Origin of the sequence: Actinomadura opuntiae (assembly GCF_030283205.1) — a bacterium.
Classification (GTDB): domain Bacteria; phylum Actinomycetota; class Actinomycetes; order Streptosporangiales; family Streptosporangiaceae; genus Spirillospora.
Map to the genome: position 1 here is coordinate 1 of NZ_JASNWF010000025.1, position 112,237 is coordinate 112,237.

General features: G+C 73.5%; 110 protein-coding genes and 6 tRNA genes. 52 read left to right on the plus strand and 64 right to left on the minus strand.

What is annotated here, in order from left to right:
* Nucleotides 1-135: 135 nt before the first annotated feature.
* From QP089_RS39985 to QP089_RS39995, 3 genes are read right to left on the minus strand one after another with little or no spacing between them, the layout of a single operon-like run.
* The gene (locus QP089_RS39985; RefSeq protein WP_285919316.1) at nt 136-780 is read right to left on the minus strand and encodes a response regulator; all 645 of its coding nucleotides are present in this window, start codon (nt 778-780) and stop codon (nt 136-138) included.
* The gene (locus QP089_RS39990) at nt 771-2,030 is read right to left on the minus strand and encodes a sensor histidine kinase (RefSeq protein WP_353070674.1); all 1,260 of its coding nucleotides are present in this window, start codon (nt 2,028-2,030) and stop codon (nt 771-773) included. Before QP089_RS39990 ends, QP089_RS39985 begins: the two co-directional genes overlap by 10 nt.
* Nucleotides 2,014-2,739 carry a DedA family protein gene (locus QP089_RS39995; protein WP_285919318.1) on the minus strand — a complete coding sequence of 242 codons (726 nt, stop codon included), beginning with the start codon at nt 2,737-2,739 and terminating at the stop codon, nt 2,014-2,016. Before QP089_RS39995 ends, QP089_RS39990 begins: the two co-directional genes overlap by 17 nt.
* A gap of 225 nt (nt 2,740-2,964) precedes the next feature.
* Between QP089_RS39995 and QP089_RS40000 the strand changes: the two genes are divergently transcribed.
* The 3 genes from QP089_RS40000 to QP089_RS40010 all read left to right on the plus strand — a co-directional run bounded on the left by QP089_RS40000 (nt 2,965) and on the right by QP089_RS40010 (nt 4,918).
* The gene (locus tag QP089_RS40000; protein WP_285919319.1) at nt 2,965-3,780 is read left to right on the plus strand and encodes an SAM-dependent methyltransferase; all 816 of its coding nucleotides are present in this window, start codon (nt 2,965-2,967) and stop codon (nt 3,778-3,780) included.
* A gap of 292 nt (nt 3,781-4,072) precedes the next feature.
* Nucleotides 4,073-4,570 carry a hypothetical protein gene (locus QP089_RS40005; protein ID WP_285919321.1) on the plus strand — a complete coding sequence of 166 codons (498 nt, stop codon included), beginning with the start codon at nt 4,073-4,075 and terminating at the stop codon, nt 4,568-4,570.
* A gap of 138 nt (nt 4,571-4,708) precedes the next feature.
* A complete protein-coding gene (locus QP089_RS40010) occupies nt 4,709-4,918 on the plus strand; it encodes a DUF5999 family protein (protein WP_190858671.1) in 210 nt (69 codons plus the stop codon).
* An 87-nt stretch (nt 4,919-5,005) separates the two neighbouring features.
* On the opposite strand, the gene QP089_RS40015 is transcribed toward QP089_RS40010, so the two are convergent.
* Nucleotides 5,006-7,162, minus strand: a complete 2,157-nt coding sequence (locus QP089_RS40015; RefSeq protein ID WP_285919324.1) for a molybdopterin-containing oxidoreductase family protein — start codon at nt 7,160-7,162, stop codon at nt 5,006-5,008.
* A gap of 19 nt (nt 7,163-7,181) precedes the next feature.
* Nucleotides 7,182-7,835 (minus strand): YdcF family protein, encoded by a 654-nt coding sequence (locus QP089_RS40020; RefSeq protein ID WP_285919326.1) that lies wholly within the window; start codon nt 7,833-7,835, stop codon nt 7,182-7,184.
* Nucleotides 7,836-7,958: 123 nt separating this feature from the next.
* Here QP089_RS40020 and QP089_RS40025 point away from each other — a divergent pair, with 123 nt between their 5' ends.
* Entirely contained in the window at nt 7,959-8,294 is a 336-nt protein-coding gene (locus tag QP089_RS40025) for a hypothetical protein (RefSeq protein WP_285919327.1), read from the plus strand.
* Nucleotides 8,295-8,370: 76 nt separating this feature from the next.
* Here the strand turns inward: QP089_RS40025 and QP089_RS40030 are convergent, their stop codons facing one another.
* Nucleotides 8,371-8,613 carry a putative antibiotic biosynthesis monooxygenase gene (locus QP089_RS40030; protein ID WP_285919329.1) on the minus strand — a complete coding sequence of 81 codons (243 nt, stop codon included), beginning with the start codon at nt 8,611-8,613 and terminating at the stop codon, nt 8,371-8,373.
* Nucleotides 8,614-8,717: 104 nt separating this feature from the next.
* On the opposite strand from QP089_RS40030, the gene QP089_RS40035 reads away from it, so the two are divergent.
* Nucleotides 8,718-9,278, plus strand: a complete 561-nt coding sequence (locus tag QP089_RS40035; protein WP_285919330.1) for a TetR/AcrR family transcriptional regulator — start codon at nt 8,718-8,720, stop codon at nt 9,276-9,278.
* Here QP089_RS40035 and QP089_RS40040 read toward each other — a convergent pair.
* Both QP089_RS40040 and QP089_RS40045 read right to left on the minus strand, forming a co-directional pair.
* Entirely contained in the window at nt 9,275-10,225 is a 951-nt protein-coding gene (locus tag QP089_RS40040; RefSeq protein WP_285919332.1) for a ribose-phosphate diphosphokinase, read from the minus strand. The genes QP089_RS40035 and QP089_RS40040 overlap by 4 nt on opposite strands.
* 98 nt (nt 10,226-10,323) lie before the next feature.
* Nucleotides 10,324-10,725, minus strand: a complete 402-nt coding sequence (locus QP089_RS40045; RefSeq protein WP_285919334.1) for a nuclear transport factor 2 family protein — start codon at nt 10,723-10,725, stop codon at nt 10,324-10,326.
* A 176-nt stretch (nt 10,726-10,901) separates the two neighbouring features.
* On the opposite strand from QP089_RS40045, the gene QP089_RS40050 reads away from it, so the two are divergent.
* Together QP089_RS40050 and QP089_RS40055 are read left to right on the plus strand one after the other, a co-directional pair.
* The gene (locus tag QP089_RS40050; RefSeq protein WP_285919336.1) at nt 10,902-11,792 is read left to right on the plus strand and encodes a helix-turn-helix domain-containing protein; all 891 of its coding nucleotides are present in this window, start codon (nt 10,902-10,904) and stop codon (nt 11,790-11,792) included.
* An 83-nt stretch (nt 11,793-11,875) separates the two neighbouring features.
* The gene (locus tag QP089_RS40055) at nt 11,876-12,700 is read left to right on the plus strand and encodes a hypothetical protein (RefSeq protein ID WP_285919338.1); all 825 of its coding nucleotides are present in this window, start codon (nt 11,876-11,878) and stop codon (nt 12,698-12,700) included.
* 10 nt (nt 12,701-12,710) lie between these two features.
* Here QP089_RS40055 and QP089_RS40060 read toward each other — a convergent pair whose 3' ends face one another.
* From QP089_RS40060 to QP089_RS40070, 3 genes are all read right to left on the minus strand, one after another.
* Nucleotides 12,711-13,514: an SAM-dependent methyltransferase gene (locus QP089_RS40060; RefSeq protein ID WP_285919340.1), complete on the minus strand. Its 804-nt coding sequence runs from the start codon at nt 13,512-13,514 to the stop codon at nt 12,711-12,713.
* A 144-nt stretch (nt 13,515-13,658) separates the two neighbouring features.
* Nucleotides 13,659-14,825 (minus strand): acyl-CoA dehydrogenase family protein, encoded by a 1,167-nt coding sequence (locus QP089_RS40065; protein WP_285919342.1) that lies wholly within the window; start codon nt 14,823-14,825, stop codon nt 13,659-13,661.
* Between the two features lie 155 nt (nt 14,826-14,980).
* On the minus strand, nt 14,981-15,856 hold the full coding sequence (locus QP089_RS40070; protein ID WP_285919344.1) for a LysR family transcriptional regulator: 876 nt from the start codon (nt 15,854-15,856) through the stop codon (nt 14,981-14,983).
* Between the two features lie 75 nt (nt 15,857-15,931).
* On the opposite strand from QP089_RS40070, the gene kdgD reads away from it, so the two are divergent.
* Together kdgD and QP089_RS40080 are read left to right on the plus strand one after the other, a co-directional pair.
* On the plus strand, nt 15,932-16,846 hold the full coding sequence (gene kdgD / locus QP089_RS40075) for a 5-dehydro-4-deoxyglucarate dehydratase (RefSeq protein ID WP_285919346.1): 915 nt from the start codon (nt 15,932-15,934) through the stop codon (nt 16,844-16,846).
* A 1-nt stretch (nt 16,847) separates the two neighbouring features.
* Entirely contained in the window at nt 16,848-17,996 is a 1,149-nt protein-coding gene (locus QP089_RS40080; protein ID WP_285919348.1) for an L-talarate/galactarate dehydratase, read from the plus strand.
* A 10-nt stretch (nt 17,997-18,006) separates the two neighbouring features.
* Here QP089_RS40080 and QP089_RS40085 read toward each other — a convergent pair.
* From QP089_RS40085 to QP089_RS40120, 8 genes are all read right to left on the minus strand, one after another.
* Nucleotides 18,007-18,078: transfer RNA gene (locus QP089_RS40085), tRNA-Val, on the minus strand.
* Nucleotides 18,079-18,111: 33 nt separating this feature from the next.
* Nucleotides 18,112-18,186 (minus strand) — tRNA-Ile (locus QP089_RS40090).
* A 29-nt stretch (nt 18,187-18,215) separates the two neighbouring features.
* Nucleotides 18,216-18,287, minus strand: a tRNA-Gln gene (locus tag QP089_RS40095).
* Nucleotides 18,288-18,312: 25 nt separating this feature from the next.
* A tRNA-Lys gene (locus QP089_RS40100) sits at nt 18,313-18,385 on the minus strand.
* A gap of 115 nt (nt 18,386-18,500) precedes the next feature.
* Nucleotides 18,501-18,573, minus strand: a tRNA-Pro gene (locus QP089_RS40105).
* A gap of 35 nt (nt 18,574-18,608) precedes the next feature.
* Nucleotides 18,609-18,681, minus strand: a tRNA-Ala gene (locus QP089_RS40110).
* 377 nt (nt 18,682-19,058) lie between these two features.
* The gene (locus tag QP089_RS40115; protein WP_285919350.1) at nt 19,059-19,202 is read right to left on the minus strand and encodes an LPFR motif small protein; all 144 of its coding nucleotides are present in this window, start codon (nt 19,200-19,202) and stop codon (nt 19,059-19,061) included.
* A gap of 54 nt (nt 19,203-19,256) precedes the next feature.
* The gene (locus QP089_RS40120) at nt 19,257-20,063 is read right to left on the minus strand and encodes a putative protein N(5)-glutamine methyltransferase (protein WP_285919352.1); all 807 of its coding nucleotides are present in this window, start codon (nt 20,061-20,063) and stop codon (nt 19,257-19,259) included.
* 222 nt (nt 20,064-20,285) lie between these two features.
* On the opposite strand from QP089_RS40120, the gene QP089_RS40125 reads away from it, so the two are divergent.
* From QP089_RS40125 to QP089_RS40140, 4 genes are all read left to right on the plus strand, one after another.
* On the plus strand, nt 20,286-20,996 hold the full coding sequence (locus tag QP089_RS40125) for a 2OG-Fe(II) oxygenase (protein ID WP_285919354.1): 711 nt from the start codon (nt 20,286-20,288) through the stop codon (nt 20,994-20,996).
* Between the two features lie 82 nt (nt 20,997-21,078).
* Complete coding sequence (locus QP089_RS40130) at nt 21,079-21,903, plus strand: pentapeptide repeat-containing protein (protein ID WP_285919355.1); 825 nt, start codon at nt 21,079-21,081, stop codon at nt 21,901-21,903.
* A gap of 72 nt (nt 21,904-21,975) precedes the next feature.
* A complete protein-coding gene (locus QP089_RS40135; RefSeq protein ID WP_285919357.1) occupies nt 21,976-22,533 on the plus strand; it encodes a hypothetical protein in 558 nt (185 codons plus the stop codon).
* Nucleotides 22,530-23,654, plus strand: a complete 1,125-nt coding sequence (locus tag QP089_RS40140; RefSeq protein WP_285919359.1) for a PrsW family glutamic-type intramembrane protease — start codon at nt 22,530-22,532, stop codon at nt 23,652-23,654. Before QP089_RS40135 ends, QP089_RS40140 begins: the two co-directional genes overlap by 4 nt.
* Nucleotides 23,655-23,666: 12 nt before the next feature.
* On the opposite strand, the gene QP089_RS40145 is transcribed toward QP089_RS40140, so the two are convergent.
* Nucleotides 23,667-25,043 carry an MFS transporter gene (locus QP089_RS40145; RefSeq protein WP_285919361.1) on the minus strand — a complete coding sequence of 459 codons (1,377 nt, stop codon included), beginning with the start codon at nt 25,041-25,043 and terminating at the stop codon, nt 23,667-23,669.
* A 96-nt stretch (nt 25,044-25,139) separates the two neighbouring features.
* Here QP089_RS40145 and QP089_RS40150 point away from each other — a divergent pair, with 96 nt between their 5' ends.
* The gene (locus QP089_RS40150; protein ID WP_285919363.1) at nt 25,140-26,018 is read left to right on the plus strand and encodes a LysR family transcriptional regulator; all 879 of its coding nucleotides are present in this window, start codon (nt 25,140-25,142) and stop codon (nt 26,016-26,018) included.
* On the opposite strand, the gene QP089_RS40155 is transcribed toward QP089_RS40150, so the two are convergent.
* Nucleotides 25,939-26,934 (minus strand): EamA family transporter, encoded by a 996-nt coding sequence (locus QP089_RS40155; RefSeq protein ID WP_285919365.1) that lies wholly within the window; start codon nt 26,932-26,934, stop codon nt 25,939-25,941. The two genes, QP089_RS40150 and QP089_RS40155, sit on opposite strands and share 80 nt — an antisense overlap.
* 68 nt (nt 26,935-27,002) lie before the next feature.
* On the opposite strand from QP089_RS40155, the gene QP089_RS40160 reads away from it, so the two are divergent.
* Together QP089_RS40160 and qcrB are read left to right on the plus strand one after the other, a co-directional pair.
* The gene (locus QP089_RS40160; RefSeq protein ID WP_285919366.1) at nt 27,003-27,857 is read left to right on the plus strand and encodes a LysR family transcriptional regulator; all 855 of its coding nucleotides are present in this window, start codon (nt 27,003-27,005) and stop codon (nt 27,855-27,857) included.
* Between the two features lie 71 nt (nt 27,858-27,928).
* The gene (gene qcrB / locus QP089_RS40165; protein ID WP_285919368.1) at nt 27,929-29,575 is read left to right on the plus strand and encodes a cytochrome bc1 complex cytochrome b subunit; all 1,647 of its coding nucleotides are present in this window, start codon (nt 27,929-27,931) and stop codon (nt 29,573-29,575) included.
* A gap of 37 nt (nt 29,576-29,612) precedes the next feature.
* Here qcrB and ctaD read toward each other — a convergent pair whose 3' ends face one another.
* From ctaD to QP089_RS40180, 3 genes are all read right to left on the minus strand, one after another.
* The gene (gene ctaD / locus QP089_RS40170; RefSeq protein WP_285919370.1) at nt 29,613-31,307 is read right to left on the minus strand and encodes an aa3-type cytochrome oxidase subunit I; all 1,695 of its coding nucleotides are present in this window, start codon (nt 31,305-31,307) and stop codon (nt 29,613-29,615) included.
* A gap of 127 nt (nt 31,308-31,434) precedes the next feature.
* Nucleotides 31,435-31,770 (minus strand): DUF2795 domain-containing protein, encoded by a 336-nt coding sequence (locus tag QP089_RS40175; RefSeq protein ID WP_285919371.1) that lies wholly within the window; start codon nt 31,768-31,770, stop codon nt 31,435-31,437.
* 27 nt (nt 31,771-31,797) lie between these two features.
* Nucleotides 31,798-33,015, minus strand: coding sequence for a zinc-dependent alcohol dehydrogenase (locus QP089_RS40180; protein WP_285919373.1), 1,218 nt, complete (start codon nt 33,013-33,015; stop codon nt 31,798-31,800).
* Between the two features lie 186 nt (nt 33,016-33,201).
* On the opposite strand from QP089_RS40180, the gene QP089_RS40185 reads away from it, so the two are divergent.
* The 3 genes from QP089_RS40185 to QP089_RS40195 all read left to right on the plus strand — a co-directional run bounded on the left by QP089_RS40185 (nt 33,202) and on the right by QP089_RS40195 (nt 36,013).
* A complete protein-coding gene (locus QP089_RS40185; RefSeq protein WP_285919375.1) occupies nt 33,202-34,194 on the plus strand; it encodes a Dyp-type peroxidase in 993 nt (330 codons plus the stop codon).
* Nucleotides 34,191-34,985 (plus strand): family 1 encapsulin nanocompartment shell protein, encoded by a 795-nt coding sequence (locus tag QP089_RS40190; RefSeq protein ID WP_285919377.1) that lies wholly within the window; start codon nt 34,191-34,193, stop codon nt 34,983-34,985. The genes QP089_RS40185 and QP089_RS40190 overlap by 4 nt, the downstream gene beginning before the upstream one ends.
* A gap of 149 nt (nt 34,986-35,134) precedes the next feature.
* The gene (locus tag QP089_RS40195; protein WP_285919379.1) at nt 35,135-36,013 is read left to right on the plus strand and encodes a MerR family transcriptional regulator; all 879 of its coding nucleotides are present in this window, start codon (nt 35,135-35,137) and stop codon (nt 36,011-36,013) included.
* Between the two features lie 55 nt (nt 36,014-36,068).
* Here the strand turns inward: QP089_RS40195 and QP089_RS40200 are convergent, their stop codons facing one another.
* The 3 genes from QP089_RS40200 to QP089_RS40210 form a co-directional block, all read right to left on the minus strand.
* The gene (locus tag QP089_RS40200) at nt 36,069-36,542 is read right to left on the minus strand and encodes an SCP2 sterol-binding domain-containing protein (protein ID WP_285919381.1); all 474 of its coding nucleotides are present in this window, start codon (nt 36,540-36,542) and stop codon (nt 36,069-36,071) included.
* 118 nt (nt 36,543-36,660) lie between these two features.
* Entirely contained in the window at nt 36,661-37,947 is a 1,287-nt protein-coding gene (locus QP089_RS40205; protein WP_285919382.1) for a PucR family transcriptional regulator, read from the minus strand.
* 196 nt (nt 37,948-38,143) lie between these two features.
* Complete coding sequence (locus tag QP089_RS40210) at nt 38,144-39,259, minus strand: Ppx/GppA phosphatase family protein (protein WP_285919384.1); 1,116 nt, start codon at nt 39,257-39,259, stop codon at nt 38,144-38,146.
* Nucleotides 39,260-39,379: 120 nt separating this feature from the next.
* Between QP089_RS40210 and QP089_RS40215 the strand changes: the two genes are divergently transcribed.
* The gene (locus QP089_RS40215) at nt 39,380-40,567 is read left to right on the plus strand and encodes a zinc-dependent alcohol dehydrogenase (RefSeq protein WP_285919386.1); all 1,188 of its coding nucleotides are present in this window, start codon (nt 39,380-39,382) and stop codon (nt 40,565-40,567) included.
* A gap of 30 nt (nt 40,568-40,597) precedes the next feature.
* Here the strand turns inward: QP089_RS40215 and QP089_RS40220 are convergent, their stop codons facing one another.
* A complete protein-coding gene (locus QP089_RS40220; RefSeq protein WP_285919388.1) occupies nt 40,598-42,949 on the minus strand; it encodes an MFS transporter in 2,352 nt (783 codons plus the stop codon).
* A 339-nt stretch (nt 42,950-43,288) separates the two neighbouring features.
* Between QP089_RS40220 and QP089_RS40225 the strand changes: the two genes are divergently transcribed.
* Complete coding sequence (locus QP089_RS40225) at nt 43,289-43,675, plus strand: nuclear transport factor 2 family protein (RefSeq protein ID WP_285919390.1); 387 nt, start codon at nt 43,289-43,291, stop codon at nt 43,673-43,675.
* 18 nt (nt 43,676-43,693) lie between these two features.
* Here QP089_RS40225 and QP089_RS40230 read toward each other — a convergent pair whose 3' ends face one another.
* The 3 genes from QP089_RS40230 to QP089_RS40240 all read right to left on the minus strand — a co-directional run bounded on the left by QP089_RS40230 (nt 43,694) and on the right by QP089_RS40240 (nt 49,085).
* A complete protein-coding gene (locus QP089_RS40230; protein ID WP_285919391.1) occupies nt 43,694-44,908 on the minus strand; it encodes a PucR family transcriptional regulator in 1,215 nt (404 codons plus the stop codon).
* Nucleotides 44,909-44,922: 14 nt separating this feature from the next.
* Nucleotides 44,923-45,960, minus strand: a complete 1,038-nt coding sequence (locus QP089_RS40235; RefSeq protein ID WP_285919393.1) for a hypothetical protein — start codon at nt 45,958-45,960, stop codon at nt 44,923-44,925.
* A gap of 1,025 nt (nt 45,961-46,985) precedes the next feature.
* A complete protein-coding gene (locus QP089_RS40240; RefSeq protein WP_285919394.1) occupies nt 46,986-49,085 on the minus strand; it encodes a catalase in 2,100 nt (699 codons plus the stop codon).
* A 254-nt stretch (nt 49,086-49,339) separates the two neighbouring features.
* On the opposite strand from QP089_RS40240, the gene QP089_RS40245 reads away from it, so the two are divergent.
* The 5 genes from QP089_RS40245 (at nt 49,340) to QP089_RS40265 (ending at nt 53,970) form a co-directional block, all read left to right on the plus strand.
* Nucleotides 49,340-50,653, plus strand: coding sequence for a PucR family transcriptional regulator (locus QP089_RS40245; protein ID WP_285919396.1), 1,314 nt, complete (start codon nt 49,340-49,342; stop codon nt 50,651-50,653).
* Between the two features lie 159 nt (nt 50,654-50,812).
* Nucleotides 50,813-51,169, plus strand: coding sequence for a histone-like nucleoid-structuring protein Lsr2 (locus QP089_RS40250; protein WP_285919398.1), 357 nt, complete (start codon nt 50,813-50,815; stop codon nt 51,167-51,169).
* 17 nt (nt 51,170-51,186) lie between these two features.
* A complete protein-coding gene (locus tag QP089_RS40255) occupies nt 51,187-51,516 on the plus strand; it encodes a histone-like nucleoid-structuring protein Lsr2 (RefSeq protein WP_285919400.1) in 330 nt (109 codons plus the stop codon).
* 199 nt (nt 51,517-51,715) lie between these two features.
* On the plus strand, nt 51,716-53,593 hold the full coding sequence (locus QP089_RS40260; protein WP_353070675.1) for a CASTOR/POLLUX-related putative ion channel: 1,878 nt from the start codon (nt 51,716-51,718) through the stop codon (nt 53,591-53,593).
* 89 nt (nt 53,594-53,682) lie between these two features.
* A complete protein-coding gene (locus QP089_RS40265) occupies nt 53,683-53,970 on the plus strand; it encodes a hypothetical protein (protein ID WP_285919402.1) in 288 nt (95 codons plus the stop codon).
* A gap of 15 nt (nt 53,971-53,985) precedes the next feature.
* Here QP089_RS40265 and QP089_RS40270 read toward each other — a convergent pair whose 3' ends face one another.
* On the minus strand, nt 53,986-55,077 hold the full coding sequence (locus QP089_RS40270) for a hypothetical protein (protein ID WP_285919403.1): 1,092 nt from the start codon (nt 55,075-55,077) through the stop codon (nt 53,986-53,988).
* A gap of 220 nt (nt 55,078-55,297) precedes the next feature.
* On the opposite strand from QP089_RS40270, the gene QP089_RS40275 reads away from it, so the two are divergent.
* The 6 genes from QP089_RS40275 to QP089_RS40305 all read left to right on the plus strand — a co-directional run bounded on the left by QP089_RS40275 (nt 55,298) and on the right by QP089_RS40305 (nt 61,042).
* Nucleotides 55,298-56,164 (plus strand): EamA family transporter, encoded by an 867-nt coding sequence (locus QP089_RS40275; RefSeq protein WP_285919405.1) that lies wholly within the window; start codon nt 55,298-55,300, stop codon nt 56,162-56,164.
* 156 nt (nt 56,165-56,320) lie between these two features.
* Complete coding sequence (locus tag QP089_RS40280) at nt 56,321-57,670, plus strand: hemolysin family protein (RefSeq protein ID WP_285919406.1); 1,350 nt, start codon at nt 56,321-56,323, stop codon at nt 57,668-57,670.
* Nucleotides 57,667-58,683, plus strand: a complete 1,017-nt coding sequence (locus tag QP089_RS40285) for a CNNM domain-containing protein (RefSeq protein ID WP_285919408.1) — start codon at nt 57,667-57,669, stop codon at nt 58,681-58,683. The genes QP089_RS40280 and QP089_RS40285 overlap by 4 nt, the downstream gene beginning before the upstream one ends.
* A gap of 61 nt (nt 58,684-58,744) precedes the next feature.
* Complete coding sequence (locus tag QP089_RS40290) at nt 58,745-59,032, plus strand: RNA polymerase subunit sigma-70 (protein ID WP_285919410.1); 288 nt, start codon at nt 58,745-58,747, stop codon at nt 59,030-59,032.
* Between the two features lie 3 nt (nt 59,033-59,035).
* Nucleotides 59,036-59,593 (plus strand): Clp protease N-terminal domain-containing protein, encoded by a 558-nt coding sequence (locus tag QP089_RS49080; protein ID WP_446474125.1) that lies wholly within the window; start codon nt 59,036-59,038, stop codon nt 59,591-59,593.
* 33 nt (nt 59,594-59,626) lie between these two features.
* On the plus strand, nt 59,627-61,042 hold the full coding sequence (locus tag QP089_RS40305; protein WP_285919412.1) for an FAD-binding oxidoreductase: 1,416 nt from the start codon (nt 59,627-59,629) through the stop codon (nt 61,040-61,042).
* A gap of 19 nt (nt 61,043-61,061) precedes the next feature.
* On the opposite strand, the gene QP089_RS40310 is transcribed toward QP089_RS40305, so the two are convergent.
* From QP089_RS40310 to QP089_RS40335, 6 genes are all read right to left on the minus strand, one after another.
* Nucleotides 61,062-62,063 (minus strand): hypothetical protein, encoded by a 1,002-nt coding sequence (locus QP089_RS40310; RefSeq protein ID WP_285919413.1) that lies wholly within the window; start codon nt 62,061-62,063, stop codon nt 61,062-61,064.
* Nucleotides 62,060-62,740 (minus strand): hypothetical protein, encoded by a 681-nt coding sequence (locus tag QP089_RS40315; RefSeq protein ID WP_285919415.1) that lies wholly within the window; start codon nt 62,738-62,740, stop codon nt 62,060-62,062. Before QP089_RS40315 ends, QP089_RS40310 begins: the two co-directional genes overlap by 4 nt.
* Nucleotides 62,741-62,827: 87 nt before the next feature.
* The gene (locus QP089_RS40320; protein ID WP_285919417.1) at nt 62,828-63,640 is read right to left on the minus strand and encodes an LLM class flavin-dependent oxidoreductase; all 813 of its coding nucleotides are present in this window, start codon (nt 63,638-63,640) and stop codon (nt 62,828-62,830) included.
* A 125-nt stretch (nt 63,641-63,765) separates the two neighbouring features.
* A complete protein-coding gene (locus QP089_RS40325; protein WP_285919419.1) occupies nt 63,766-64,566 on the minus strand; it encodes a carbon-nitrogen hydrolase family protein in 801 nt (266 codons plus the stop codon).
* Between the two features lie 21 nt (nt 64,567-64,587).
* A complete protein-coding gene (locus QP089_RS40330; RefSeq protein WP_285919421.1) occupies nt 64,588-67,095 on the minus strand; it encodes a DEAD/DEAH box helicase in 2,508 nt (835 codons plus the stop codon).
* Nucleotides 67,096-67,191: 96 nt separating this feature from the next.
* A complete protein-coding gene (locus QP089_RS40335) occupies nt 67,192-67,788 on the minus strand; it encodes an HD domain-containing protein (RefSeq protein WP_285919423.1) in 597 nt (198 codons plus the stop codon).
* A 91-nt stretch (nt 67,789-67,879) separates the two neighbouring features.
* Here QP089_RS40335 and QP089_RS40340 point away from each other — a divergent pair, with 91 nt between their 5' ends.
* Nucleotides 67,880-68,068 (plus strand): hypothetical protein, encoded by a 189-nt coding sequence (locus QP089_RS40340; RefSeq protein WP_285919425.1) that lies wholly within the window; start codon nt 67,880-67,882, stop codon nt 68,066-68,068.
* A complete protein-coding gene (locus QP089_RS40345) occupies nt 68,065-68,862 on the plus strand; it encodes an SDR family oxidoreductase (RefSeq protein WP_285919427.1) in 798 nt (265 codons plus the stop codon). The genes QP089_RS40340 and QP089_RS40345 overlap by 4 nt, the downstream gene beginning before the upstream one ends.
* Nucleotides 68,863-68,887: 25 nt before the next feature.
* Here the strand turns inward: QP089_RS40345 and gnd are convergent, their stop codons facing one another.
* Nucleotides 68,888-70,312: an NADP-dependent phosphogluconate dehydrogenase gene (gene gnd, locus QP089_RS40350; protein ID WP_285919429.1), complete on the minus strand. Its 1,425-nt coding sequence runs from the start codon at nt 70,310-70,312 to the stop codon at nt 68,888-68,890.
* A 154-nt stretch (nt 70,313-70,466) separates the two neighbouring features.
* On the opposite strand from gnd, the gene QP089_RS40355 reads away from it, so the two are divergent.
* Together QP089_RS40355 and QP089_RS40360 are read left to right on the plus strand one after the other, a co-directional pair.
* Nucleotides 70,467-71,216 (plus strand): HAD family hydrolase, encoded by a 750-nt coding sequence (locus tag QP089_RS40355; protein ID WP_285919539.1) that lies wholly within the window; start codon nt 70,467-70,469, stop codon nt 71,214-71,216.
* A complete protein-coding gene (locus tag QP089_RS40360) occupies nt 71,213-73,600 on the plus strand; it encodes a glycoside hydrolase family 65 protein (protein ID WP_285919431.1) in 2,388 nt (795 codons plus the stop codon). Before QP089_RS40355 ends, QP089_RS40360 begins: the two co-directional genes overlap by 4 nt.
* A gap of 12 nt (nt 73,601-73,612) precedes the next feature.
* Here QP089_RS40360 and soxR read toward each other — a convergent pair whose 3' ends face one another.
* From soxR to QP089_RS40400, 8 genes are all read right to left on the minus strand, one after another.
* Nucleotides 73,613-74,191: a redox-sensitive transcriptional activator SoxR gene (gene soxR / locus QP089_RS40365; protein ID WP_446474126.1), complete on the minus strand. Its 579-nt coding sequence runs from the start codon at nt 74,189-74,191 to the stop codon at nt 73,613-73,615.
* A 47-nt stretch (nt 74,192-74,238) separates the two neighbouring features.
* Nucleotides 74,239-74,856, minus strand: a complete 618-nt coding sequence (locus QP089_RS40370) for an HdeD family acid-resistance protein (RefSeq protein ID WP_285919434.1) — start codon at nt 74,854-74,856, stop codon at nt 74,239-74,241.
* A 63-nt stretch (nt 74,857-74,919) separates the two neighbouring features.
* The gene (locus QP089_RS40375) at nt 74,920-75,489 is read right to left on the minus strand and encodes a DUF421 domain-containing protein (protein ID WP_285919436.1); all 570 of its coding nucleotides are present in this window, start codon (nt 75,487-75,489) and stop codon (nt 74,920-74,922) included.
* 120 nt (nt 75,490-75,609) lie between these two features.
* Nucleotides 75,610-77,427 (minus strand): phosphoenolpyruvate carboxykinase (GTP), encoded by a 1,818-nt coding sequence (locus tag QP089_RS40380; RefSeq protein ID WP_285919438.1) that lies wholly within the window; start codon nt 77,425-77,427, stop codon nt 75,610-75,612.
* A gap of 178 nt (nt 77,428-77,605) precedes the next feature.
* Nucleotides 77,606-78,679 (minus strand): ABC transporter ATP-binding protein, encoded by a 1,074-nt coding sequence (locus QP089_RS40385; protein ID WP_285919439.1) that lies wholly within the window; start codon nt 78,677-78,679, stop codon nt 77,606-77,608.
* Entirely contained in the window at nt 78,676-79,467 is a 792-nt protein-coding gene (locus QP089_RS40390) for an ABC transporter permease (RefSeq protein WP_285919441.1), read from the minus strand. Before QP089_RS40390 ends, QP089_RS40385 begins: the two co-directional genes overlap by 4 nt.
* Nucleotides 79,464-80,264, minus strand: a complete 801-nt coding sequence (modA, locus tag QP089_RS40395) for a molybdate ABC transporter substrate-binding protein (RefSeq protein WP_446474127.1) — start codon at nt 80,262-80,264, stop codon at nt 79,464-79,466. Before modA ends, QP089_RS40390 begins: the two co-directional genes overlap by 4 nt.
* A 14-nt stretch (nt 80,265-80,278) precedes the next feature.
* On the minus strand, nt 80,279-80,686 hold the full coding sequence (locus tag QP089_RS40400; RefSeq protein ID WP_285919445.1) for a TOBE domain-containing protein: 408 nt from the start codon (nt 80,684-80,686) through the stop codon (nt 80,279-80,281).
* Nucleotides 80,687-80,866: 180 nt separating this feature from the next.
* Here QP089_RS40400 and QP089_RS40405 point away from each other — a divergent pair, with 180 nt between their 5' ends.
* The 3 genes from QP089_RS40405 (at nt 80,867) to QP089_RS40415 (ending at nt 83,156) form a co-directional block, all read left to right on the plus strand.
* A complete protein-coding gene (locus tag QP089_RS40405) occupies nt 80,867-81,904 on the plus strand; it encodes an alpha/beta hydrolase (protein ID WP_285919447.1) in 1,038 nt (345 codons plus the stop codon).
* Nucleotides 81,905-81,965: 61 nt separating this feature from the next.
* Entirely contained in the window at nt 81,966-82,394 is a 429-nt protein-coding gene (locus tag QP089_RS40410) for a PPOX class F420-dependent oxidoreductase (protein ID WP_285919449.1), read from the plus strand.
* A gap of 126 nt (nt 82,395-82,520) precedes the next feature.
* Complete coding sequence (locus QP089_RS40415; RefSeq protein WP_285919451.1) at nt 82,521-83,156, plus strand: hypothetical protein; 636 nt, start codon at nt 82,521-82,523, stop codon at nt 83,154-83,156.
* Nucleotides 83,157-83,201: 45 nt separating this feature from the next.
* Here the strand turns inward: QP089_RS40415 and QP089_RS40420 are convergent, their stop codons facing one another.
* The 15 genes from QP089_RS40420 to QP089_RS40490 all read right to left on the minus strand — a co-directional run bounded on the left by QP089_RS40420 (nt 83,202) and on the right by QP089_RS40490 (nt 97,940).
* Nucleotides 83,202-83,405, minus strand: coding sequence for a hypothetical protein (locus tag QP089_RS40420; RefSeq protein WP_285919452.1), 204 nt, complete (start codon nt 83,403-83,405; stop codon nt 83,202-83,204).
* A gap of 177 nt (nt 83,406-83,582) precedes the next feature.
* Nucleotides 83,583-84,974, minus strand: a complete 1,392-nt coding sequence (gene der, locus QP089_RS40425) for a ribosome biogenesis GTPase Der (protein ID WP_285919454.1) — start codon at nt 84,972-84,974, stop codon at nt 83,583-83,585.
* A 31-nt stretch (nt 84,975-85,005) separates the two neighbouring features.
* Nucleotides 85,006-85,668 carry a (d)CMP kinase gene (gene cmk / locus QP089_RS40430; protein ID WP_285919455.1) on the minus strand — a complete coding sequence of 221 codons (663 nt, stop codon included), beginning with the start codon at nt 85,666-85,668 and terminating at the stop codon, nt 85,006-85,008.
* Nucleotides 85,669-85,892: 224 nt separating this feature from the next.
* A complete protein-coding gene (locus tag QP089_RS40435; RefSeq protein ID WP_446474128.1) occupies nt 85,893-86,993 on the minus strand; it encodes a prephenate dehydrogenase in 1,101 nt (366 codons plus the stop codon).
* Between the two features lie 174 nt (nt 86,994-87,167).
* Nucleotides 87,168-87,530 carry a chorismate mutase gene (gene aroH, locus QP089_RS40440; RefSeq protein WP_285919459.1) on the minus strand — a complete coding sequence of 121 codons (363 nt, stop codon included), beginning with the start codon at nt 87,528-87,530 and terminating at the stop codon, nt 87,168-87,170.
* 39 nt (nt 87,531-87,569) lie between these two features.
* Complete coding sequence (locus QP089_RS40445) at nt 87,570-88,301, minus strand: pseudouridine synthase (protein ID WP_285919460.1); 732 nt, start codon at nt 88,299-88,301, stop codon at nt 87,570-87,572.
* Complete coding sequence (gene scpB, locus QP089_RS40450; RefSeq protein ID WP_446474129.1) at nt 88,298-89,065, minus strand: SMC-Scp complex subunit ScpB; 768 nt, start codon at nt 89,063-89,065, stop codon at nt 88,298-88,300. Before scpB ends, QP089_RS40445 begins: the two co-directional genes overlap by 4 nt.
* Nucleotides 89,055-89,954, minus strand: coding sequence for a segregation and condensation protein A (locus QP089_RS40455; protein WP_285919462.1), 900 nt, complete (start codon nt 89,952-89,954; stop codon nt 89,055-89,057). Before QP089_RS40455 ends, scpB begins: the two co-directional genes overlap by 11 nt.
* A gap of 120 nt (nt 89,955-90,074) precedes the next feature.
* Nucleotides 90,075-90,857 carry a SecDF P1 head subdomain-containing protein gene (locus tag QP089_RS40460; RefSeq protein ID WP_285919464.1) on the minus strand — a complete coding sequence of 261 codons (783 nt, stop codon included), beginning with the start codon at nt 90,855-90,857 and terminating at the stop codon, nt 90,075-90,077.
* A gap of 58 nt (nt 90,858-90,915) precedes the next feature.
* On the minus strand, nt 90,916-91,383 hold the full coding sequence (locus QP089_RS40465) for a hypothetical protein (protein ID WP_285919466.1): 468 nt from the start codon (nt 91,381-91,383) through the stop codon (nt 90,916-90,918).
* Nucleotides 91,365-92,231: a ParA family protein gene (locus QP089_RS40470; protein ID WP_285919543.1), complete on the minus strand. Its 867-nt coding sequence runs from the start codon at nt 92,229-92,231 to the stop codon at nt 91,365-91,367. Before QP089_RS40470 ends, QP089_RS40465 begins: the two co-directional genes overlap by 19 nt.
* Before the next feature lie 191 nt (nt 92,232-92,422).
* The gene (xerD, locus tag QP089_RS40475; RefSeq protein ID WP_285919545.1) at nt 92,423-93,337 is read right to left on the minus strand and encodes a site-specific tyrosine recombinase XerD; all 915 of its coding nucleotides are present in this window, start codon (nt 93,335-93,337) and stop codon (nt 92,423-92,425) included.
* A gap of 406 nt (nt 93,338-93,743) precedes the next feature.
* Entirely contained in the window at nt 93,744-94,424 is a 681-nt protein-coding gene (locus QP089_RS40480; RefSeq protein WP_285919468.1) for an NUDIX domain-containing protein, read from the minus strand.
* Nucleotides 94,421-96,103, minus strand: coding sequence for a CTP synthase (pyrG, locus tag QP089_RS40485; RefSeq protein ID WP_285919469.1), 1,683 nt, complete (start codon nt 96,101-96,103; stop codon nt 94,421-94,423). Before pyrG ends, QP089_RS40480 begins: the two co-directional genes overlap by 4 nt.
* Nucleotides 96,104-96,287: 184 nt before the next feature.
* Nucleotides 96,288-97,940: a hypothetical protein gene (locus tag QP089_RS40490; RefSeq protein WP_285919471.1), complete on the minus strand. Its 1,653-nt coding sequence runs from the start codon at nt 97,938-97,940 to the stop codon at nt 96,288-96,290.
* Nucleotides 97,941-98,409: 469 nt separating this feature from the next.
* Between QP089_RS40490 and pip the strand changes: the two genes are divergently transcribed.
* The 9 genes from pip to ehuA all read left to right on the plus strand — a co-directional run bounded on the left by pip (nt 98,410) and on the right by ehuA (nt 106,681).
* Nucleotides 98,410-99,378 carry a prolyl aminopeptidase gene (pip, locus tag QP089_RS40495; protein ID WP_285919473.1) on the plus strand — a complete coding sequence of 323 codons (969 nt, stop codon included), beginning with the start codon at nt 98,410-98,412 and terminating at the stop codon, nt 99,376-99,378.
* A 582-nt stretch (nt 99,379-99,960) separates the two neighbouring features.
* The gene (gene ectA / locus QP089_RS40500; protein WP_285919475.1) at nt 99,961-100,497 is read left to right on the plus strand and encodes a diaminobutyrate acetyltransferase; all 537 of its coding nucleotides are present in this window, start codon (nt 99,961-99,963) and stop codon (nt 100,495-100,497) included.
* A gap of 245 nt (nt 100,498-100,742) precedes the next feature.
* Nucleotides 100,743-102,005, plus strand: coding sequence for a diaminobutyrate--2-oxoglutarate transaminase (gene ectB, locus QP089_RS40505; protein WP_285919477.1), 1,263 nt, complete (start codon nt 100,743-100,745; stop codon nt 102,003-102,005).
* A 55-nt stretch (nt 102,006-102,060) separates the two neighbouring features.
* Nucleotides 102,061-102,456 carry an ectoine synthase gene (locus QP089_RS40510; protein ID WP_285919479.1) on the plus strand — a complete coding sequence of 132 codons (396 nt, stop codon included), beginning with the start codon at nt 102,061-102,063 and terminating at the stop codon, nt 102,454-102,456.
* Complete coding sequence (gene thpD / locus QP089_RS40515; protein WP_285919481.1) at nt 102,453-103,361, plus strand: ectoine hydroxylase; 909 nt, start codon at nt 102,453-102,455, stop codon at nt 103,359-103,361. The genes QP089_RS40510 and thpD overlap by 4 nt, the downstream gene beginning before the upstream one ends.
* Before the next feature lie 116 nt (nt 103,362-103,477).
* Complete coding sequence (ehuB, locus tag QP089_RS40520; RefSeq protein ID WP_285919482.1) at nt 103,478-104,371, plus strand: ectoine/hydroxyectoine ABC transporter substrate-binding protein EhuB; 894 nt, start codon at nt 103,478-103,480, stop codon at nt 104,369-104,371.
* Between the two features lie 3 nt (nt 104,372-104,374).
* Nucleotides 104,375-105,091, plus strand: coding sequence for an ectoine/hydroxyectoine ABC transporter permease subunit EhuC (gene ehuC / locus QP089_RS40525; RefSeq protein ID WP_285919484.1), 717 nt, complete (start codon nt 104,375-104,377; stop codon nt 105,089-105,091).
* Complete coding sequence (gene ehuD / locus QP089_RS40530; RefSeq protein WP_285919486.1) at nt 105,091-105,744, plus strand: ectoine/hydroxyectoine ABC transporter permease subunit EhuD; 654 nt, start codon at nt 105,091-105,093, stop codon at nt 105,742-105,744. The genes ehuC and ehuD overlap by 1 nt, the downstream gene beginning before the upstream one ends.
* 154 nt (nt 105,745-105,898) lie before the next feature.
* On the plus strand, nt 105,899-106,681 hold the full coding sequence (gene ehuA, locus QP089_RS40535; protein WP_285919547.1) for an ectoine/hydroxyectoine ABC transporter ATP-binding protein EhuA: 783 nt from the start codon (nt 105,899-105,901) through the stop codon (nt 106,679-106,681).
* Nucleotides 106,682-106,750: 69 nt separating this feature from the next.
* Here the strand turns inward: ehuA and QP089_RS40540 are convergent, their stop codons facing one another.
* Both QP089_RS40540 and QP089_RS40545 read right to left on the minus strand, forming a co-directional pair.
* On the minus strand, nt 106,751-107,395 hold the full coding sequence (locus QP089_RS40540; protein WP_285919488.1) for a TetR/AcrR family transcriptional regulator: 645 nt from the start codon (nt 107,393-107,395) through the stop codon (nt 106,751-106,753).
* 127 nt (nt 107,396-107,522) lie between these two features.
* Complete coding sequence (locus QP089_RS40545; RefSeq protein ID WP_285919490.1) at nt 107,523-108,176, minus strand: HD domain-containing protein; 654 nt, start codon at nt 108,174-108,176, stop codon at nt 107,523-107,525.
* 102 nt (nt 108,177-108,278) lie between these two features.
* Here QP089_RS40545 and QP089_RS40550 point away from each other — a divergent pair, with 102 nt between their 5' ends.
* From QP089_RS40550 to QP089_RS40565, 4 genes are all read left to right on the plus strand, one after another.
* Nucleotides 108,279-109,253, plus strand: a complete 975-nt coding sequence (locus QP089_RS40550; protein ID WP_285919491.1) for a GlxA family transcriptional regulator — start codon at nt 108,279-108,281, stop codon at nt 109,251-109,253.
* Nucleotides 109,254-109,329: 76 nt separating this feature from the next.
* A complete protein-coding gene (locus tag QP089_RS40555) occupies nt 109,330-110,490 on the plus strand; it encodes a thiolase family protein (RefSeq protein ID WP_285919493.1) in 1,161 nt (386 codons plus the stop codon).
* Between the two features lie 3 nt (nt 110,491-110,493).
* On the plus strand, nt 110,494-110,889 hold the full coding sequence (locus tag QP089_RS40560) for a Zn-ribbon domain-containing OB-fold protein (protein ID WP_285919494.1): 396 nt from the start codon (nt 110,494-110,496) through the stop codon (nt 110,887-110,889).
* A gap of 48 nt (nt 110,890-110,937) precedes the next feature.
* Entirely contained in the window at nt 110,938-112,086 is a 1,149-nt protein-coding gene (locus tag QP089_RS40565; RefSeq protein WP_285919496.1) for an NAD(P)H-dependent flavin oxidoreductase, read from the plus strand.
* Nucleotides 112,087-112,237: the final 151 nt, after the last annotated feature.

The window sequence follows — 112,237 nt, forward strand, 5'->3', positions numbered from 1 at the left end:
CTGTTGTCGCTGGCCCGTCGCCGCGTCAACGTGCTGTGGGCCATGATCCGCAACGGTGAGTGCTACCACCACTCACCGCCCGTCACGGTCGCGGCTTGACAACCTCATTGGGAAGTCTCCTCTCGTCACCGGCTCTCAGGAGCCGAGGTAGCGCAGCACCGCCAGCACGCGGCGGCTGTACCCGGCCGCGTGCGACAGGTCCAGCTTGTCGAAGATCGCGTTGACGTGCTTCTCCACCGCGCTCTGCGAGACGTGCAGGTGCGCGGCGATCGAGGCGTTCGTGTGCCCCTGCGCCATGTGGTCGAGGACGTCGCGCTCGCGCGGGGTCAGCCGCGACAGCGGGTCGGTGTGCGTGCTGTGCGCCAGCAGCCGCCGCACCACCTCGGGGTCGAACGCGGCGCCGCCCGCGCCGACCCGGTCCAGCGCGTCGAGGAACTCCTCGACCTGCGCGACCCGGTCCTTCAGCAGGTAGCCGACGCCGGCGGTGTCCGCGGTGATCAGCTCGGTGGCGTAGCGCTTCTCCACGTACTGCGACAGGACGAGCACGCCGACGCCCGGCCAGCGCCGCCGGACCTCCAGCGCGGCGCGCAGGCCCTCGTCGGTGTGCGTCGGCGGCATCCGGACGTCCACCACGACCACCTCGGGCGGGCTCGCGGCGACCGCCGCGATCAGCGCGTCGCCGTCGCCGACCGCCGCCGCGACCTCGTGGCCCTCCTCGGCGAGCAGCCGCACCAGGCCCTCGCGCAGCAGCGTGGAGTCCTCGGCCAGCATCACCCGCACGGCAGCTCCGCGGTGATCACGGTGGGGCCGCCGGGCGGGCTGTGCACGGCGAACGTCCCGTCCAGCGCGGCGACCCGCCGGGCCAGCCCGGCCAGCCCGCCGCCGGACGGGTCGGCCCCGCCGGTCCCGTCGTCCTCGATCCGCACGCCGATCATTGTCCCGGATCCGGCGACCTCGACGCGCACCCGTCCGGCGCCGGAGTGCTTGGCGGCGTTGGTGACGGCCTCGCAGACCACGAAGTACGCGGCGGTCTCGACCGCGTGCGGGGGACGGCCCGGCACGTCGTACCCGATCGTCACCGGCACGGCCGACCGCTCGGCGACCGACTCCAGCGCGACCCGCAGCCCCTCCCCGTCGAGCGCCGCCGGGTAGACGCGCCAGGTGACCTCGCGCAGGTCCTCCAGGGCGCGCTGCGATTCCTCGTGCGCCTGTTTCAGCAGGTCGGCGGCCCGCTCGTGGTCGCCGGCACGGCGGGCGCGGCCGATCAGCATGCCGAGCGCGACCAGCCGCTGCTGGACGCCGTCGTGCAGGTCGCGCTCGATGCGGCGGCGCTCGTCGTCCACCGCGTCCACGACCTGCGCGCGGGTCACCGACAGCTGGGCGATCCTGCGCTCGTACTCGGCGAGCGGGCTCGGGCCGAGGCACCGCCGCGCGACCGCCCGCTCCAGCGCCGCCACCCCGAACAGCCCCTGGACGGCCAGGAACAGCAGCACCAGCCCGGCGATGCCGATGTACAGGACGATCCACCAGGTCGGCGGGATGCCGTCCGGGTAGCGGCCGGTGATCCACCAGCCCACCGCCAGCTCGGCGCCCGTCACGGCGCCGATGCCGATCAGCCCGAGGATGATCCCGCCGAGCAGCCCGACCGGCACCCGCAGGACCAGGTAGGCCAGCGCCCGCAGCGGCCCGTACTCGGCCGCCCCCGACTCCCCCAGGAACGCCAGCCGGCGGCGCTCCAGCTCGGTGAGGCGGCGCGCGCCGTCGGCGACGATCCCCGGTACCGCGCGCTGCCCGCGCGAGAACGCCAGCGCGTAGGCCATCAGCAGCGCCGCCGCCGCGAGCAGCACGATCTCCACGACGGCGGTGAACGCGCCGAGCAGCAGCCCGGCGGCGGCCCGGACCAGCGCCCCGCCCACCGCGCGGGGACCCTGGCGCGGGATGCGCGGGCCCTGGCGCGGGACGCGCGGGCCCTGGCGCGCGGCGCGCGGGCCCCGGTGCGGGGCGTCCGGGCCGTCAGAGGGTTCGGTCACGTTCGAATTCTCTTGCCTGCGGGTTTCCATACGCCTGGTGCCCGCGGTGCCGTCCGCCGCGGGCCTTCACGATACGCAGGGCGACGAAGGCCAGCACCGCGACGGCCACCAGCGCGACCACCGCCTTGGAGTAGACGCCGACGTAGTCCTGGACGGCCGTCCAGTTGTCGCCGAGCCAGTACCCGGCCAGCACGAACACCGTGTTCCACAGCAGGCTGCCGAGCGTGGTGTAGAGCAGGAACGTCGCCATCCGCATGCCCTCGAGCCCGGCCGGGACGGAGATCAGGCTGCGGAAGATCGGGATCATCCTGCCGAAGAACACCGCCTTGCCGCCGTGCCGCGCGAACCACGCCTCCGTGCGGTCCAGGTCGGCGAGCTTGACCAGCGGGAGCCGGGCGACCAGCGCGCGGATCCGGTCCCGGCCGATCAGCGCGCCGACGCCGTAGAGGACCAGCGCGCCCACCACCGACCCGGCGGTCGTCCACAGCAGCGCGGCGAGCAGGCTCATCCGGCCCTGCGCGGCGGTGAACCCGGCCAGCGGGAGGATCACCTCGCTCGGCAGCGGCGGGAACAGGTTCTCCAGCGCGATCGCCACCCCGGCGCCGGGCGCGCCGAGCTGCTCCATCAGGTGCGTGGCCCACCCGGTGATCCCGCCGGACGGCTCGCTCCCGGCCGCCGCGGACGCCATCGTGTACGTCGTCTCGATCATGCCTTCGACGCTAGGAACCGGGCGCTCCCGCCACCATGGAGCGCACCGCCGACCCGTCCGGCCGCCCGCCCCAGCCGCCGCCCTGCGGAAAACCGCACCCCGCGCCGGAACGGGTCCGGCAAAGCCGCGAAAACCCCGCCGGGGACGGCGGATCGGCCTACCCTTGGGCCAACTCGTCCCCGCCCCGCACGCGCCCAGCGGGGGACAACAGAAGGAGCCGCACGCGTGGCCGACGAACTCCCGGAGGACGCCCCTCCCGGCATCGACACCTCCACGCCGACGTTCGCACGGGTGTACGACTACTTCCTCGGCGGCAAGGACAACTTCGCCGCCGACCGCGAGGTCGCCGACATGGTGATGCAGCTCGTCCCCGAGGCGCCGGTGGTGGCGCAGGGCAACCGCGTCGCGATCGAGCGCGCGGTCACGTACCTGGCGGGCGACCTCGGCATCGACCAGTTCGTCGACATCGGCTCCGGGCTGCCCACCGCGTCCAACGTGCACCAGTTCGCCCGGGCGGCCAACCCGGACGCGCGCGTGGTGTACGTCGACAACGACCCGATCGTGCTGGCGCACGGGCGGGCGCTGCTGACCGAGCAGGGCGTCGCCACGTTCATCCAGGGCGACCTGTACGAGCCGGAGAAGATCTTCACCGATCCGGCGCTGACCGGGCTGATCGACCTGCGCCGCCCGGTCGGGCTGATCCTCGCGGCGATCATCCACCACGTGCCGGACGAGCGGGACCCCGCCGCCGTGGTCCGGTCCCTGCACCCGTTCCTGCCGGCCGGCAGCCACGTCATGCTGACGCACCTGCACGACTCGGGCGACGACCCCCGGGTCGAGGAGGCCAAGCGGATCCTGCAGTCGGGGCTGGGCGGCTCCCACTTCCGGCCCGCCGCGCAGGTCGCCGGGTTCATGGACGGGCTGACGATCCTCGAGCCGGGCGTGGCGCCCGTGACGGAGTGGCGTCCGAACGGGCCGAAGGGCCCGCTGGAGCATCCGCTGCACACCCAGATCGTGGCGGTCATGGGGCGCAAGGACTGACCGCCGGGCCGCGGGGGCGGGGAGCCGCCAGGGCCGGATTCAGCGGAGAGTGAAACCCCGTGCGGGGCCGCCCGGGGCTCGGCGACGCTCGTACGCCCCCGATTGCGCAGGCCGTGCGGGTTCTGGACGGCCGCCGGACCGGGTTTCGGTCACCGGGCCGGCCATGATCGAGGCGAAGATTCTTTTCTGATCGACTTTTCCGTTAAGAGCCTTTCTTGTACCGTTCGCAGGGTTTTGTGAAGTGAATTCATGATCGGACTTTCCCGCCACAAGATCGTGTAAGGACGCCGCGATGCCCCTGGCGACTGGCCTGGCAGCGGCCGCGCTCCTCGGCCTGCTGACCCTGCTGGCCTCCGCGCGGCGCGCCGGGCGCCGACACCGCCCGCGCGACGAGCACCCCGAGTCGCTGACGGCCGTGCTCGCCCCGGGCGAGGAGGAGTACCTGGCGTGGCTGGCCGACCACCACTGGCCGGGCGACGAGTACCTCGACCTGGAGCACGAGTGGCGGAGCGAGCTGGGCCTCCCCGAGCCGGCCGAGCACTACGAGGCGCCGCTGTGCCCCCGGTGCGACCGGCGCTGCGAGGACGTCTGGCCGTGCCCCGCCTGCGGCCGCCTGCTGCACTCCTCGTGCGGGCACGGGATGCGGCGCCGGTGGGTCGACCGCCCGTACCGGGCGCACGGGATGAACTCCGAGGCCGTCATCGCCGAGTGGATCTGCACCGGCTGCCTGTCGGTCGTCGGCCTGGACGTCGACCACGGCGACGAGCCGGACGAGGGGCTTCTGCGCTGAACGTCCCGCCTTGCCCCGAGTTGTCCGCCCGCACACGCGACGAACAGTAAAGAATCCCCCATCCACTTGCATATTTCGGACGAACGGCGGCAGGCTTCCACTATGTCCTTAATCACAGGGACGTCCGTGGAGGAACCCGTGACCGATCAACGCGCACCGTCCTGCCCGCACCAGCCGCCGTGCCCGCGACCCGACGCGCTGGACCGCGAGGCCGCCCGCACCGTCGCCGCCCACCCCGAGCAGGGCTGGAGCCTGCTCTGCAACGGCATCGTCGTCTTCGAGGACACCGGCGAACTGCTGCCCGACGGGCGCGTCATCGCCCCGCACCGTCCCACCACCGCCGCCTAGAGGCGCCGCGGCCCGCGGGTCCCCGCGTTCCTCCCGCCCGCGAGGCCGCCATCGCTTCCGCCGCGCCGCCCGCCCGGTCGCGGGCGGTCAGGCCGGCTCGATCCGGATCGGGACGCCGTTGAGCCACGCCATCCCGGCCAGCCGCTCCAGGTCCGCCGGATCGGGCGAGGCGAGCAGGTTGACGTTCGCGCCGCCCGCCGCGTTGGCCGTCCGCCAGCCGCCCCGGTGCCCCCAGCCGTGCGGGACCGCGACGGTGCCCTCCGTCATCTCGTCGGTGACCAGCGCCGCCAGCTCGACGGACCCGTGCGGCGAGGTGATCCGGCACGGCTCCCCGTCCTTGATCCCGTGCGCGGCGGCGTCCTGCGGGTTGATCCGGGCCGCGTGGACGCGTCCCCCGCGCATGAGCGCGGGCGCGTTGTGCATCCAGGAGTTGTGCGAGCGCATCTCGCGCAGGCCGATCAGCCGGAGCGGGAAGCCGTCCGGCGGCTCCGGCTCCGCGGCCAGCCGCCGCACCTCGGCGGCGATCTCGGGCGGGGCGAGATGCACCCGCTTGTCCTTGTGCAGGATGCGGCGGCGCAGCGTCCCCGTCCGATGGTGATCGGCGAGGACGATGCCGTGCGGCTCTTTCCGCAGCCGCTTCAGGCTGAGGCCGCCGCGTCCGGTGAGGATCCGGCGCAGCCCGTACCAGTCCCCCGCCGGGCCGGTGCGCAGCAGGCCGTCCACCAGCGACCGCGGCGACGGCCGGACGCCCAGCCGGTGCGCGAGCCGCTGCGGGCCGAACGCGCCGACGCCCAGCCCCATCCGGCGGGCCAGCGCCTCGATGATCTCCCATTCCTGGCGGGCCTCGCCGCGCGGCGCGACGACCGGCTCCGTCCAGGTCACGTAGGGCGTGAGGTGGTTCTGCAGGAACGGCAGCGGGAAGTCCTCGCGCTCCAGGAACGTGGTCGCGGGCAGCACGTAGTCGGCCTTGCGGCCGGTGTCGGTGACGTAGAGGTCGATGGTGACGAGCAGGTCCAGCTCGTCGAGGGCCTTGTCGAGCGCCGCGCTGCCCGGGACGCTCAGCACCGGGTTGCCTCCGGAGACCAGCAGCGCCCGCAGCCGTCCCGGTCCCGGCGTGGTGATCTCCTCGGCCATCACCCCGGCGGGGAACGTGCCGAGGATGTCGGGATATCCGCCGACACGCGACCGGGTCCTGGCGTAGCTGGCGAGGCCGGACAGCCGCAGCACCTCGTCCAGCCGGAACGGCGCGGCCCCGAAGACCGCGCCGCCCGGGCGGTCGAGGTTGCCGGTCACCTGTGTCACGGCGTCGATGAGGAACGCGGTCAGCGTGCCGTGCCGGCCGAGGCAGGTGCCCGTCCGGCCGTACACGACGGCGCGCTCGGCCCGCGCGAGATCGCGGGCCAGCTCCCGGGCGGCCGGTGCCGGGACGCCGCTGCGCGCCTCGACGTCCTCGGGCGCGAAGCCCTCCGCGAGCGCCCGCAACTCCTGGACGCCGGACGCCTGCCGCGCGCACGCCGCCCGGTCCTCCAGCCCCTCCTCGAAGATCACGTTGAGCAGGGACAGCAGGAGCGCGGCGTCGCCGTCCGGGCGGACGGGCAGGTGCTCGTAGGCGCGGGCGGTCTCGGTCCGGCGCGGGTCGGCGACCACGACCCGCCCGCCGCGCACCACGATCGCCGACAGGTCCTCGCGGATGCGCGGCGCGGTGATGAGGCTGCCGTGCGAGACCAGCGGGTTCGCGCCGAGCATCAGCAGCAGGTCGGTGCGCTTGAGGTCGGGGATCGGCACCAGCACCGGCGCGCCGTACAGCAGCGCGCTCGCCGCGAACCGGTTGTTGACGTCCTGCGACCCGGCCGAGTAGAGGTGCGGCGACTTCAGCGCCGCCATGAATCCGTTCAGCCACAGCGGATGGCTGTAGGAGAACGTCGCCGGGTTGCCGAAGTACCAGCCGATCGACGACCCGCCGTGCTCCTTGCGGAGGGCGTTGAGGCGGGCGGCGATGTCGCCCAGCGCCTCGTCCCAGCCCACCCGCTCGAACTCGCCGTCCGGACGGCGCCGCAGCGGGTGCAGGACCCGGTCCGGGTCGTTCTGGACCTCGGTCATCGCGATGCCCTTGGGGCAGGCGAACCCCTTGGACAGCGGATGCTCCCGGTCGGGGCGGATCCGGACGACGCGCCCGTCCTCGACGGTGGCCTCCAGGCCGCACAGCGGTTCGCAGATCCGGCAGTAAGTGGTCACTGACGCCATGCGTCCGATTGTGCCACCCTCAGCGGATCACGTGCCGGTCGTATCCGAGCGCGACCAGTTCCTCGTACGCCGCCCAGGCCGCCGCCGGGACGGGCATCGGCACCTGGAACCCGCGCTCGGCGTAGACCTCCATCCGCTGCAGGTCCCCCACCATCAGTTCGATGAACCGGCGCTCGTCGTCCCCGTGCCCGTACGCCTCGTATCCGATGTCGGGGCAGGCGGCCGTCCAGTCCACTTCGGGCCACTGTTTGCGCGCCGTGGCGAGCGCCCGCCGCGTCATGTACGGCTTGGCGACCAAAATCCCGCTCCGCAGATCGAGGCGTCCGTCAAGCAGCCGTCTGGTCGCGGTGATGTTCTCCCCCGTGTTCGCGGCGGTCTCCTCCAGCAGCAGAGCCTCCTCCGGGACCCCGTGCCCGCGCGCCACACGCGCGAAGACCTGGGCCTCCGTCTCCTCCCACGCCGAAGTGATCTTGCCGCGCCCGCCCGAGACGACCACCACCGGAGCCCAACCCGCGTGCCAAAGCCTCGCCGCGTGCGCCGCCACCCGCGTGTCGTGGCACCCCAGCGCGAGGATCGCGTCAGCCTTGGAGAGGGGGCCGGCGAGCACCAGGTGGTCCCAGACGACGCGGGCCAGCGCGCGGGCCCGCGCGCCGACCGCTCCGTGAGACTCCACCGCGCCATTGTCTCCGGCGGCCCGCATGTCGGCTCCCATCCGATAGGTCACCCAGGTAGCGTTCAACTGTTTTGCTACTTACGCAAGAATCATGTGGAACTCGACGCGAAAGGACGGGGTGGTGTGGTGATCACGGTCCTGGTCCTGGTGGCGATGGCCGCCCTGTTCGGCCTGTGCCTGCCCAGCCTGCTCCGTCCCATGGCGTCCCCGGACGAGCCGCCCGCCGCCGACGAGGCCCCCGCGCAAGCGCCGGGCGCCGCGCCCGGACCTGCCCTGGCGGCGCCCGGCGCGGACCCCGGCGACGTCCATCCCGAGTCGATGACGGCCGAACTCGACCCCGGCGACGAGGAGTACCTCGCCTTCCTCGCCAACGAGCTCTGGCCCGAGGACGAGTACCTCGAATCAGAACACACGACCGACGGCGAAGAGGAGTCAGGCGGCAGCGACATGCTCCTCTGACCGCCATCCGCCCCTGCGCGAGCCGGAAGGCTTAGGCGGGGCGGGGGTGGCGGCGCGGGAGGTGGGGTGGCGTGGGTCAGTCGTTGGGGAGGCAGGGGGCCGGGCGGGTGGGGTTCAGGCGCATCAGGGCCGGGACCAGGACGTACACCACGGCCGGGACGACGATCGCGGTCAGGGCGAGGGTGCGGAGCGGGGCGGGCAGGGACGCGGTCGCCGGGGCGATGGCGGGCTGCACGACGGTGATCGCCGCGTAGACGGCGATCCAGGTGATCAGGGCCCGGCGGTGGACGGACGGCGCGGGCGCCGGAGCATGCGTCATGGAGGGCTCCAAATGAAACGGAACGGAACGTAACGAAGTTAGTATCGGCAGAGCCCGGCACGACTGTCAATACGTTACGTAACGTTTCGAGGTAGCCTGTGCGCATGCCACAGACACCCAGCCGCGCCGAGCGCTCGCGGGCGGCCATCCTGAGCGCGGCGTTCGAGCTGTACAAGGAGCAGCCGTACGGCCGGCTCACGATCGAGGGCATCGCGGCCCGCGCCGGGGTCGGGAAGCCGACGATCTACCGGCGCTGGAGTTCCAAGGGCGCGGTCGTGCTGGAGGCGCTCATGGAGCACGTCCCGCCGACCGCGTTCCCCGACAGCGGCGACCTGGTCCGCGACCTGCGGAGCTGGCTGCACGGGATCGCGGACCTGCTGGGCGACCCGGAGCGGGGGCCGCTGTTCGCCGGGCTCGTCGGCGCGGCCCAGCACGATCCCGAGCTGGCGGAGGCGTGGCGGGAGCGGCTGTACCGGCCGATCCGCGCGGCGGGCGCCGGCCGGCTGCGGGCCGCGCGGGACGAGGGAGGGCTGCCGCCCGTCGACACCGACGTCCTGCTCGACCTGCTGACCGGCCCGATCTGGTTCCGGCTGCTCGTCGCGGGCGAGACGCCGACCCCCGAGTACGCCGACGCCGTCCTCGACGCCGTGCTGCGCGCGCCCTAAGAGTGCGGGTTCTCGAACAGGGCGCTGACGGACTCGCCGTTGTGGATGCGGCGGACCGCCTCGGCCAGCGCCGGCGCGATCGACAGGACCTTCAGCTTCTCGCCGCGCTCGCCGTCCGGGACGGGGACGGTGTTGGTGCAGACGATCTCCAGCACGTCCGGCTCGGCGGACAGCCGCTTCAGCGCGCCGGACGCGAACAGCCCGTGCGTGCAGGCGATCCGGATCGTGCGGGCGCCGAGTTCGCGGAGCCGGTCCAGCAGCTCCAGCACGGTGCTGCCCTTGGCGATCTCGTCGTCCAGCACGATCACGTCCCGGCCGGCGATCTCGCCGATGACCGAGCTGATCTGCACCCGGTCGTCGGAGAAGCGCTGCTTGGCGCCGGCCGCGACCCGCACGCCGAGCAGGCGGGCGAAGGCGGCGGCCTCCTTGGCGTTGCCGAGGTCGGGCGAGACGACGGTGGTGCGCGACAGGTCGTACCGCCGGAAGTGCTCGGCCAGCTCGCGCAGCGCGTGCAGGTGGTCGACCGGCACGGAGAAGAAGCCGTGCACCTGCGGCGAGTGAAGCGTCATCGCCAGCACGCGGCTCGCGCCGGACGCCACGAGCAGGTCGGCCACCAGCCGGCCCCCGATCGAGATGCGCGGCGCGTCCTTCTTGTCGGAGCGGGCGTAGGAGTAGTGCGGCATCACTACGGTGATGCGGCTGGCGGACGCGCCGCGCGCCGCGTCGCACATCAGCAGCAGCTCGACCAGGTGCTCCTGGACGGGCGCCACGAGCGGCTGGATCAGGAACACGTCCCGCTCGCGGCAGTTGGCCTGCAACTGGACCTCGAGGCAGTCGTTGGCGAACCGGGACACCCGGACCGGGCTCAGCGGCACTCCGAGATGGGCGCAGACCTCGGCCGCCAGCTCCGGGTGCGCGCTCCCGCTGAACACGGCGATCTCTCGCACGAACCGCTCCTCACATGCTCGACTGCGGCGGCCTCGCACATGCTATTCGGCGCGGTCCGGCCTCCACCGGCGCCCTGCCTTCGCGGTGACCGGCGCGGTCAGGGCGTCAGGGGCTCGCGGCGCGGGCGGATCGTGCGGTGGCGGATCAGCCACCGGTCGCCGTCGCGCACCAGCGTGTCCTCGTAGGTGGCGCTGGCGCAGCCGCGGTCCGCCAGCACGGCGATGGCCTTGGAGACGGCGTGCGCGCGGTCCCCGTCCGCGCCGGTGACGACGACGTTGGTGACGTGGTGGGCCAGCGGGTTGCGGTCGCCGAGGTCCAGGGCGGCCTGTTTCAGTGCGGCGCGGCCCTCGATCAGGCCGCCGCCGAGCGCGGTCACGTCGTAGACGACGTCCTCGGTGAACAGCTCCGTCATGCGGTCGAGCTCGCCGGCGTCGGCGTAGTGGCCGTGCAGCGAGATCACGTCGGTGATCGCCAGCCGGTCCTCGGTGGTGAGGGGCATCCGGTGTCCTTTCGGGACGATAAACGGGGAGTTCCCCGTTTAACGGCGAGCGTAGCGGGCGCGTTCCGGCGCGGCAATGCCCGCCCGCCGCCTCGCGAACCGCGGGACGCGCCGTGCCACGCTGGGCTAGCGTTGATCGGGGAACGCCCCGATGGTCGTCCGCGCAGAGGCAGAGCATGAACACAGTCGCCGCCGAACAGGCCGAAGGCGGTTTCCACGAGGAGTGGGAGACCGGTCCCACGGTGGCCCGGATGGTGCTCGGCGCCCAGCTCCGGCGGCTGCGCGAGGCCAACGGGCACAGCCTGGAGGAGGCCGAGACCGTGCTCGGCCGGCCCCGCGAGCAGATCGCCCGGATCGAGCTCGGACGCGCCGACCTGCGGCTGCGCGACGTCGCCGGCGTGTGCACCGCCTACGGCGTCACCGACCGCGCCGAGGTCGCGACGCTGCTCGGCCTGGCCCGGCAGGCGAACGCGCCCCGCTGGTGGTCGGCGTACCAGGACGTGGTCCCGCCCTGGTACGAGCCGTACCTGGAGCTGGAGCAGTCGGTCAGCGTCATCCGCGCGTACGAAGCCCAGGTCGTCCCGGACCTGCTGCAGACCGAGGCGTACACGCGCGCGCTGCTGGAGGAACGCCGGCCGGCCGAGGAGGCGGAGCGGCTCGCCGCGCTGCGCGCCCTCCGGCGGCGCATCCTGCACAGGGAGCCGCCCGTGCGGTTCTGGGCGGTGATCGAGGAGGCCGCGCTGCTGCGCGGGTTCGGCGGGCGGGCCGTCACCTTCGCCCAGTTCGAGCACCTGCTGGACGTCTGCGACCTGCCGCACGTGACCTTGCAGGTGCTGCCGCTGGCGTCCGCCGGGGCGCCGCCGGTGACCGGCGGTTCGTTCACGCTGCTGCGGCCGCCGCAGGCCGAGTTGCCCGACGTCGTGTACGTGGAGCGGCTGAACGGGGCGGTGTACCCGTCCGGTCCCGGCGCCGTGTCCTACTGGCACACCATGAACCGGCTGGTGCTGACCGCGGCGCAACCCGCGTCGACGCAATCGATCCTGTGGCGGATCCTGCGCGGACTGTGACCGCCATATCGCCCACGGCCGGGCCGTCCGGCTGGCAGCATGGGACGGACGGGTCAGCTCCACGCCGGCAAGGGCGACCAGACATGATCGACGACGCTTCGCGGCCCACCGGGCCGGAGGACTTCATCACCGCGCTCAACGCGCTCTACGACGCCTGCAACAGGCCGCCCTACCGCAAGCTCGCCGAGATCTCCGAGCACCTGGGCGAGCTGTACGGCCGGCGCGACCTGCCGTCGCTGTCGACGACCGGGATCTTCGACGTGCTCGCCGGGCGGCGCAAGCGGGCGCCCTCCTCGGCGTGGGTGGCCAGCTTCGTGCTCTGCTGCCAGCACCGGGCGTGGGAGACGGGGGTGCGCGGCGACGATCCGGGCATCGCGTCGCTGCCGGTGTGGCAGGCCCGGCTGCGCGCCGCCCGGACCCCCTCCCGGCCCGGCGAACCGGCGGGTCCGCCCGCCTCCGCGGCGCTCGCGCCGCCGGAGAGCGAACCGGTCCGGCCGGTGCGGCTGACGGAGTCGCAGAAGGCGACCGTGGCCGGGTACGGCGCGCACGGCCGCGCGCTGCTCGGCCGCGCGGCGGCCGGGGACGCCGACGCCCTCTACCGGGTCGCGGTGCTGCTCGGCACGGACCCGGCCCGCGGCGGCGAGACCGTCCCGCTGCTGATCGAGGCCGCGGCGGCCGGCCACCCGGACGCGCTGGACCTGCTGGACGCCTCGCCGGACGGCCTGGACGCCGCCCAGGCGGCCCGCCACGCCCACCGGCTCGGCGACCGCGCGGGCCAAGGCGGCACCGCCGCGGCGCGGGAGACCGCGCTCGTCTACTACAAGGCCGCCGTGCAGGGCGGCCGGCTCGACGCCGCCTTCGCGATCACCGAGATCCTCCAGCACGCGGACGAGCCGCCCCGCGGCTAGCCGCCGGCGGCTAAGGCTTGCGGCCCACGCCGCCGTAGGCGTCCACGGGTTCGGGGTCGGTGCCGACGCTGACCTCGGGCCGCCACTCGTTCACCGGCACCACGCCGGGTTCCAGCAGTTCCAGGCCGTCGAAGAAGCGCCGGATCCCCTCGGGGCTGCGCAGCACGAGACCGGCGTTGCCGGAGGCGTTCCAGACGTCGACGATCCGGTCGGACGCCTCGCCGTGGACGACGTTCGTCCCGTCGTACATCGCGAAGTGGCTGCCGGACGGCACCGCGTCCAGCAGCCGCCGGACGATCGAGTACGCCTCCTCGTCGTCGGTGACGAACTCCAGGATCCCCATCAGGGTGAGCGCGATCGGCTCGTCGAAGTCGAGGGTCTCGGCGGCCTTGGCGAGGATGCGGTCCGGGTCGCGCAGGTCGGCGTCGATGTAGGCGGTGACGCCCTCGGGGGTGCTGGTCAGCAGCGCCTGCGCGTGCGCGAGCACCAGCGGGTCGTTGTCCACGTAGACGATCTTCGCCTCGGGCGCCGCGCGCTGCGCGACCTCGTGGGTGTTGTCGACCGTCGGCAGGCCCGTCCCGATGTCGATGAACTGGCGGATTCCCGCCTCGGCGGCCAGGTGCCAGACGACCCGGTTGAGGAACAGCCGGGACGCGCGGGCGAGCCGCGCCACGTCCGGGAGCATCGCGAGGATCTGGTCGCCGACCTCGCGGTCGACGGGATAGTTGTCCTTGCCGCCCAGCCAGTAGTTCCAGATGCGCGCCACGTGCGAGACGCTCGTGTCGATCTCGGGCGCGGGTTCGTGTTCGCTCATGGCACTCCCTTGTCCGCGATGGACGGCCGGCACCACCCATCCTGGCGGCACTTCCCCGGTCGCGGCAGGCCTTTCGCCGTCACCCCGCCGTATCGGCGATGTTCCCTGGGGAGCGGCCGCCAGTCACCGGCGCGGCGCGGGGAGCTACTTGAGGAGTTGGCGGGCGATGACCATGCGCTGGATCTGGTTGGTGCCCTCGTAGATCTGGGTGATCTTGGCGTCGCGCATCATCCGCTCCACCGGGAACTCCCGCGTGTACCCATACCCGCCCAACAACTGCACCGCGTCGGTGGTGACGTCCATCGCCACATCCGAAGCCAGCGCCTTGCACGCCGACGACACCAACGTCAGGTCCGCGATCTTCTCGCCGTGCATCGCCCGCTCGGACTTGATCGCCGCGTGGTAGGTCAACTGCCGGGCGCCCTCCAACCGCATCGCCATGTCGGCCAGCATGAACTGCACACCCTGGAAATCAGCGATCGGCTTGCCGAACTGCCGGCGCTCCTTGACATAGCCGAGAGCGAAGTCCAACGCGCCCTGGGCGATGCCCAGCGCCTGGGCGGCGATGGTGATCCGGGTGTGGTCCAGGGTGGCCAGCGCGGTCTTGAAACCGGTGCCCTCGGCACCGATCATCCGGTCGGCCGGGATCCGCACATCCTCCAAGATCACCTGCCGGGTCGGCGACCCCTTGATCCCCAGCTTGCGCTCCTTGGCCCCGAACGACACCCCCGCATCGGCCTTGTCCACCACGAACGCCGAGATCCCCCGCGCCCCGGCCGCCGGGTCGGTGACGGCCATCACGGTGTAGTACTGCGACACGCCCGCGTTGGTGATCCACATCTTGGCGCCGTTGAGCACCCAGTGCTCGCCGTCGCGCACCGCGCGGGTCTTCATCCCGGCCGCGTCCGAGCCCGCGTCGGCCTCGGACAGGGCGTAGGAGAACATCGCCTCACCGCGCGCCACCGGCGCCAGATACCTCTTCTTCAACTCCTCCGAGCCCGCCAAAAGCACCGGGACCGTGCCCAGCTTGTTCACCGCCGGGATCAACGACGAGGACGCGCACGCCCGCGCGACCTCCTCGATCACGATCACCGTCGCCAACGCGTCCGCGCCCGCACCCCCATAGGACTCCGGCACATGCACCGCATGCAGGTCATTGGCCACCAGCGCGTCCAGGGCCTCCTGCGGGAAACGCGAGTCCTCGTCCACCTCCGCCGCGAACGGCGCGATCTTGGCATCCGCCAACTCACGCACCGTCGCCCGCAGCAACTCGTGCTCCTCCGACGGCGCGTACGCGGGAAAGTCGCTCATCGTTCCCTACCTTTTTGGCTCACGGGTGGGCGGCGGCCGTTACTTTGACGGCAAATATTTGGACGCCAAAGTAAGCGAGCCGGGCGGGACCGGTCAAGACGGCGGCGCACCGGCGGGAGGTGGTCATCGCCACAGTTCCGCCCGGACGCCGGCCGTCAGATGTGCTCCAGCAGTTTCGCCAGGGCCGGGTTGTCGTTGCCGTGCCGCCAGGTCAGGCTCAGCTCCACCGGGGCCGGGTCGGGCAGCTCCAGCGGACGGAACGTCAGGCCCGCGTACCGCAGCCGCGCCGCCGCCTCGGGGACGAGCGCGAGGCCCCACCCGCCGTCCACCAGCGCGAGGATGCTGTGCACCTGGCTGAGGTACTGCACGTACACGGGAGAGACGCCCGCCCACCGGAACAGCCCGACCAGCAGCTCGTGGAAGTAGCGCGCCTCGACCGGCGAGTACATGATGAGCGGCTGCCCGTTGAAGGCGTCCAGGCGCAGCGGGCCGTCGGCGGCGGCGAGCGGATGCCCGTTCGGCACGGCGGCCAGCAGCGCCTCGCGGTCGGCGGCCCGCTCCTCCAGTTCCGGCGCGGTGACGGGCGGTCGGACCAGCCCCAGGTCGAGCGCGCCCTCGGTGAGGGCCCGCAGCTGGTCGCGGGTCACCATCTCGCGCAGCACGATCTCGACGTCCGGCAGCGCGGACCGCGCGGCGTCCAGCAGCCGGCCGAGCGCGGCGTAGGCGCTCGCCGCGGTGAACCCGACCGCGATCCGGCCGGCCTCCCCCGCCGACACCCGCCGCGCCGACAGCGCCGCGTGGTCGGCCTGGTGCAGCAGCCGGCGCGCCTCGACCAGGAACGCGCGGCCGGCGGGCGTCAGCCGGACCGAGCGGTTCGTCCGGTCGAGCAGCCGGACCTTCAGCTCGCTCTCCAGCAGCTGGATCTGCCGGCTGAGCGGCGGCTGGGTCATCCGCAGCCGCTCGGCGGCACGGCCGAAGTGCAGTTCCTCGGCGACGGCGACGAAGCTCGCGAGCTGGGTGAGGGTGAACAAACGATTCCCTGCGGGTATCAGTGGATCCGATATTCGTGTTGGACCTGGATCAATCGGCCATCCTAGCCTCGGGTCATGAGCCAGCACGCGCCCGACGAGACCGCCCGGCTGCTCGGCTCCGGGCTCCTGTCGTTCCCCGTCACCCACTTCCGCGACGACCTGTCCTTCGACGAGGGCGCCTACCGCGCCAACATCGCCCGGCTCGGGCACGAGGGCGTCGCCGGGCTGTTCGCGGCGGGCGGCACCGGGGAGTTCTTCTCGCTCACCCCCGCCGAGGTCGGGCGGGTCGTCCGGGCCGCCGCCGCGGAGACGCCGGACGGCGTCCCGCTGATCGCCCCCGCCGGGTACGGCACCGCCACCGCGGTCGAGATGGCCCGCGACGCCGAGGCGGCGGGCGCCGACGGCATCCTGCTGTTCCCGCCCTACCTCACCGAGGCGCCGCAGGACGGGCTCGTCGCGCACGTCCGCGCGGTGTGCGAGGCCACCCGGCTCGGCGTGACGATCTACAGCCGCTCCAACGCCGTCTACCAGGACGACGCCGTCGCGCGGCTCGCCGAGGCGTGCCCCAACCTCGTCGGGTTCAAGGACGGCGTCGGCGACCTGGAGCTGATGACGCGGATCCGGTCGCGGCTCGGCGACCGCCTGGTCTACATCGGCGGGCTGCCGACCGCCGAGACGTTCGCGCTGCCCTACCTGGAGATGGGCGTGACGACCTACTCCTCGGCGATCTTCAACTTCGTGCCGGACTTCGCGCTCGGGTTCTACCGGGCCGTCCGCGCGCGCGACCGGGACGAGGTGCGGCGCCGGCTGGCGGAGTTCGTGCTGCCGTACTGCGAGATCCGCAACCGCTCCAAGGGGTACGCGGTCAGCATCGTCAAGGCGGGGATGCGTGCCGCCGGACGTCCCGCCGGGCCCGTCCGGCCGCCGCTGACCGACCTGACCGACGCCGAGTTCGCCGAGCTCGCCGCGCTGGTGGAGAAGGTGCTCTGAGGTGACCGGCGCCGGGGAGGCGACTCTGGACCGCGTCGCGTGGATCGAGCTGTCGTCGGTCACGCTGCCGCTCACCGTCCCGGTCAGCGACGCGAAGGTGCTGACCGGGCGGCAGCGCCCGATGACCGAGGTCGTGTTCCTGTTCGCCGAGATCGGCACCGAGGACGGGCACGAGGGCGTCGGGTTCGGCTACTCCAAGCGGGCCGGCGGGCCGGGCCAGTTCGCGCACGCGGCCGAGATCGCGCCCGCGCTGATCGGCGAGGATCCCAGCGACATCGGACGAATCTGGACGAAGCTGGCATGGGCGGGCGCGTCGGTGGGGCGCGGCGGGCTCGCCGTCCAGGCGATCGCCGCGATCGACATCGCGCTGTGGGACCTGAAGGCCAAGCGCGCGGGGCTGCCGCTGGCCAAGCTGCTCGGCGCGCACCGCGACTCCGTCCGCTGCTACAACACCTCCGGCGGGTTCCTGCACGCGCCGCTGGAGGAGGTCCTCGACAACGCCTCGGCGGCGCTGGCGTCCGGGATCGGCGGCATCAAGATCAAGGTGGGGCATCCCGACCGCGCGGAGGACCTGCGCCGGGTCACCGCCGTCCGCGAGCATCTCGGCGACGCGGTGCCGCTGATGGTGGACGCGAACCAGCAGTGGGACCGGACGTCCGCGCTGCGGATGGGCCGCGCGCTGGAGGAGTTCGGCCTCACCTGGATCGAGGAGCCGGTGGACGCCCACGACGCCGAGGGCCACGCCGCCCTCGCCCGCGCGCTGGACACCCCGGTCGCGACCGGCGAGATGCTGACCAGCGTCGCCGAGCACTGCGCGCTGATCGACGCGGGCGCGGCCGACGTCATCCAGCCGGACGCGCCGCGCATCGGCGGCATCACCGAGTTCCTGAAGCTCGCCGTCCTGGCGGACCACCGGAACCTGCAGCTCGCGCCGCACTTCGCGATGGAGATCCACCTGCATCTCGCGGCGGCGTACCCGGCCGAGCCGTGGGTGGAGCACTTCGACTGGCTGGACCCGCTGTTCAACGAGCGGCTCGCGATCAGCGACGGCAGGATGCACGTGCCCGCCCGTCCCGGCCTCGGCTTCACGCTGAGCGAGCAGGCCCGCGCCTGGACGACGCAGCGGACCCGCGTCGGCGCGCGGCCCTGACGCGTCACGGTTGACCGGGCGGGACTCGAACCCGCGACCCGCTGCTTGTAAGGCAGCCGCTCTTCCGCTGAGCTACCGGTCATCGCGCGGAAACGGCCGCACGCCGTTTCCGGAGTCCCCCGGGCTGGATTCGAACCAGCGGTCGCCCGCTTATCATACGGGTGCCCTCACCGGACTGGGCCACCGGGGATCGGGCCTTTCGCGGCAATGAAAGGCCGGCTGCTGGAGCAGGATTCGAACCTGCACTTTCGTGGTTCAGAGCCACGCGTCCTTCCGTTAGACCATCCAGCATCGCGGAAACCGCGTTCCCGCGCCGTGCCGCCCGGAGGATTCGAACCTCCATATCCGGGGTAAGAGCCCGGAGTCCTCCCTGATTGAACGAGAGCGGCCCATCATTTGATCAGTCCGCCGCGAATGGCGGTCGCGCGACGTGGCCATCCGAGGAGTCGAACCTCGTCCTCCCGGGCTTCAACCGGGCGCTCGTCCCCACGAGCTCGAAGGCCGTCGGGAAGCACGGACTCGAACCGCGTCTCTCCTGCTCCCAAGGCAGGCGGGGCACCACACCCCCCTCTTCCCGGTGGTCCGCGCGGGCGGGGACGCCCGGCGCGGCCGTGGATCGGACCGGACTCGAACCGGCAACCTCCCGCTTGCGGGGCGGGTGCTCTCCCAATTGAGCTACTGACCCATGATGCTGCTCTTCATCTGTCAATTCGCGCATGCGCGCAGCGTCGCAAGAACGTTCGGCGAATGGGCGGGCAATGCATGAAAAAGCCGCCGGGGGATCTCCCCTGGCGGCCTCCGCGGAGCCTGTTCCAGACCCTAGTCGGAGGCGTCCCGGGGGACGACGAAGACGTGCTGCGGTCGAGCGGCGAAGCGCTGCGCCTGCTTGGCAGGCTTGGCAGGCTTGGCGATGATGGCGGCCATCTCAGCGGCTCCCTTCCGGCTCGTCCGTTCGGTTCGTTACTCATATGGTGGAGGACGGTGCGCGCATGCGCAATACCTTTTTCCAGCAGATCGCCCCGGATTCCCAATGGGAACCCGGGGCGATCCTCGCTATGGGCGTCAGGCGGCCCCACGCCGGCGGGTGCGGGCCGGACGGCCGCCGCGCGAGGGGGTCAGCAGCCGGGCCACCACCCGGAACGGCAGGGTCACGATGTTCACGATGGTGCCGAAGATGGCGCTGAGCGCTGCGCTGATGCGCCGCATGGAAGTCACTCCTTCATGTCGTCCTTGCCCTTCTCCATACCCCCACGTGGCGTTCTACACAGGACGGACGCCGATGATCACTGTGGCGAAGAGCTCCTCGGAGCGCGCGACGGTCGCGGTGAGGCCGCCGCGGGCGACCGCGCCGGCGGCGTCGGCGACCTGGGCCTCGCTGGTCTCGAACAGCAGCCGGCCGCCGGGGGCCAGCCATCGCGGCGCCTCGGCCGTGACGCGCCGCAGCACGTCGAGGCCGTCCGCGCCGCCGTCCAGCGCGACGCGCGGCTCGTGCGCCCGCGCCTCGGCGGGCAGCAGGCCGACCTCGCCGGTCGGTACGTACGGGACGTTGGCCAGCAGCACGTCGACCCGTCCGCGCAGCTCGGCGGGCAGGGCGTCGAACAGGTCCCCCTCATGGACGTGCCCGCCGGCGGGCACGACGTTGCGGCGGGCGCACCGCACCGCGGCGGGTTCGACGTCGGCGGCGTGCAGCTCGAACGCGTCCAGGCCCGTGACGAGCGCGACGCCCAGCGCGCCGGAACCGCAGCACAGGTCGACGACGACCGGGCGGGGCGGCAGGAACCGGGCCGCCTGCTCGACGAGGAACTCGGTGCGGCGGCGCGGGACGAAGACGCCGGGGTCGACGGCGATCCGCAGCCCGCGGAAGGCGGCCCAGCCGAGGACGTGTTCGAGCGGGAGCCCGGCGGCCCGCCGTTCGACCATCGCGGTCGCCTCGTCGGGCGTCCGCGCGGTGGAGAGGATCAGTTCCGCCTCGTCCTCGGCGAAGACGCAGCCCGCGGCCCGGAGGGCGGGGACGACGGCGTCGAGGGGAAGCGGGAGGGGCGGAGAAGATGACGCGTGACCGGACATGGGCGCCTTTCGGTGTTCCGGTGGGCGCTCCCCGGCCGCCTATCGCCGGCCGGCGCGGTGCGCGCGAGGCGGGAGCACCCGGACTGAGCTGGCAGGAACGGGACTCACCTCCTCGGTCGGTCCGCTGCGGACGAGGCAACAGTACCGCAGGCGGTGCAACGTCCCCGGTCGCGCCGGTGTTCAACGGGAATGGCACGCAACGACCGGAAGGGGACCGCGCTCATGGGCGGCTACGCGGACAGGGTCGCGGAGGGCGACTGGGCGGCGATCGGCGGGGAGGTGGACGCCTACGGCTCCGCGCTCACGCCGCCGCTGCTGACGAAGGAGGAGTGCGCGGACATCGCCGATCTCTACGACGACGTCGGCCGGTTCCGCTCGACGATCGACATGGAGCGGTACCGGTTCGGAGCGGGCCAGTACCGGTACTTCGCCGAGCCGTTCCCGGCCCCCGTCCAGGAGCTGCGGGAGGCGCTGTATCCGCGGCTGCTGCCGATCGCCCGCGACTGGGCCGCCAGGCTGGGACGTCCGGCGCCCTGGCCGGACACGCTGCCCGAATGGCTCTCGATGTGCCATGACGCGGGCCAGACGAAGCCGACGCCGATCCTGCTGCGCTACGGCCGCGACGACTGGAACGCGCTGCACCGCGACCTGTACGGCGACCTGGTGTTCCCCCTCCAGGTCGTGATCGGCCTGGACGACCCGGGCGTCGACTACACCGGCGGCGAGTTCCTGATGGTGGAGCAGCGGGCGCGCGCACAGTCGCGGGGCACCGCGACGCTCCTCCCCCGCGGCCGCGGCCTGGTCTTCACCACGCGGGACCGTCCGGTGCGGACGCGGCGGGGCTGGTCGGCGTCGCCCGTCCGGCACGGCGTCAGCGTGGTGCGGTCGGGGCACCGCCGGACGCTCGGGCTGGTCTTCCACGACGCCGCCTGACGGCACACCCCCGCCTGACGGTGGTCACGGCACCCGCGTAGGGGCGCGACAATGGAGTGTTGACCAGGACGGGGGTGGGCGCGTGCCGGACAAGAGCAGGCTGAAGGCCGATTGCGGGGCCTGCTTCGGCCTGTGCTGCGTCGCGCTGCCGTTCGCGAAGTCGGCCGATTTCGCGGTCGACAAGGAGGCCGGGCGGCCCTGCCCCAACCTGCTGGCCGACTTCCGCTGCGGCATCCACACCGAGCTGCGGGAACGCGGTTTCCACGGCTGCACGGTGTTCGACTGCTTCGGCGCCGGCCAGAAGGTGTCGCAGGAGACCTTCGGCGGACGGGACTGGCGGCGCGCCCCCGGGCTCTCGGCCTCCATGTCCCGCGTGTTCCCGGTGATGCGGCAGTTGCACGAATTGCTCTGGTACCTGACGGAGGCGCTGGAGATGCCCGCCGCCGCTGCCGTCCATCCGGACATCCGCCGGGCTCTGGACGAGACGGAGGCGCTGACCCGCGGCGGCCCCGACGAGGTCGCCGCCGTGGACGTCCCGGCGGCGCGGGAGAAGGTGAACGTCCTGCTGCTGCGCGCCAGCGAACTGGTGCGCGGCACGATCCCGGGCCGCAAGAGGAACCACCGGGGCGCCGACCTCATCGGGGCGCGGCTGAAGGGTGCGGACCTGCGCGGGGCGAACCTGCGCGGCGCCTACCTGATCGGGGCGGACCTGCGGAAGGCCGACCTGCGGTCCGCCGACCTGATCGGAGCGGACCTGCGGGGCGCCGAACTGGCGGGCGCCGACCTGACCGGCGCGCTGTTCCTCACCCAGGCGCAGGCCGACGCGGCGCGGGGCGACGCCGCGACCCGGCTGCCGGCGGCGCTGGCCGCGCCCGCCCACTGGACATCACGCCAGACCGCCCCCTAACCCACCTGATCTTGTTTAGTCCCCCTTTCCGGGGGCATTTCCCCCGGTAGCGCAGGGCATCAGGGGGGCCACGTGGCGCGGGTGAGATGGTGGGGCACTGGGCTGGTCGTGCTGGTACTGCTCGTCCTCGGCGGCGGGCTTCCCCTGGTCGACAAGGCACTCGGCAGCGGCGGTTCCGCGCTGGCGGCGGGCACCGTCGTCGCGGTCGGCACCGAACGGGCCGGCGTCCGCCCGGTGACGTTCACGGTCCCGGCGGCCGGCTGGGCGCTGGAGGCGGCGGACTCCTCGCTGACCAGCAACGCCGAGCTGTCCAACGACGAGGTCGTGTTCAACCTGAACGCCGTCGTCCCGCTCGGGTCGCTGAACAACACGCGGCTGTGGAAGGGGCTCGGCCGGATCGCCTCGATGGGCGGCGCGCAGCTGTCCGGGAGCCCGCAGGCCGTCACCACCGGGCACGGCCTGGCCGGGCTGACCGGCGCGCTCGCCGGGCACGGCAAGGTCGGCACCGCGAGCGTGTTCGCCAAGGACGACCTCGGCGCGACGGTGACGGCGGCCGGCCCGCCGGACGCCTACCGCCGCCTCGCCGCCCAGGTGCGGGCGATGGTCGTCAGCGTCGAGATCTCGCCATGACGCGCCGTCCCGCGTTCTGGCTGTGGGCCGTGATGTGCCCGCTCGGCCTCTGGATCGCGCTGCGGGCGATGGAGCCGTCGATCGCGGAGTTCCCGGCGGCCGCGGTGGCCGGGTTCGCGCTGCTGGCGCCCGTGCTCGTCCTCGGGGTGTGGGGGGTGCGGCGGCTGCACCCGGTCCGCCCGCACCCGCTCGGGTACGCGATGATCGCGGTCGGGTGGGGCGGGCTGGCCGCGTTCGGGACGGCGCTGCCAGCCAACGCCGCGTTCCAGGCGATCATCGCCAAGACCGCGGGGGCGGAGTTCAACGCCCGCTGGGGCGCGGCGATCGCCGCGCCGGTCGACGAGGAGCTGCTGAAGCTGGCGGGCGTGGCGGTGCTGGCGCTGATCGTGCCGTGCGCGGTGCGCGGGCCGCTGGACGGCTGGGGCTACGGCGCGCTGGCCGGGCTGGGGTTCCAGATCACCGAGAACTTCCTGTACGTGCTCAACACGATCGTGCTGACCGGCGGGACGCAGGACGCCAACGCGGCGTTCTTCACCTTCGGCGGCCGGGTGATCGGCGGCGCCTGGTGGAGCCACTGGGCGATGACCGCGGTCGGCGGCGCCGGGCTCGGCTGCCTGCTCGGGCGGGCGTCGAAGTCGACGGCCGCCCTCGCGTTCGCCTCGCTGCTCCTCGCCATGGGCCTGCACGCGTGGTGGGACTCGCCGCTGCTGCCCGGGGCGGCGCTGCTGCCGCTGAAGGGCGCGCCGATCCTGCTGGCGGCGGTGATGGCGTACCGGCTGGCGCGGCGCCGCTACCTCGTCCGGTTCCGGCGGGCGGCGGCCGAGGAGACAGCGCGGGGCGTGCTGCTTCCGGGCGAGGACCGGGTGCTGGCCTTCCGCCGGTGGCGGCGCAAGGAGCGGTGGGACGTGCCGACCGGGGAGCCGCGGCGGCTGCTCTCCCGGCTGCGGGCGGCCGAGTTGGAGCTGATCGAGAACGGGTTCGGCGGGCTGGAGCCGGATCCGCGGGCCGCGGACCGGCTCCGCGCCGAGATCGCCGTCCTGCGCCGACGTCTCGCCACCGCGCGCGCCGGTCCCGTCCGGCCGGGGGCGGACGCGGACACCGCCCGCCCCGACACGGCCTGACCGAACCGGCCCTTACGACCGCCGCCTGAGCCGACCCGCGAGGGCGGCGGCGAACGCGGCGGCGCAGACCGCGGCGGCGACGAACAGCGCCCGGGCAGCCTCGCCGTTCTCGTGCCCGACGGCCGCGAACGCGCCCATGATCGCGACGCCGAGGGTGGCGCCGAGCTGCCGGACGGCGTTGAGCAGTCCCCCGGCGGCACCGGCGGTGCCCTCGGGCGCGGCGGTGACGACGAGGGTCGCCAGCGCCGGCAGCGCGAAGGACACGCCGAATCCGGTGCACAGCAGGCCCGCGACCAGCGCGGGATAGGACGCGCCCGCCGCCAGCACGATCCCGAACAGCACGCCGCCCGCGGTCAGCAGGGCGAGGCCGGCCAGCACGGGCGGGCGGGGCCCGGTCCGCGCCACGATCCGCCCGGTGAGCAGCGGGTTGAACGCGAACGGCAGGGTCATCGGCAGGAACGCCAGGCCGGTGCGGAACGCGGACATCCCGAGCGTCTCCCGGAAGACCAGCGGCAGCACGAACAGCACGCCCGTCATCACGAAGTTGACGGCCGCGCCCGCGATCAGCGAACCCGGCATTCCGGGCGCGCGCAGGATCGCCGGGACCAGCACGGGCGCCGAACTCCGCCGCTCCAGCACGCCGAACGCGATCGCGGCGGCGAGCGTCCCGGCCGCCGAGCAGCCCGCGTGCACGCGGGCGCCGGAGCCGAGCGCGATCAGCGCGTCGGTGAGCAGGCCGAGGGTGAGGCACGCGACGACCTGGGCTGGCCAGTCGATGGTGCGCTCGCCGCGCGGGCAGTGCACCCGGGGCCCGGCGACCAGGGCGAGGACGAGGACGGCGAGCGGCACGTTGATCAGGAAGATCGCCCGCCAGCCGGCCAGCCCCACCAGGGCGCCGCCCGCGATGGGCCCGGCGGCCAGCGCGGCGCCGCTGGTGGCCGCCCAGGCCGCCACCGCCTTCGCGCGCTCGGCCGGCACCGGGTAGAGCCGGCTGATCATCGCCATGGAGGCGGGCACGCACGCCGCGGCGGCGACGCCGAGCACCGCGCGCAGCGCCACGAGCGTCCACAGGTCGGGGGCTAGCGAGCTGAGCAGCGACGCGACGCCGAACGCGGCGATGCCCGCGCGGAACACGCGGTGCGCGCCGTACCGGTCGGCGACCGCGCCGGCCGACAGCAGCAGCGCGCCGAACACGACGGTGTAGCCGGTGACGGCCCATTGCAGGCCGGCGACCGTCCCGTGCAGCGAGCGGGCGAGGTCGGGCTCGGCCACCGACAGGACGGTGGTGTCGAGCAGCACCATGAAGTAGCCGAGGGATATGCCGAACAGGGCGGGGCGGCGCCGGGCGGTGCCGGAGGCCACCGCGTCCGGGGAGAGAACCGTACTCATGGCGCCCAGTCTTGGATTCGCGGCACCGGGGCTCCACCGGCCGGCCCGCACGCCGCGTTCGGAATATCCGAACGCTCCGCCGGGGTTGCCGTAGGCATGGAATTGCGGCAGCTGCGGACCTTCGAGGCCGTCATCGAGCACGGCACCGTCACCGACGCCGCGAACGCGCTCGGCCTCGCGCCGTCGTCGGTGTCGGAGCAGGTCCGGACGCTGGAGCGCTCCCTCGGCGTGGCGCTGTTCGAGCGCGGCCCGAAGGGGATGCGGCTGACCGGGGCGGGCGAGCGGATGCGCGCATGGGCCGGGCGGCTGCTGGCGCAGGCGGAGGAGGCGCGCCGCGAGGTCGCGGGCGAGCCCCCGGTGGTGCGGCTCGGCGCGCTGGAGACGATCGCGGCGACACATGTGCCCGCGGTGCTGGAGCGGGTCGCCGAACGGCGGCCCGGCCTGCGCGTCGAGGTCCGCTCGGACGCGGCCCGCGACCAGCTGCTCGGCGCGGTCGCCGGCGGCGACCTGGACGCCGCGCTGCTGCTGGACACCGGCACCGGCCTCGGCGACCTCGGCTTCGCCTCCCCGTCCGAACCGCTCGGCTTCCTCGACCTGGAGCCGGTGCCGCTCGCGCTGGTCGCCGCGCCGGGCCACCCGCTCGCCGAGGCCGCGCGGGTCGCCGCCGCCGACCTGGCGGGCGAGCGGCTCCTGGTGAACGTCCCGGCGTGCTCGTTCTGGCTGGCCGGGGAGCGGATCCTCGGGTCCGGCGTCGAGCGGGTGCGAGCGGGCAGCGTGACGGTCATGGCGTCCTGGGCGGAGCGGGGGCTCGGGATCGCGCTGGTGCCGGAGTTCGCCGTCCGGGAGCGGCTGGATGCCGGTTCCCTCGTCCGGCTCGCCCTCGACGCGCCCGACCTCAGCCTCCGCCTGGTGTGGCGCGCCGACCGCGAGTCGATGCCCGCCCTGCGCGAGGTGCTGTACGCGGCGAGCGCCTGATCGCGCGGTACCGGCCGGTCGGGGTACGCGCCGTCAGGACGCTGACGGAGTTCGCGGTGACGATGACGAGGATCGCGAGCCACTGCGTCCAGTGCAGCGCCTGCCCGAGGACGACGAGCCCCGCCACCGCCGCCAGCACCGGATTCACGCTCATGAACACGCCGAAGAAGCGCGCCGGGACGCGGCGCAGCGCGAGCAGGTCGACGGCGAACGGAACGGCCGACGACAGCACGCCCGCCGCGCCCGCGCACGCCAGCGCCCGCACCGTCGGCGGGTGCTGGACGAGCACGAACGCCCCGATCGGCACGAACACCAGCCCCGACAGCCCCGCCGCGGCGGCCGAACCCTCCGCGCCGGGCAGCGTCCGCCCGATGGTCCGGTTGAGCAGGATGTATCCGGCCCAGCAGCACGCGGCGAGCAACCCGAGGCCGATGCCGAGGAAGTCCGAGCTGGGCCGCGGCCGGGTCAGCGCCACCACCGCGGCGGCCACGACGACGGCGCAGGCCAGGTCGGTGCGGCGGCGCGAGCTCGCCAGCGCGACGGCCAGCGGCCCGAGGAACTCCAGCGTGACGGCCAGGCCGAGGCCCACGCGCCCGACGGCGGTGTAGAGCGAGAGGTTCATCGTGGCGAAGACCGCCGCGAGCGCCAGCACCGGCCGCCACTGAGCGGCGGTGAACGAGCGCAGCCGGGGCCGCCCGGCCGCCAGCAGGACGGCCGCCGCGACCCACTGGCGCACCGCCACCACCCCGGCCGGCCCGATGACCGGGAACGCCAGAGCGCCGACCGCCGCGCCGGTCTGGTTGGAAGCGGCGCTGGCCAGCATCATCGCCACGCCGGCCAGGCGGCCGTGCCCGTCCTCGGCCCGCACGTCCGGCCGCGGTTCCCCGCTCGCCTCGACAGAGGTTCCGGCCTTCATGCTCCGAGCATGCGGCGGCCGCGTCCTTGCGCAAAATGCATGCGCGAGCGCATCTATACGCTTGAGTCATGGATGTGGAGCTGCGGCAGCTAAGGGTCCTCGTCGCGATCGCGGACGCGGGCACGTTCACCGACGCCGCGATCGAGCTCGGCGTGTCGCAGGCGGCGGTGTCGCGCACCCTGGCCTCGCTGGAACGGGCGCTGGACGTCCGGCTGCTGCGCCGCACCAGCCGCAGCGTGACCCCGACCGCCACCGGCGTGCGGGTCCTGGCCAGGGCGCGGCGGCTGCTCGCCGAGGCCGACGACCTCGTGGCGGAGGCGACCAGCGGGCACGCCCGGCTGCGGATCGGGTACGCGTGGTCGGCGATGGGCCGGCACACCGTGCCGTTCCAGCGGCTGTGGCCCCGCCGGTGGCCGCACGTCGAGCTGCGGCTCGTCCGCACCAACACCGCGACGGGCGGGCTCGCCGAGGGCGCCTGCGACATCGCCGTCGTCCGGGTCGCGCCGGACCCGCGCCGCTTCGACTCCGTGGTCGTCGGGCTGGAGCGGCGGTACTGCGCGATGGCGGCGGACGACCCGTGGGCGCGGCGCCGCTCGGTCCGGCTCGCCGACATCGCGGGCCGCACCCTGCTCGTCGACCGCCGCACCGGCACCACCACCGTCGACCTGTGGCCGCCCGAGACCCGGCCCGCCACCCGGTACACCGCCGACATCGACGACTGGCTGGCCGCCGTCGCGGCCGGCGGCTGCGTCGGCGTCACCGCGCGCAGCACCGTCGACCAGTACCGGCGGCCCGGGGTCGTCTACCGGCCGCTGCGCGACGCCGCGCCCATCGCCGTCCGGCTCGCCTGGTGGCACGACGACCCGCACCCGGCGGCCCGGCACGCCGTCGAACTGCTCACCGAGCTGTACCGGGGCGACTGACCGCCGCCGTTTGTGGGACGCCCCCACGGGTACCCGCCCAGCGAAAACCCTGCTTGATCAGGAGGAGCGCTATGGCGGGACGGGACCGGGCCGACGGGCGGCAGCGGCTGCCGGCGGGCTGGCGGCTGGCGTACGGGGTCAACGACCGGCTCGGCTCCACCGAGTTCATGAGCCGGAACATCAAGAAGGCGTTCCCCAAGCACTGGTCGTTCCTGCTGGGCGAGATCGCCCTCTACTCGTTCATCGTCCTGATCCTCACCGGCGTCTTCCTGACCCTGTTCTTCAAGCCGAGCGGCACGGAGATCGTCTACGACGGCTCCTACACCCAGCTGCGCGGCGTGAAGATGAGCGAGGCGTACGCGTCCGCGCTGGACCTGTCGTTCGACGTGCGCGGCGGGCTGCTGATGCGGCAGATCCACCACTGGGCGGCGAACATCTTCCTCGCCGCGATCAGCGTCCACCTGCTGCGGATCTTCTTCACCGGCGCGTTCCGCAAGCCGCGCGAGGTCAACTGGCTGATCGGGGTCACCCTGTTCGCGCTGTCGGTGCTGGAGGGGTTCGCCGGCTACTCCCTGCCCGACGACCTGCTGTCGGGCACCGGGCTGCGCATCGCCGAGGGCATCCTGCTCTCGGTGCCGGTCGTCGGCACCTACCTGACCTTCTGGGCCTTCGGCGGCCAGTTCCCCGCCAGCGAGTCCTTCATCCCGCGGCTGTTCACCGTGCACATCCTGCTGGTCCCCGGCATCCTGCTCGCGCTGATCACCGCGCACCTGATGATCCTCTGGCACCAGACCCACACCCAGTGGCCCGGCAAGGGCCGCCGCGAGCAGGCGGTGCAGGGCGAGCCGACCTTCCCCAGCTTCCTGGCGCAGAGCGGCGCGTACTTCCTCTACACCTTCGGGTTCCTGGCCGGGCTGGCGGCGTTCGTGCAGATCAACCCGATCTGGCTGTACGGGCCGTACGACCCGGGCGAGGTGTCGTTCGGCTCGCAGCCCGACTGGTACATCGCCTTCCTCGAAGGCTCGCTGCGCATCATGGGACGGCTCTCGACGACGGTCGCCGGGCACACCGTCAGCTGGAACGTGCTGCTGCCGGCCGTCGTCCTGCCGATGGTGTTCTTCACCCTCATCGGGCTGTACCCGTTCTTCGAGCGATGGGCGACCGGGGACGAACGCGTCCACCACCTGCTCGACCGCCCGCGCAACGCCGCGACCCGGACGGCGATCGGCGCGGCCGTCATCGCCTGGTACGGGAACCTGTGGGCGGCGGGCGGCAACGACATCCTCTCCAACACCTTCAAGATCCCGCTGTTCTGGACGACGTGGTTCTTCCGGATCGGGTTCTTCGCCTTCCCGGTGCTGGCGTTCGCCGTCGCTCGCCGCGTCTGCCTCAGCCTGCAGCGCCGCGACCTGCAGCAGCGCGAGGAGGGCGTGGAGAGCGGCCTGATCTCGCTGACCCCGGAGGGCGGCTTCACCGAACGGCACGAGCGGCCGCGGCCGGAGCAGGCGGCGATCCTGCGGACCCGGCAGCCGCGCGAGCTGGTCGCGGCCTACCCGCACCACATCATCCCGCTGCCGACGCCCGGCCGCGTCCGGACCCAGGCCCGCACCCGCACCAACCGCTTCTACCTCAACTACCAGACCGAGTCCTACGGCGGCGGCCAGGGCGACCTCAAGCGCGACGGCGCCGTGGAGAAGGAGAAGAAGGACGACTCCTGACCCACCGCGGAGAACCCGCGCCGGTAACGGAACCGGGTCAGGCGGAGGAGTCGGCGGGGGGTTGCGGGAGGGCGGGTTCGGACTTCTGCGGGGAGTCCTTCGGCGGATAGTGCAGGTCGACCGCGGGACGGAAGGAGCGGATCCGCGGCATCGAGGTGAAGTTGTGGCGGGGCGGCGGGCAGGAGGTCGCCCATTCCAGCGAGCCGCCGAAGCCCCACGGGTCGTCGGTCTCGACGATCTCGCCGCGGCGGTGCGTCCGGTAGATGTTCCACAGGAACGCGAAGGTGGAGGCGCCGAGGATGAACGAGCCGATCGACGAGACGAAGTTCAGCGGGCCGAACTGGTCGGGGTAGTCGGCGATGCGGCGCGGCATGCCTTCGGCGCCGAGCCAGTGCTGGACGAGGAAGGTGGTGTGGAAGCCGACGAACAGGGACCAGAAATGGATCTTCCCCCAGGTCTCGTTCAGCTTCTTGCCGGTCATCTTCGGCCACCAGAAGTAGAACCCGCCGAACATCGCGAACACCACGGTGCCGAACAGCACGTAATGGAAATGGGCGACGACGAAATAGGAGTCGGTGAGGTGGAAGTCCATCGGCGGTGACGCCAGGATCACCCCGGTGAGCCCGCCGAACAGGAACGTCACCAGGAAGCCAATCGCCCACAGCATCGGGGTCTCGAAGGTGAGCTGGCCCTTCCACAGGGTGCCGACCCAGTTGAAGAACTTGATGCCGGTGGGCACGGCGATCATGAAGGACGTCATGGAGAAGAACGGCAGCAGGACCTGGCCGGTGGCGAACATGTGGTGCGCCCAAACCGTCATGGACAGCCCGGTGATCGCGATGGTGGCGCAGACCATGCCGAGGTAGCCGAAGATGGGTTTGCGGGCGAACACCGGGATGATCTCGGTGACGATCCCGAAGAACGGCAGCGCCACGATGTAGACCTCGGGATGGCCGAAGAACCAGAACAGGTGCTGCCACAGCAGCGCCCCGCCGTTCGCGCCGTCGTAGACGTGCGCGCCGAACTTGCGGTCGGCCTCCAGCGCGAACAGCGCGGCGGTCAGCACGGGGAAGGCGATCAGCACCATCACGCTGGTCAGCAGCGCGTTCCACGTGAAGATCGGCAGGCGGAACATCACCATGCCGGGGGCCCGCATCGCGATGATCGTCGCCATCAGGTTGACCGAGGTGAAGATGGTCCCGAACCCGGACACGATCAGGCCCATCACCCACATGTCGCCGCCCAGCCCGGGCGAGTACGTCGACGACGACAGCGGCGAGTAGGAGAACCAGCCGAACGCGGCGGCACCGCCCGGCATCAGGAAGCCGGCCAGCACGATGATCGCGCCGAACAGGAAGAGGTAATAGCTGAGCGTGTTGAGCCGCGGGAACGCCACGTCGGGCGCGCCGATCTGCAATGGCACGATCACGTTGGCGAACCCGGCGAACAGGGGCGTCGCGAACAGCAGCAGCATGATCGTGCCGTGGATGGTGAACAGCTGGTTGTACTGGAGGTTGTCCATCACCTGCAGGCCGGGCTTCATGAGCTCGGCCCGCATCAGCATCGCCATCAGCCCGGCGATCAGGAACATCGCGAACGAGGTGCCGAGGTACAGGTAGCCGACCATCTTGTGGTCGGTGGTGGCGAGAACGTCGCCGATCCTCGTCCCCTTGCGATGGCGCGCCAGTGCGTCGGCGGCGCTGGTGTCCGGCGTGCCCTGCACAGCCGTCATCCGGGCTCCCCTCCTCGGCCATTACCAACCGGTGGTAATGACCAGGGAAAGACCCTTCAAACGCGGGCACGGGCGGGCTCGGGCGCGCTCCCCGCGCCCGGGCCCGGAGGCGGGACGGTCAGAGCCGTCAGGGCTGCCAGTGCTCGCCCTCGTCGCCGCGCAGCTCGTCCTGGACGGGCGGGCGCTCGGTGTCGCGCATGTGCTCGGCGAGGCCGGGCTTGTTGTGGTGGCGCCGCTGGTAGGCATGCTCGGCCGGGGTGCGCCCGGGGTCGGGGTCGATCGGCAGCGAGCGCAGCACCTCGGCCGCGCTGCCGTAGGTGCCGAGCGGCAGCGACGACAGCGCCCGCTCGGCCTCGGTCAGCGGCCGCCGCGCGTGCGCGTGCTCGACGATCCGCTCCTTGCTGGCCGGGAAGGGCAGGTCCCCCAGCAGCTCCTCGACCTGCCTGGTGTCGGCGATCTTCATGGTGCTCCCCCCTGTCGCGGCCGGCCGTCAGCCGGAGACCTCCAGCGCCACCTTCGTCCAGCCCGGCTCGCGTCGGTCGAACGCCTCGTAGGCCTCGATGACCCCCGGCAGGCGCGCCTGCTGGGTGAGGATGGTGGTCGGGTCCGCGCCGCCCTTGGCGATGCGGCTGAGCAGCCCCGGCACGTACCTGCGGTGGTTGCAGTTGCCCGCCTTGACGGTCAGGTTCCGGTTCATCGCCAGGCCCAGCGGGAAGCTGGTGTAGTGCGGCGGGTACACCCCGACGATCCCGATCGTGCCGGCCTTGGCGACCATGTCCACCGCCCAGCGCAGCGCCTCGCCGGGCGCGTCGCCGGGGCGCCACTGCGCGCCGTCCTGGCCGGTGCGCGGCGCGGCCTGCGCCTGCTCGCGCTCGAACTCCCGCCGGTCCTCCCGGGTGATCGCCTCGGCGGCGGGACCGCTCGCCGGGCTCTCGGCGTCCACGCCGACCGCGTCGATCACGCGGTCCGCGCCGATGCCGCCGGTGAAGTCCCGGACGGCCTCGACCGGGTCCTCGGCGTTGAAGTCGATCGTCTCGGCGTTCTGCAGCCGCGCCGTCTCCAGCCGGTCGGCGTGCCCGTCCACGACGAACACCCGTCCGGCGCCCTGGATCCGGGCCGACAGCACGGCGAGCTGCCCGACCGGCCCGGCGCCGAGCACCGCGACGGTGTCGCCGGTGCCGACCTCGGCGAGCCGGGCGCCGAACCAGGCGGTCGGCAGGATGTCGCTGACCATCAGCGCCTGCTCGTCGGTGACGCCGGGCGGGATGGCGACGAGGTTGGTGTGCGCGTACGGGACGCGCGCGTACTCGGCCTGCAGCCCGTCGAACGGGCCGGTCGACCGCGGGCCGCCGTAGAACGACGTGCCGGCGGACGGGCCGTTGGGGTTGGCGACGTCGCACTGGGCGTAGTAGCCGGCGCGGCAGTACGAGCACCGGCCGCAGCCGATCGTGGACGGGATGACGACGCGGTCGCCGGGCACGAAGTTGCGGACGTCCGGCCCGGTCTCCTCGACGATGCCGACGGCCTCGTGCCCGAGGACCGTGCCCGGCTCCATCCCGGGCATCGTGCCCCTGACGAAGTGCAGGTCCGTCCCGCAGATCGCGCTGGCGGTGATCCGGACGACCGCGTCCTCGGGGCCGCGGACGGCCGGGTCGGGCACCTCGTCCAGGCTGATCTTGCCGACGTCGTGCCAGACCACTGCCCTCATGGCTCTGCTCCTCCCTCGCGGGACCTGGTCCTGTCCGCCCTTCCCGCAGCTCACCGCCCAAACCCGGGTGTCGCGGACGCCGGTGTCCGGCCGGGGCGGCGGCCACCGGATAATGGGGGCCGCACACCGCGACCTCTCCCAGGAGCCGCCCATGACACGCCCGTCCCGGCCCGCGCGGGCCCGCCGGTGAGCGCGCCGCGCGCCGGCGCGTCGCAGGAGGTGCTCGGGCCGCTGACCGGCTCGGCGATCTTCCTGGTGGTCACCGTCGACCCGGGCGGCGAGCCGGTGGTCGCCGAGCTGCTGCCCGACCTCGCCGGGCTGGTCCGCGCGGTCGGCTTCCGCGTGCCGGGCGGCGGGCTGACCTGCGTCACCGGCATCGGCTCGGACGCCTGGGACCGGCTGTTCTCCGGCCCCCGCCCCGCCGGGCTGCACCCGTTCACGGCGCTGGCCGGCGACGTGCACACCGCGCCCGCGACCCCCGGCGACCTGCTGTTCCACATCCGCGCGCACCGGATGGACCTGTGCTTCGAGCTGGCCGCGCAGATCATGGAGCGGCTGGCCGGCGCGGTGACCGTCGTGGACGAGGTGCACGGGTTCCGCTACTTCGAGCAGCGCGACCTGCTCGGCTTCGTCGACGGCACCGAGAACCCCACCGGCGACGACGCCCGCGCCGCCGTCGTCATCGGCGACGAGGACCCCGGGTTCGCCGGCGGCAGCTACGTGATCGTCCAGAAGTACCTGCACGACATGCGGGCGTGGAACGCGCTGACGGTCGAGCAGCAGGAGGACGCGATCGGCCGCCGCAAGCTGTCCGACATCGAGATCCCCGACGACCTGAAGGCGCCGGGAGCGCACGTCGCGCTCACCACGATCACCGGGCCGGACGGCGAGGAGCGCGAGATCCTGCGCGACAACATGCCCTTCGGCAGCCTGCGGGACGGCGAGTTCGGCACGTACTTCATCGGCTACTCCGCCACCCCGGAGGTGACCGAGGAGATGCTGCGGAACATGTTCCTCGGCGACCCGCCCGGCGTGCACGACCGGCTGCTGGACTTCTCGACCGCCGTGACCGGGACCCTGTTCCACGTCCCCGCGGCCGACTTTCTGGACGACCCGCCCCCGCTTCCCAGCGACGACGGATCCCTGGGCATCGGCGACCTGAAGAGGAGCGCGCTTTGAACAACCTGCACCGCGAACTGGCCCCGATCTCCGCCGCCGCATGGGAGGACCTGGAGGCGGAGATCCGCCGCACCGTCACCCGCAACCTGGCGGGGCGGCGGCTGGTGGACGTGCCGGACGCGGGCGGCGTGGCGCTCGCGGCCGTCACCACCGGGCACCTCGACCCGATCGACGCGCCCGCCGACGGCGTCCGGGCGCACGTGCGGCGGGCCCGTCCGCTGGTGGAGCTGCGGGTGCCGTTCACCGTCGACCGGCGCGACGTCGACGACGTCGAGCGCGGCGCCAAGGACCCGGACTGGCAGCCGGCCAAGGACGCCGCCCGGCTGATCGCCCGCGCCGAGGACAGGGCGGTCTTCGAGGGGTACGCCGCGGCCGGCATCGAGGGGCTGCGCGCGGCGTCGGCCAACCCGGCGATCGCGCTGCCGGCCGAGCCGCGCGAGTACCCGAACGCGGTCGCGCAGGCCGTGACGGCGCTGCGGCTGGCCGGGGTGGACGGCCCGTACTCGCTGGCGCTCAGCGCGGACGCCTACACCGCGGTCAACGAGACCTCCGACCACGGCTACCCGATCCACGAGCACCTGGCGCGGCTGGTCAGCGGCGACATCGTCTGGGCGCCCGCGATCTCCGGCGCGTTCCTGCTGTCGACGCGGGGCGGCGACTTCGAGCTGCGCATCGGGCAGGACCTGTCGGTGGGCTACGAGTCCCACGACGCGACGAGCGTCCGGCTGTACCTGCAGGAGACGTTCACGTTCCTGACCTACACCGCCGAAGCGGTCGTCGCGCTGGGCTGACGGGCGGTCCGCGTTCCGGCCGCGCGCCGCCGCCGATCACCGCCGAACGTGCCGTGAATCCGCGGCCCATGACTCGATGGACCGCGGATAACCGCGCCAGCGGCGGTGAGTACGATGAGCGGATCGATCGCCGACTCGAAGAGACGGGCATGGCTGACTACCGAATCGACGACCTGGCGCGCGCGGCCGGCACGACGGTCCGGCACGTGCGCGGCTTCCAGGAGCGCGGCCTGCTCCCGCCGCCCCGGATGAAGGGCAGGGTCGGCTTCTACGACGACACCCACCTGGCGCGCATCCACCTCATCACCCGGCTCAAGGACCGCGGCTACACGCTGGCGAGCATCGGCGAGATGCTGTCGGCGTGGGAGCGCGGCCACAACCTGGCCGACCTGCTCGGGCTGGAGCGGGTCATCCACGACCCGTGGTCGGACGAGGAGCCGGTGCGGATGACGCTCGCGCAGGTCGTCCGGCGGTTCTACCCCGACGTCCCGGAGGAGGCGCTCGAGGGCGTGAAGCCCGCCGACTTCCCGAAGCTGCGGCGCGCGGAGGAGCTGGAGTTCATCCGGTGGACGGGCGAGGAGTACCTGGTGCCGAGCCCGCGGCTGTTCGAGGTCGGTGCGGGGCTCGTCGAGGCCGGGATCGAGCTGGACGCGGTCCTGGAGATCGCCGGCCGGCTGCGCGGCGACGTGGACGCCATCGCCCGGCAGTTCGTCCGGCTGACGGTGGAGCACGCCGGGCTGGACGCGCGGCTCGGCGACCTGGACATCCGCGAGGTCGGCGAGGTGATCCGCCGGCTGCGGCCGATCGGCATGCAGGCGGTCCAGGGGCTGCTGGCGCGGTCGCTGCACGCCGAGATCCAGGCCGAGTTCATCCGGCAGATCGAGGAGATCGGGCCCACTCCCCCGCCCCGGGACCCGGCTCGGGCCCCGACTCGGGAGCCGGTCCGGCGCGCCGCGGAACGGCCGGCGCCGATCGTCGCCGCGCAGGACGGCGGGACCGCGCGCGACGTGCCCGACGTCCAGGTGTGACGCGCGGCCCCGCGCCCGGAATCCGGGCGGGGGCCGGTTCGGCGGCCGGGACCGGTCAGTAGTCGAACCAGCCGGGCAGCTTCGCGCCGAACATCATGTCGCCGGACAGCTTGATCTTCCCGGTCATGAAGCCCTGGACGCCGTTCAGCCGGCCGGCGCACAGCCGCAGCAGCGTCGGCACCGACAGCGTGAGGGTCACCGCCGGGCCGGCCGGCGCGCCGCGCTCGCCGATGGCGGCGCCGTCGCGGATCACCAGCCCGTAGGACAGCGTGCCGCCCGGCGCGGTGACGTCCCAGCGGACCACGCCGCCGTCGTTGCCGGCGCGTTCGGCGACGAAGTGCTCGCCCATCAGGCCGAACACCTTGTCCAGGACGTCCTCGGGGCCGACGGCCGCGACGAACCCGTCGATCATCCCGTCGTCCACGCCGGGCGTGTCGAGCAGCTCGCGGAGCTGCTCCGGGGAGGCGACGTTCTCCAGCAACGCCTTCAGCTGGTCGGCGTCTCCGAGGTCGGGCACGGTGCTGCTCATGGCAATTCCCTCCGGTCGAGGCGGCGCGTTCACGCGTCCGACGATTCCAGGGCCGCGACCGCCGGATAACTGCACCGGGGACGAAAACGCGAGGTACGGCACTCACCTTTTGGAAGGTTTATGCGCGGGCCCTCGCGGGGGCGTTCTGGAACCAGTCGGGCTCCCCGCCGGGGCGGGTGGTCGCGTGCCACAGACGCAGCGCCATCAGCAGCTCGACGTGCAGCGACGGGTCATGGATCTCGTCGCCGAACCATTCGTCGAGTTTGCGCATCCGCAGCCGGACGGTCTGCGCATGGACCTGCAGCCGGGCCGCCGCGGCGGAGGCGTTGAATCCGCATTCCAGCATCGCCTGAAGGGTCCGCGCATACTGCGTGCGACGATTCGGCCGGACTTTCAGCAGCGGTCTCAGCCGGCGCCGCGCGGAATCCTCGACGAGGTCGCGGTGGCGCAGCACGAGCAGGGTCGGCGCGTGGTCGGCGGCGATGATCGGCCCTTCACCGGGCGGCTCGCCCGGCCGCGCATCCTCCAGAACCCCGTCGAGGACTCCGTCCAGGGCCAGGCCGAGCGCCTGCCGCGCCCAGGCCAGCGACCGGCCGAGCGCGGCCGGCGCGACGGCCGGGCCGACGGCCGCTGCGCGGCCGGCCAGGAGCGGCTCCAGCGCCCGCCGGTGCGCCGGTTCCTGCGGGTCGGGGACGATCAGGCACGGCTCGGCGAGGTGCCGGCCGTCCAGCACCTGCGGCGGGAGGGCGTGCGGGCGGGCGGGGACCGTTCCGGGGGCCAGCGCGACGGCGGCGGCGCGGTGCGGCAGCGGCCATCGCGCGTCGCGTGCCAGGTCGGCGATCCATCGGTCGTCGGCCTCGGGGCGGGCGAGCAGCGCCTCCAGCAGCTGCCGGCGGCGGCGCAGCAGCAGCCCGGCAGGGTCGCGGGACGCCTCGGCGCGGCCTTGCGCGACGGCGACCATCAGCCAGTTCAGGAACGGGAAGAGGGCGGAGACGACCTCTCCGTACAGGCCGGGCGGCACCTCGGCGTCCAGCGAGTCGGCGACCCGGGAGAGGTGCCGGACGGCGACGCGGGTCGCGACGTTCGCGGCGTTCTGCAGGACGCTCGCGGCGCGCCCTTCCTGCACCTCGGCAGCACCGATCCGGCGGTAGAGGGACAGGAGGTCCTCCGGCGGCGGGCCGGGCCGGGCGACCAGGTCGGCGAACGCGCCGATCGCGCATCCGGCGGCGAGATCCAGGGCGTCGCGGCACTCCGGGCCGGCGTACTCGGGGACCGCCCGGCGCACCTCCTCGACGGTCTCCGCCACGATCGCGGGCACGGCCGCGCGCAGCGCGGCGGCGAGGACGCGGCGCAGGTCCATCGCGGCGTGAGGGTCGAGTTCGATGGCGTTGCCGGGAGCGCTCATCAGCTCACGTCCCCTCCCGACGGCGCCGTGGCCGGGCACCGTATCGCCGATCTATGTACCGCAAATTAACGGAACAAGCGTGGACGGCTCATTCGGCGAATGTCAATACACATGGGCCACAGATAGATGTCCCGCAAGTTCATGGGACGGTCGTCTCAGCCGCCCCATCGGCCGCGGACCGTCCCGGGCTGCGGGATCAGGTGCCGACGGCGCGCAGGCGCGGCGGTGCCGCCACCCCCGGAGCGGGCGGCGGCAACGGACGGACCGGGACCGGGCACGGCGCGCCCGTCGTCTCCCCGGTGCCCTCGAACGGCGGCCCGACCGGGCGCCCCGCGGCCAGCGCGTCGAGCCGGTGCAGGAAGATGCCCTCGCGCAGCGCCCAGGGGCACACGTCGAGCCGGTCGAGCCCGAGGACGTCCATGACGGCGTCGGCGACGATCGCGCCGGCCAGGATCTGGTGCGCCCGCGACGCCTTCACACCGCGCAGCCGCGCGCGCTCCTCGTCCGGAAGCTTCGCCAGCTTCGGGATCCACCCGCGCAGGTCGTCGCGGCCGAGGTGGCGCGGCGCGTACTGCCCGGCCCTGCCCCCGGGCGCGCCGCACAGCCGGGCCAGCTGGATGAACGTCTTGGACGTCGCGACCGCCCGGACCGGGGCCGGCCGTTCCACGATCTCGGCCGTCGCCTCGCCGAGCACGGACCGGACGTGCGCGCGCAGCGCCTTGCGGGTGCGCTTGCGGACCGGCGGGCGGCCCGGCAGGTGGTGCCGGGTGAGCCGGCCCGCGCCGAGCGGCAGCGACAGCGCGATCTCCGGCTCCTCCCCCGTCCCGTACGCCAGCTCCATCGACCCGCCGCCGATGTCGGCGAGCAGGACCGGCCCCGCCGACCAGCCGTACCAGCGCCGCACCGCCAGGAACGTCAGCCGCGCCTCCTGCTCGCCGGACAGGAACCCCAGCGAGACGCCGGTGGCGGCGCGCACCTCGGCCGCGACGTCGTCGCGGTTGGCGGCGTCGCGCAGCGCGGACGTGGCGAGGGGCAGCAGTTCGCCCACCCCGGCGGCGGACGCGGCGGCCGACGCCTCCCGGACCGCGCCGATCAGCCGCCCGACCGCGGGCCGGCCGATCACGCCGTGCCGGTCGGTGGACTCGGCCAGCCGCACGGCGCTCTTCACCGACCGCACCGGTGCGGGCGCCTCCCCCGGGCTGAGGTCCGCGATCCGCAGGTGGGCCGAGTTGGAGCCGACGTCGAGGACGCCGAGGCGCAGGCGGGCCGAGTCCGCGGCGGAGTCCGCCGGGGCGTCCGGGAGGGTTGCCATGGACGTGGATTACCCGGAATTTACCCTTCCATCCGGACCCTCCCTCCGCTGACGTTTCCCTCCGGCCCCCCGGGTAGTCCCGCCCTAGACCCGCTCTAGGCCCGCTCTAGGAGGAAGACGATGAAGGCGCTCACCTGGCACGGCAAGCGCGACGTCCGCGTCGAGAACGTGCCCGACCCGACGATCAAGGAGCCGGACGACGCGATCATCCGGGTCACCTCGTCCGGGATCTGCGGCTCCGACCTGCACCTGTACGAGGTGCTCGGGCCGTTCCTCAGCGAGGGCGACGTGCTCGGCCACGAGCCGATCGGGATCGTCGAGGAGACCGGCCCGGAGGTCAGGCACGTCAAGCCGGGCGACCGGGTGGTCATCCCGTTCAACATCTCCTGCGGCCGCTGCCACATGTGCGAGATGAAGCTCTTCGCGCAGTGCGAGACGACCCAGGTCCGCGAGAACAACATGGGCGCGGCGCTGTTCGGCTACACCCGCCTGTACGGGCAGGTGCCGGGCGGCCAGGCGGAGTACCTGCGGGTGCCGCAGGCGCACTTCGGGCCGATCAAGGTTCCGGAGGGGCCGCCGGACGAGCGCTTCGTCTACCTGTCCGACGTGCTGCCGACGGCCTGGCAGGCCGTCCAGTGGGCGGAGATCCCCGAGGGCGGGTCGGTGGCGGTGCTCGGACTCGGCCCGATCGGGCAGATGTCGGCCCGGATCGCCCGCCACCTCGGCCACCGGGTGATCGGCGTGGACCTCGTCCCCGAGCGGCTGGAGATGGCCCGCCGGCACGGCATCGAGGTGATCGACGCCGACGCCGCCGACGACGTGCCGGACGCGGTGCGGCAGATCACCGGCGGGCGCGGCACCGACTCGGTGATCGACGCGGTCGGCATGGAGGCGCACGGCTCGCCGGGCGCGAAGCTGGCGCAGACGCTGACCGGCCTGCTCCCCGGCAACAGCGCCGCGCCGCTGATGCAGCGGATGGGGGTGGACCGGCTCGCGGCGTTCATGACGGCGATCGAGGTGGTCCGCCGGGGCGGGACGATCTCGCTCAGCGGCGTGTACGGCGGCATGACCGACCCGCTGCCGATGCTGCAGATGTTCGATAAGGGCATCACGCTGCGGATGGGGCAGGCGCACGTCAAGCGCTGGATCGACGACATCATGCCGCTGGTGACCGACGACGCCGACCCGCTCGGGGTCATGGACTTCACCACGCACCGCGTGCCGCTGGAGAAGGGGCCGCAGGCCTACGAGATGTTCCAGAAGAAGCAGGACGGCGCCATCAAGGTGCTGCTGCAGCCCGGCACCTGACGCGCCGGGCCGCAGCGGCCCCGGAACCGGCTACTCGCCCCGGCGGTGGGACAGCGCGATGTCGAAGTCGTCGCGCCCGGCGCCGGACAGGTCGAGCGGCACCGCGACCGGCGGGTATCCGGACGCGATGACCGTGTAGTCCTCGGGGGCGAGGCCGTCGAACGCGTAGGCCCCGTCGGGGCCGGTGCGCGCGGTGGCGACGACGTTCCCGGCGTGGTCGACCAGCGACACGTGCGCGTCGCCGAGCGCCTCGCCGCCGCGCCCGCGGACGGTGCCGCGCAGCACCGGCGCGGCCGGCAGCGCGATCTCCACCGGCGTCGGCGCGCCGCCGGCGACCCGCACCGGCTGGGCGGCGGGACGGCGTCCCGCCGCGCTGACCGTCAGCGTGTAGCCGCCGGGCGCGAGGTCGGCGAGCGCGAACGCGCCGTCCGCGCCGGTGACCGCCGAGCCGACGACCTCGCCGCGGTGGTCGGTGGCGACCGCGACCGCGCCGGCCAGGGGCCCGCCCGCCTCGTCGCGGACCGTTCCCGACAGCTCGCCGGTGCCGCTCAGCACCAGGTCGGCGCCGGCCGGGCCGTCGAGCACCGTGACGGTCGCGGCCTCCGGCTGGTGGCCGGGGGCCGAGCCGACGAGCACGTAGCCGCCGGGCGCGGGGGCGGCGACCGCGTACCCGCCGTCGCCGGCGCTGGCGACCACGCCGAGCTGGCGTCCGGTCGCGTCGATCAGCGTGACGGTGGCGCCGGACAGCGGCGTCCCGTCCGGGCGCAGCACCCGGCCGTGCACCGCGGGCCCCTCGACCGCGGTGGACGGCCCGGCCGCGACCGGCGACGGCGCGGGGAGCGGCTCGGCGGAGGCCTCGGGGGTAGCGGGCGCGGCCGTGGCGGGTGCGGGCGCGGCGGCATGGGCCGGGCGCGCCGCGCGGCGGCCGGACGGCAGGAACAGCGCGAGCAGGACGCCGACGGCGATGGCCACGGTGGCGATGAGGAAGGAGATCCGGAAACCGGTCATGTCGGGGACGTCCGCCCCGCCGAAGTGGATCGTGTTGCGGGCCAGGACGGTGCCGAGCAGCGCGCTGGACACCGAGGTGCCGATGGAGCGCATCAGCGTGTTGACGCCGTTGGCGGCGCCGCTCTCCGACGGGTCGACGGCGCCGAGGATGAGCGTGGGCAGCGCCGAGTAGGCCAGCCCGATGCCGGCGCCGACGATCGTGGAGATCAGCGCGACCTGCCACACCGCGCCCATCAGGCCCTGCGCCGCGCCGTAGCCGCCGCCGATCACGATCATGCCGAGGATGAGCGAGGTCTTGGCGCCGAACGCGGCGGACACGCGCGCCGACAGCGGCGAGACCAGCATCATCGCGATGCCCATCGGCGCGACCGTCAGCCCGGCGACCAGCAGCGACTGCCCGAGCCCGTAGCCGGTCGCCTTGGGCAGCTCCAGCAGCTGCGGCAGCACCAGCGACATGGCGTAGAACGAGACGCCGACGGTGATCGCGGCGAGGTTGGTGAGCAGCACCTGGCGGCGCGCGGTGGTGCGCAGGTCGACCAGCGGGTCGCGCAGCCGCAGCTCCACCACGCCCCACACCACGAGGATGACGACGCCCGCGGCGCCGAGCCCGAGCGTGCGCGGGTTCGTCCAGCCCCAGTCGCCGCCCTTGGTGATCGGCAGCAGCACGGCCAGCAGCCCGGCCGTCAGCCCGATCGTCCCGACGATGTCGTAGCGGCCGTGGGCGCGCACCTTCGACTCGGGGACGGCGAACAGGACCAGCAGGAACGACACGGCGCCGAGCGCGGCGGCGCCGTAGAAGAGCATGTGCCAGCTGAAGTGCTGGGCGATGTAGGCCGCGACGGGAAGGCCGAGCGCGCCGCCGACGCCGATCGAGGAGCTCATCAGCGCCAGCGCCGAGCCGAGCCGCTCGCGGGGCAGCGAGTCGCGCATCAGGCCGATGCCGAGCGGGATCGCGCCCATCGCGAAGCCCTGGATCGCGCGCCCGGCGACCACCAGCAGCAGCTCGGAGCTGACCGCGGCCACCAGCGAGCCGACGACGACCGTGGAGATGCTGACGAGGATCATCCGCTTCTTGCCGTACAGGTCGCCGAGCCGGCCCATGATCGGGGTGGCGACGGCGCCGGACAGCAGCGTGGCGGTCATCGCCCACGTCGCGTTCGACAGCGAGGTGTGCAGCAGCTGCGGCAGCTGCCCGATGACCGGGATCAGCAGGGTCTGCATGACCGCGACGACGATGCCGGCGAACGCCAGGACGGCGATCAGCAGGCCCGATCCCCGCTCGGCGGGCAGGCCGAGGTCGGGTTCGCGGCCGGCGGCCGCGGCGCCGGCGGGAGCGGCCGTGCGCGGATGCTGGGCGGTGGCGGGCTGGGTCACGCTGTTACGCCTCCGGGAGGTGGTTCGGACCGTGCGGCGGGGTGGGGCGCCGCGCTCGGGGCGGCGGGGCGCACCCCGAGATCAAGACGGTGCGGGCCGGTTTCATTCCCGCCGCGGAGAGCCGCGACGGAGAATGAGACCAGCATCACTCTCCGCGAAGACCGAAATTTACCGAAAGAGGCGAAGGGATGAGAAAAAGGAGTCAGGCCGGTCAGGTCGGCGTGGCCCCGGCACGCCGACCGGAGCGGAGATCGCATTAGGCTCGCCGGGACGCCACCCCGCACCGGCCACCCCGCCACGCAGTGACGCACGCACGCCACGAGCACTGGAGGAGCTCCCATGCACCCTTTCCGCGCGGCCATCGAGAAGGGCGACCTCGGCGCCCTTCCGGACCTGCTGGCCGAGGACGTGCGGTTCCTCAGCCCGGTGGCGTTCGCGCCGTACGACGGGCGTCCGGTGGTCACCGCGATCCTGCGCGCCGTCACCCGCGTCTTCACCGACTTCCGCTACGTGCGGGAGATCGGTGACGGGCGCGACCACGCGCTGGTGTTCAAGGCGCGGGTCGGCGACCGCGAGGTGCACGGCTGCGACTTCCTGCACCACGACGACGACGGGCTCATCGACGAGTTCTGCGTCATGGTGCGTCCGCTGTCGGGCGCCAAGGCGCTGTCGGAGGCGATGGCGGTGGAGTTCGAGGCCGTCAAGCGGGAGATGGGGCTCGCCTGACGGCCCGGTCGGGGAGGGTCAGGCGCTCAGCGGCGGCGGCAGCGACGCCTCCTCGGCGCGCAGGCCGTCGCGTTCGAGCCTGCCGAGCCGCGCCGAGGTGAGCGCGGCGCGGAACAGCTGGATGCCGCGCGCGGAACTCGGGTCGATGCCGGACAGGTCGCGGATGCGGTCCAGCCGGTAGTGCAGCGTCCGGCGGTGGATCCACAGCTCGCGGGCGGCGCGCTCGCGGTCGAGGTTGCAGGCGAGCAGCACCTCCAGGGTCCGCCGCAGGTCGGTGCCGGCGTCCAGCGGGGACAGCACGGCGGCGAGCCGCTCGCGGATCCCCGGCTGGCCGAGGATCGCCAGCTCGACGAGCAGCTCGTCGGCGCGGTAGGGCCGGTCCTCGGCGTCCGGGATCGCCTTGACGACCGTCAGCACCCGCGACGCCTCCTCCAGCGCGTCGGGGATGCCCGCGAGGCCGCCCCGGCACGACTCGGCGGCGTGCACCGGCCCCCGCGTCCAGGTGGCGAGGACGGCCACGAACTCGGCGGCCAGCACCTCGGCGCGCACCGGGTCCCCGGCCGGGAACAGCACGACGAGCTCGGCCAGGTCGCCGGAGTACAGCACGCCGTCGGCCGCCTCCAGGTGCTCGCGGGCCCGCGCCCAGTGCGCGGCGGACGCCGCGGGCGGGCCGGGCGCCTCGCACAGCAGCACCAGGTAGCAGGGGGCGAGCGCGACCCCGGCGGCCTCCGCGATGACCCCGGCGGGCGCGCCGTCGATCAGCGTCTCGGCGAGCAGCCGGCGCAGCGGGCGGGACCGCGCGCCCTCGCGCGGCGCGTCCGCGTACCCCTGGATGCACGCCTCGCGGGCCCGTCCGGCCAGCCGCGCGGCGCGCCCGGTCGCCTCGGCCAGCTCGGTGAAGCGCCCGGCGGGCGCGGCCGTCCAGCAGGCCCGCGCCGCCGCCGCGAGCGCGACGTCCCACACCTCCGACAGCACCGGCAGCGGGATGCCCTGCCGCGCCGCCATCGCCCCGAGGTCGCGGAACCGGGCCAGGTCGTCGGCGGGCAGCGGGCCGCCCGCCGCGACCAGACCGAGCAGCCGCGCGGCGGTCTCCTCCCGGCCGCCGAACAGCGGCCCGGCGGTGCGCCGGATCGGCTGGTGCGCCGGGTGGCCGGCGAGCGCCTCGCTGATCGCCGCGGCGACCCGCCGGGCCTGCGCCGGGAGGAAGTGCGGCGGTTCGCCGGCCGGAGTCATGCGGGGTCCTCCTCTCAGGCCACGGCCGGCCGCAGCCGGGGCAGGCGGTCGGCGGTCTCGTCGACCAGGCCGTGCAGCCCGCGGACGAACGCGGGATCGCCGCCGAGCAGCCCGAGCAGGTCGTGCGCGTGGCCGACGAGCGGCGCGACGGACGCGGCGTAGCCGTCCAGGACGTCCTCGTCGAGCATCCAGGCGGTCAGCTCGGCGCGCGCGCAGGCCGAGTGGCGGGCGCCGGCGTGCAGCGCGAGGGCCTCGCGGCGCCGTCCGGCGGGCAGCGCGGCCAGCAGGTGGGCCAGCAGGTAGGTGGCGGTGCCGTTGGCGAAATCCTCGTACCGTCCCGAGGCCAGGTCGCGCTGATCGTCGACGAGCCGGCGGAGCACGCCGAGCCGGCGGCCGAACGCCCGCCAGCCGCCCGCCCGGTCGCCGCCCGCGCCGGCGAGCCGGGCCGCGGACGCCGCCGCCATCGCGTACGGCGCGCCCGTCCTGCCGGCGTAGGCGCGCAGCACCGACGCGGGCGTGGCGGCCGACGGGCGGTCGGTGAGGTCGCGCAGCCGGCCGTCCACCGCGTCCAGCCAGGCCCGCGACACCTCTCCGGCGAGCCCGCACCGGACGGAGTCGGGCACCGGCAGGTCCGCGACGAGCCGGACGGGCAGGTGGCCGCCCACGGCCAGCGCGGTCAGCACCCGCTTGACGGTCGCCGCGTTGCCGGGCGAGGGGGCGCCGGTCAGGTCGTCGAGGTAGCGGGCCGCGGCCCACCACAGCAGGTGGACGGCGGCGAGCGGCCGGGCGGGCTCCGGGTCGCCGGTCTCCGCGCCGTGCACGAGCATCGGCAGCGCGACCATGCCCCGCAGGCCGGGACGCGCGCCCCTGGCGTGGACGGCCTCGAAGAAGTCCGTCAGGAACTCCGCCATCGCGCCGCCGACCATCTCGCGGCCCTCGTCCAGCCCCATCGCCTGACCCTCGGCGAGCCGCTCGCACAGCCGGTGGATCTCCGCCTCGACCTCGGCGGCCGCCCGGTCCTGCGCGGCCCTGCCGAACGCTCCTTGCTCCACGTGTCGACTCCTCATTGTTCACGGGGTTGCCGGGCGGGACGGGAGATCAGCCCGCGGGCGCGCCGAGAATCCGGACCGCGCCGCCCCGCCCGTCCAGCTCGATCCAGGCACCGTCGCATCATGCGAAGCAGTACGCGCAGCACGGCCCTCATGGGCGGGCCCGGACAGGATTCGCGCCAGCAGCGCGGCCATGAGCGCGGGCACCTCGGCGGCGTGGGCGGGGGGCACCGGGGCCCTTACGCGAAGTGGATCGTTCATGACGGCCGGGTCCGCTCGTAGTGCTCCGGGTCGACGGCGTGCGTCTCGTAGGCGAGCGACCCCACGAGAGCGTGGTGCCGCGGTCGGGTTCGCAGAACCGGGTGAGGTCGAGGCCGGCCACCACCCGGCCGGCTCGCCGTCCGCGCGACCGCGCCGAGTCCGCGCGGACGGCGAGGTCCAGCATGCCGCCGAAGGGATCGGACTCGTCGATGACCGGCTCGGGGAATCGCTCGATGACGGACGCGGCCATGCGCCCTCCCTCCATAATCAGCACCATGCCCTTGCCAGGCGGCCATCGAAAAGGCCACCCGGCGCCGTTACCGGAAGCACGGAAAATCCGGCGAGACGGCCGTCATCTTGCTACAGAAATGGGTCCGGATGAACTGCACCCGTGGGCAGTCCGGGCCGGGCGGGTCTTCCCAGACCGGCAAGGCGGGGGCCGGCGGACACTCCGAGCCTGGCCCGGAAACCGCATGTCAGGAGCTACTTGCAGGCACGGTCCCGGCACCGGCCCGGCGGCGGCCCCGCCGCCGTCCAGCCGGAATGCGCGTGAAAATGCGGGCGATTCCCGCGATCGGACTGCGCACCAATAGGCACGAGTCGCACAAGATACATTTTTAAATCATGGCCGCATCATTCCGCGGACGCCCGCCCTTGTGACATGGCCCACAATTGATTCGGCGGAATGCGGCCACACGCGACGGGGCCCGGCGCAGCGGGCACGATCCGTGCCACCGCGCCGGGCCCCGGCCCGACCGACCCGTCCGTCAGGCGGGGACGTGGTCCTTCTGGCGCCGCCAGTGCCGGTGCTTGGCGATCGCCTCGATGAGCTTGGCGCTGAAGTCGCCGCCGGGGCCGCGCCCGGTGACGACGCCGAAGTCCTCGACGGTGCCGTCCTCGGAGGTCTTCACCCCGGTGATCCCGGCCCGCTCCAGCAGCGCGACGCCCTCGTCCAGCGCGCCGATCGCCTTGCAGTGCACGAACGCCTCCGCGACGAAGTGCACCGCGTCGCCGTCCTGCGCGAGGGTGCGCACGCTCGCCTCCCCGCCGGGCACCAGCACCGCGTCGTAGAGCACGGACGCGACGGTCGGCATCGCGCGGCTGACCGAGACCTGCGCGCCGTTGGCGGCCTGGACGTGCCCGTCCTTGGCGGCGAGCACGTCGCAGACCGCGCCCGCCTCGGCCAGCGCGTCGCCGACCGCGCCGACGGCCGCCGAGTCCACCCCGTCGGCGATCAGGATCGCGACCTTGCGGCCCTGGACGGAGCCGGCGGGCGCGTTGTCCTGGCTGAGCGCGGGCGAGGTCCGGCCGTGGTTGGCGACCGGGGCGTCCGACGGCGGCTCCACCCCGATGCCCTCGGCGACCTGCACGGCGAGGTCGTGGTCGACGTGGTTGAGGTGGGCGACCACGCCCTCGCGGATGTGCTTGTGGTCGCACTTGCCGAGCTCGAACCGGAACGCGCCGACGATGTGCTCCTTCTCCCAGTCGGACATGCTGTTCCAGAACAGCGTCGCCTGCGAGTAGTGGTCCTTGAAGCTCTCGCTCCGCTTGCGGATCTTGTTGCCGTCGACGCGCTCCTGGTAGTGGCTGAACGAGCCCGCGCCGCCGACGGCCGGGCAGCCGCCCGCCAGCGAGTTCTTGTGGTAACTCACCTGCCCCTGGTGCAGCTTGGTCTGGTGGTAGCCGTCGCGCTGGTGGTTGCGGACGTCGGCGACCGGCTGGTTCACCGGGATCTGCGGGAAGTTGGGCCCGCCCAGCCGGATGAGCTGGGTGTCCAGGTAGGAGAACAGCCGGGCCTGGAGCAGCGGGTCGTTGGTGAAGTCGATGCCCGGCACGACGTTGCCGATGTGGAAGGCGACCTGCTCGGTCTCGGCGAAGAAGTTGTCGGGGTTGCGGTTCAGCACCATCCGGCCGACCGGCCGCACCGGCACGTCCTCCTCCGGAATGATCTTGGTCGGGTCCAGCAGGTCGAACCCGAATTCGTGCTCGTCCTCCTCCGGCACCAGCTGGACGCCCAGCTCGTACTCGGGGAAGTCGCCGTCCTCGATGCGGTCCCACAGGTCGCGGCGGTTGAAGTCGGGGTCCTTGCCCGCGATCTTCTGCGTCTCGTCCCAGGCGAGCGAGTGGGTGCCGAGCTTGGGCCGCCAGTGGAACTTCACGAACGTGCCGCGGCCCTCGGCGTTCACCAGCCGGAACGTGTGCACGCCGAAGCCCTGCATCATCGCGTAGCTGCGCGGCAGCGCCCGGTCCGACATCAGCCACATCATCATGTGCATCGTCTCGGGCTGGAGCTGCACGAAGTCCCACAGCGTGTCGTGCGCGGACGAGGCCTGCGGGATCTCGTTCGGCGGCTCGGGCTTCACCGCGTGCACGAAGTCGGGGAACTTGATGCCGTCCTGGATGAAGAAGACCGGCATGTTGTTGCCGACCAGGTCGAAGTTGCCCTGGTTCGTATAGAACTTCGTGGCGAAGCCGCGGACGTCCCGGACGGTGTCCGCCGACCCCCGCGACCCGGCGACCGTGGAGAACCGCACGAACACCGGCGTCGTCAGCGAGGTGTCGCACAGGAAGTCGGCGGTGGTGTACTCGGCCAGCGACTCGGTCAGCGTGAACTGCCCGTACGCGCCGGAGCCGCGCGCGTGCACGACCCGCTCGGGGATCCGCTCGTGGTCGAAATGGGTGATCTTCTCGCGGAGGTGGAAGTCCTCCATCAGCGAGGGCCCGCGCTCGCCCACCGTCAGGGAGTTGTCGGTGTCGTCGACCCGGACGCCCTGGTCGGTGGTCAGTCCCGCCGACCCCTCCGGGCCGACCCGCCGCCGCTCCAGTTGCTCCTGCTTCCGGTCCTCGTGGCCGGCCGGGTTGGCCATGATCCAGCTCCTCGTGGCTGCTCGATGATCGCACTCGGTGATGGCCGTTACCCGGCGAACCCACCGTCATGCGAACTTTGACGGGAACTTGAGCACGGCCGGCCGCGCCGCCGCAGCGCCGTGCGGGGCGGGCGCGGGCGCTTGTCAGAACGCTGACAATCCGCCCTCCCCGGCGGTGCGCGCGAATGAGTGTCGCCGCTCACGCCGCGTGCCTAGGTTGAGACGACCGGGCGCTCGGTCGAGGAGGTGTCGCCATGACGACGGCTTACGAGGACGCGCATGCCGGATCGCCGGTGATGGAGGGACTGAGCGAGGAGCCGTGGCGGGACGTCCCCGCCGAGGAGGCGCGCTGGATGCGCCCGCGGCTGCCGGAGCTGCTCGGCCCGATGGTGCAGGGCGTGCTGCGGCACGTCCCCGAGTACGACCGGCCGGGCGACGCCGCCTACGTCCGCGTCGCCGAGGCCGCGGTCGCGCACGCGATGGAGCACTTCGTCCAGATGATCGCCGACCCGGACGCCTCCTGGAAGGAGGTGTACCAGGTCTTCTTCGACGTCGGCTACGGCGAGGCGGTCGAGGGCCGCAGCCTGGAGCACCTGCAGAACGCGATGCGGGTGGCCTCCCGGCTGGCGTGGCGGCACCTGGCGGTCGAGGCCGACCGGCTCGGCCGCCCGCGCGCGCTGGTCAGCCTGCTCGCCGAGGCCAACTTCGCCTACCTGGACGCGCTGGCGTCCGCCGCCGCGCACGGGTACGCGCGGGCCCGGGAGAAGGCCGCCGGCGAGCGCGAGCAGCGCCGCGGCCGGCTGCTGACGCTGCTGCTGTCGGACCCGGCCGCGCCGCCCGAGGTCGTCGGGGAGCAGTCCGCGCGGGCGGGCTGGCCGCTGCCGCGCCGGCTCGCGGTGATCGTGCTGCGGGCGCGGCCGGGCAGCGGCGGGGAGGGTCCCGCGGGGCTGCCGCCGTCGCTGCTGACCGGGCTGGACCACGGCCGCCCCTGCCTGGTGATGCCGGACCCGGACGGCCCCGGACGGATGGAGGAGCTGACCGCGACGCTGGCCGGCTGGACGGGCGCGGTCGGTCCGTCCGTCCCGGCCGACCAGGCGCGGACGTCGCTGCAGTGGGCGCGCCGCGCGCTCGAACTGCTGCCCGCCGCGCCCGCACGGGACCGCGCCGGCGAGCGTCCCGCGGCCAGGGCGAAGAGCGGCGCCGCGCCCTCCGCGGGCCGCGGATCGCGGCGCGGCGGGCTGCTCGTCCGCGCCGACGAGCACCTGCCCGAGCTGCTGCTGCAGGAGGGCGGCTCGCTGGCGACGCTGGTCGCGGCGCGGCGGCTGGCCCCGCTGGAGGCCGCCGGTCCCCGGCAGGGCGTCCGGCTGGCGGAGACGCTGCTGGAATGCATGAAGCACGGCTTCAACGCCACGGGCGCCGCCGAGGTGCTGTGCGTGCACCCGCAGACCGTCCGGTACCGGCTCGCGCAGCTCCACGAGATGTTCGACTTCGACATCGAGGACCCCGATCTCCGCCTGGAGATGATGCTGCTGCTCAGCACCTGGATCCGGGCGCGCTCCGCGTCCTGACCGCCTCCCGCTCCCCCTTCCGGCGGCCCGCCGCCCGAACACCGCGCCGATCCCCGGTTCCTTTCCGGTGCCGCGCCGCGCCGTGACGTCATGGCCGGGCACGGAATCCGCTACGGTCGGGGGCGCCTCATAGGCGAGGGGAAGGAACACAAGGTACAGATGGCCGAGAAGGTCATTCGAGTCGACGACATCGACGGCTCCGAAGGGGACGATGTCGCCAAGCGGGACTTCGAAGTCCTGGGTCGGACGTTCACGATCGACCTGAGCGACGACAACTACAAGCGGCTGAACGAGATGCTGGACGCGCTCGCGCCGTTCATCGACAACGCCGTGGAGGTGAAGCCCGCCGGGAAGGGACGCAAGGCCCGGACCGCGAAGATCAAGGGCTACACGAACGGCGATGTCCGCGAATGGGCATCGCGCGAGGGCGTCGAAGTCTCCGAACGTGGCAAGATATCGGATGAGGTCTATGCTGCATTCATCGACGCTCATCCGGACGCGAAGCCGGACGCATAGCTAGAGGGAGTCCCCGCATGGCACAGAAGGTCGAAGTCCTTCTCGTGGACGACATCGACGGCGGAGAGGCCGACGAGACCGTCAGCTTTTCGCTGGACGGCACGAGTTACGAGATCGACCTCAGCAAGAAGAACGCCGACAAGCTGCGCAGCGGCCTGGAGCCGTTCGTGGCCGGCGCCCGCAGGGCGCGCAGGCCGGCGGGCCGGCAGGCCCGCGGCACGCGCACCGCGGGCAGCCGCGAGCGGTCCGCCGAGATTCGCGAGTGGGCCAAGAACCACGGCATCAAGGTCAATGAGCGGGGCCGCATCCCCGCCAATGTGATCGAGCAGTACGAGGCCGCGCACTAGCGCTCCGCGCGGCCGGCGCGGTTCCGGCAGAGCGCCGAGGGGCCGGAGTGAAATTCTCACTCCGGCCCCTCGTGCATTAGTGCGCACCGGGCAAATCGCCTTTCGCTCGGGCATTCCCCGAATTCCCCACGGCGGACATCATCGGCGGGCAAGTCGGTAGGGTGGCGCCCCGGGGGGCCGGCAAAGGGGGCATGCGGGGTTGAAACGTGCGACGCGACGGGACCGGGTCCGGTACTGGTTCGACACGACCATGGCGAAGGGGACGCCGGCGCTCATCGGCTGGCTCGCGCTCGCCTCGGCGGCGCTGGTGCTCGTGGTGGCGACCGCCGCGGCGGTCCTCGCGCCGCGCGACAGCGCCCGCAACGGGCACTGGCCGGGGATGGTGTGGCGCAGCCTGCTGCGCACCCTGGACCCCGGCACGATGGGCGGCGACAGCGGCGGCGCCGCGTTCCTCGGCCTGATGCTGGTCGCCACGATCGGCGGCATCTTCATCGTCAGCTCGCTGATCGGCGTGCTCACCACCGGCCTGGAAGCCAAGATCACCGAGCTGCGCAAGGGCCGGTCGCGGATCGTCGAGCACGACCACACCGTGCTGCTCGGCTGGTCGGAGCAGGTCTTCACGGTCGTCGCGGAGCTGGTGGAGGCCAACCAGAGCGAGCGCCGCTCGTGCGTGGCGATCCTCGCCGACCGCGACAAGGTGGAGATGGAGGACGCGCTGCGGGCGCGGGTCGGCGAGTCCGGCCGGACCCGGATCGTGTGCCGTACCGGCAACCCGCTGAAGGTCGCCGACCTGGAGCTGGTCAGCCCGGGCACCGCGCGCTCCATCATGGTGATCTCGCCGGAGGTGCAGGACGCCGACACCCACGTCATCAAGGTGCTGCTGTCGCTGGGGGCGCGCGCCTGGGAGCGGCGGCGGCCGCACGTCGTCGCCGCCGTGCACGACTCGGCGAACCTGCCCGCGGCCCGGCTGGCGGGCGGCGCCGCGGCCCGGGTGATCGACGCCGACGACATCGCGATCCGGCTGATCGTCCAGTCGCACCGGCAGTCGGGGCTGTCGCAGGTCTGCACCGACCTGCTGGACTTCGCCGGGCACGAGTTCTACATGCGGGCCGAGCCGTCGCTGGCCGGGCTGGCGTTCGGCGAGGCGCTGTCGCGCTACGACCTCGGCGTCCCGGCGGGGCTGCGGCACCGCGACGGCACGGTCGCGCTGAACCCGCCGATGGACACCCCGATCCGCGCCGACGACGAGATCATCGTGCTGGCCGAGGACGACCTGCTGATCCGGCTGGCGTCCGGTCCGGCGCCGGCCGTCCGGGAACCGGCGATCGCCACCGCGACCGCGCGCGAGCCGGTGCCCGAGCGCACCCTGCTGCTCGGCTGGAACCACCGCGCCCAGAAGATCATCGAGCTGCTGGACGACTTCCTCGCGCCCGGGTCGGCGCTGACGGTGGCGGCGCCGCGCGAGGACCCGACCGCCGACCTCGGCCCGTTCGCCAACCTCAAGGTCGGGTTCGTGCGCGCCGAGCCGACCGAGCGGCCGTCGCTGGAGTCGCTGGACGTCGGCTCCTACCAGCACGTCATCGTGCTGTCGGAGGCCGGGTACGACCGCGAGCACGCCGACGCCCGCACGCTGGTGACGCTGCTGCACCTGCGCGACATGGAGGACGCGCTCGGCGACCCGTTCTCCATCGTCAGCGAGATCAACGACGACGCCAACCGGGAGGTCGCGCAGGTCACCAAGGCCGACGACTTCGTGGTCAGCGACAAGCTGATCAGCCTGATGCTGACGCAGCTGAGCGAGAACCGGCACCTGTACGACGTGTTCGCCGACCTGCTCGACCCGGCCGGGTCGGAGATCTACCTCAAGCCCGCCTGCGACTACCTGGTGCCGGGGTGCGCGGCCGACTTCGCGACGCTGATCGAGTCGGCGCGGCGGCGCGGCGAGGTCGCCCTCGGCTACCGGCTGATCGACCGGTACCACGAGCCGCCCGGCTACGGCGTGGTGCTCAACCCGGACAAGACGGCCCCGCTGGTGCTGTCGGCGCGGGACCGCGTCATCGTCCTGGCGGAGAACTGACGCCCCGGGGCCGCGGCGCGAATCGGACGGAAATCACCGTGCGCGAACGGTGCGGATCGCCCACAATTGGACCGACGGGGTGATCAATCGTGGGCGATCAGATGTTGCGGCTGGGAGCGCGCATAGCGGAGATCGAGGCGCTGTACGGCTGCGTGGTGGACGAGCGGGACGGTCATGCCGCCCGCCGGCTGCTGGCCGAGCTGGCGCGGGCGGGGGCGCTGCTGGCCGAGGAGGCCGACCGGGCGGCCCGGCCCGCCCGGGGCGCCGCCGGGACGCGGCCGGGCAGGGCACGCCTGCGCCGCCGCATCGCCGGCACGCAGCGCACCGCGGACCGCATAATCTCGCGGGCCGCGCGGCGTCCAGACCGGCAGGCGTAGGCGACGCGGGGGTGTCTAGGGCGTCTCCGGCTCGGCGGCAGGTGCGGCGTCCGCGGCAGGCGCCGTAGGCGCGGCGTCCGCCGGGCGGCCGGCGGGGCGGGCGGTGTCGCGGGGGACGGCGAGTTCCTGCCCGGCGTCGAGCGCGACCGCGATGCGCTCGCGCAGCGTGCGTTCGGCGCGGTGGGCGTCCTCGGCCATGCCGCGGATCTCCGCGCCCGCCATCTCGTCGCCGACCGTGCCGGCGAGCAGCTCGCGGTAGCGGGCGTTCTGGTCCGGGAGTCCTTGCAGGACGCGTGACTCGTGGTAGGCGTCGTCGGCCTCGCCGGCGCGCCGCGCGTAGGTCTCCAGCGCCTCGATCCGGACGGTGACCGAGCGGGCCGACAGCTCCAGCGCGCGGTCCTGCGGTTCGAGCAGGGCGCGCACCCGCGGGGACAGCCGCTCGGGCTGCTGCATGCGGCGCTCCCGGCGCAGCCGGGTGTGCTCGGCGAGCGTGGAGGCGATCGCCCACTCCTGCCGGGGCAGCACGACCGTGTTGCCGACGTCGTCCAGCAGCCCGGCGCCGTGCGACTGCGAGCCGAGGACGGCGTCGACGGCGCGCTGGGCGCGGACGAGCAGCCGCGCGGCGGGCCGGTCGAAGTCGCCGGGCATCAGGTAGCGGCCGTGGTACTCGCGCGCGGCGCGGGCGGCGGCGGGCTCGCGCAGGTGCCGCAGCGCCCCGGCGACCCAGCCGGCGAAGCTCACGCCGGCGAGCGCGAAGGCGGCGTCGCTCTGCCCGAGCAGCAGCAGGAGCACCTGCAGCGCGGGGGTCAGCATCATCGCCAGGACGGGGAGCCGGCCCCACCGCACCGCGCCGCCGACGAGGTCGTCCTGGTCGAGGGAGGCGAGGAAGAACACCCGCAGCCAGCCGCCGGGCAGGACACCGTAGAAGAACGCGAACGCCGGGATCCACAGCAGCCGGGCGGCGACGGTGGCGGCGGTGAGCGACGGGGGCCGCGGCGCGGGCAGGCTCGCGGCGACGAGCCGCTCCGGGGCGGCGGCGAGCACGGCGCGGTCCGCGGCGGGAATGCCGGGGTCGAACACCGGCCGGGGACGGCTCTCATCGTTCATCGGCGCTCCCCACGGCGTCGGGAGGTCCCGCGGAGCGCCCGAGGCGGTCCCGGCGGGACGTCTGCCCGTTGTTCCTTCCTTCCCTTGCTATCACTTGTGCCCAGCGATCCCCCGAATGTCACGAGATCCGGAAATTCGGCCCGTGCGGCGGGGCTCGGCGACCCTTTAGCCGGGACCTAAATCGGTGCCCCGGACGGCGCTTGCGCGGTGGGGTGGGCGCATGACCGTCGCCCTCGCCGTGATCTTCGCCGGAGTGCTGCACGCCACCTGGAACGCGATCGCGAAGGGCGCGCCGGACCGGTGGGCCTCGTTCGCGCTGATCGCCCTGGGCGAGGCGCTGGTGGTGGTGCCGCTGGGCCTGCTGGTCGGCCCGCCGGACCGGGCGGCGTGGCCGTGGCTCGCCGCGTCGGCCGTCGTGCACGTCGTCTACATGGGGCTGCTGCTGATGGCGTACCAGCTGGGCGACTTCAGCCAGGTGTACCCGCTCGCGCGGGGCAGCGCCCCGCTGCTGGTGGCGATCGTGGCGGCGGTCGCGCTCGGCGAGCGGCTCTCGTGGGAGCAGGACGCGGGCGTCGCCGCGGTCTGCGCCGGGCTCGGCGTGCTCGCCTTCACCGGCGGCGGGGACGGCGGCGGGGACTCCGCGGACGGCGGCCCGCGTCGGGATCCGCGCGCGGTCGCGGCGGCGCTGCTGACCGGCGTGTCCATCGCGGGCTACACGCTGCTGGACGGTGTCGGCGTGCGGCACGCGGGCGGCTCGGCGTCCTACACGTCGTGGCTGTTCGGCATCCAGGCGCCGCTGACGGTCGCGATCGTCCTGGCGCTACGCGGCCGCGCGACGCTCACCCGGCTGGACCGGGCCGCCGTCCTGCGCGGCCTGGCGGGCGGCCTCATCTCGATGGCGGCCTACGGGATCGTGCTGTGGGCGCAGACCCGCGGGGCGCTGGCGTCGGTGGCGGCGCTGCGCGAGACCGGGGTGATCGCGGGCGCGGTCATCGGCGCGGTGTTCTTCTCCGAGCGGCTCGGCCCCCGTCGGATCGCGGCGGCCTGCGTGGTGGCGGCGGGCGTCTTCCTCATCACCGCGCACTAGCCCGGGCCGTCCCGGCGCGGGGCGGGTCTCGCGGGGCATGGCGGGTCCTGGCAGGGTAGAAGGGATCTTGCAGGGGACGCGCGGAAGGGGGATCGTGTCCGGGCAGAGCGGTCCACCGGCCACGGGCTCGGCCGCAGGCTGCGCCGGGAGCGGCCGGTGAACGGCGCGCTGGGCCTGCTGGCGGTGCTGATGCTGACCGCCGCGACCGGCTACTTCGTGGCGCAGGAGTTCGCCTTCGTCACCGCGGACCGGCCGCTGCTGGACCAGCGGGCGGCCGAGGGCGACCGGGCGGCGGCGCGCGCCGTCCGGGTGATGGAGCGGCTGTCGTTCATGCTGTCGGGCGCGCAGCTCGGCATCACCGTGACCGCGCTGGTGGTCGGCTTCATCGCCAAGCCCGCGCTGGCCGACCTGATCTCGCCGGTGCTGGACACCGCGGGGGTGCCGCGCGCGGCGTCCGGCGGCGTCGCGGTGGCGCTCGGGTTCGTGCTGGCGACGGTGCTGCAGATGGTGCTGGGCGAGCTGTTCCCGAAGAACCTGGCGCTGGCGCGCGCGGAGGCGATGGCCCGGTGGCTGGCCGCGTCCACGCTGGTCTACCTGGCGGTGGCGGCGCCGGTGATCCGGATGTTCGACGCGGCGGCGAACCGGCTGGTGCGGGCCGTCGGGATCGAGCCGGTCGAGGAGCTGCACCACGGCGCGACGCTGGAGGAGCTCGGGCACATCATCGGCGAGTCCGGCGAGCAGTTCCAGGAGGCGCACGCCGACCTGCTGGAGCGGGCGCTGGTGTTCTCCGAGCGCGACGCCGAGGAGGTCATGGTGCCGCGGGTGGACGTGGTGACGGTGCCCGCGTCGGCCCGCGCGTCGGAGCTGAGCGAGATCATCACCGCGAGCGGGCACTCGCGGTACCCGGTCGTCGGGGAGCGGGTCGACGACGTGGTCGGGATCGTCGGGCTGGCCGAGCTGATCCTGCTGGACCCGGCGGAGTCCGAGCGGACCGAGGTCGGCGCGATCGCCCGGCCGCCGCTGCTGCTGCCCTCGTCGCTGCCGCTGCCGGACGTGGTGGCGCGGCTGCGCGGCGCCGACGTGCCGGTGGCGTGCGTGGTGGACGAGTACGGCGGCTTCGCCGGGCTGATCACCTGGGAGGACGTCGCGGAGGAGCTGGTCGGGGAGATCGCCGACGAGCACGACCCGGACGAGGACCTGGCGATCCGGCGCGGCGAGTGGTGGACCACCGACGCGGGCCTGCGGGTCGACGAGGTGGCGCACGAGACCGGGATCGGGCTGCCGCAGGGCGACTACGAGACCGTCGCGGGCCTGCTGCTGCGGCGGCTCGGCCGGGTGGCGCGGCCCGGCGACGTCGTGCGGGTGGAGCTGGAGCCCACCCGGCTGGACGAGCCGCCGCGCACGGCCGTGGTGGAGGTGCTGACCGTGCACCGGCACGTGCCGGAGCTGATCCGGATCCGGACCGTCGACGCGGTGCCCGGCGAGCGCGAGGACGGGGACCGGTGAACCTCACGCTGGGCGTCCCGGTGACGCTGGCGCTGCTGGCCGGCAACGGGTTCTTCGTCGCGACCGAGTTCGCGCTGGTGGCGGCGAAGCGGCCGCGGCTGGAGCGGGCCGCGGCGCGCGGCAGCCGCGCCGCGGGCGCGGCGGTGGCGGGGATCGCGGAGCTGTCGCTGACCCTCGCCGGCGCGCAGCTCGGCATCACGATGTGCTCGCTCGGGCTCGGCCTGGTCTCCGAGCCGGTGTTCACCGAGGCCCTGGCGCCGCTGTTCCACGCCGCCGGGCTGTCGGGCGGCGTGGCGCACGCGATCGGGTTCGTGCTGGCGCTCGGCGTGGTGACGTTCCTGCACATGGTCGTCGGGGAGATGGCGCCGAAGTCGTTCTCCATCGCGGGGCCGGAGCGGTCGGCGACGGTGCTGGCGCTACCGTTCCGGGCGTTCACGACGGTCGTCCGGCCGCTGCTGGGGGCGCTGAACGGGGCCACGAACCTGCTGCTGCGCGTGGTGGGCGTGCATCCGGGCGAGATGCGGGAGGTGTCGCGGACGCCGGAGCAGCTGCGCAGCATCGCCGAGGAGTCGCGGCGGCTCGGGCTGATCGGGCAGCGCGACCTGACCCTGCTGACGGCCGCGCTGGACGCGCCGCGCGCGCCGCTGTCGGGGCTGGTGGTGCCGGTGTCGCAGATCGTGTCGGTGCCGCCGGAGGCGTCACCGCAGGAGGTCATCGACACCGCCGCGCGGACCGGCCGGGTCCGGATCATGCTGCACGGCTCGGGCCGGGAGCGGGCGCGGATGGTGCACGTCCGCGACGCCTATCTGGCGCGGGCGCGCGGCCGGGACGCCACGGCCGGGGAGCTGGCGCACCCGGTGCCAGCGATGCCGGTGAGCACGCCGGTCGGCGAGGCCGTCGCGACGCTGCGGGCGCGGCACAGCCAGCTCGGCCTCGCGATCGGCCCGGACGGGCGGGTCGCCGGCCTGGTCAGCCTGGACGACCTGCTCACCACGCTGCTGAAGCTCTCCTGATCCGCGCGCACGCGTCAACATCGGTTGACATCGCCGCGAGTGTCAACCTACATTGACATGCATGAGCGATGGAGTGACGCTCGCCCAGGAGGCGAGCAGCAGGGACCCGGCGGTCGGGCTGCGCGCCGTCCGCGCGCTGCGCGAGCTGGCCGAGCGGCTGGAGGCGCTGCAGGTGGCCAGCGCCCGCGACCAGGGCTGGTCCTGGCAGGACATCGCGGTCTGCCTCGGCGTGAGCCGGCAGGCCGTCCACAAGAAGCACGGCGGCGGGCGCCGCCTCTCCCTTCCGACGAAGTCGGCCGGGGGGCGCGGGGGGTCGTCCACCCGCGGACGAGCACAGAAGGAGCAGTAGGAGATGTTCGAGCGTTTCACCGCGGACGCGCGGCAGGCCGTCGTCGGCGCGCAGGCCGAGGCGCGCGCGCTCCGCGACCATCACATCGGCACCGAGCACGTCCTGCTGTCGCTGCTGAGCGCCGACGACGCCCTGGGGCGCGCGCTGCGCGGGCACGGGCTCGACCCGGCCGACCTGCGCGGCCGGATCGCCCGCGTCAACCGCGCCGGCGGCGACGTGCTGGACTCCGGCGCGCTGCGCGCCATCGGCATCGACCTGGACGCCGTCCGGGAGGCCACGGAGCAGACCTTCGGCGAGGGCGCCCTCGACGTCCCCGCCGGGAAGCTGCAGCGCTACGCCCGCGGCCACATCCCGTTCACGCCGAAGGCCAAGAAGGCCCTGGAGCTGAGCCTGCGGCACGCGGTCCGGCTCAAGCAGAAGGAGATCCGCAGCGGTCACCTCCTGCTCGGCCTCCTCCAGGACGAGGACTTCCTGTCGGCGAAGCTGGCGGCCGAGGCGGGCGTGGACGTGGCGGGGCTGCGCGCCGACGTCACCCGGCTGCTCACCTCCGAGGCGGCCTGATGCGAACGCCCGTCCATGTGATTACGTGAGGACATGCCCGAGTTCCTGGACGCCCTCCGCGCCGCCGTCCCCGCCGCCCGGCTCGTCACCGACCCGGACGTGGTCGCCTCCTACGCGCACGACGAGGCGGAATGGGCGCCGCACGGGACGCCCGCCGCGCTGGTCCGCGCCGGGTCCACCGAGGACGTCCGGGCGGTGGTCGCCGCGTGCGCGGAGCACGGCGTGCCGGTCGTCCCGCGCGGCGCCGGCACCGGGCTGTCCGGCGGCGCGAACGCCCTGGACGGGTGCGTGCTGCTGTCGCTGGAGGCGATGGACGAGATCGTCGAGATCGACGCGGCCGAGCGGCTCGCGGTCGTCCAGCCCGGCGTGGTCAACGACGCGCTGCGGCTCGCCGCCGCCGAGCGCGGCCTGTGGTACCCGCCGGACCCGGCCAGCTCGCCGTGGTCCACGATCGGCGGCAACGTCGCGACCAACGCCGGCGGCCTGTGCTGCGTCAAGTACGGCGTGACCCGCGACTACGTGCTGGCGGTGCAGGCGGTCGTCGGGCGCGGCGAAGTGGTGCGGCTCGGCCGCCGCACCGCCAAGGGCGTCGCCGGGTACGACCTGTGCGGGCTGATGGTCGGCTCGGAGGGCACGCTCGGCGTCATCACCGAGGTGACCGTCCGGCTGCGGGGCGCCCGCGCCCCCGAGCGCACCATCGTCGGCTACTTCGACGCGCTGCGGGACGCGGGCGAGGCCGTCAGCCGCGTCACCGCCGCCGGGATCGTGCCGAGCGCGCTGGAGCTGATCGACCGGCACTGCCTGCGGGCGGTGGACGAGTGGCGGAACATGGGCCTGTCCGCGGACGCGAATGTGCTGCTCCTCGGCCGCACCGACCTGCCCGGCGAGGCGGGCGAGGCGGAGGCCGACGCGATGGTCGCCCTGTTCAAGGAGGCGGGCGCGACGTGGAGCGCGCGCTCGTCGGACGAGGCGGAGGCCGAGGCGCTGTTCGCGGCGCGCCGGCTGGCCTACCCGGCGCTGGAGCGGCTCGGGCCCGTCCTCACCGAGGACGTGTGCGTGCCGCGCGCGCGCGTGCCGGAGATGCTGACCCGGATCGAGGCCGCCGCGTCCGAGACCGGCACCCACATCGCCAACATCGCGCACGCCGGGGACGGCAACCTGCACCCGCTGATCATCGCTCCCACCACGGGAGGTCGGTCGGGGTCGGCCGGTCGGGGAGATACCGACGACGACGCGCGGGTGCGGGCCCAGCGGGCCTTCGACCGGATCGTGGCGGACGCCATCGACCTCGGCGGAACCGTCACCGGCGAGCACGGCGTCGGCCTGCTCAAGCGGCGCGGGCTGCACGCCGAACTGGAGCCGGCGGTCATCGCCATGCACCACGCGGTGAAGGACGCGCTGGACCCGGCGGGCATCTTCAACCCCGGCAAGGTGTTCGGGACGCCCTGACCGGACGCCCCGTCGCGGTTCAGCGGCGCGCGGCCTCCCAGCCCTGGACCAGCTCGGCCGTCGCGTCGCCGAGCAGGCCGACGTTCAGCCGCCCGTCCTCCCCCTGCTCGACGCGCACGCCGACCGGCCGCAGGTCCGGGACCCGGCCGCTGTAGAGGGCGGTGCGCTCGTCCATCCGCTCGTACTCCCCCGGCCGCCACCAGTAGATCTGGTGACTGATCGGCCGCTCCCCGCTCCCGGCGAGTTTCGCCGCCACGTCCTGCACCGTCTTGGCGGCCAGGACGAGGTGCGGGTCCGGCCCGATCTCGTGGACCATCACGTACTCGGGCAGCGGGAAGGCGACCAGCGCGCCGAACGGCAGCCGGCCCGGGAAGTGGCGGCGCAGCACGTGCACGTGGGCGCCGATGTAGCGGTGCTGCTCGCCGATGTGGGAGATCTTCACCCCGTCCATGTCGGTGCCCTGGACGTAGTGCGGCTCGCGCTCGACGGAGGCGGCCAGCGCGGCGCCGAACGCCTCGGCCTCGGTGACGTCGCCGAGGTCGGTCCGGTTCAGCGGGACGATCGAGTCGGGCAGGTCGGCCACGACCGCCTGCAGCAGCCCCGGGGCGAGCGGCCGGGTCACCAGCGCGGCCCGCACCCGCTCCTCGAACGCGTTCTCCGGGTAGAGGCGGACGCGCAGGCTCCCCTGCTCCAGCAGGCGCCGCGCGCCCCCGCCCGCGGGCGCCGCCGCGGGCCCCTGCTCCAGGGCCTGGACGGCCTGGTCCACGTACTGTGCCGCCATGGCGGGCAGCTCCGCCGCGGGCCGGGTCGCGGCGTACCGCCGCCAGTCGACGAGGCTCCCGCGCACCTGGGAGCCGTCCCCGCGGGTGATGGCGATGGTGTCCGGGTCGGGCAGCGCGGTGGCGTATCCGCGCTGCGCGAAGGCGTTGACGAGGGCCATGCCGATGGCATCGGACGCGTTCGGGTTCATGGTCATGTACGACCCGGCCGGCGCGCCCCCGGTTCGTGTGATCTCGATCATCTCCCGTAGTAGCGGGTCAGGGCGGAGACGCAGGCGGCCTGGCGCGCCGGGTCGCCGGGGAAGCGGCGCCGGCACTCCGGCCCGATCCAGGACGGCGCGGCCGGGCGCGCGGTGCGCGGCTTGTGCGGCACGTGCGGCCGGGGCGCGGGCCGCGGACGGGGTCGCGGACGGGGACGGGGGTGCGGCGGGCGGGTGACGGCGGGACCGGCGTGCGCCTGCCCGGCCGGGGCGGGTCCCGTCCCCGGCGTCCGCTGCGGTGCCACCGGGCCGGACGGCGCGGACCCTTGGCGCGGGCTCGCCTCCGCGTCCGTCGGCGCGGGCGCCGGAGACGAGTCGTCGGTCGGGACGTCGGACGGGCCGGTGACCGGCGGAGCGGCCGGCGCCCCCGGCAGCGCCCCGCCGCCCGGCGTGGCGGGCGCGGGCACGCGCACGGGCGGCGCGGAGGGGCTCGCCGCGTCCGGTTTGAGCGTTCTCGCGGGGGCCTCGCGGCTGATGCCGTAGCCGACGGTGCCGGCGATGCCCACCGCGAGAACCGCGGCGAGCGCGACCGCCGAGAGCGGCGAGCGGAACCAGGGACGGCCGCGGAGGGCACGGGTGCCGAGGAGGCGGGTCCGGAGCGGCGGGCGGGGCGTCGCGCGGGTGTATCCGGCCGGGGGGAGGTCACGGGATTCGGGCACGGTCCGATCGTCACGGTCCGCGCTCGCCCGCACACGGAGAATCGCGAAGACCGTTGCCCGCTCGATACAGTCCCCGGTCCGCCGGGCTCAGCGTCCGGCGAGCAGCTCCAGGACGGGGGCGAACCGCTCGGCGAACATCGACGAGACCGACACGTACGACACGCCGAGTTCGTCCCGTCGCCTGGCGAGCACGTCGGCCATCCGGCGGGGCGTACCGGTCAGCATCGCGATCGATCCGGCGGACGCCATCGCGGGCCCGTCCGCGCCCAGTTGCGGGGCGAGCCACCCGGGCACCTCGTCGCCGACGACGTGGACCTGCGTGCACAGCTCCAGATCGTCGAACCGCTCCCCCGCCGCGTTCCGGACGATGCCGACGAGGGGCGCCAGGTCAGCGTCGTTCGCGAGCGCCGGCACGCCGAAGGCGACCGTGCCGGCGCGCCGCGCGGCCAGCTCCAGCATCCGCGGCCGGGACGCGGCGACGAGCACCCGCGGCGGGCGGCCCGTCCCGGCGAACAGCCCTTCGGGCGGGCCGGCCACCGCGTCCATGACCTCCTCGACCCGGCGGATGCGCTCGGCGGCCGTCCCGTAGGGCACGCCGAACAGCTCCGCGTCGGCCTCCCCACCGGGCCGTCCGGCGCCGATCCCCAACTCGAAGCGGTCGCCGGTCGCGAACGCCAGCGAGGCCGCCTGCCAGGCGATCATGGCGGCGGGACGGGTCGCCGCGGAGAGCACGAACGTGCCGACGCGCAGCGAGGTCGTCGCCCCCGCCGCGGCGGCGAGGGACGCGACGGGATCGGCGGTGCCCGTCGTGTCCGGGGTGAGCAGCGTCGCGTAGCCGAGCTCCTCCGCGCGCCGGGCGAGCGCCGCCCACTCGGCGCCGTCGCGCGCCCCTCCCGCCATCAGCCCGAATCTGAACCGTCGATCCCCCATGGCCTCCGCCTTCCCGCTCGCCGTCCCTCCATTTTGAGTGAGCGCTCACTCATTTGTCAAGCCCCGCGACCCTCGCAAGGGCCCTAGGGGGCGGGTCAGGTCAGCGGGACGGTGGTGAAGCGCCGCAGCGACAGCGCCGGGTTCCTCTTCCGGACCGCCGCGACGCGCTCGGGCGACACGTCGGCGGCCGCGATGCCGGCGGACTCCCCCACCGCCGCGACGACGACGCCCATCGGGTCGACGATCATGCTGTTGCCCGCGCCGGTCGGCGCGCACTGGTCGGCGGCCGCCACGTAGATCGTGTTCTCGATCGCGCGGGCCCGCACGAGCGTGCGCCAGTGGTCCTCCTTGAGCGGGCCCGGCACCCACTCCGCGGGCAGCGCCAGCACGTCGGCGCCCGCGTCCACGATCCGCCGCGTCACCTCGGGGAACCGGACGTCGTAGCAGGTCTGCATGCCGAACCGCACGCCGTCCACGACGAAGGTCTCCGGGTCGCCGATCTCGCCGTGCCGGACGAGCGCGGACTCCTCGTACCCGAACGCGTCGTACAGGTGCGTCTTGCGGTACGTCGCGGCGACCGCGCCGTCCGGGCCGATCGCGAGGAGCGTGTTGGAGATGTGGTCCGGGTCGTCCAGGCGCTCGTTCACGCCCGCCACGACGTGGACGCCGTGCCGCCGCGCCAGCTCACCCAGCCCGGCCGCGAAGGGGCCGTCCAGCGGCTCGGCGGAGTCGACGAACCGCCGGTCCAGCCTCAGCGCGGTGAACATCGCGAACTCGGGGCACACGACCACCTTCGCGCCGCGTCCGGCCGCCTCCCCCGCGAGCTTGCCGATCGTCGCGAGGTTGGCGTCCTTGTCCTCACCGGGCGCGAACTGCGCGACCGCGACCTGCACCATCTCCCAGCCCTCCTGTCACGCTCACATGCGGTCCACCGCGGTGACCCGGATGACGGCCGCGCCCTCCTGGTCGGAGCCCGCCAGGTCGACCTCGGCGGAGATCCCCCAGTCGTGGTCGCCCGCCGGGTCGTCGAAGACCTGCCGGACCCGCCACAGCGCGTCCTGCGGGACCTCCTCGATCTGCAGCAGCTTCGGCCCGCGCGCGTTCGGGCCGGTGAGCAGCTCGTCGTGCTCGGCGAAGTAGCCGTCCATCGCCTCCCGCCAGGCGTCCGCGCCGAAGTCGGGGTCCAGTTCGCCGAGCTCGTGGTAGCGCTCCAGCGCCGCCAGCTCCACCCGCCGGAACATCGCGTTGCGGACCAGCACGCGGAACGCGCGCGCGTTCGCGGTCACCTTCGTGACCCGGTCCACGATCGGCTCGTCCACGTCCTCGTCGGCGGGGTTGGCGAGCTGCTCCCACTCGTCCAGGAGGCTGGAGTCGACCTGCCGGACCAGCTCCCCCAGCCACTCGATCAGGTCGATCAGGTCGTCGGTCTTGATCGACTCGGGGACGGTCTGCTGCAGCGCCTTGTACGCCCCCGACAGGTACCGCAGGACGAGGCCCTCGGCCCGCGCCAGCTCGTAGTACCCGATGTACTCGGTGAACGTCATCGCCCGCTCGTACATGTCCCGCACGATCGACTTCGGGCGCAGCGGGTGGTCGCCGACCCACGGGTGACCGGCCCGGTAGATCTCGTACGCGGCGTCGAGCTCGTCCTCCAGCGGCTTCGGGTGGTCGACGTCCTGGAGCAGCTCCATCCGCTCCTCGTACTCGATCCCCTCGGCCTTCATCTCCTGGACGGCCTCGCCGCGCGCCTTGTTGACCTGCGCGGCGAGGATCTGCCGCGGGTCGTCCAGCGTCGCCTCGATCACCGACAGGACGTCCAGCGCGTACGACGGCGACGCCGGGTCCAGCACCTCGAACGCGGCCAGCGCGAACGTCGACAGCGGCTGGTTGAGCGCGAAGTCCTCCTGGAGGTCGACGGTGATCCGCGCGTGGCGGCCCACGTCGTCGGGCTCGGGCAGCACCTCCACCACCCCGCCGGCCAGCAGCGACCGGTAGATCGCGATGGCGCGGGAGATGTGCCGGCGCTGCGCCGACGGCTCCTCGTGGTTGTCGGTCAGCAGCCGCTTCATCGCCTGGAACGCGTTGCCGGGACGGGCGATCACCGACAGCAGCATCGCGTGCGACACCTGGAACCGGGACCGCAGCATCTCCGGCTCCGCGTCCTGGAGCTTCTTGAAGACCTCCTCGTCCCAGCCGACGAACCCCTCCGGCGGCTTCTTGCGCTGCACCTTCCGCCGCTTCTTCGGGTCGTCGCCCGCCTTGGCCAGGGCCTTCTCGTTCTCGACCACGTACTCGGGGGCCTGCGCGACGACGAACCCGACGGTGTCGAACCCGGCGCGGCCGGCGCGTCCGGCGATCTGGTGGAACTCCCGCGCCCGCAGGCGCCGCACCCGGTGCCCGTCGTACTTGCTCAGCGCGGTGAACACCACCGTGCGGATCGGCACGTTCACGCCGACGCCGAGCGTGTCGGTCCCGCAGATGACCTTCAGCAGGCCGGCCTGCGCGAGCCGCTCCACCAGCCGCCGGTACTTCGGCAGCATCCCCGCGTGGTGCACCCCGATCCCGTGCCGGACGAACCGCGACAGGTTCCGCCCGAACTTGGTGGTGAACCGGAACCCGCCGATCAGCTCGGCGATCCGCGCCTTCTCCGCCTTGGTGCACACGTTGATGCTCATCAGCGACTGCGCCCGCTCGATCGCCGCCGCCTGGGTGAAGTGCACCAGGTAGATCGGCGCCTTCTGCTCGGCCAGCAGCTCCTCGATCGTCTCGTGCAGCGGCGTGACCCGGTAGTCGTAGATCAGCGGGACGGGCCGCTCCGCCGAGGTCACCAGCGCGGTCGGCCGGCCCGTCCGGCGCGTCAGGTCCTTCTGGAAGAACCCGACGTCGCCGAGCGTGGCCGACATGAGCAGGAACTGCGCCTGCGGCAGCTCCAGCAGCGGGATCTGCCACGCCCAGCCGCGCTCGGGCTCGGCGTAGAAGTGGAACTCGTCCATCACGACCACGTCGATGTCGGCGTCGGCGCCGTCCCGCAGCGCGATGTTGGCCAGCACCTCGGCGGTGCAGCACACGATCGGCGCGTCGGCGTTGACGCTGGCGTCGCCGGTCATCATCCCGACGTTCTCGCGGCCGAACATCTCGCACAGGTCGAAGAACTTCTCCGAGACCAGCGCCTTGATCGGCGCGGTGTAGAACCCGACCTGGTCCTTGCCGAGGGCCGCGAACAGCGCGCCCGCCGCGACCAGGCTCTTGCCCGACCCGGTCGGCGTCGAAAGGATCACGTTGGCGCCCGACACGACCTCGATGAGCGCTTCCTCCTGCGCGGGGTACAGCGTGATCCCGCGCCCCGACACCCATCGCCCGAACGCCTCGAACAGCGAATCGGGATCGGCGTCGGTACCGGAAGGAAGCTCATCGATCAGGCTCACCCCTCCATCCTGCCCCGGATCGCCCACTGCCCGCGCCAACCCGGCCGCCAGGAGCTACAGCCGACGTGGCCGGCAGGCGCAACGGCGCGCCCGGCGTCACACGAGCGCGTGGCCGTACTCGGCCGCCAGGGGCCTGAGGTCGGGCTCGCCGTACAGATCGCGCAGCTCCTTGAAGGCGGCGACCTTGTCCCCGCCGAACCGCCGGACGTGGACGGCGTAGGACGACGCGTCCACGAACGTCGGCGGCCTGGTCTTGCTGTGGAACTTGTCCGCGTACATGACGAGCCGCTCTTCGCCGGTCTCGGCCACGTAGTCGGCGGGCGGCAGCGGCAGATTCTGCCGCTCGATGTCGTCGCGCGTCAGCCCCATCCCGGTGTGGTGCGAGCAGAACCGGCACAGCACCTCGGGATAGCCCTCTTCCGCCAGCAGCTCGTGCCCGAGCACCCCGTGCCGGATGTACTGCTTGTGGTCGAACTCCCCGGTGACGTCGTACAGCCGGTAGACGCCGACGTCGTGCAGCAGGCACCCGGCCCGCACGAGATCCTTGTCGACGTCCGGTCCGCCGCTCTCCATGAGCCGCTCGGCGATCCGGCACACGATCGCGCAGTGCGTCCAGACCAGCTCGAACGCCTCCCGGCTCGGCGCCAGCCGCTCGTGCAGGGCCCGAATCTCCTCGTCCCCCGGTATCCGCACGCCCCGACCCTACTGCCCGCCCGGGTTAGGGGGCGGTTGTGCGGTTACAACGTGCGGGACGCAACCGCAACGGACACGAGAGGGCGCAGCGATGGAGAAGAAGAGGACCGATCCCGCCGACCGCGGTCCCGGGGCCAGCTCGGGGCACGAGGAGCTGCCGCGCGAGCGGATCGTGCCGGGGAACGGCAGCGCCGCGGAGGGCTACGAGAGCAGGGAGGGCAGCGGCACGCGGGACGGCAACCCGATCGCGGGGGTCGAGCGCGACGACGGTGAGTCGTGAGCGGATACGACCGGGTCGCCGTCGTCACCGGAGCCGACAGCGGCATCGGGAAGGCGACGGCGGTCCTGCTGGCCCGGCAGGGCTTCGACGTCGGCGTGACGTACCGGTCCGACCGCGAGGGCGCCGAGGGGACGGCCCGGGAGGTCGCCGAGGCCGGGCGGCGGGCCGCCGTCCGGCGGCACGACCTCACCGACCCGGAGAAGGCGGCCGGCGCGGTGGACGAGCTGGCCGACGAGCTCGGCGGGCTGGGCGTGCTGGTGAACAACGCCGGCACCGGCAGCGCGCGGCCCGTCCTCGACATGGACCTCGGCGAGTGGCGCGAGGTGCTGTCGGTCGACCTGGACGGCGCGTTCCTGTGCACCCGGCGGGCGGCGCGCCGGATGATCGACCGCGGTGGGGGCGGGCGGGTCGTGAACGTCACCAGCGTCCACGAGGAGTACCCGCGCGTCGGGTCGGGGCCGTACTGCGCGGCGAAGGGCGGGCTGAAGATGCTCGCGCGCGTCCTGGCGCTGGAGCTGTCGCAGTACGGGATCACGGTGAACACGGTCGCGCCCGGCGAGATCGCCACGCCGATGACCGGGCAGCACGACGAGCCGCCCGAGCCCGACAGCAGGCCCGGCTACCCGCTCGCCAGGCCCGGCCACGCCCGCGAGGTCGCCGAGGCGATCGCGTTCCTGGCGGGCCCCGGCGCGTCCTACGTCACGGGCGCCTCGCTGTTCGTGGACGGGGCGCTCGGGCTGATGGGCCCGCAGGCCGCGGGCGCGCTGGAGTCGCCGGCCTGGCGCGAGGGCTGAGCCTCCCGCCGGGCCGGCGGCTCCGTCAGGCCTCCACCTCGGTGCGGTCGCCGCCCCAGAGGGTGTGGAAGGAGCCGTCGCGGTCGACGCGGCGGTAGGTGTGGGCGCCGAAGAAGTCGCGCTGGCCCTGGGTGAGCGCGGCCGGCAGGCGGTCGGCGCGCAGCGAGTCGTAGTAGGCGAGCGCGGTCGCGAAGCCGGGTGCGGGGATGCCGAGGCGGGCGGCGGTCGCGACGACCTCGCGCCAGGCGTCCTGGGCGTCGCCGAGGGCCTCGGCGAAGTGGTCGTCGGTGAGCAGCGTCGGCGTGGACGGGTCGGCCTCGTAGGCGGCGCGGATCCGGTCCAGGAAGCGGGCGCGGATGATGCAGCCGCCGCGCCAGATGGTCGCCATCGCGCCGGCGTCGATGTCCCAGCCGTACTCGGCGCTGCCCGCCTGGATCTCGTGGAAGCCCTGCGCGTACGCGACGATCTTGGAGGCGTAGAGCGCCTTCTCCACGGCGTCGGCGAAGCCGGACCCGGCGGTCGCGGCGCGCGCCGGCCCCGGCAGGTTCCGGGACGCCTCGCGCAGGTCGGCGTGGCCGGAGACGGACCGGGCGAACACGGCCTCGGCGATGCCGCCGACCGGGACGCCGAGGTCCAGCGCCGTCTGGACGGTCCAGCGGCCGGTGCCCTTCTGCTCGGCCTGGTCGAGCACCACGTCCACGAACGGCTCGCCGGTGGCGGCGTCGGTGTGCGCGAGGACCTCGGCGGTGATCTCGATCAGGTAGGACTCCAGCCGGCCGGTGTTCCAGGTGCGGAACACCTCGGCGATCTCGGCGGGCGCGAGCCCGGCGGCGTGCCGCAGCAGGTCGTAGGACTCGGCGATCAGCTGCATGTCGGAGTACTCGATGCCGTTGTGCACCATCTTGACGAAGTGCCCGGCGCCGTCGGGGCCGACGTGGGTGCAGCAGGGCGTCCCGTCGACCTTCGCGGCGATGTCCTCCAGCAGCGGGCCGAGCGCCTCGTAGGACTCGGCGGAGCCGCCCGGCATGATGCTCGGGCCGTGCAGCGCGCCCTCCTCGCCGCCGGAGATGCCCGCCCCGACGAAGTGGACGCCGCGCTCGCGCAGCGCGGCCTCGCGGCGGCGGGTGTCGGCGAAGTGCGCGTTGCCGCCGTCCACGATCATGTCGCCGGGCTCCAGCAGCGGCGCGAACTCGTCGATGACCGCGTCGGTGGGCGCGCCCGCCTTCACCATGACCACCAGGCGGCGGGGGCGCTCCAGCGACGCCACGAACTGCTCGGGCGTCTCGGCGGGCAGGAAGGTCCCCTCGTCGCCGAACTCCTCCACCAGCGCCTTCGTGCGGGCGGCGGTGCGGTTGTGCACGGCGACGGGATGGCCGTGCCGGGCGAGGTTGCGGGCGAGGTTGCGGCCCATCACCGCGAGCCCGGTGACACCTATGCGCGCCGTTTGCATTGGTTCTCTCCTCTTCGTGTGCCACCCTGGCCAAGGGGTTGTACGACGATCATGACCTCCCCCGTTCGAACGCCGGCCCCGCATGTCCTGTTCCGGCACGGGAACGGGGACGCACGTGAGCAACGATTCCGACCGTGTCATCCAGGGGGTGCGGATGCTGGGACTGCCGGACGCGGCGTCGGCGTGTCTTTTCGATCTCGACGGGGTGCTTACCCGGACCGCGGCGGTGCACGCGGCGGCCTGGAAGGAGATGTTCGACGGCTACCTGCGCGAACGCGCGCGGGAGAGCGGCGAGCCGTTCGTCCCCTTCGACCCGGTGAAGGACTACGGCCGCTACGTCGACGGCAAGAAGCGCGAGGACGGGACGCGCTCGTTCCTGGAGTCGCGCGGCATCACGCTGCCCGAGGGCGACCCGGACGACCCGCCGGAGAACGCGACCGTCCGGGGCCTCGGCAACCGCAAGAACGCCCTCGTCCTCAAGCTGATCGAGGAGAAGGGCGTGGAGACCTTCGACGGGTCGATCGACTTCGTCCGCGCGGCCCGCGAGGCCGGGCTGAAGACGGCCGTGGTGTCCTCCAGCGCCAACACCGTGCAGGTGCTGCGCTCGGTCGGCATCACCGACCTGTTCGACGCGCGGGTGGACGGCGTCGTCGCGGCGGAGCGGAACCTGCCCGGCAAGCCCGCACCCGACATGTTCCTTGCGGGGGCGCAGGAACTGGACGTGCCCGCCGAGCGGGCCGTGGTGTTCGAGGACGCGCTCGCCGGCGTGCAGGCGGGCCGGGCCGGCGGGTTCGCGTACGTGGTGGGCGTCAACCGGGTCGACGAGGAGCACGCCAGGGCGCTCGCCGAGCACGGCGCCGACGTGGTCGTCGACGACCTGTCCGAGCTGCTGGAGGGCGAGTGACCGACCGGGAGGGGCAGACCAGCGTCGACCGGCCGGCCTTCACCGTCGAGCCGTGGTGCGTGCGCGAGCCGGAGCTGCGGCTGGACCGGCTGGCGCAGAGCGAGTCGGTGTTCGCGCTGTCCAACGGCCATCTCGGCATGCGCGGCAACCTCGACGAGGGCGAGCCGCACGGCATGCCGGGCACCTACCTGAACTCCTTCTACGAGCAGCGGCCGCTGCCGCACGCCGAGGTCGCCTACGGCTACCCCGAGTCGGGGCAGACGGTCATCAACGTCACCAACGGCAAGGTGATCCGCCTGCTGGTGGACGACGAGCCGCTGGACGTGCGGTACGGGCGCGTCCACCACCACGAGCGGGTCCTCGACATGCGGGCGGGCACGCTGACCCGGCACGTGGAGTGGACCTCGCCCGCCGACCAGCGCATCAAGTTGACGTCGGTGCGGATGGTGTCGCTGACGCAGCGGGCCGTGGCGGCGATCTGCTACGAGGTGGAGCCGGTCAACCAGTCCATGCGGGTCGTCGCGCAGTCGGAGCTGGTGGCCAACGAGGCGCTGCCGGACGGCAACAAGGACCCGCGCGCCTCGGCGATCCTCGACCACCCGCTGATCAGCGAGGAGCACGTCGCCAACGGCACCAAGGTGCTGCTGCTGCACCGGACGCGGCAGAGCGGCCTGCGGATGTCGGCGGGCATGTCGCACCACATCGAGGGCCCCGAGTCGATGGCGATCGAGACCGAGAGCTCCCCCGACGTGGGCCGGCTGACGGTCGCGACGCGGCTGGAGCCCGGGCAGCGGCTGCGGATCATCAAGTACCTGGCGTACGGGTGGTCCAGCCAGCGGTCCCGGCCGGCGCTGCACGACCAGGTGGTCGGGGCGCTGGCGGGCGCGCGGCAGACCGGCTGGGAGGGGCTGCTGGAGGAGCAGCGTCAGTACCTGGACGACTTCTGGTGCGGCGCCGACGTGGAGGTCGACGGGGACGCCGAGATCCAGCAGGCGGTCCGGTTCGGGCTGTTCCACACCCTGCAGGCGGGCGCCCGCGCGGAACGGCGGATGATCCCGGCGAAGGGGCTGACGGGGCCGGGCTACGACGGGCACACGTTCTGGGACACCGAGACGTTCGTGCTCCCGGTGCTGACCTACACCGCGCCCGACTCCGCCGCCGACGCGCTCGCCTGGCGGCACATGACGCTGCCGCTGGCGTGCGAGCGGGCCTACCAGCTCGGCCTGGCCGGTGCGGCGTTCCCGTGGCGGACGATCCGCGGCCACGAATGCTCGGGCTACTGGCCCGCCGGGACCGCCGCGTTCCACATCAACGCCGACATCGCCGACGCCGTCGTCCGGTACATCGACGCCACGCAGGACGAGCAGTTCGAGCGGGAGATCGGGCTGGAGATCCTGGTGCAGACGGCGCGGCTGTGGCGCAGCCTCGGCCACCACGACGTCGGCGGCGTGTTCCGCATCGACGGCGTCACCGGCCCGGACGAGTACAGCGCGGTCGTGGACAACAACGTCTACACCAACCTGATGGCGCGCCGGAACCTGCTGGAGGCGGCGGAGACGGCGATGCGCCATCCCGACATCTGCGACCGGCTCGGCGTGGACGCCGAGGAGGCCGCGTCGTGGCGGGACGCGGCGGCGGCGATGGTGATCCCCTACGACGAGCGGCTGGGCGTCCACCCGCAGAGCGAGAACTTCACCAACCACGCCCGCTGGGACTTCGCGGCGACCAAGCCCGACCACTACCCGCTGCTGCTGAGCTTCCCCTACTTCGACCTGTACCGCAAGCAGGTGGTCAAGCAGGCGGACCTGGTGCTGGCGCTGCACCTGTGCGGGGACGAGTTCACCGACGAGCAGAAGGCCCGCGACTTCGGGTACTACGAGAGCCTGACGGTGCGCGACTCGTCGCTGTCGGCGCAGACGCAGGCGGTGGTCGCGGCCGAGGTCGGGCACCTGGAGCTGGCGCACGACTACCTCGGCGAGACCGCGCTGATGGACCTGCACGACCTGAACCACAACACCCGCGACGGGCTGCACGTGGCGTCGATGGCGGGCGCGTGGAGCGGGCTCGTCGCCGGGTTCGGCGGGATGCGGGCGGGCGGCGGGCGGCTGCGGTTCGCGCCGCGGCTGCCGGGCGGCATCAGCCGGCTGGCGTTCCGGATGCGCTACCGGGGCAGCCGGGTGCGGGTCGAGGTCACCGCGGAGACGGCCACCTACGAGCTGCTGGACGGCCCGGAGATCCGGCTGTGGCACCACGGCGAGGAGTTCGAGCTCGGGGACGAGCCGGTCACGCTGCCGATCGAGCAGCTCCCGGCCCGTGAGGCGCCGAGCCAGCCGGCGGGGCGGGAGCCCTCGCCGCGGCGCATCGACCCGCACAGCCGCGACTAGCGGCAGGGCGGGTCAGCACCCGGCGGTGCAGGGCGCCGGCCCGCCCTTCTTCGCGGACGCGTCGCAGGACGGGGCGTCGCCGCGCGTCGCGTCGTCCTGCGCCAGGCGGGTCCGCTCGCCGTCCCGCGGGGCGGCGCGGTCGACGAGGAGGCGGCGCGGGCCGGGGCCCTCGTCGCCGAGCCGGTCGTAGGGGTTGGCGAGCGCGCACTTGCTGATCGACAGGCAGCCGCAGCCGATGCACTCGGTGAGGTCGTCGCGGAGCCGCTCCAGCTGCCGGATGCGGGCGTCCAGGTCGGCGCGCCACAGGTCCGACAGCCGCGCCCAGTCGCCGACGGTCGGGGTGCGCTCCTCGGGGAGGGTGGCGAGGGCGTCCCTGATGTCGGCGAGCGGGATGCCGACCCGCTGCGAGACCTTGATGAACGAGACGCGGCGGAGCGTGTCGCGGCTGAAGCGGCGCTGGTTCCCGGCCGTGCGGCGGCTGCTGATCAGCCCCTTGGCCTCGTAGAAGTGCAGCGCCGAGACGGCCACGCCGCTGCGCTCGGCGAGCTGCCCGACGGTCAGTTCGTGCTTGCGGTGCTCCAGGCGCGTCATGGGGCGCATCCTATGCGACCTCAACCGGACTTGAGGTTACCGGCCGGTCAATGCCAGCGGGGCCTCGCCGCGCCCATGCCCGCGCCGCCGCGCTCCGCCCGCCTGCCGAGGCCGCGCAGCCGCAGCGCCGCGCCGACCAGCGCGGCGCCGAACAGGATCGCGAACAGGCCGATCAGCCAGACGACCGCGAGCGCGCCCGACACCGGCCAGGCGAACAGCAGGATCCCGAAGACGATCGAGATCGCGCCGGTCAGCGCGTACATCCACTCGCCGCGCAGCTCCCGGCGCAGCGCCACCGCCGCGACGATCTCCAGCACCCCGGTGACGACCGCCCACGCGGCGATCAGCATGAGCAGCGCGAGCGCGGTGAGGCCCGGCCAGGCCATCGCGACGACGCCGAGCACGATGCCGGCCGCGCCCGACACCGCGAGCAGGCCGCGCGGCCCGCCGGTCGTGCCGCGGATCGCGTGCACCACCGCGGTCACCCCGTCCACCAGCGCGTACGCGCCGAACAGCACGACCAGGACCCACAGCGTGATGTGCGGCCACACCCACGCGACCACGCCGAACAGGATCGCGAACGCGCCGCGCAGCGCGAGCACCCACCAGTGGCGGGTCATCAGGTCGAACATCGCGGCCTCCCGGGGCGGTGGACGTCTCCCCATTGCAGCCGACGGTCACCGACGAAACCCCCAACAACCACCCCGAACTGGGCAAAGCCTGCGCGGTCAGTGCCGCGCGGCGAGCCGCTCCAGGTGCCGTTCGATCCGCTCCAGCCGCGCGCGCAGGTCGGCGACGTCGCCGGCGCTGGCGGACTGCTCCTCGTCCCGCAGCCGGACCACCACCGCGCCGCCCGGCTCCAGGGTGACCAGCCGGGTGTCGGCGACGTCGTCGCCGCCCTGCTCCTGGATCGCCTCGTCGACGTCGCCGGGACGCAGCCCGAGCCGCAGCAGCGTCCGCCGCCGGTACGCGCCGTCCTGCGCCAGGACGCTCGCCCGGCCGTGCACCAGCCCGGACAGCCACGGCAGGAACAGCGCCGCGCGCACCAGCGCCGCGTTCAGCGCCAGCAGCACCACGGCGCCGAGCACTCCCCCGGTCAGCGAGTCGTCCGGGCCGATGACCGCGTTCTGCACGACGTTGGACAGCAGCAGCATGACCACGAAGTCGAAGCCGTTGAGCTGCGCCAGCTCCCGTTTCCCGGCCACCCGCAGCAGCACGACGATCACCAGGAAGACCGCGGCCGACCGGGTCACCTTGTCGGCGACCGGGACGCCCATCCCGAACAGGTCATGCCACATGTTCCGCTCCCGCCTCCTCGAAAGAGCTCGCGCCCGCTCGCCGAAGGATCTCAGGCGAGCGGGCGCGGGCGGGGCGATCGGAGCCGTTGCGGCGCGTCCGGCGGGACGGGCGTCGCGCGATCAGGCCTCCAGGCGGCGGACCAGGTCGTGGTACTCGTCCCACAGCGCCTTCGGCATGTGGTCGCCGAACTTCTCGAAGAACTCCGGCACGAGCGCGGCCTCCTGCTTCCACACCTCGGTGTCGACCGACAGCAGCGTCTCCAGGTCGGCGTCGTCGAGGTCGAGGCCCTCGGTGTCGAGCGCCTCCCTGGTCGGCAGGTGCCCGATCGGGGACTTGGCGGCGTCGGCCTTGCCGTTGAGCCGCTCGACGATCCACTTCAGCACGCGGCTGTTCTCGCCGAAGCCCGGCCAGACGAACTTGCCGTCGGCGTTCTTGCGGAACCAGTTGACGTAGTAGATGCGCGGGAGCTTCTCGGCGTCGGTGGCCTTGCCGATCTCCAGCCAGTGGCCGAAGTAGTCGCCCATGTTGTAGCCGCAGAACGGCAGCATGGCGAACGGGTCGCGGCGCAGTTCGCCGACGGTGCCCTCGGCGGCGGCGGTCTTCTCCGAGGCGATGTTGGCGCCGAGGAACACGCCCTGCTGCCAGTCGAAGGACTCGGTGACCAGCGGGACCGCGGACGCGCGCCGGCCGCCGAACAGGATCGCCGAGATCGGCACGCCCTTCGGGTCCTCCCACTCGTCGGCGATGATCGGGCACTGCCCGGCCGGGGTGGTGAAGCGGGCGTTCGGGTGCGCGGCGGGCGCGTCGGACGCGGGCGTCCAGTCGTTGCCCTTCCAGTCGGTCAGGTGCGCGGGCGGCTCGTCGGTGAGGCCCTCCCACCACACGTCGCCGTCGTCGGTGAGCGCGACGTTGGTGAAGATGCTGTTGCCCCACAGCGTCCGGACCGCGTTGGCGTTGGTGCTCTCGCCGGTGCCGGGCGCGACGCCGAAGAAGCCGGCCTCGGGGTTGATCGCGTACAGGCGGCCGTCGTCGCCGAACCGCATCCAGGCGATGTCGTCGCCGATGGTCTCGACCTTCCAGCCCGGGATGGTCGGCTCCAGCATGGCGAGGTTGGTCTTGCCGCACGCGGACGGGAACGCGGCGGCGACGTAGCGGGTCTCGCCCTCCGGCGGGGTGAGCTTCAGGACGAGCATGTGCTCGGCCATCCAGCCCTCGTCGCGGGCCATCGTCGAGGCGATCCGCAGCGCGTAGCACTTCTTGCCCAGCAGGGCGTTGCCGCCGTAGCCGGACCCGTAGGACCAGATCTCCCGGGTCTCGGGGAAATGGGTGATGTACTTGGTGGAGTTGCACGGCCACCTGACGTCGGCCTGCCCCGGCTCCAGCGGCGCGCCGACCGAGTGGACGGCCTTGACGTAGGAGCCGCGCTCCTCGATCAGCCGCAGCGCGCCCGTGCCCATCCGCGTCATGATCCGCATCGACACCGCGACGTAGGCGGAGTCGGTGATCTCGACGCCGAGCTGGGAGATGTTGCCGCCCAGCGGGCCCATGCAGAACGGCACCACGTACATGGTGCGGCCCTTCATGCAGCCGTCGAAGAGCCCGTTGAGGGTCTGCTTCATCTCGGCGGGCGCGATCCAGTTGTTGGTCGGGCCGGCGTCCTCCTCCTTCTCGGAGCAGATGAACGTCCGGTCCTCGACGCGGGCCACGTCGGTGGGGTCGGAGGCCGCGTGGAAGCTGTTGGGCCGCTTGGCGGGGTCGAGGCGGGTGAGGGTGCCCTGCTCGACGAGGAGGCCGGTCAGGCGCTCCCACTCCTCGTCCGAGCCGTCGCACCACTCGACGCGGTCGGGCCCGGTCAGCTCGGCGATCCCGCGTACCCACTCAACTAGTTCGGTGTGGCCGGTAGGGGCCTGGTCGAGGCCGGGGACCTGGTTGGACACGGGCAACTCCTTCAGCTGTTCGCAGGATGTTTGCATGATGAACAAGACCCGACGTTTTTGCCATTTGGTCTGGACCAATCCCGGCGGCTTCCGGGCCTTCCCGCGCCCTTTTGTGATTGATATCACTGAGGGACGGGCGCCGCGGACGCCGCCCGGCCACCCTGCCGCTTGAGGCCGCTCAAGCTGGGTAAACGTGGGTTTCGGTGGCCTTGACGGCCGCCCATATCGTGCTGCCCTCGGACAATTGGAGCTCGGCGACCGCGGCCGGAGTGATGTCCGCGACGGCGTCGAAAGGCGGCCCGGACAACCGCACGTGCACCCGGTCCCCGTGACGTTCGACGGCCGCGACACGGGTGCGCCACAGGTTGCGCGGGCTGCCGTCGGGGCGGGTGCGGTACAGCGCGACCGACGATGGCGCGAATGCCAGGAAGACCTCACCCTGGGGCGAGTCAACTGTGTCCAGCGCGTACTCGCCTTCGGTGCCGCCGATGACTACGGTGCGCCCTTCGGCCTTCCCCCGGTACAGGTTCAGCCCGACCAGCCGCGCGACGTAGTCGGTCCGGGGCCGGCGGGCGACCTCGGCGGGCGCGCCCTCCTGCACCAGCCGGCCGCCCTCCACCACCGCGATCCGGTCCGCCAGCACCATCGCGTCCAGCGGGTCGTGGGTGACGAGCACGGCCGCGCCCGCGAACCCGGCGAGATGGCGGCGCAGCGCGGCCCGGATCTCCAGCCGGGTGTGCGCGTCCAGCGCCGCGAGCGGCTCGTCCAGCAGCAGCAGGCCCGGCTCGACGGCCAGCGCGCGGGCGAGCGCCACCCGCTGCGCCTGCCCGCCCGACAGCGCCCGCGGGCGCGCCGGCGCGTACTCGGCGAGCCCCACCCGTTCCAGCCATCCGGCCGCCCGACGCCGCGCGGCGCGCCGCCCGGCGCCCTGGCAGCGCGGCCCGAACGCGACGTTCTCCAGCACGCTGAGGTGCGGGAACAGCAGGTAGTCCTGGAAGACCATGCCGACGCCGCGCCGGTCGGGCGGCAGCGGGCGCAGGTCCCTGCCGTCCAGCCGGACGTGGCCGCCCGCCATCGCGACGAGCCCGGCGAGGGCGCGCAGCGCGGTGCTCTTGCCCGCGCCGTTCGGCCCGAGCAGCGCGACGACCTCGCCGGGCGCGGCGGTGAGCGCCAGGTCCAGGTCGAACGCGCCGCGCCGTACGACGAGCCGCGCGTCCAGCCCCCTGCCCTCCGCAGGCTCGGGCGCGGTCATCGCGAACTCTCCACCCAGCGGTCGCGGAGCGCGGCCAGCACGACCACCGACACCGCCAGCAGCACCAGGCTGAGCACGATCGCGGCCTGCGGGTCGCTCTCCAGCGCCAGGTAGACCGCGAGCGGCATGGTCTGGGTGCGGCCCGGGAAGTTGCCCGCGAAGGTGATCGTCGCGCCGAACTCGCCGAGGGCGCGCGCCCAGCACAGGATCGCGCCGGCCGCGACGCCCGGCGCCACCAGCGGCAGCGTGACCCGGCGGAAGATCGTCCAGCGGCCGGCGCCGAGGGTCGCGGCGGCCTCCTCGTAGCGCAGGTCGGCGGCGCGCAGCGCGCCCTCCACGCTGATCACCAGGAACGGCATCGCGACGAACGTCTCGGCGAGCACGACGCCGGCGGTGGTGAACGGCAGCGTGATCCCGAACGCCGAGTCCAGCCAGCCGCCGACCAGCCCGCGCCGGCCGAGCACCAGCAGCAGCGCCACGCCGCCGACGACCGGCGGCAGCACCAGCGGCACCGTGACCAGCGCCCGCAGGAGCCGGACGCCCGGGAAAGGCGCCCGGGCCAGCAGCCAGGCCAGCGGCACGCCGAGCAACAGGCACACGCCCGTGGAGACGGTGGCGGTGATCAGCGACAGCCGCAGCGCCTCCAGCACCTCCGGCTCGCCGAGCCGGGTGCCCAGCGTGGACCACGGGGCGCGGACGAGCAGCCCGGCCAGCGGCAGCACCAGGAACGCCAGCCCGGCGAGGGCGGGCAGCACCAGGAACCACGGCGGGCGGCCGGACGGGTTCACGGCGCCTCGAAGCCCGCCCGCGTCAGCACGTCCTTGCCCTGCGGTCCGAGCACGTACTGGACGAACTGCTTGGCCAGCGCGTCCTGCGGCGCCTTCTTCACCTCGACGATCGGGTAGTCGTTGATCGCCTTGGCGGCGGCGGGGAACTCGATGGCCCTGACCTTGGCGCCCGCAGCCTTGGCGTCGGTGCGGTAGACGAGCCCGGCGTCGGCCTCGCCGAGCGTGACCTTGGTGAGCACGGCCTTGACGTCCTTCTCCTCCGACACGGGCTTCACCGCGACACCCGCCGCCGCGAGCGCCTTCTTCGCCGCCGCGCCGCACGGCACCTGCGGCGCGCACAGCACGACCTTCAGGCCGGACCGCGCCAGGTCCTGCACCTTGGCGACCTTCCCGGGATCGTCCGCCGGGACGGCGATGACCAGCCGGTTGCGGGTGAACACCTGCGGCGTCCCGTCGGCGTCGCCGGCGTCGGTGACGGTCTTCATCGTCGCCGGGCTCGCCGAGGCGAACACGTCCGCGGGGGCGCCCTGCGTGATGCCCTGGGCGAGGCTGTCGCTGCCGCCGAAGCTGAACCTCACCTTCACCCCCGGATGCGCGGACTCGAAGCCCTTGCCGATCGCGGTGAAGGTCTCAGTGAGCGACGCCGCCGCGAACACGGTCAGCGTCCTGGTCCCGCCGCCGGACGAGCCGCCGTCGTCGTCGCCGGTGTCACCGCAGCCCGCCACCGCGAGGCAGGCCGCCAGGGTCGCCGCCGGCAGGGCGGCCACAATGCGCTTGGACACGATTCTCAGCACCATTCCTGGAAGGGGGGTCAGCCCGGGTCGGACACCTCGACGACGACGTTGGTCGACTTCACCACGGCCTCGGCGACCACGCCGACGCGCAGCCCGAGCTCGTCGGCCGCCTCCCGGCTCATCAGCGAGACCACCCGGAACGGCCCGGCCTGGATCTCCACCTGGGCCATCACCCCGTCCCGGACGACCTCGGTGACGATCCCGCGCAGCCGGTTGCGCGCCGAGGAGAACCGCTCGCCCTGCTCGGCGGGGGCGCCGCCGCGCGCCTGCGCGCGCACGAAGGCGGCCAGCTCGGCGCCCGGCACCCGCCGATGGCCGTGCTCGTCGCGCTCGGCCGGCAGCCGGCCGCCGTCCACCCAGCGCCGGACGGTGTCGGTGCTGACGCCGAGCAGCGCGGCCGCCTCACTGATCCTGAACGTCGTCACGGGGCACGATCGTAGCCCTCGCAGATTCCACCTGCATCTGTGCGAACAGCCAGAATCTGCGAGCCGAAAGGACGGGAATGTCTGGCAGTTGCCACACCTTCCGTCCTTCGGACCCGGCTGCGCACCGGCGGCGCGCGGATGTCACCATCGACTCACACCCCCGTCGCGAGGAGGACCCCGGTGACGCCGCCACGCCCCACGACCCTGGTCATCGAACGGCACGGGACCGCGAGCCTGCGGTCCCGCGCGGTCGCCGCGGGACTCCGCCGGTTCCTGCGGCCCCGGCTGGCCAAGGCCGCCGCACTCCCCTTCGACGACCGGGCGCTGCGGCGCGCCGCGTCCCTCGACCGGCTCGCCGGGCGGGCCCCGACGCCGCGGAGCATCCGCATCGAGAAGGTCCGCTTCGACGGGTTCGGCGCGGAATGGGTGCGGGGGCCGGGCGCGTCCGCGTCCCGCGACAAGGTGATCCTCTACCTGCACGGCGGCGGCTGGGTCTGCTGCGGCCTCAACACCCACCGCCGGATGATCGCCTCGTTCAGCGGCGCCGCCCGGGTGCCAGCGCTGTCGGTCGACTACCGGATGATCCCCGCCGTCCCGTTCGAGCGCGAGGTCGAGGACTGCCTCGCCGCCTACCGGTGGCTGCTGGACGAGCGCGGCGTCGACCCGGCGCACATCGTGATCATGGGCGACTCCGCGGGCGGCCACCTCACCTTCGCCACGGCGCTGCGCGCCCGCGACGAGGGCCTGCCGATGCCCGCCGCCCTGGTCGCCCTGTCCCCCATGCTCGACATGGATCTGGAGAGCAAGCTCGCGCACGCCAACATGGGCCTCGACCCGTCCGACCCGGGCGTGCTGCTGGAGAAGCTGGTCGAGGCCTTCCTCGGCCACCTCGACCTCAAGGACCCGGCGGTCTCCCCCGTCCGCGCCGACCTCGCCGGGCTGCCGCCCGTCCTGCTGACGGCCGGGTCCACCGAACTGCTGTACTGCGACTCCGAGCTGATGGCGCGGCGGCTCGCCGAGGCCGGCGTGCCGACGACGCTGCAGGTCTGGGACCGGCAGATCCACGTGTTCCAGATGTTCGGCCCGTACCTGCCCGAGTCGCGCGAGGCGATCGCGTCGCTGGGCGCGTTCGTCCGCGACGCGCTGGCCGGCGAGCACGCCGGCGGGCTCGCCGGCGAGGGCTGCGACACGTCCGGACGCCTGGAGAGCGCGGGTTGACCTGAACCGCGCTTGAGGTCCTAGCGTCGGCTCCGAAGGCACCCGCACCGATCGGAGACCGATGATGACCGACCCGTTCACCCCCGCCGAGCGCGCCTACCTGTCCGGGCAGAGCCTCGGCCGGCTGTCCACGGTCGGCCCGGACGGCGGGCCGCAGACGCGGCCCGTCGGCTTCCGGCTGAACGAGGACGGGACCATCGACATCGGCGGCCCCGCCAACGCCGCCAGCCGCAAGTACCGCAACATCCTGAAGGACCCGCGGGTGGCGTTCCTCGTCGACGACATGGCCCCCGCCGACGACCCGGACGCGGTGCGGCCCGGCTGGGGGCGCGGCGTGGAGATCCGCGGGACCGCCGAACCGGTCAAGGGCCGGATGCACATCGGCGAGGGGTTCTTCAGCGACGACCTGATCCGCGTCCGCCCGGTCCGCGTGATCAGCTGGCACGTCGACCCCGCCCACCCGGACCGGCTGGCCCGCACCGTGGCCTGAACGGCGGCCCGAACCATGGTCCGAACAGTGACCTGAACAGCGGTCCGGAACGGCGGTGTGGAGGCGTGCGCTGCGGGTAAAGGGGGCTCAAAACAGAATCACGTCGCCCGGTCAGGAGGAATGATCATGACTGGGACCATGCGAGTACCGCGCAGCCGGGGCGGGATCAGCGGGATCCTGCTGGTGCTGCTGGGCTTGTGGGGCGGCCTGCTCCCCTTCGCCGGCCCCTACTTCGACTTCGGGTTCGCCCCCGACGACACCTGGGTCTACAACACCGACCGGCTCGAGCTCAGCATCGCGCCCGCGGCGGCCACGGTGCTGAGCGGGCTGATCGTGCTGTTCAGCGCGCACCGCGCGTTCGCGATCCTCGGTGCCTGGCTGGGCGTGCTCGGCGGCGCCTGGTTCGCGGTGGGCGGGCCGGTCGCCACGCTGTGGGACATGTCCGGCGTCGGCGCACCGCTCGGCACCGGCAACGGCCGGCACCTCGCCGAGCAGCTGTCCGGGTTCACCGGGCTCGGCGTCGTCATCGTGTTCTTCGCCGCGCTCGCCCTCGGCCGGTTCGCGGTGGTCGGCGTCCGCGAGGCGACGCCGCCGGACGAGCCGGGGCACGAGGACTCCGGCACCACGCAGCCGCTGGTGTTCGGCCGGTACGCGCGCGAGAGCGCCGGACCTGGCGGGCCGGGCGGGCCCGGTACGCCGCCGCAGCCGCGGCCTCCGGGCGACCAGCGGGTGGCCGGAGAGCAGGGCGGGGTCGAGCGGTAGCCCGGCCGTACGGGGCGACGACCATCAGGGCCGTCCGGGACGCCGTCAGCGGTTCTTGTGGCGCATGTTCCGGACGGACTTGGTGGTCTCGTAGCTGCCCTTCTCGTCGTCCAGCTTGACGTCGTCGCGGTCGGTGAACATGGCGACGAACGCGATGATCAGGCCGACACCGCCGATCCACGGCTCGCGCCAGACGAAGCTCGCCGCCACGCAGGCGACCGCAACGGCAATGAGCAGCAAGAGCTTCACGTCGCACCCCTCGACCGCGCCATGAACGTCCGGGAGAACCGCTCACCCAGACTAGAACACGCTTCCATTGCGGAATCAACGAGTAATGGAAGACTTACCCGCGGCCCGCAGGATGCATCCTGACACGCCGCGGCCCGCCGGGGAAAGATCCCGGCGGGCCGCGCACCGAATTTCCCGCTACCTGCGAGGCTTGCCGCGCTTCTCGCGGATCTTCATCGCGATGTCCAGCGGCGTCCCCTCGAACCCGAACTCCTCGCGCAGCCGGCGCTCGATGAACCGCCGGTACCCCTCCTCCAGGAACCCGGAGGTGAACAGCACGAACCGGGGCGGCCGCACCCCCGCCTGCGTCGCGAACAGCACCCGCGGCTGCTTGCCGCCGCGCACCGGGTGCGGGTGGGAGTTCACCAGGTCGGCGAAGAACTGGTTCAGCTTCGACGTCGGGACGCGGGTCCCCCAGCCGTCCAGCGCCGTGTCGATCGCCGGCACGAACCGGTCCATGTGCCGGCCCGTCTTCGCGGAGATGTTCACCCGCGGCGCCCACCGGGCGTTGTGCAGCTGCCGGTCGATCTCGCGGTCCAGGTAGTGGCGGCGCTCCTCGTCCAGCAGGTCCCACTTGTTGTAGGCGATGACCAGCGCCCGGCCCGACTCGATCACCATCGAGACGATCCGCAGGTCCTGCTCGGCGAGCGGCTCCGCCGCGTCCACCAGCACCACCGCGACCTCGGCGCGCTCCAGCGCCGACTGCGTGCGCAGCGTCGCGTAGAAGTCGGCGCCCTGGTTCTCCCGGTGCCGCCGCCGGATCCCCGCCGTGTCGATGAACCGGAACGTCCGGTCGCCCAGCTCGATCAGCTCGTCCACCGGGTCGCGGGTCGTGCCGGCCACCGCGTCCACCACGGCCCGGTTCTCCCCCGCCAGCTTGTTCAGCAGGCTGGACTTGCCGACGTTCGGGCGGCCGAGCAGCGCGATCCGGCGCGGCCCGCCCTGCTCGCCGAACGTCTCGCGCGGCGCCTCCTCCGGCAGGGCCTCCAGCACCGCGTCCAGCAGGTCGCCGCTGCCCCGGCCGTGCAGCGCCGACACCGGATGCGGCTCGCCGAACCCCAGCGACCACAGCATCGCCGCGTCCGCCTCGGCGCCCTGGTCGTCGACCTTGTTGGCCACCAGCACCACCGGCTTGCCGGACCGGCGCAGGATCTCCACCACGGCCTCGTCCACGTCCGTGGCGCCCACCGTCGCGTCCACCACGAACATCACCACGTCGGCCAGGTCCACCGCCAGCCGGGCCTGCTCGGCGATCGCCGCCGCAAGCCCGGAGGAGTCCGGCAGCCAGCCACCCGTGTCGACGACGGTGAACCGCCGCCCGCTCCACGTCGCGTCGTAGGCCACCCGGTCCCGGGTCACCCCCGGCACGTCCTCCACGACCGCCTCGCGGCGGCCGAGGATCCGGTTGACCAGCGTCGACTTGCCGACGTTGGGCCGCCCGACCACCGCGACCACCGGCGCGGGCGGCGCGTCGGCGGCGACGTCCTCGGCGACGTCCACGGTCTCGATCTCGTATTCGCTCACAGTCATATCCCCACACGGGGGCCGTCAGGCCGCCCGCTCACTCCTGCTCTTTGGCGAGGCGGACGACCGCCTCGATGACCTCGGCGAGGCCCAGCTCCGTCGAGTCGATCTCCTGCGCGTCGGCCGCCTTCGCCAGCGGCGACGCCTTGCGGGTGGAGTCCAGCCGGTCGCGGCGCGCCTGCTCGGCCTGCGTCACCGTCACCGACGCGCCCGGGTCGGCCGCCAGGTCCTTCGCGCGGCGGGCCGCCCGCACCTCCTCGCTGGCGGTCAGGTACACCTTGACCGGCGCGTCCGGCGCGACGACCGTGCCGATGTCGCGCCCCTCCACCACGATGCCCCCGGCCGCCATGATCTCACGCTGCAGCTCCACCAGCCGCGCCCGGACGGCGGGGACCGCGCTGACCGCGCTGACCGCGTTGGTCACCTCGCGGGTGCGGATCGGCCCGGACACGTCCTGCCCGTCCACCCTGATCGCGGGCGCGTCCGGGTCGGTGCCCGACTCGATCACCGGGTCGCCCGCGCGGGCCGCGACCGCGTCCGCGTCCTGCACCGGGACGCCGTTGCGCAGCATCCACCACGTCATCGCGCGGTACATCGCGCCCGTGTCGAGATAGCGCAGCCCGAGCGCGCGGGCGACGCCCTTGGACGCGCTGGACTTGCCCGATCCGGAGGGTCCGTCCATGGCGATGACGAGCGGCACGATCGCTCCCTTTCGTCGGCATCGAAGCGCCCGCCGGCACGGGCGGGCGGCGGGCGGGGCGGGCGGCGGAACGCGAGCGTCTTCCTCGCGGGGCCCAGCGCCTCAGGCTACCGGCCCGCGCCCACCACCGCGGCCCACCGCGTCACACCGCGGCCGACCGAGGTCTGCCGCGGCGCGGCTCGGCTGGGCGCGGGGGTTGCGGGGGCGGGCGGAGGGCGGGTCGGCTAGCGGCCCGGGACCGACCAGCCGCGGGCGCGCAGCTCGGTCGCGAGCCTGTCGGCGGCCTCCGGCACCACCGCCAGCTCCAGCACGCCCAGCGGGCGGCCGGGCGAATGCTCGATCGTCACGTCCTCGATGTTGACCCCGGCGATCCCCGCCGCCTGGAAGATCATCGCCAGCTCGCCCGGCCGGTCCGGGATGACCACCTGCACCGTCGCGTACGCCGACGGGTCGCCGCCGTGCTTGCCCGGGATCCGGGACCGGCCCGCGTTGCCGCGCAGCAGCAGGTCCGCCACGTGCGCCGCGGCGCCCTCGCTGCCGTCGCGCAGCAGCGACGCCGCCACCGCGAGATCGGTCGCGACCCCCTCCAGCACGTCCGCGACCGGCTCGGCGTTCGCCGACAGGATCCCGATCCACAGCCGCGGGTCGCTGGCCGCGATCCGGGTGACGTCCCGGACGCCCTGCCCCGCAAGGCCCAGCGCCACGTCGTCGGCGCCGGTCAGCCGCGCCGCGACCGCCGCCGACACCACGTGCGGGCCGTGCGACACCAGCGCCACCGCCCGGTCGTGCTCGGCGGCGTCCACCTCCACCGGCATCGCGCCGCACGCCTTCGCCAGCGCGGTCACCGCCGCGACCGCCCCCGGCGCCGTCTCCGGGGTCGCGCACAGCGCCCACGGGCGGCCGAGGAACAGGTCGGGACGCGCCGCGCCCGGCCCGGAGCGCTCGCTGCCGGCCAGGGGATGCCCCGCCACGAACGTCGACAGGTCGCAGCCCAGCTCGCGGGCCTGCGCCAGCGGCAGCGCCTTCACGCTCGCCACGTCGGTGTAGGCGGTCGCCAGGCCGCGCTTCTGCGCGTCCAGCAGCGTCACCGCCACCGCGGCGGGCGGCACCGCCAGCACCGCCAGGTCCGCGGGCTCGGCCGCCGCGCCGTCCGGCAGCGCCTCCCCCGCGCCCAGCTCGACGGCCAGCGCCAGGGCGCCCGCGTCCCGGTCCGTCAGCAGCACCTCGGCGCCCCGCTCGCGCATCGCCAGCGCGACCGACGTGCCGATCAGGCCCGTCCCGACCACGACGATGCGGCCCACCACGTCCTCGTTCACGCCCGTCACCCTACTGCGCCCCGTCCGCTCCCCACTTATCGCAGGATGCCCACGTCCCGCCGCCTTCGACGGCTATTGCGCCCGGCCCATGCCTCGCCGCGCTCGGGCGCTACTGCGCGATGTCCATGCCTCGCTGCGCTCGGGCGCTACTGCGCCCCGCCCATGCCTCGCTGCGCTCGGGCGCTATTGCGCGATGTCCAGCCTGAGGGCCTTCGCGCCGCGCAGGTAGACGTGCTGGACCTCCGAGCGCGGACGGTCCGTCGCGATGTGCGCCATCAGCCGGATCACCCGCGGCAGCGCGTGCGGCACCCCGATCTCGCTCGCGCACATCAGCGGCACCTCCTGGAAGCCGAGCTTGCGCGCGGCCAGCGCGGGGAACTCCGCGGTCAGGTCCGGCGTCGCCGTGAACAGGACGCTGATCACGTCGTCGGTCGTCAGCCCGTTGCGGCCCATGACCTCGCTCACCAGCTCGGCCGTCGCCGCCAGGATCTCCTCCCGGTCGTCGGCGTCCACCTGCGTCGCCCCGCGGACCGCGCGTACCGCCACCTCGCACCCTCTCCGTGTCGTCGGAACCGGCGGCCCGGGCTACAGCCCGACCACCTTGTACAGCTCGCCGATCTCCTGGACGGTCAGCGCCCGCATCCCGCCCGGCTTCAGCTGGCCCAGCTTGATCGGGCCGAACTCTATGCGGGCCAGCTGCTGCACCGGGAACCCGACCTCCTTCAGCAGCCGCCGCACGATGTGCTTGCGCCCCTCGTGCAGGGTGATCTCCACCAGCACCCGCCGGCCGACCTGGTCGAACACCCGGAACTTGTCGGCCTTGGCGGGCCCGTCGTCCAGGGTCACCCCGGCGCGCAGCCGCTTGCCGAGGTCGCGCGGGATCGGCCCGTGGATCTCGGCGAGGTAGGTCTTGAACACCCCGTAGCTCGGATGGGTGAGCCGGTGGGCGAGCTCGCCGTCGTTGGTGAGCAGGATCAGCCCCTCGGTGTCGGTGTCGAGCCGGCCGACGTGGAACAGCCGCTCGGGCACGTCCACGTAGTCCTCCAGGGACTTGCGGCCCCGCTCGTCCGACATCGTGCTGACCACGCCGCGCGGCTTGTTGACCATGTAGTACCGCATCTCGGCGCGGGTCTCGACCCGCTTGCCGTCCACATGGATGACGGCCCGCTGCGGGTCGACCCGCTCGCCGAACCGGAACACCCGCTTGCCGTCGACGGTGACGCGGCCCTCGCCGATCAGCTCCTCGCAGTGGCGGCGGCTGCCGATCCCGGCCTCGGCCAGCACCTTCTGCAGCCGCACGCCCTCAGTCTCAGTCACGATTCCTCAACTATGTCTTCTGGCAGGTCGTCGGGGAGGTAGGGGGCCAGCTCCGGCAGCTCGCCGAGGTCGCGCAGCCCCAGCCGCTCCAGGAAGTACCCGGTGGTGCGGTACAGGTGCGCGCCGGTCTCCGGTTCCTGGCCGGCGTTCTCGATCAGGCCGCGCAGGGTCAGCGTCCGGATCACGCCGTCGCTGTTGACGCCGCGGATCGCCGACACCCGCGCCCGGCTCACCGGCTGCCGGTAGGCGACGACGGCGAGCGTCTCCAGCGCGGCCTGCGTCAGCCGGGCCTGCTGGCCGTCGGTGACGAACCGCTCCACCACCGGGGCGCACACGTCCCGGGTGTAGAACCGCCAGCCGCCGGCGACCTCCCTGAGGTCGAACCCGCGGCCCTGCTCGGTGTATTCCGCGGCCAGCTCCCGCAGCGTCGCGGCGATCTCGCCGCGCGGCCGCTCCAGCAGCTGCGCCAGCATGATCTCGGCGACGGGCTCGTCCACCACCAGCAGGATCGCCTCGATCGAGGCGCGCAGCCCCGGCAGGCCCTCGCCGTCCTCGGCGGACGCGTCCCCGGGCACGTCCTCCGGCGCGGTCTCGGACCCGGTCTCCGGCGGGGTCTCGGGCCCGGTCTCCGGCGGGGTCTCGGGCCCGGTCTCGGGCCCGGTCTCGGGCCCGGTCTCGGGCCGGGCCGCGTCCCCGGCCGCGGGCGCCTCCCCGTCCGGGGCGCCGTGCTCCGGCGTGCCGGGGCCCGGTCCGTCAGTCGTCATCGTCTGCCTCGTCCTTCCCGTCCTTGCCCGCGGCGTCCGCGGCCTCGCGCGAGCCCTCGTAGTCGTCGCCGACCGCCACGTCGCCCTCGTCGGTGCCGGTCCAGGCGACGTGCAGCTCGCCGAGCGGCTCCAGCTGCTCGAACGCGACGGCCCGCTCCCGGTACAGCTCCAGCAGCGCCAGGAACCGCGCGACGACCTCGTAGGTCCCGGCGGCGTCGGAGGCCAGGACCCGGAAGGTGGTCCTGCGGAGCCGCCGCAGCCTCTCGACGACGATCTCCGCCTGCTCCTTGACGCTCGCCTTCGGCTGGTACATGTGCTCGACCGACACCGACGGCGGCGCCTTGGGGGCGAGCGCCCTGGCCGCGAGCCGGGCGAACTCCTCGGGGCCGAGGCCGAGCAGCACCTCAGGCAGCAGGTTGGCGAACTTCGGCTCCATCGGCACCACGCGCGGGAACCGCCGGCCCGCCTCGGCCATCCGGCCGGCGAGCACCTGGGCGACCTCCTTGTAGGCGCGGTACTGCAGCAGCCGGGCGAACAGCAGGTCGCGGGCCTCCAGCAGGGCCAGGTCCTCCTCGTCGTCGACCTCGCCGGACGGCAGCAGCCGCGCCGCCTTCAGGTCCAGCAGGGTCGCGGCGACGAGCAGGAAGTGGCTGGCCTGGTCGAGGTCCCAGTCCTTGCCGTGGGAGCGGATGTGGGCGATGAAGTCGTCGGTGACCTTGTGCAGGGACACCTCGGTGATGTCCAGCTTGTGCTTGGAGATCAGCCCGAGCAGCAGGTCGAAGGGGCCCTCGAAGTTGTCCAGATGGACGCGGAAGCCCTGCTCCTCGCCGTCGGCCCGCTCCGGGCCCCCCTCCGGCTCTGCTCCCCGCCCGGGCGCCGTCTCGTCCACGTCGCTCACGGTAGCGGAGGACGCCGCCCGCCCGGTGCTCCCCGGCCACATGCTCACCGGCCCCATCGTCGCATGCCCGGCGGGGTGCGGGCGCCCGGACGGGGCGGCGGGCGCCGGCCGTCAGGAGGGGCGGCGGCCGGCGATCCGGGCGATCAGGTCCTCGGCCTCGGTGCGGGTGAAGCGGCCGGAGATCTGCACCGAGCCGCCGGTGATGGGCCCGCCGTTGACCGATGGCGCGGACAGCACCCGCCCGCCGACGACCATCGCGATCTGGTTGGCCGGCGATCCGGGCCGCTCCCGCGCCGCCCGTCCGGTCAGGTCCGCGAAGGCGCGGGCGTCCGCCGGGGTCAGTTCGATCTCGATCGCCCACGTCGTGGACCCGCCGGCCGGCGGCGCGGCCTTCATGTGCCGGACGCCGCGGACGGTCATGCCGCCCCCGGCGAGCCGGTAGCAGGACGTCCCGGACGCCTCGGGCAGCGTCCCGGCCGCGCACGGCGCCTGGGAGACCTCCGCGACCTGCTGGAGGATCATCGGCTGCCGCAGCGTCGTCGGCCCGCCGTCGTACCCGTCGCCGTCGCCGCCGCGCGTCGCCAGGTAGGTCACCGCGCCGGCGATCAGGAGGACGGCGACGAGGGCCGCCGCGCCGGCGAGGATCAGCGGCGTGCGGCTGGAGCGGCCACCGGGCGGCCCGAACTGCCCGGACGGCCCGGACGGCCCGGCTCCCGGCAGCGGGTAGGTCGGCGCCTGGCCGGGCGCCTGGCCGGGCGCCTGGCCGGGCTGCGGGGCGTACGGAGGAGACGGCGTGCCCTCCGCTGAGGGCGGGGGGGCGTAGATGGGCGGCGGCGGCCGGAACGGCTCGGGCGGCGCCGGCGGCTCGGGCGGGTCGTCGGTGGGCTGGCCCATGCGAATCCCTCGGTACGGGGGCGGGGGTCGGGGACGGGGGCTCGGGTGGGATGCGGGGTCAGGAGGTGCCGCGCAGGCGGCGGACGAGGGTGCTGTACTCGCCGCGGGCGTCGAAGTCGCCGATCATCGCCGCGACGGCCTCGCGGACGAGCCGGCCCCGGTCGACCGGCAGCGCGTGGTCGGCGCGCAGCCGCAGGCGCAGCTGCTCCAGCGCGAGCAGCTCGTCGGAGGAGATGTAAACGGTGATCTTGGAGTCGTGGCGCTGCCGGCCGGTGGGGCGGTGCGTCCCGCCGGGCACCGCCGCGAGGGACGGGCCGGTGCCCGGCACCGCCCGTTCGGCCCCGGCGTGCTCCTCGACGGTGTGCCCGGTGACGGCATGCCCGACGGCGGCGTGCTGCTGGACGGCGTGCTCCGGCAGTGCGCGTCCCGGCCCGGGCGGGCCGCCGGACGGGCCGGGGCCGGGCGGCGGCGCGGTGGGCCGGAAGATCTCATCGACACCGGGCAGCCTTACCCGACGTGAGCCCACCTTCCGAGCACCTCCCGCGCCAGACCCCGGTATGCGTTCGCGCCCATCGAGTTCGGGTCGAAGTACGTGATCGGCTCCCCGGCGACGGTCGCGTCAGGAAACCGTACCGTGCGGTTGATGACCGTGTGGAACACCTTGTCGCCGAAGGCCTCGACGATCCGGCCGAGGACCTCGCGGGTGTGCAGGGTCCGCGAGTCGTACATGGTGCCGAGCACGCCGTCGATGGCGAGGCCCGGGTTGATCCGGCCCTGCACCTTCTCGATGGTCTCCATCAGCAGCGCGACGCCGCGCATCGCGAAGTACTCGCACTCCAGCGGGATCAGCACGCCCTCGCTGGCGGCCAGCGCGTTCACGGTGAGCAGGCCGAGCGACGGCTGGCAGTCGATCAGGATGTAGTCGTAGTGCGGGATGGCCGACTTCAGCGCGCCCTGCAGGATGTACTCGCGGCCGACCTCGTGCACGAGCTGGACCTCGGCGCCGGACAGGTCGATGTTGCTCGGCAGCAGGTCCATCCCGTCGACGCCGGTCTCCAGGACGATGTCCTCCCACTCGGTGTCGCGCTCGAGCAGCAGGTTGTGGATCGTCATGTCGAGCTGGCGCGGGTCGCCCTTGCCGAGGCCGACCGACAGGGCGCCCTGCGGGTCGAAGTCGACGAGCAGCACCCGGCGGCCGTACTCGGCGAGCGCGGCGCCCAGGTTGATCGTCGTGGTGGTCTTGCCGACGCCGCCCTTCTGGTTGCAGATGGCGACGATGCGGGCCGGCCCGTGCTCGGCCAGCGGTTCCGGCTCCGGAAAGACGGGCACGGGTCGCTGAGTCGGGCCGAGGGCCCGACTCGGATCGGTCTCTATGGTGGCGGAGGAGAGAACCCCCTCCGCACCTTTCGTGCTGCTCACCAGATCCCTCCCCGGCGGCCGGGAATGCCGTCCAGAACGGGGACTCTAGGTGCCACGTCCCCGCGTCTCAAGCCGACGCGCGCCGAGTGTCGGGATTTGTCGCGGCACCGCGGCCGTGCGTCCCCGCCCGGCGGGCGGACGCGCGCTCAGCTGCGGGCGCGCGGATGCGAGGTGGCGTACACCTCGCGCAGAAGCTGGACCGTCACCAGAGTGTAGACCTGCGTGGTCGTCACCGAGGCGTGTCCGAGCAACTCCTGCACGACGCGCACGTCGGCGCCGCCGTCCAGCAGGTGGGTGGCGAACGAGTGCCGCAGGGTGTGCGGCGACACCTGCGTCAGCCGGGCCCGGTCGGCGGCGGCGCGCAGCACCATCCAGGCGCCCTGCCGCGACAGCCGGCCGCCGCGGGCGTTGAGGAACAGCGCCGGGCCGCCGCGTCCCGCGCCGGCGAGCTCCGGGCGGGCCCGGACCAGGTAGGCGTCGACGGCCCGCGCCGCGTAGTCGCCGATTGGCACGACCCGGGCCTTGCCGCCCTTGCCGGCGACCCGCGCGAACCCCTCGGCGAGGTCGAGGTCGTCGACGTCCAGGCCGACGGCCTCGGAGATCCGCGCACCCGACCCGTACAGCAGCTCCAGCAGCGCGCGGTCGCGCAGCCCGCGGGCGGTGCCGGCGTCGCCGTCGGACGGTCCGGCGGCGGCCGCGAGCAGCCGCTCCACCTCCTCCAGCGTGATGGCCTTGGGCAGCCGCCGCGGCGGGGTGGGCGGCTTGACGTCGTGCGCCGGGTCGCCGGACGCCATGCCCTCGCGCAGCGCGAACCGGTGCAGCCCGCGGACGGCGACGAGCGCGCGGGCGGCCGAGCCCGCCGACAGCGGCGGGTGCTCCTCGTCGCCCTCGCGCAGCCCGATCAGGTACGCGCGGACGTCGTCCTCGGTGATGTCGGCGATGGAGGTGCGGCCCCGGCCGTCCTGGACCCGGACGTAGCGGTGCAGGTCGCGGCGGTAGGAGGACAGGGTGTTGGCGGCGAGGCCGCGTTCGACGGCCAGGTGGCCCAGGTAGGTGCGCACCGACGATTCGAGCGCGGAGCCGGTGCCCGGGTCGCGGCCGACGTGCCGGGCGGCGTCCGGGGCGGTGCCACGGGCGGCGTCCTGGGCGGGGGGCCGCGCGGCGGACCGGCGGGTCGTGCTCGGGGACAGTTGCGGCACCTCTTCCGGCGGTCCGTGCGGGGTCGGTCGGCCCGGGCGGCCCGGTCGGGGCGGGCTCGAGGCGGGTCGCGACGTGCCCATCATGCCCCCTCCCGCCGCGCAGCGCAGGCCTCATCGGCGCGGCCGTGTCGCATGTCGCGCCGGCACCGCCCCGGCACCGCCCCGGCCGAGCGGTGCCGTGCCCGGACGCGGGAACGCCCCGCCGCCCCGTACCGGGCGGCGGGGCGTTCCCGCGTCGCTTGCGCGCTCGGGCGCGGCAGGAGGGCCGTCAGCCCTCGGGGGCGTCCACGGGGCGCAGGTCGCGGTAGCCGCCGGCGCGCGCCGCGTGCACCGCGAGGATCCCCACGCAGGCGATCATGTTGTGCACGTCGCCGGCGAGGACCTTGCGGACGGCCTCGTCCAGCGGCACCCACACGACCGGCATGTCGGCCTCCTCGTGCACCCGCTCGAAGTCGATCTCGTCGGCGGGCACCTCGGTCAGGTCGCGGGCGAGGAAGATCCGGGTGCGCTCGTTCGACATCCCCGACGAGGGGAACACGTCGGCGAGGGTGTCCCAGCGCGCGGCGCGGTACCCGGCCTCCTCCAGCAGCTCCCGCTCGGCGAGCACGTGCAGCGGCTCGCCCGCGACGTCGCGCAGCCCGGCGGGCGTCTCCCACAGCAGCCGCCCGACCGGGTGCCGGTACTGGCGCAGCAGCAGCACGCGGTCGCGGTCGTCGAGGGCGAGGATGCCGACCGAGCCGAGGTGCTCGATGACGTCGCGGCCGACGACCTCGGTGCCGCCGCCGGGCCCGCTCGGCATCTCGACCCGGTCGCGGCGGACCTTGAACACCGGCCCCTCGAACGCGGTCGACTCCTCGACGACGCTCCAGCGCTCCGGCCGGTCGCGGACGTCGTCCGGGCCGAGCTCGGGACCGGGCCGCGCCGGGTCGATCCCCGGGCCGGCGCTCACGAGGCGTCCGCCGCGTCCGCCGCGCGGGTGCCGGCGTAGTCGATCGCCGCGGCGACCAGGCCGGTGAACAGCGGGTGCGGGCGGGTCGGCCGGGACCGGAACTCCGGGTGCGCCTGCGTGCCGACGAAGAACGGGTGGTTCTCGCGGGGAAGCTCGACGTACTCGACGAGCCGGCCGTCCGGCGACAGCCCGGAGAAGCGCAGCCCCGCCTCCTCCAGCCGGCCGCGGTAGGCGTTGTTGACCTCGTAGCGGTGCCGGTGCCGCTCGGAGACCTTCGCCTCCCCGTACAGCTCCCGGACCACCGACCCCTCGGCGAGGTCGGCCGGGTAGAGCCCGAGCCGCATGGTGCCGCCCATGTCCCGCTCGCCGGCGACCACGTCGAGCTGGTCGGCCATGGTGGCGACCACCGGGTGGGCGGTGGTGGCGTCGAACTCGGCGCTGCCGGCCCCGGCGAGCCCGCCGAGGTTGCGCGCCGCCTCGATCACCATGCACTGCAGGCCCAGGCAGATGCCGAGCAGCGGGACGCGCCTCTCCCGCGCGTGCCGGACCGCGCCGAGCTTGCCCTCGATGCCGCGCACGCCGAACCCGCCGGGGATCAGCACGCCGTCCACGCCGTCGAGCTCCCGCTCGGCGCCCTCGGGCGTCTCGCAGTCGTCGCTCTTCACCCAGCGGATGTGCACCTTGGCGTCGTTGCCGAACCCGCCGTGCCGCAGCGCCTCGGTGACCGACAGGTAGGCGTCGGGCAGGTCGATGTACTTGCCGACCAGCGCGATCGTGACCTCGCGGGCGGGCTTGTGGACGCGGCGCAGCAGCCGGTCCCAGGCGCCCCAGTCCACGTCCCGGAACGGCAGCCCGAGCCGGCGCACCACGTAGGCGTCCAGGCCCTCGGCGTGCAGCACCTTCGGGATGTCGTAGATGGACGCGGCGTCGACCGCGGACACCACGGCCTCGCGGTCCACGTCGCACATCAGGCTGATCTTGTGCTTGAGCCCGTCGGTGATCGGCCGGTCCGACCGGCACACGATCGCGTCGGGCTGGATGCCGATCGAGCGCAGCGCGGCGACCGAGTGCTGCGTCGGCTTGGTCTTCAGCTCGCCGGACGGGCCGATGTAGGGCAGCAGCGACACGTGCAGGAAGAAGCAGTTGTCGCGGCCGATCTCGTGCCGGATCTGCCGCACGGACTCCAGGAACGGCAGCGACTCGATGTCGCCGACGGTCCCGCCGACCTCGGTGATGACGACGTCCACCTCGGTGTCGTCCGCCATCCCGCGGATGCGGTCCTTGATCTCATTGGTGATGTGCGGGATCACCTGAACGGTGTCACCGAGGTACTCCCCGCGCCGCTCCTTGGCGATCACGTTGGAGTACACCTGGCCCGTGGTGACGTTCGCGGACCCGTGCAACTCGGTGTCCAGGAACCGCTCGTAGTGGCCGATGTCCAGGTCCGTCTCGGCGCCGTCGTCGGTGACGAACACCTCGCCGTGCTGGAACGGGTTCATCGTGCCGGGGTCGACGTTGAGGTAGGGGTCGAGCTTCTGCATGGTGACCCGCAGCCCGCGCAGGGTGAGAAGCCGGCCCAGGCTGGACGCCGTCAGTCCCTTGCCGAGGCTGGAGGCGACACCGCCGGTGACGAAGAGGTGCTTGGTAGGACGTGATCTACCAGTGGCTGCCGAAGGCAAGAAGGCGCTCCCGTGGTCGTTGCGAGGCGGCGTTCACCGAAGGGCTCGGTACCGCACTGTCCACGGGCCACCAGGATAACAGGCACGTCCACGTACACCGTCCAGCCGGTGCCCCGCCCCCGCTGGTCAGAGGGTGTGGAGAGGACGGATCGCGCCCCCCGGCCCGCGCGGGCCGGGGGACGGGTCAGATCCGCGGCGTCGCCGCCGTGGGCATGATGGTGCGCAGCTGCCGGGTCAGCTCGTCGATCAGGGACCGGGCCTGGTCGGCGGCCTGCCGGGCGGCGTCGCGCTCCTGGGACAGCTCGGCGATCTGCGCGCGCTGCTCGGTGACGGCCTGGGCGAGCTGGTCGACCCACTGGTCGCGCTCGGCGAGCTTCTCGGCGACCGCGTCGCGCTCGGCGGCCATCTGCCGCATCCCGGCGACCGCCTTGTCGCGTTCACGCCCGGCCTGGTCGGCGCGGCCCCGGGCCAGCGTCAGCTCCGACTCGGCGCGGGCCTGCGACTGCACCGCGGCCTCCCGGGTGCGGTCGGCGGCCTCGCGCGCCTTGGCGCTGGCGTCGCGCTCCCGCTCGGCCTTCTTGGCGGCCTCCAGCGACTGCGCGGCCGTGTCGAGGGCCTGCTGCCGCTCGGCGTCGGCGCCCTCGGCGCGGGCGATCGCCTCCTGGGCGCGGCGCTCGGCGTCCTGCGCGCGCCGTTCGGACTCCTGGGCGCGGCGCTCGTTCTCCTGCGCACGGCGCTCGGACTCCTGGGCGCGGCGGCGGGTCTCGTCGGCCTCCTTGCCGGCGGCGACGACCGCGTGCTGCAGGTTCTGCGCGGTCATCTCGGCGTCGGTGAGCTTGGCGCGCACCGCCGACAGCTCGCTGTGCGCGGCCTCCAGCGCCCGCGACAGCTCGGCGGCCTGCTCGGCGACCCGGTCGCGCTCGGCCTCGGCGGAGCGGCGGCCGCCGACGGCGTCCTCGACGGCGCGCAGCGCGTCGTCGCGGGCCTCGCTCATCGCGTCGCGCTGCTGGATGGCCTGCCGGACGGTGGCCTCGGCCTCGGCGACGCGACGCTCGGCCTGCTCGGCCTGGGCCTGCGCCTGCTCCATCTGGGCGCGGGCCTGCTCCATCTGGGCCCGCGCCTGGTCGGCCTGCACGCGGGCCTGCTCGGCCTGGCCGCGGGCCTGGTCGGCCTGGGCGCGGCCCTGCTGCGCCTGGTTCCACGCGGCGGCCGCGTCGCGCTGCGCGGCCTCCTTCTCGTTCTGCAGGGCGGCGATCTGGGCGACGGCCTCGTTCTGCACCTCGCCGGCGCGGCGCTCGGCCTCGGCCGCCTTGCGCTCGGCGTCCACGGCGCGGCGGTCGGCCTGCTCGGCCTGGCCCCGGGCGCGCTGCACCTCGCCCCACGCCGCGGCGGCGTCGCGCTGCGCCGACTCCTTCTCCGCCTGGATCGCGGCGACCTGCGAGGCGGCCTCGTTCTGCGCCTCGGTGATGCGGCGCTCGGCGTCGACCGCGCGACGGTCGGCCTGCTCGGCCTGGCCCCGGGCGCGCTGCACCTCGCCCCACGCCGCGGCGGCGTCGCGCTGCGCCGACTCCTTCTCCGCCTGGGCCGCGGCGACCTGCGAGGCGGTCTCGCTCTGCGCCTCGGTGACCTTGCGCTCGCCGGCGGCGAGGGCGTCGCCGATGAGGTCGGCCATCTGGCGCAGCCGCTCGACGATGTCCCAGGGCTGGGCCTCGGGCTGCTCGCCCTCGGGACGGCCGGCGTCGGCGGCCTGGCCGGGCTGCTGGGGCTTGGACATCTGGATCGGCTGCTGGGCGGCAGGCACGGGGACGTCGGACCCGCGGCCCGGGTCACGTCCCATCGCGGGCCAAGGAGAACCCGCGTCCGGGACTCCGCGCGAACCACCCGATCCGTTCAGCTCACTCACTGGTCTCCTCGCCTCGTGGCGCGGAGACAGCCGGGCAGGGCACCGGGACGCCCGCTCGGCTCGCTGCGTTCCTCACCTGACGGCTCGTCACTTCGCTCACACGTCTCCTCGCCGACGGCCCCGCCGGGGCCGTGTCCGCGGGGGCTGTCATGGACATGGCGCTCGCGTCACTCCTCGCCCGAGGGCTCGTCGCTCCGCTCACTGAAGGCACTCTAGTGCCGACCAGCGGAGCGTTTGCCCAGTTTGGGGTTTAGTTTCGTACTCCCTTCGCGGTGCCGGCAGGGGCCGCGGGCCTGGTCACGGCCGGTGCGGGACCCCTGTCGCCCCCACCACGGTGCCACGGGTCACATCGCGCCGCGCGGGAAAGCGCGGACCCGGCCGCCCGATGGGATGATTCGGCACCATGGAGCTTCGCACCCTGTACCCGCCGATCGAGCCGTACGACTCCGGGCTGCTCGACGTCGGCGACGGCAACCGGATCCACTGGGAGGTCTGCGGGAACCCCGACGGGAAGCCGGCCGTGATGCTGCACGGCGGTCCGGGCGGCGGGTGCAGCCCGGCGCACCGCCGGCAGTTCGACCCCGAGCGGTACCGCATCGTGCTGTTCGACCAGCGCAACTGCGGCCGGAGCCTGCCGCACGCAAAGGACCCCGAGGTGTCGCTGGAGGCGAACACCACCTGGCATCTGGTGGCCGACATGGAGCGGCTGCGCGAGCACCTCGGCATCGAGCGGTGGCTGGTGTTCGGCGGCAGCTGGGGCAGCGCCCTGGCGCTGGCGTACGCGCAGACGCACCCGGAGCGGGTGACCGAGCTGGTGCTGCGCGGCATCTTCACGCTGCGGCCGTTCGAGCTGTACTGGTTCTACCAGGAGGGCGCGTCGCTCATCTTCCCGGACCTGTGGGAGAAGTACGTCGAGCCGATCCCCGAGGACGAGCGCGAGGACCTCATCTCCGCCTTCCACGAGCGCCTCAACTCCCCCGACCGGGACGTGCGGATCGCGGCGGCCAAGGCGTGGTCGACCTGGGAGGGCTCGACGCTGACGCTGCGTCCGGACCCGCAGCTGACGGCGGGGTTCGGGGAGCCCGACTACGCCGTCGCGTTCGCCCGCATCGAGAACCACTACTTCGTCAACGAGGGGTTCTTCGAGGAAGAGCAGCTCATCAGGGGCGTGGACAGGATCCGCCACATCCCCGCCGTCATCGTGCAGGGCCGCTACGACGTGTGCACGCCCGCGGCGACGGCGTGGGACCTGCACCGCGCGTGGCCGGAGGCGGAGTTCCACATCGTGGACGACGCGGGCCACGCCTACAGCGAGCCGGGCATCCTGCACCGGCTCATCGAGGCGACCGACCGCTTCGCGCAGGCCGGCTGAACCGCCCTAACGGACACCTCCTGCCGCATTTACTGTCTGTCCGTAACCGGGGTCCGGGATCCCGTTTCCGCGCGGGTTCCCGGGCCGTCCGGAAGGTGCCCGACCGCGCCAATCCTTACTTTCGCGCTAACCCTGCCTTACCTTGCGGCAAGGGAAGAACCGCCTTGAAGGTGAGTTAGCAGGGGCTCCCAGAGGGCCGCGTCCGCCCTTTGCCCCACATCCGCCCCACGGCCCCTCGCGATGGCTCGACCTCCCGCGATGCGGCGTGACGCCGACCGCACCCCGTCCGTTGTCAGCCAATCGAAGTGACTTACCTCACACAACCGATACACAAAAAGGCTCTGCACGCGGCCGCGGAACATTAAGGTGGCGTTCAGGAAGACGCGTGGCGACGCCGCTTGCGCAGCCGCCAGTACCTCCTGCGTAACGCCGGGAATGGCGCGCCCCGGGCCGCGGAACGGGCGGCCGAGATCAGCCCGAATTTAGCAAGCGTATTGCCATACCCGCTGCTCGCAGGACTAAACATCCCGACGGTAACATTACGGAACGATCACCCGGCGAGATTCGCTAAGTTGCCTGGACATGGCAGCGCAACCCCTGGAAACACCGACCCGACGCCCCGATCCGGACGAGACGACCGAGGACGTGCAACTCCAGGAGCCGAGCCTCACCGACGGCCCCGAACTCTGGCGGATCGCCCGCGACTCCAAGGTCCTGGACGTCAATTCCCCGTACAGCTACGCGCTGTGGTGCCGCGACTTCGCCGACACCTCCGTGGTGGCCCGCGACTCCGGCCGCGCCTGCGGATTCGTCACCGGCTACGTCCGCCCGTCCCGCCCCGACACGTTCTTCGTGTGGCAGGTGGCGGTCGACGACGCGCACCGCGGCCAGGGCCTGGCCCGGCGGATGCTGGACCGCCTCGGCGACCGGCTGGCGGCCCGCGGCCACCGGTACATGGAGGCGACCGTGACCCCGGACAACGCCGCCTCGGCGGCGATGTTCGCTTCCTTCGCCCGGGCCCGCGGCTGCGAGCTGACCCGCGAGCCGCTGTTCGAGGCCGAGCACTTCCCGGACGGCGACCACGAGCCCGAGGTGCTGTTCCGGATCGGCCCGTTCTGACCGAGCGGCCTGCGGCCCCTCCGCCGGCCGGGCCCCGCCCCGGAACCCCGCCCCGCACGCGTCCGCCCGGCGCCGGCACCCCGCCCGGCCCGCACTCCGCCCGCGGCGCCGCCCTCCCGGAGACCGCGGCCCGGACACCGCCCGACCGAGACCTCTCCGACACCGCATCCGACCGACACCGCTCTCGCCCGACACCGCACTCTCGCCCGACACCGCTCCCACCCCCGACCTGCCGGAGGCAGAAGATGGACGTTTTCGCCCACCTGGAATCGGAAGTCCGCGGCTACTGCCGAAGCTGGCCCACGGTGTTCAGCACCGCCCAGGGCTCCCACATCACCGATGAGAACGGCCGCACCTACCTCGATTTCTTCGCCGGCGCCGGAACCCTCAACTACGGGCACAACAACCCGCAGCTGAAACGCCGCCTGATGGACTATCTCGCCAGCGACGCCATTGTGCACAGCCTCGACATGTACACCACGGCCAAGCGGGACTTCCTGGAACGCTTCAACGAGCACGTGCTGGAGCCGCGCGGGCTCGACTACAAGGTCCAGTTCCCCGGGCCGGCGGGCAACAACTCGGTCGAGGCGGCGCTGAAACTGGCGCGCAAGTACACCGGGCGGGAGACCGTCGTCAGCTTCACCAACGCCTTCCACGGCATGACGCTGGGCGCGCTGGCGGTCACCGGCAACTCGATGAAGCGCACCGGCGCCGGCGTGCCGCTCGGGCACGGCGTCGCGATGCCCTATGACAACTACCTCGACGGCCGCACGCCCGACTTCCTGCTGTTCGACACGATGCTGGACGACAGCGGCAGTGGCCTGGACAAGCCCGCCGCCGTAATCGTGGAGACGGTGCAGGGCGAGGGCGGCATCAACGTCGCCACCGCCGAATGGCTGCGCGGTCTGCAGGAGCTGTGCCACCGGCACGACATCCTGCTCATCGTCGACGACGTGCAGATGGGCTGCGGCCGCACCGGCCCGTTCTTCAGCTTCGAGGACGCCGGGATCACCCCCGACATCGTCTGCCTGTCCAAGTCCCTCAGCGGCTACGGGCTGCCGTTCGCGGTCACGCTGATGAAGCGCGAGCTGGACGTGTGGGAGCCGGGCGAGCACAACGGCACCTTCCGCGGCTTCAACCCCGCGTTCGTCACCGCCGTCGCCGCGCTGGAGGACTACTGGACCGGCGAGGGCATGGAGAAGCAGACCCTGAAGAAGGGCCAGCAGGTCCAGACGGCGCTGGAGGAGATCGCGCTCGCGCACGCCGGCGCGGTCGACTCGGTCCGCGGCCGCGGCCTGGCGTGGGGCCTGGTCATGAAGGACCCGCAGGACGCGCCGAAGGTGTGCGGCGAGGCGTTCGCCCGGGGGCTGCTGATGGAGACCTCCGGTCCCGAGGGCGAGGTCGTCAAGCTGCTGCCGCCGCTCACCACCACCGAGGCCGAGCTGGCCCACGGCCTGGAGATCATCGCGGACTCCCTCGAGGCCGTCCGCCCGAAGGTGACGGCCTGACCCCGGCCCGCCCGGGGGCGCCGCCGCCCCGTAACACACCGGAAAAGAGGAATCCATGATCGTTCGCTCCCTTGACGAGATCATCGGCACCGAGCGCGACGTGCAGGCGCCGACCTGGTGCAGCCGCCGTTTCGTGCTGGCCAAGGAGGGCGTGGGCTTCTCGCTGCACGAGACGATCCTGTACGCGGGGACCGAGACGAGGATGTGGTACGCCAACCACATCGAGGCCGTCTACTGCATCGAGGGTGAGGGCGAGCTCACCAACGAGGAGACGGGCGAGAAGCACGAGATCAAGCCCGGCGTGATGTACCTGCTGAACGGCCACGAGCACCACACGCTGCGCGCCCACACGGACGTCAAGACGGTGTGCGTGTTCAACCCGCCGTGCACCGGCCGGGAGGTCCATGACGAGAACGGTGTCTACCCGCTGCTGACCGAGGAGGACGCATGAGCATCATCGAGTCCCATCCGTCGATCGACGACGCCTATCCCACCCGCAAGGCCGCCGAGGCCGCGCTGCTGTACCGGCAGGACCCGGTCGTGTACGGCGGCCCCCAGGACGGCCCCGTCGACGCCGCCACCCTCGACTCCTTCGACCGCGACGGCTTCCTGAGCGTCGAGCAGCTGCTCGCGCCGGAGGAGGTGGAGGACTACCGCGCCGAGCTGCGCCGGCTGGCCTCCGACCCGCAGATCCTCGCCGACGAGCGCACCGTCACCGAGCGCGGCTCGGACGAGGTCCGGTCCATCTTCGAGGTGCACAAGATCAGCGAGGTGTTCGCCCAGCTCGTGCGGGACCCGCGGGTGGTCGGCCGGGCCCGGCAGATCCTCGGCTCGGACGTGTACGTGCACCAGAGCCGGGTCAACTACAAGCCGGGGTTCACCGGCAAGGACTTCTACTGGCACTCCGACTTCGAGACCTGGCACGCCGAGGACGGCATGCCGAGGATGCGCGCGGTGAGCATTTCCATCGCGCTGACGGAGAATTTCGTGCACAATGGCGGGCTAATGATCATGCCTGGCTCGCACAAGACGTTCGTGGCCTGCGTCGGGGAGACCCCGGCCGACCACTACAAGGAGTCGCTGCGCGGGCAGGAGATCGGGACCCCCGACCCGAACAGCCTGTCGATCCTGGCCGACAAGCACGGGATCGAGCTGTTCACCGGGCCCGCCGGCTCGGCCACCATGTTCGACTGCAACTGCATGCACGGCTCCAACGGGAACATCACCCCGTTCCCCCGCTCCAACGTGTTCATCGTGTTCAACAGCGTGGAGAACACGTGCGTCGAGCCGTTCTCCGCTCCGGCCCCGCGCCCGGCGTTCATCGGGGCGCGCGACTTCACCCCCGTCCGCGACTGACCCCGCGTCACATTTCCCGCTCCCAACCGGATATCCCCGACGACAGGTCCCGCGCCCGCGGAGGGCCTCACGGCCCCCGCGGGCGCGGGCCACCCCCATCCTGCAGGAGTTCAACGATGACTTCCTCGAGACGAGACTTCCTCCGCACCGCCGTTCTGCTGTCCGCCGCGGTCCCGCTGGCCGCGGCGGGCTGCTCCACGACGGATCCGGACAAGGAGGTCTCCGGCGGCGGCACCCTCGACAAGGCCAAGAAGGCCGGCAAGATCACCGTCGGGTTCGCCAACGAGGCCCCCTACGGCTACACCGACAAGGACGGCAAGCTGACCGGCGAGGCGCCCGAGCTGGCCCGGGTCATCTTCAAGAAGCTCGGCATCGACAAGGTCGAGGGCGTCCAGGTCGACTTCGGCGGCCTGATCGGCGGGCTCAACGCCAAGCGGTTCGACGCGATCGCCGCCGGCATGTTCATCACCCCCGAGCGGTGCGCGTCCGCGGCGTTCGCCAACCCCGAGTACGTCGCCAAGAGCGCGTTCATGGTGCCGAAGGGCAACCCGAAGAAGCTCACCGACCAGAACTCCCCCGCCAAGGCGGGCGTCACGGTCGGCGTGCTGACCGGCGCGGTCGAGCAGGGCTACGCCGAGAAGAGCGGGGTCAGCAAGAGCAAGATCAAGACGTTCGCGGACCAGGCGAGCGCCTTCGAGGGCCTGAAGGCCGGGCGCATCGACTGCATCTGGCTGACCCGCATCTCGCTGGCCGACCTGCTGTCCAAGCACCAGGACGGCAAGTACGAGGTGACCGACGCGTTCACGCCCGTCATCGGCGGCAAGGAGCAGCTCGGCGCCGGCGCGTTCGTGTTCCGCAAGGCCGACTCGGACCTGCTGAACGGCTGGAACACCCAGCTCGCCGCGCTGCAGAAGAGCAACCAGCTGCTGCCGGTCCTGCAGCCGTTCGGGTTCACCCAGGCGGAGATGCCGGGCCCGGCCGACACCGCCGCCAAGTTCTGCCAGGGCTGATCGGTGTCACAGGTCCTCGACGGCTATCACCAGTGGCTGGAGGGCGCGTGGCTGACCTTCCGGCTCACCGTGTTCGGCGGCGCGGTCGCCCTCGTGCTCGCCCTGGTCTTCGGCCTGGCGGGCACCGCGCGCAGCCCGTGGGTGCGCCTGCTGAACCGGGTGTACGTGGAGTTCTTCCGCGGCACGGCCACCCTCGTCCTGCTGTACTGGTTCTTCTACGCGCTGCCCCTCATCGGCCTGCGGTTCACCACGCTGTTCGCGGCGGTGCTCGCGCTCGGCATGAACGTCGGCGCGTACGGCGCCGAGGTGGTGCGCGGCTCGGTCAACGCGGTGCCCAAGGCGCAGTTCGAGGCGACGGTCGCGCTGAACTTCACGCCGTTCCAGCGGATGCGGCGCGTCCTGCTGCCGCAGGCGTTCGCGCTGATGCTGCCGCCGTTCGGCAACCTGCTCATCGAGCTGATGAAGGGCACCGCCATCGTCTCGCTCGTCGGGCTGGTCGACATCACGCGGGTGTCCAAGAACGTGCAGGGCAGCACCGGGCAGACCGTCTGGTCGTTCACCGTGGCGCTGGTGCTGTACTTCGTGATCGCGCAGGTGCTGCAGCTGTTCGTCCGCTACGCCGAGCGGCGGGTGGACCGGATGCTCGGCCGCCGTCCCTCCCGTGAGCCCAAGCTCGGCACGGTCGCGGCGGGCGCCCCCGGAGCGGGGGTGGCCGGCTGATGGACTGGGACTGGCACTACACCGGCGACATCATCCCCGACCTGCTGCACGGGCTGCGCTACACCGTCATCGCGACGCTGGCCGGCTACGTCATCGCGGTGCTGCTCGGCCTGGTGTGGGCGATGCTGCGCCGCACCCCGAACGCCGTCGTGAACCAGACGGTGCGGTGGGTCACCGAGTTCATCCGCTCGACGCCGCTGATCCCGCAGCTGTACTTCGTCTACTACGTGCTGCCGTCGTGGGGCCTGACCATCGGGTCGCTCACCGCCGGGATCATCACGCTCGGGCTGCACTACTCGACCTACACCGCCGAGGTGTACCGGGCGGGCATCTCCGACATCCCGCGCGGGCAGTGGGAGGCGTGCACCGCGCTGAACCTGCCGAAGTCGCGGGTGTGGCTGGACGTGATCCTTCCGCAGGCGATCCGCCGGGTGATCCCGACGCTGGGCAACTACCTGATCGCGATGTTCAAGGACTCGCCGCTGCTGCTGGCGATCAACGTCACCGAGCTGCTGCTGTCGGCGTACCAGGTCGGCTCGCGGAGCCTGCGGTTCCTGGAGCCGATCACGCTGGTGGGTCTGCTGTTCATCATCGTCAGCGTCATATCCTCGATTCTCGTCCGCCGCCTGGAGAGGCGCTATGCCACCAACTAACACTGACGGAGCCAGCCCGGGGGGAGCGGGGGGTCGTCCCTCCTCGGAGGGTGCCGGCACCGCACCGGAAGCCCCGACGCCCGAGGAGTCCACCGGCGTCCCCACCGAGAAGGAGGGCGTCCGGAAGAAGGACGGCGACGGCGCGGCGGCCGCACTGCCGCGCGGCGACGCGCCCGGCATCCGCTTCGAGAAGGTCGTCAAGCGGTTCGGCTCCAACGTCGTGCTGCGCGAGCTGGACTTCGCCGTGGAGCCCGGCGAGCGGGTGACGCTGATCGGGCCGAGCGGGTCGGGCAAGACCACGATCCTGCGGCTGCTGATGACACTGGAGAAGCTCGACGACGGGCTGATCTGGATCGGCGACGACACCCTCTGGCACATGGACAAGGGCGGCCGGCGCGTCCCGGCCAACCAGAAGCACCTGCACGAGATGCGCAAGCAGGTCGGCATGGTGTTCCAGCAGTTCAACCTGTTCCCCAACATGAACGTGCTGCGCAACCTCACCGAGGGGCCGGTGCGGGTGCTGGGGGTGTCCAAGGACGAGGCGGTCGAGCGCGCGCGCAGCCTGCTGGACCTGGTCGGGCTCGCCGACAAGGAGAACGCGCACCCCTCGCAGCTGTCCGGCGGGCAGCAGCAGCGGGTCGCGATCGCCCGGGCCCTGGCCATGCAGCCGCGGGTGCTGCTGCTGGACGAGGTGACCTCCGCGCTCGACCCCGAACTGGTCGTCGGCGTGCAGGACCTGCTGCGCGACATCGCCCGCGAGAGCGACCTGACGATGCTGTGCGTCACGCACGAGATGACCTTCGCCAAGGACATCTCCGACCGGGTGCTGATGTTCGACCAGGGCCAGATCGTCGAGGAGGGGCCGCCGGACCGGATCTTCGGCGAGCCGTCCGAGCAGCGCACCCGGGACTTCCTGCAGGCGGTGCTGGCCTCCTGACGGCGGCCCCGGCCCCGTTGATCGGCGCCCGCCCGCGTCCCCGTCGCCCCGGGGACGCGGGCGGGCGCGTCAGGGTTCCTCGGGCGGGCGGCGGGTGATCATCGGGGCGAGGTGGCGGCGGGCGTAGCGGCGGGCGCCCTCCTCGTCCTCCAGCGGGACGCGGCCGTCCGGCGCCAGCACGAACGACAGCACGATCCGGATCAGCGTCTCGGCGGTGACGTCGGCGTCCTCGGCGACGTCCGGGGCGACGCCGTCCGCGCCGCGCAGCACCCCGGCCAGGAACGTCCGCGCCGCCGCCAGGAACGGGCCGCTGTCGACGGTCAGGAACGGCAGCAGCGCGTCCGGCTCGGTCGCCATCAGCCGCTGGAACAGCCCGTGGCCGCGGGCGTGCCGCAGCGTCACCACGAACCCCTCGGCGACCCGGTCGGCGACGCCCGGCAGACCGTCCACGGCCTTGGTGAAGACCTCCAGGAAGCGCCGCACCTCCCGCAGCAGCACCGCCTCGACCAGCGCGTTCTTGGTGGCGAAGCGGCGGTAGACGGTGATGCGCGCGACCCCGGCGCGGCGCGCGACGTCCTCCATCGAGGTGCGGCGCAGCCCGAAGTCGGCGAACTGCGCCAGCGCGGCGTCCAGGATGCGCGCGCTGGTGGCGTCCGCGTCATGGTCGCGGGCGAGGACGCGGGCGAGCATGTTCTCCGGGGGAACGGCGGCCATCGCCCGCCAGGGTAACTGTGTTGACGCAACCCCGGCCCCAAGGCCCTCGCCTAGCGGCTGTGTCCTCGCAACCCCGGCCCCAAGGCCCTCGCCTAGCGGCTCGCGCCTCGACCGGGCTCGGGCTCGGTCAGGCGACGCCGGGCCAGGCCGCCGCCACGAGGTCCGTCCAGCGGGGTTCGGGAATGTCGGTGCCGGACTGGCGGGCCAGTTCGTACGGGAGCGAGCCCATCGGGGCCTTGGCCGGGTTCGCGGCGATCTGGCCGACGATGATCTCGGCGAGCCCGCAGCCCGGTTCGAGCCGGGGGAACGCGGCGTGCGCGCGCTCGGCGACGCCGCCGGGGAGCCGCGCCGTGCCCAGGCCGGCGATGTCGGCGCTGGTCCCGGCGTGGGTGAGGGCGATCTCCGGGCGCATGCGGTGGGCGATGCCCCGGCTGCTGTGCAGGGCGATGGCCTCCCAGACGACGCGGACGCGGTCGGCGCCGAGCCCGTTCCCGGTGAGGAATTCGGCCGCGAGGTCGGCGCCGTCCACCTCGAAGCGCTGGCCGCCATTTCCTCGCTCGGTCAGCCCGAGGTCGTGCAGGACGCTCGCCAGGAACAGCGCCTCGTCGTCGTAGTCGGCGCCGGGGCGCAGGCCCTTCGCCTCGCCGATGGCGCGGCCGAACAGGTAGGTGCGGACGCTGTGGTGGGCGAGCGCCGCCGTCCCGGTGGCGAAGACCAGGTCGTACGCCTTGCGGGTCAGGTCGGTGTCGGGCAGCGCGAACTCGGCGAAACGGTCGGACACGAAGGCTCCTTGGACGTGGTGCTCGGGAACGCCACCGATCGTCCGGCCCCGGGCGGTGTCCCGGCCAGTGTCTGGACTGCCGATGTGCGCTACATTCTGGCCATGCCCGAACCTCACGTCGTCGCGGTGCTCGCGCTGGACGGGGTCGTGCCGTTCGACCTGGCGACGCCCGGCCAGGTGTTCGGGACGACGACCGCGGCGGACGGCGTCCCGCTCTACGACGTCCGGGTCTGCACACCGCCCGGCGGCGCGCGCACCTCCGCCGCGCTCGGCCGGATGCGGGTGGAGGCCCCGTACGGCCCGGACGCTCTGGCGACGGCGGACACGATCGTCGTCCCCGGCCACGAGGGGGTCGCGGACGATCCGCCCGGCGAGGTCCTGGACGCGCTGCGGTCCGCGGCCGCGCGGGGCGCCCGGATCGCGTCCATCTGCGTCGGCGCGTTCGTCCTGGCCGCGGCGGGCCTGCTGGACGGGCACCGCGCGACGACGCACTGGCATTACGCGCGCGCTCTGGAGCGGCGGTATCCGCAGGTGGAGGTGGATCCGTCCGTCCTGTACGTCGACAACGGGCAGGTGCTCACGTCGGCGGGCGTCGCGGCGGGGATCGACCTGTGCCTGCACATCGTCCGCCGCGACCACGGCGCCGCGGTGGCCGCGCGGACCGCCCGCAAGATCATCATGCCGCCGCAGCGCGACGGCGGGCAGGCGCAGTTCATCCGGCACGACGAGCCGCCGGACGGCGGCGCGGCGCTGCAACCGACGCTGGCCTGGCTCGAGGCCAACCTGCACCGGCCGCTGACGCTGGAGGACATCGCGCGGCAGGCGTCCTGCAGCGTCCGGACGCTGACCCGCCGGTTCCGCGAGCAGGCGGGCACGACGCCGCAGCGGTGGCTGTCGCACGCGCGGGTCCGCCGGGCGCAGCAGCTGCTGGAGAGCACGGACCTGCCGGTGGAGCGGGTCGCGGCCGAGGCGGGGTTCGGGTCGCCGGTGACGATGCGCGCGCACTTCGCCCGCCGGCTCGGCGCGCCGCCGCTGGCCTACCGGGGCGCGTTCCGCGCGCGGGCCGCCGGGGACTGATCGTCCGCCCCGGCCCCTGGTGTACCGAATGCTGTTCGGTACCGTGGCGGTGACGATGCGGGGAGGGATGCGACGAATGAGCGCTGCGATCGCCGGGCTGGGAATGACCGAGCTCGGCAGGGTGTACGGGCGCAGCCCGCGGCGGCTGGCCGCCGACGCGGTGCGGCTCGCCGCGGCCGACGCCGGCCTCGGCCTGGCCGACCTGGACGGGCTGCTGGTCAGCCACGGCATGGGCGGCTCGCCCGGGATCGAGCTGGCCGACACGCTCGGCCTGCGGGACCTGCGGCTGCTGACCCAGATGAACGCCTTCGGCGCGACCGCCGGGGCGATGGTCGCGCACGCGGCGATGTCGGTGCTGAGCGGCGCCGCGACCACGGTCGCCTGCGTGTTCGCCGACGCGCCGCTCAAGCCGAAGCAGTCGGCGGGCTCGGCATACAACCGCAACGCCCGCGAATGGTACGGCTACGGCGGCATGACGGCGGCGCTCGGGCTGCGCAGCGTCAACTCGTTCTACGCCCTGGCGGCGCAGCGGCACATGTCCCGGTACGGGACGACCAGCGAGCAGCTCGGCGCGATCGCGGTGTCGACGCGGGAGTGGGCGACGCGCAACCCCCTCGCGCAGATGCGCGAGCCGATCACGCTCGCCGACCACCAGGCGTCGCGGTGGGTGTCGGAACCGCTGCACCTGCTGGACTGCTGCCTGGTCTCCAACGGCGCCATCGCGGTGATCGTGACGAGCGCCGACCGCGCCCGCGACCTCGCCCGGCCGCCCGTCCACCTGTGGGGCTGGGGCCAGGGCCACCCCGGGCACCGCAAGGAGCGCGGCAGCGACTTCGGCCTGACGACCGGCGCCGTCTCCTCGGGCGCGACCGCGATGAAGATGGCCGGGATCACCCCGTCCGACGTGGACGTGTGCGAGCTGTACGACTGCTACACCTACACCGTCCTGGTGTCGCTAGAGGACTACGGGTTCTGCGCCAAGGGCGAGGGCGGCGCGTTCGCCGCGTCCGGCACCCTCGGGCCCGGCGGGTCGCTGCCGACCAACACCGGCGGCGGGCAGCTGTCGGCGTACTACATGTGGGGCTTCACGCCGCTGTCGGAGGCCGTCATCCAGGCGCGCGGGGACGGCGGGGAGCGGCAGGCCCCGTCCAACGACGTCGTCCTCGTCAGCGGGAACGGCGGCATCCTCGACCACCACTCGACCCTGATCGTCAGCCCGCACCCGAAGGGAGCCTGAGCGATGGACATCGGCGTGCTGCGGCGCGACGGCCGCACCGACCCGTTCTTCGACGGCACCGCCGCCGGCAGGCTCGTCATCAAGCGCTGCGAGGCGTGCGACCGCTGGTACGCGCCGGACGCGGTCGGCTGCCCCGACTGCGGCGAGGAGGACCTGACCTGGGCGGACGCGAGCGGCGAGGCGACCCTCGTCACCTGGACCGTCACCCACGGGCGGCCCGCCGAGGACGGCACCGTCCCGCCGCCGGCGTACCTGGCGCTGGTCGAGCTGGCCGAGGGGCCGTGGATGTACGCGCGGCTGGACGGCGTCACCGATCCGCGCGAAGGACTGCCGCTGCGGGCCTCCTTCGAGCATCCGGACGAGGGCGAGTCGTACGTGCTGTTCCGCCCCGCCGGCTGACCGTCCGGGCCTGGACCGAATGACGTTCGGTCCGTTAGCGTCGGAGACATGAACACCGAGGTCTGCGCCACGTTCGGGATCGAGTTCCCGCTGTTCGCCTTCAGCCACTGCCGCGACGTCGTCGCCGCCGTCACCAACGCCGGCGGCTTCGGCGTCCTCGGCGCCGTCGCCTACACCCCCGACCGGCTGGAGGAGGAGCTGCGCTGGATCGACGACCACGTCGGCGGCCGCCCCTACGGCGTCGACGTGCTCGTCCCCGGCAAGATCGACGAGTCGGCCGAGCGGGCCGGACGCGGCGAGGGCGGCCTCGACACCATGCTCGCCGCGGTCCCGCAGGAGCACTGGGACTTCCTCATCGGGCTGTTCGCCAAGTACGACGTCCCGCTGCCCGACTTCGAGAAGGCCAAGAAGTCCAACGCGCGCGGCGGCACGCAGGTCACCAAGGAGGGCGCGACCGAGCTGATCGACGTGTCCCTCGCCCACCCGATCGGGCTCATCGCCAGCGCCCTCGGCACCCCGCCCCCGATCATGGTCGAGAAGGCCAAGTCCGCCGGGATCCCCGTCGCCGCGCTCGTCGGCACCTCCGAGCACGCCCGCCGCCAGGTCGCCGCCGGCGTCGACCTCGTCATCGCGCAGGGCGGCGAGGCCGGCGGGCACACCGGCGAGATCTCCACGATGGTCCTCGTCCCCGAGGTCGTCGACACCGTCGCGCCGGTGCCCGTCCTCGCCGCCGGCGGCATCGCCACCGGCCGCCAGATGGCCGCCGCCCTCGCCCTCGGCGCATCCGGCGTCTGGTGCGGCTCGGTCTGGCTCACCACCGAGGAGGCCGAGACGGCGCCCGCGGTCAAACAGAAGATGCTCGCCGCCACGTCCCGCGACACCGTCCGCTCCCGCTCCCGCACCGGCAAGCCCGCCCGCCAGCTCCGCTCCGCCTGGACCGACGAGTGGGAGGGCCCCGACAGCCCCGGTCCGCTCGGCATGCCGCTGCAGATGATCGTCGCCGAGGGCGCGATGCGGCAGATCAGCAAGGTCGCCGAGTCCGGCAACCCCGGCGCCCGCGCGCTCGCCAACTACTTCGTCGGCCAGTGCGTCGGCCTGATGAACACCGTCAAACCCGCCCGCCAGGTCGTCTACGACATGGTCGAAGAATTCGCCGACGCCGTCGAGCGCCTCAACACCATCACCTCGGCCGAATGACCGCTCCCACCACCGCGTGACGACTTTTCCGTTTCGGTGTCCGGATTGTTCTGGCTGCCTTTCGTGCACGCTTCCGGTACTGGCGCGCTGCTTATAGCCCGGAGGGGTTTGCCGGAGGATTTGTAAGCAGGGTATCGACGCGTCATGCATT

Coding starts and splice junctions, on each gene's coding strand:
- QP089_RS39995 (WP_285919318.1), bottom strand. CDS start 2,739: ATGATCGAGACGACGTACACGATGGCGTCCGCGGCGGCCGGGAGCGAG.
- QP089_RS40005 (WP_285919321.1), top strand. CDS start 4,073: ATGCCCCTGGCGACTGGCCTGGCAGCGGCCGCGCTCCTCGGCCTGCTG.
- QP089_RS40015 (WP_285919324.1), bottom strand. CDS start 7,162: ATGGCGTCAGTGACCACTTACTGCCGGATCTGCGAACCGCTGTGCGGC.
- QP089_RS40030 (WP_285919329.1), bottom strand. CDS start 8,613: ATGACGCATGCTCCGGCGCCCGCGCCGTCCGTCCACCGCCGGGCCCTG.
- QP089_RS40035 (WP_285919330.1), top strand. CDS start 8,718: ATGCCACAGACACCCAGCCGCGCCGAGCGCTCGCGGGCGGCCATCCTG.
- QP089_RS40045 (WP_285919334.1), bottom strand. CDS start 10,725: ATGCCCCTCACCACCGAGGACCGGCTGGCGATCACCGACGTGATCTCG.
- QP089_RS40050 (WP_285919336.1), top strand. CDS start 10,902: ATGAACACAGTCGCCGCCGAACAGGCCGAAGGCGGTTTCCACGAGGAG.
- QP089_RS40055 (WP_285919338.1), top strand. CDS start 11,876: ATGATCGACGACGCTTCGCGGCCCACCGGGCCGGAGGACTTCATCACC.
- QP089_RS40060 (WP_285919340.1), bottom strand. CDS start 13,514: ATGAGCGAACACGAACCCGCGCCCGAGATCGACACGAGCGTCTCGCAC.
- QP089_RS40065 (WP_285919342.1), bottom strand. CDS start 14,825: ATGAGCGACTTTCCCGCGTACGCGCCGTCGGAGGAGCACGAGTTGCTG.
- kdgD (WP_285919346.1), top strand. CDS start 15,932: ATGAGCCAGCACGCGCCCGACGAGACCGCCCGGCTGCTCGGCTCCGGG.
- QP089_RS40115 (WP_285919350.1), bottom strand. CDS start 19,202: ATGCGGCGCATCAGCGCAGCGCTCAGCGCCATCTTCGGCACCATCGTG.
- QP089_RS40120 (WP_285919352.1), bottom strand. CDS start 20,063: ATGTCCGGTCACGCGTCATCTTCTCCGCCCCTCCCGCTTCCCCTCGAC.
- QP089_RS40125 (WP_285919354.1), top strand. CDS start 20,286: ATGGGCGGCTACGCGGACAGGGTCGCGGAGGGCGACTGGGCGGCGATC.
- QP089_RS40140 (WP_285919359.1), top strand. CDS start 22,530: ATGACGCGCCGTCCCGCGTTCTGGCTGTGGGCCGTGATGTGCCCGCTC.
- QP089_RS40145 (WP_285919361.1), bottom strand. CDS start 25,043: ATGAGTACGGTTCTCTCCCCGGACGCGGTGGCCTCCGGCACCGCCCGG.
- QP089_RS40150 (WP_285919363.1), top strand. CDS start 25,140: ATGGAATTGCGGCAGCTGCGGACCTTCGAGGCCGTCATCGAGCACGGC.
- QP089_RS40155 (WP_285919365.1), bottom strand. CDS start 26,934: ATGAAGGCCGGAACCTCTGTCGAGGCGAGCGGGGAACCGCGGCCGGAC.
- QP089_RS40160 (WP_285919366.1), top strand. CDS start 27,003: ATGGATGTGGAGCTGCGGCAGCTAAGGGTCCTCGTCGCGATCGCGGAC.
- qcrB (WP_285919368.1), top strand. CDS start 27,929: ATGGCGGGACGGGACCGGGCCGACGGGCGGCAGCGGCTGCCGGCGGGC.
- ctaD (WP_285919370.1), bottom strand. CDS start 31,307: ATGACGGCTGTGCAGGGCACGCCGGACACCAGCGCCGCCGACGCACTG.
- QP089_RS40175 (WP_285919371.1), bottom strand. CDS start 31,770: ATGAAGATCGCCGACACCAGGCAGGTCGAGGAGCTGCTGGGGGACCTG.
- QP089_RS40180 (WP_285919373.1), bottom strand. CDS start 33,015: ATGAGGGCAGTGGTCTGGCACGACGTCGGCAAGATCAGCCTGGACGAG.
- QP089_RS40195 (WP_285919379.1), top strand. CDS start 35,135: ATGGCTGACTACCGAATCGACGACCTGGCGCGCGCGGCCGGCACGACG.
- QP089_RS40200 (WP_285919381.1), bottom strand. CDS start 36,542: ATGAGCAGCACCGTGCCCGACCTCGGAGACGCCGACCAGCTGAAGGCG.
- QP089_RS40205 (WP_285919382.1), bottom strand. CDS start 37,947: ATGAGCGCTCCCGGCAACGCCATCGAACTCGACCCTCACGCCGCGATG.
- QP089_RS40210 (WP_285919384.1), bottom strand. CDS start 39,259: ATGGCAACCCTCCCGGACGCCCCGGCGGACTCCGCCGCGGACTCGGCC.
- QP089_RS40215 (WP_285919386.1), top strand. CDS start 39,380: ATGAAGGCGCTCACCTGGCACGGCAAGCGCGACGTCCGCGTCGAGAAC.
- QP089_RS40225 (WP_285919390.1), top strand. CDS start 43,289: ATGCACCCTTTCCGCGCGGCCATCGAGAAGGGCGACCTCGGCGCCCTT.
- QP089_RS40230 (WP_285919391.1), bottom strand. CDS start 44,908: ATGACTCCGGCCGGCGAACCGCCGCACTTCCTCCCGGCGCAGGCCCGG.
- QP089_RS40240 (WP_285919394.1), bottom strand. CDS start 49,085: ATGGCCAACCCGGCCGGCCACGAGGACCGGAAGCAGGAGCAACTGGAG.
- QP089_RS40245 (WP_285919396.1), top strand. CDS start 49,340: ATGACGACGGCTTACGAGGACGCGCATGCCGGATCGCCGGTGATGGAG.
- QP089_RS40250 (WP_285919398.1), top strand. CDS start 50,813: ATGGCCGAGAAGGTCATTCGAGTCGACGACATCGACGGCTCCGAAGGG.
- QP089_RS40255 (WP_285919400.1), top strand. CDS start 51,187: ATGGCACAGAAGGTCGAAGTCCTTCTCGTGGACGACATCGACGGCGGA.
- QP089_RS40270 (WP_285919403.1), bottom strand. CDS start 55,077: ATGAACGATGAGAGCCGTCCCCGGCCGGTGTTCGACCCCGGCATTCCC.
- QP089_RS40275 (WP_285919405.1), top strand. CDS start 55,298: ATGACCGTCGCCCTCGCCGTGATCTTCGCCGGAGTGCTGCACGCCACC.
- QP089_RS40290 (WP_285919410.1), top strand. CDS start 58,745: ATGAGCGATGGAGTGACGCTCGCCCAGGAGGCGAGCAGCAGGGACCCG.
- QP089_RS49080 (WP_446474125.1), top strand. CDS start 59,036: ATGTTCGAGCGTTTCACCGCGGACGCGCGGCAGGCCGTCGTCGGCGCG.
- QP089_RS40305 (WP_285919412.1), top strand. CDS start 59,627: ATGCCCGAGTTCCTGGACGCCCTCCGCGCCGCCGTCCCCGCCGCCCGG.
- QP089_RS40310 (WP_285919413.1), bottom strand. CDS start 62,063: ATGATCGAGATCACACGAACCGGGGGCGCGCCGGCCGGGTCGTACATG.
- QP089_RS40320 (WP_285919417.1), bottom strand. CDS start 63,640: ATGGCGGGAGGGGCGCGCGACGGCGCCGAGTGGGCGGCGCTCGCCCGG.
- QP089_RS40325 (WP_285919419.1), bottom strand. CDS start 64,566: ATGGTGCAGGTCGCGGTCGCGCAGTTCGCGCCCGGTGAGGACAAGGAC.
- QP089_RS40340 (WP_285919425.1), top strand. CDS start 67,880: ATGGAGAAGAAGAGGACCGATCCCGCCGACCGCGGTCCCGGGGCCAGC.
- gnd (WP_285919429.1), bottom strand. CDS start 70,312: ATGCAAACGGCGCGCATAGGTGTCACCGGGCTCGCGGTGATGGGCCGC.
- QP089_RS40355 (WP_285919539.1), top strand. CDS start 70,467: ATGCTGGGACTGCCGGACGCGGCGTCGGCGTGTCTTTTCGATCTCGAC.
- soxR (WP_446474126.1), bottom strand. CDS start 74,191: ATGACGCGCCTGGAGCACCGCAAGCACGAACTGACCGTCGGGCAGCTC.
- QP089_RS40370 (WP_285919434.1), bottom strand. CDS start 74,856: ATGGGGAGACGTCCACCGCCCCGGGAGGCCGCGATGTTCGACCTGATG.
- QP089_RS40375 (WP_285919436.1), bottom strand. CDS start 75,489: ATGTGGCATGACCTGTTCGGGATGGGCGTCCCGGTCGCCGACAAGGTG.
- QP089_RS40385 (WP_285919439.1), bottom strand. CDS start 78,679: ATGACCGCGCCCGAGCCTGCGGAGGGCAGGGGGCTGGACGCGCGGCTC.
- modA (WP_446474127.1), bottom strand. CDS start 80,264: ATGGTGCTGAGAATCGTGTCCAAGCGCATTGTGGCCGCCCTGCCGGCG.
- QP089_RS40410 (WP_285919449.1), top strand. CDS start 81,966: ATGATGACCGACCCGTTCACCCCCGCCGAGCGCGCCTACCTGTCCGGG.
- QP089_RS40415 (WP_285919451.1), top strand. CDS start 82,521: ATGACTGGGACCATGCGAGTACCGCGCAGCCGGGGCGGGATCAGCGGG.
- der (WP_285919454.1), bottom strand. CDS start 84,974: ATGACTGTGAGCGAATACGAGATCGAGACCGTGGACGTCGCCGAGGAC.
- scpB (WP_446474129.1), bottom strand. CDS start 89,065: ATGACGACTGACGGACCGGGCCCCGGCACGCCGGAGCACGGCGCCCCG.
- QP089_RS40460 (WP_285919464.1), bottom strand. CDS start 90,857: ATGGGCCAGCCCACCGACGACCCGCCCGAGCCGCCGGCGCCGCCCGAG.
- QP089_RS40490 (WP_285919471.1), bottom strand. CDS start 97,940: ATGGGACGTGACCCGGGCCGCGGGTCCGACGTCCCCGTGCCTGCCGCC.
- pip (WP_285919473.1), top strand. CDS start 98,410: ATGGAGCTTCGCACCCTGTACCCGCCGATCGAGCCGTACGACTCCGGG.
- ectA (WP_285919475.1), top strand. CDS start 99,961: ATGGCAGCGCAACCCCTGGAAACACCGACCCGACGCCCCGATCCGGAC.
- ectB (WP_285919477.1), top strand. CDS start 100,743: ATGGACGTTTTCGCCCACCTGGAATCGGAAGTCCGCGGCTACTGCCGA.
- QP089_RS40510 (WP_285919479.1), top strand. CDS start 102,061: ATGATCGTTCGCTCCCTTGACGAGATCATCGGCACCGAGCGCGACGTG.
- thpD (WP_285919481.1), top strand. CDS start 102,453: ATGAGCATCATCGAGTCCCATCCGTCGATCGACGACGCCTATCCCACC.
- ehuB (WP_285919482.1), top strand. CDS start 103,478: ATGACTTCCTCGAGACGAGACTTCCTCCGCACCGCCGTTCTGCTGTCC.
- ehuD (WP_285919486.1), top strand. CDS start 105,091: ATGGACTGGGACTGGCACTACACCGGCGACATCATCCCCGACCTGCTG.
- QP089_RS40540 (WP_285919488.1), bottom strand. CDS start 107,395: ATGGCCGCCGTTCCCCCGGAGAACATGCTCGCCCGCGTCCTCGCCCGC.
- QP089_RS40550 (WP_285919491.1), top strand. CDS start 108,279: ATGCCCGAACCTCACGTCGTCGCGGTGCTCGCGCTGGACGGGGTCGTG.
- QP089_RS40555 (WP_285919493.1), top strand. CDS start 109,330: ATGAGCGCTGCGATCGCCGGGCTGGGAATGACCGAGCTCGGCAGGGTG.
- QP089_RS40560 (WP_285919494.1), top strand. CDS start 110,494: ATGGACATCGGCGTGCTGCGGCGCGACGGCCGCACCGACCCGTTCTTC.
- QP089_RS40565 (WP_285919496.1), top strand. CDS start 110,938: ATGAACACCGAGGTCTGCGCCACGTTCGGGATCGAGTTCCCGCTGTTC.